Consider the following 106,511-nt stretch of genomic DNA (forward strand, 5'->3'; position numbering starts at 1 on the left):
GCGCGCCGGAGCGGGCAGGGGCTTCGTCCTCGTCCGCCTCGTCGCTGCGGGCGGCGGGCTTGCGCGTCTGGGTCAGCACCGAGGGCACGGCTTCGACCTTGTTTTCGCGCATGTACTGGTCCATTTCCTTCCAGCCCGCGAAGATTTGCGCCTTGGCCGCCTTGGGGTTGAGCGTGTAGCAGTCTTCCAGCCCGCGCATGGCAAAGCGGCAGGCGCCGCCTATGGCCTGGGCCTCGGCGCTGCGCGCCAGTTCGCGCGGATCTGGCCCCAGGCCCGGGATGTCGCAGCCCGCCAGCGACAGCAGGCCGGCGCCCACCAGCGCCCAGCGGGCGAGGGCGGCGATGCGGCGGGAGCGGCGGCGTTGGGGCATGTCTGCATTATCGGCAGCCGCGCGCGATTGTTGAGCCCCAAGAAAAAGCCCCGCCGGGGCGGGGCTCTGGGCTGGCGCGCGGCCAGGCCGTATCAGTCGTTGCTGCCGCCGAAGATGCCCAGCAGCGCCAGCAGGCTCTGGAACACGTTGAACATGTCCAGGTACAGCGCCAGCGTGGCGCTGATGTAGTTGGTCTCGCCGCCGTCGAGCACGCGCTTGATGTCGTAGAGCATGAAGGCGCTGAAGATGCCGATCGCGGCCACCGAGATCGCCATCACGCCGGCCGTGGAGCCGACGAAGACGTTGATCGCCGCGCCGACCACCAGCACCAGTGCGCCGACGAAGAGCCACTTGCCCAGGCCCGTGAGGTCGCGCTTGATCACGCTGGCCAGGCTCGCCATCACGAAAAACACGCCCGCCGTGCCGGCGAAGGCCGTCATGATCAGGCTGGCGCCGTTGCTCATGCCCAGCACCAGGCCGATCAGGCCCGAGAGCATCAGCCCCATGAAGAAGGTGAAGGCGAGCAACACCGCCACGCCCTTGCCCGAGTTCTTGGTCTTCTCGATGGCGAACATGAAGGCGAAGGCGCCGCCAAGGAAGACGATCAACCCCAGGCCACCACGCAGGCTCTGCATGATGCCGGTAGCCACGCCCACCCAGGCGCCAAGCACCGTGGGCACCAGGCTCAGGGCCAGCAGCCAGTAGGTATTGCGCAGGACGCGATGGCGCTCCTGTGCCGACAGGCCATAGCCAGCGGCGGAGCCCATGCGGGTGATTTCAGTGTTCATGGTGTCGACCTCCTTGAATCGGCAACGTTGAGACGCCCCAGGGCGTATGCTTGTGATTCTACGTGGCGACGAAAGTGCCCGATGCAAGAGGCCGTGTTGCGCGGCCGATTGGCCCATCGGGGCGCAAGACTGTTTTGCCCGCGCGCGCCTGCCCGCCGCGCGCGCACCCGGCTATGCTGTGGCTCCGGTTTCATTTCACCTGCAAAAAGAGAGCACACCATGAAGACACAAGCCACGCTGGAGTTGTCCGACATCAAGCAGATCGCCGCCGCCGCCGAAGCCGAGGCGCTGCGCAACGGCTGGGCCGTGGCCATTGCGATTGCAGACGCCGGCGGACACCCGCTGTGGTTGCAACGCCTCGACGGCTGCGCGCCGATGGCCGCCTACGTGGCACCGGCCAAGGCGCGCTCGGCCGCGCTGGGGCGGCGCGAAACGAAGAATTTCGAGGAAATGATCAACAACGGCCGCACTTCCTTCCTCTCGGTGCCCGAACTCCAGGCCCTGATGGAGGGCGGCGTGCCCATCGTGAAGGACGGCCAATGCATAGGCGCCGTGGGAGTGAGCGGCGTCAAGTCGGTGCAGGACGCGCAGATTGCCCAGGCCGGTATCGCCGCCCTGGGTCTGTGAGAGGGCGGCGCCCGCTGTCTATTCGCTAGGGTCGGTGACGAAGCCGATCTTGCGCACGCCGGCGCGCTGCGCCGCCGACATCGCCTTGGCCACGCGCTCGTAGCGCACATCCTTGTCGCCGCGGATGTGCAGGTCGGGCTGCGGGTCCTTGGCCGCCTCTTGGCGCAGCCGAGCTTCGAGCTCGTCGTCGGCGATGTCGCTCTCGTTCCAGTGGTACTTGCCGTCGGCGGTGATCGTCAGGCGGATGGTCTCGGGCTGCACCACCTCCTTCTGACTGACGGCGCGCGGCAAGTCCACCGGCACCGCGTGCTTCATCACCGGAATGGTCACGATGAAGATGATCAGCAGCACCAGCGTGACGTCCACCAGCGGCGTCACGTTGATCTCGTTCATCACCTCGTCGCTGTCGTCCTGGGTTCCGAAGGCCATGGCCTCACCCCTTTTTCATCGGCAGCACGTTGCTGGTTTCGCCCGGCAGGCTCACGCGCGCGCCGGTGACGAAATAGGCGTGCAGGTCGTGGGCAAAACTGGAGAGCTGGTTGAGGATGGACTTGTTGCCGCGCACCAGCGCGTTGTAGCCCAGCACCGCAGGGATGGCCACGGCCAGGCCCAGCGCCGTCATGATCAGCGCTTCGCCTATGGGCCCGGCCACCTTGTCTATGGTGGAGGCGCCGGTCGCGCTGATGGCCATCAGGGCGTGGTAGATGCCCCAGACCGTGCCGAACAGCCCGATGAAGGGCGAGGTCGAGCCAATGGAGGCGAGGATTGCCAGCCCCGACTGGATGCTCGCGGTGAACTCGTCGATGCAGTTGCGCAGGCAGCGCGTGAGCCAGTCGCTCACGTCCAGCGTGTCGTGCAGATGCGCCTGGGTGTTGCGGTGGTGGGCGGTCGCCTCGCGCGCCTCCAGCGCCAGGTAGAGAAAGGGGTTGCCCGGATTGCTGCCCAGCTTGGTCAGGCCGGCGGCGAAGTCCTCGCTGTGCCAGAAGTCGCGGGCGTTGCGCGCGTCGCGCTTGAAACGCACGATGTTCATCGCCTTAACCAGGATCACGATCCAGGTGAGCAGCGACATGACGAGCAGGATCGCGGCGGTTGCGCGGGTGACGAAGTCGCCCTGTTCCCAGAGGTGCCAGAGGCCGAGTTGTGTTTCCATGGTGGTGTTTCTAGTGGGTCAGGACAAAGTTGATCGGTTGCAGATGCCACATGGCTTCGGCCACGCCGTCGCGCGTGCCGGGCACGAAGCGCCAGCGCAGCACGGTCTTGACCGCCGCCTGGTCCAGGCGCTCGTAGCCGCTTGACTCCTTGACCTCCACCTTTTGCGGCAGGCCGTCGGCGCCGATGAGCACGCGCAGCACCACCAGCCCCTGCTCGTTCAGGCGGCGGCTGATCGCCGGATACTGCGGCGGCGGGTTGTTCAGGTAGCTGGCGTTGCTCGACGGCGCAACCACCGCGGGCGGCGCCGGCGGGGCAGGGGGCGCGGGTGGCGGCGGGGCCACGGGCGCGAGCAGGGGCGGCGCCGGAGGCTGGGGTTCGATCACGCCCACGGGCGCGTCCGCCGCCGGCTCAGGGTCGGCGATCGCCAGCGGCATGGGCGCGGGCCTGGGCGGCGCGGCCTTGGGTTTGGGCGGGCTGGGCGCATGGCGCACCGGGGGCGGCGGCGGGGCGGGTGCGGGTTTGGGCGGTTCAGGCGGTGGTGGCGGCGGCGGAGGCTGCGGCGCCGGGGCAGGTGGCGTGATGAATTCGCTGAGCACTTCAACCGGCACGACGATTTGCACCGCCTGACGCAGCAAGCCGGTCTGCAACGCCCAGATGGCCAGCGCGTGCGCCGCCAGCACCGAGCCGACGACGGCCACCGTGCGGCTGCTGGCGCGCGGACGTGCGTAATGCTCGAAGTGGCTCATTGATGAAAAAGATAGCTTCTACCGCTTGCCCAGCAAGGGTTAGAAGCAGATTTGATGCAGAATTTTGCGACGGCCCGTCAGCGCGTCGCCTGCGGCTTCAGGGCGGCGTCTTGCAGCGTATTGTGCAGCGCCGCAATCGGCTGGGCGCTGTCGCACTGGGCGGCCAGCTCGCGCGCCGTCTGCTCGCAGCAGCCGCATTGCGTGGCGACGCCGAGCTCCAACTGGATCTCGTCAAAGCTCAGACCGGCCCGCGCATGGCGGGCAATCTCACGGTCGGAAATACGATGGCAGACACAAACGATCATGGCGGCAACGGCAAAAGCCCTGTGGGACGCAAGTATAAATGAGAATTCGTCGCATTCAATAAAATTCCCGAGACACAAAAAAACCGGCTCGCGCCGGTCTTTGTCAGAGGCTTGCCGCCGCTCAGCTCACGTGCTTGCCGATCAGGCCGGCGAGCTCGAACATCGAAACCTGCGGTTTGCCGAACAAGACCTTGAGCTTGGCGTCGGCGTTGATCATGCGCTTGTTCTTCGCGTCCTGCAGCTTGTGGGCCTTGATGTAGACCCACAACTGCTTGACGATTTCGGTGCGCGGCAGCGGCTTGTTGCCGATCACGGCAGCCAGCGCGGCGTCGGGGGTGAGCGGCTTCATGAAAGCGGCGTTGGGAGTGCGCTTCTTGGCGGCGGGAGCCTTCTTGCTTGCGGTTGCCATGTGTCGGTAGTCCTTGTCTTGTCCATGAGAAAGCCAGTGCTTGGCAGCGACTGAACCGGGCACGGATACTAGCGGGAAATGCCCGCTTGCCAAGTCGGCAGGCCACTTTTTGTGCTCCCGCGGCCCCCGGGTGCGGCGCAGGGGCAACAGCCGGGGCAAAATGCGCCGGTTTGCACTTGACCGAACTGCTGCCATGACTGCCGCCACCACCACGCCCGCAAGCCCCGCCACCTGCGATCTCTGCGACGCCCGCCGGGACGACGCCAGTGGCGCGTTTCGCGTGCTGGCGCCGGTGTTTCGGCACTTCGGCGCGCGCGGCGCCTTCCACGGCCGGGTGGCCACGATCAAGTGTTTCGAGGACAACTCCCTGGTGCGCGAGGCGGTGCAGCGCCCGGGCGAGGGCCGGGTGCTGGTGGTGGACGGCGGCGCCTCGCTGCGCCGGGCGCTGGTGGGCGGCAACCTGGCGGCCGCTGCCGCGCGCAACGGCTGGGCCGGCATCGTGGTGGACGGCTGCGTGCGCGACGTGGCCGAACTCGACGCACTGGCGCTTGGCATCCGGGCGCTCGCGCTCGTGCCCATGGCCACGGACAAGCGCGGCGCGGGCGAGGCCGACGTGCCGGTGCAGATCCAGGGCACCTGGGTGCGCCCGGGCGATTGGCTTTATGCCGACGCCGACGGCATGGTCGTCAGCGAGCGGGCGATGCACGCCTGAGCCGCGGCAGGCGCGCCGTGGCCAGCACCACGCTGGCCAGCGCCAACGCAAACGCAAGCCACTGCAGCGGCCCCATGGCTTCGCCCAGCGCAAGCACGCCGACCAGGGCCGCGCTCAAGGGCAGGAAGGTGGTGAAGACGCCGGCCTGCGAGGCGGGCACCGTGGACAGGCCCGTCATCCACAGCCACACGCTCCACACGCAGGCGGCCAGCGCGTAGAACAGCAACAGCAGCCAGTTCGGCCACGACACCGCCGAAAAATCGAACTGCCAGGCCAGCCACAGGCCTGCGGGCGTGGCCAGCACGAAGCCCCAGAGGTTCATCAGCGCCGAGATGCGCCGCGGCCCGAGCGAAGCGGTCAGGCGCTTGCCTATCACCGAATAGGCCGCCTCGCAACATGAGGCGCCCAGCAGCAGCATGCCGCCAAGCCAGCGCGCCCCCGTGCCCGGCGTGCCGCTGAGCTCTGCAGGCGGCGCAGCCGTCGGCTTGCCGAGCGCAAACAGCGCGATGCCGGCCGCCGCCAGCGCAATCGCCAGCCAGGTGCGCGCGGCGATGCGCTCGCCGAGGAAGAAACGGCTCAGCAGCGCGACCCAGGCGGGGATGGAGGCCATGATGACGCCGGCGGTGCTCGCACTCGTCAGGCTCACGCCATAAATCATCAACACGGTGAACAGGAAATTGCCCAGCAGCGCGTTCAGGAACAGCAGGCCCTTGGCGTGCATGCCCAGCGCCGGCTCGTCCGCTGGCTTGCGCAGCCAGCCGAGCATGGCAAGCGCCCCCAGGCCAAAGCGCAGCCAGGCCAGCAGCATCACCGGAAACACCAGCGCCAGCGGCTTGGACAGCGCCACGTAGGTGCCGACGAGCGACATGCTCAGCGCCAGGCAGGCCAGGGCAGCGGGGCGCGAGAGCGGTCTCATGCGTCGGTGTAGGCGCAAGCCGGTTGCGTCGCTGGCGCAAAGCGTTCGGACATCAGCGCGCGCGCCAGCGCCGCATCCAGCGGCAGCGGCTCGCCATGCAGCCGAGCGGCGAGCAGTTCTGCGCACAGGCTGGCCAGCGTCGCGCCGCGCGCGCCCAGGCCGGTGCACAGCCACAGCCCGGGCTGGCGCGCCGCATCCAGCGGGCCAACAAGCGGCAGATGGTCGGGCAGGCCGCAGCGCACGCCGGACCAAAAACTCAGGGTGGCGCCGCCATCCAAAAAGCGCGGCGCGAGCGCCGGCGCCAGCCCCGGCAACAGCAGCGACAGCTTGGCGAAATTGGCTTCGTGCCCCGCCGCGATTTCGGCCGGCGTGAGCGGCAGGCGCTCCTGGCCGCGCTCGAAGGTCGAGCCGCAGACCCAATAGGGCGCCGCGTTGCCCACCGGCCCGGGAATCAGCATGCCGTGGCCATTGACCGGCTGGCTCGGCCAGGGCGTGTCGCCATCGGCGCGCGTGCGCGGCCCCAGGCTGCACATGCCGCGCACCGGCTGCAGCGGCAGGGCAGCGGCTGCCGGGCTCAGCGCGCCGCTGGCCGCGCCGGCGCACACCACCAGCAGATCCGCCTCGTCCAGCAGCCGGCCGCGGGCGTCCAGCAGGCGCCAGCGCGTGCCCGGCCCGCCGGCGGCTTCGATGCGCGCGACGTCGGAGTGCGTGCGCAGCGCCACGCCTGGCTGCGCCAGCAGCCGCTCGATCAGCGCCTGCGGGCGCAGCCAGCCTGCGCCGGAATGCCAGAGCGCGCTGGCCGGCGCCGCCAGCGTGGTCTGCGCGCATTGCGCGGCGTCGGCCGGAACGCTCCAGTGGCGCCACTCGGGGCTGTCGCCCGGCAGGCCGGCGCTCTCGCCCACCCGGTGTTCGAGCACGCCGTCCAGCGCCCAGTCTCTGCCTTGCAGGTCGCCCGCATGCTGCTGCAGCGCCAGCCGCAGCGCACGCAGTCCGGCGCGCGACAGGCGCGAGATCAGGCTGTCGTCGGGTGAGGCATGGGGCGCGGCGATGGCGGCGGGCACGCCCGACGCACCGCTGGCCGCGCCGGCGCCGCGCTCGTGCACCGTCACGCGCCAGCCTCTGCGCGCCAGGCTGTTGGCCACGGCGGCGCCGGCCAGGCCGGCGCCGACCACGGCGCAGCGGCGCCCGGGCGGCAGCGTGGCGGCGGGCAGCGCGGCGCGAACCGGGTGTGGTTGCCAGGGCGGCTCGTAGCTGCCCCTGAGGTTCTCGCGCTTGGGCGCGACGCCGGCGGTGGTGTGCAGCGCAAAGCCGCAGCGCGCCAGCGTCTCGCGCACGCTGCGCGCGGTGCACCAGGTAGCAATGCGCGCGCCGCGCCGGCAGCTGCGCGCCACTGCCTTGAGCGTGTGCTCGCTCCACATCTGCGGGTTCAGGCGCGGTGCAAAGCCGTCCAGGTACACGCAGTCGGCCTGCAGCCGCTGCGCGCGCAGCATGCGCTGCACGTCGCCCACAAGAATGGTGAGCAACACCCGCCCGTGCTCGAAGACCAGGCGGTGCACGCCCGGCGTCATGCCCTGGTATTGCGCCGCCAGCTCGGCCGCGAGCGCCTGCAGCGCGGGCTCGGGCGGGGCGGCGCGCAGCAACGCCTCGGGGCCCACGGGCCAGGCCTCGCAGGAGCTGAAATGCAGCAGCCGCGGGCGCGCCGGGTCCTTGCGCCAGGCGTCCCAGGTGACGAGGAAGTTCAGCCCCAGCCCGAAGCCGGTTTCAAGCACGTGCCACTGCGCGCGGCCGGCCCAGGCCTGCGGCAGTTCGCAGCCCGCCAGGAACGTGCCGCGCGCCTGCGGCAGGCCGTGGCCGGCGCGGCTGTGGTAGCGGTCGCCAAAGCGCGCGCTGGCGGGCGTGCCGTCGTCAAGCCAGAGCAGGGGTTCGGCCATGGCCGGCTTCAGCGGCGCATTTGCAGCGCGCCGGGGTTGACGACATTGGTGGGCGTGCCCTTGATGTAGTTGACCACGTTGTCGAAGGCCGCCCCGAAGTACAGCTCGTAATTGTCCTGCTCGACATAGCCGATGTGCGGCGTGCAGATGCAGTTTTCCAGGCGCAGCAGCGCATGGCCCTGCAGGATGGGTTCGCTCTCGAACACGTCGATCGCCGCCATGCCGGGGCGCCCGCGGTTGAGCGCGGCGATCAATGCGTCGGGCTGCAGCAGCTCGGCGCGCGCGGTGTTCACCAGTACGGCGGTGGGCTTCATCAGCGACAGGTCTTCCAGCGTGATCTGGTGCATGGTCTCGGGCGTGAGCCGCAGGTGCAGGGAGACCACGTCGCACTGCTCGAAGAACTCGGCGCGCGTGCCCGCCGCCTGGTAGCCATCGGCCAGGGCGCGGGTGCGCGAGGCCTCGCTGCCCCAGACGCGCACATTCATGCCAAAGGCGCGCCCGTAGCCCGCCACGATCTGGCCGATCCGGCCATAGCCCCAGATCCCCAGGGTGCGCCCGCGCAGCACCTGGCCGAGCGCGAAGTTGGGCGGCATCGACGCCGAGCGCAACCCGGCCTGCTGCCACGCGCCGTGCTTGAGGTTGGCGATGTAGTGCGGCAGGCGGCGCATGGCCGCCATCAGCAGCGCCCAGGTCAGCTCTGCCGGCGCAACCGGAGAGCTGCTGCCCTCGGCTACCGCAATGCCGCGCTCGGTGCAGGCGGCCAGGTCGATGTGCGGGCCGACGCGGCCGGTCTGGGCGATGAACTTGAGCCGAGGCAGTTTTTCGATCAGCTGGCGGCTGATGTGGGTGCGCTCGCGTATCAGCACGATGACCTCGGCATCGCGCAGGCGCACGGACAACTGGCCCAGGCCCTTGACGGTATTGGTGTACACCTTGGCCGAATGGTGGGCCAGGCGTTCGGCGCAGCGCAGCTTGCGCACGGTGTCCTGGTAATCATCCAGGATGACGATATTCATGTCGGGCAAAGAATCAACGACGGCAAAACAGCCCGCGCTCGCGCCAGCGGCGAGCGGCGGGGAAAATTCAAAAAGCCGCTCGATTGTCGTTGATGCGCATCGGCCCGCCCCGCCTTGCCGTAAGCTCTGGCGTCATGGCGGTCACCGATTTTTCACCCCCTTACGCCCCGGCCACGGCGCTTGCGCGCCGTTTGCGTGAACGCGGCTATGCGGTGCTTGCGCCTTGCGACGTCGCCCGCTGGCTGCATCTGCCCCTGGCCGATCTGGCGGCGCTGCAGCCCGACTGGGACGATCTGCCGCCCGACGACTACCTCAAGGACGCGGGGCGCTACCGGCGCCGGCGCCATTCCTGCTTCGTGGTGCAGGGAGGCCTGAGCATGCAGGTGCCGCACCGCGCCCACTGGCAGCCGGTCGAATACAACGCGCTGCATGGCGGCATGCTGCGCTGGTTTGCACCCATGCTCGACGCAAGCGTGGCGCTGACGCAGTGGCACAGGCTGCTGCAGGCGCTGGCCGCGCTGGCGCAAAAAGCCTTGTTGCCGCCCCACGCGCCGCCCGCGCGCTGGTGCGTGGAAGCGCACCAGTTTCGCATCGACACCGCCGGCGGCCTTGGTCGCCCCACGCCCGAGGGCGCGCACCGCGACGGCGTGGATCTGGTGGCCGTCTTTCTGGTGGCGCGCGAGCGCATCAAGGGCGGGGAGACGCGCATCTTCGAGGCACAGGGCCCCGCAGGCCAGCGCTTCACGCTGAGCGAGCCCTGGTCGGTGCTGCTGCTCGACGATGCGCGCATGATTCACGAAACCACGCCGATTCAGCCCACGGGCGATTTCGGCTGGCGCGACACCCTGGTGCTGACCTGCCGGCGCGGGCATTTCCTGGGTGAGGATGGTCAATAATCATCGAGCGCAACGACTACGGCCGCTGGCCGCGAAAGGAGCATCCCATGTTCAAGCACATTCTGGTTCCGGTCGATGGTTCCGACACCTCGATGAACGCGGTCGCCCGCGCCGCGGCTCTGGCCCAGGCCTTCGCCAGCGAAGTGACCCTGCTGTACGTGATCGATCCCTATCCGTTTACCGGGGTCGGCGCAGACTTTGCCTACGGCCAGGCGCAATACCTGACCGCCGCCAACGCCGAAGCCAATGCCGCGCTGGACGCGGCGCGCGCGCTGGTGGAAAAGTCCGGGGTGGCGCAGGTCAATACCGTGGTCGGTGAAGGCCACACGGTGCACGACGGGGTGCTCAACACCTGCAAGAGTACCGGCGCCGACCTGGTGGTGATGGGCTCGCACGGCCGCCGCGGGCTGGAAAAACTGGTGCTGGGCAGCGTCACCCAGCGCGTGCTGGGCGTCGTGCGGGTGCCGGTGCTGGTGGTGCACGACTGAAGCGCGCTAGCGCTTCAGCGAGCGTCAAACGGCGGACCGGAAAGGCGGCTGCCGCTCTTGAGCCCCTTGCGGGCAAACCAACCCTGGTTCATCTCCAGCACGTAGCGCACCGGCTTGTCCGAGCAGTGCGCGTCCTCGGTCTGCGGCTGCATGTCCGCGAGGTTCACGATGCGCCCATCGTCGGCGATGAAAGCGGCCGTGAGCGGCAGCAGCGTGTCCTTCATCCAGAAGCACTGCACGCCCGGCTCTTCGAAGACGAAGAGCATGCCCTCGTGTTCGGGCATCTGGCGCCGGTGCATCAGCCCGATCTGGCGCTGCTGCGCGCTTGCAGCGACCTGGGCGTCGATGCGGTGAATGCCGGCCTGCAGCGCCACGCGCGCAAGCGAAGTCTGCGGCGGCTGGCCCGACTGCGCCGACGCGAAGCCGGCCACGGCGAGGCCGGCGAGCAGACAGAGAAAACGTGAAGCGGTGGCGAACATGGGGCGACCCGTAAAAAAGCCCGCAAAGATCATACTTTGCGGGCTTTGCCTGTCTGCCCTGTACGGGGGCGGACGCTGAGCCGTCTCAGGCGGCCGACTTGGCAGCCCTCTTGGCAGGGCGCTTGGCATGCTTTTTGGCAGCCTTCTTGTGGGCCTTGGCCGCCTTGGACGTCTTGGCCTTGGGCGCTGCGGTGTCGGCGGGCGCTGCCGCAACAGGGGCGGCCGGTGCAGCGGCGGCGGCAGGTGCCATGGGCTCGGCGGGCGCCGGCTGGCCCTGGGCGGCTGCGCCGAAGGCGATGAGGCTGGAAGCGAGGAGAGCGAAAAGCTGTTTCATGGTGCTGATGTCCTGGTTGCAAAGTGCAGCGCGAGACGCCGCGTTGCGCATGCTTGAACGGCCGCGCTCATCCGGGGGTTGACGGTGCGCCGGGTTTTCTTCACTAGAATTTGACGCGTTTCGAGCCCGCGCGGCCCTGGTGTGCTGCGCGGGCTTGGTCACGGGTTTCGCGCTCACAAGGGGGAGAAGCACGCGCATGAGCAGTTTGCAGCACGTCCAGGTGCCCGCGCAGGGCAGCAAGATCACCGTCAACGCGGACTTGTCGCTCGCGGTGCCCGATCAGCCCATCATCCCCTTCATCGAGGGCGACGGCACCGGAGTGGACATCACGCCGGTGATGATCAAGGTGGTGGATGCGGCCGTGGCCAAGGCCTACGACGGCCGGCGCAAGATCCACTGGATGGAGGTCTACGCGGGCGAGAAGGCCACGCGCGTCTATGGTCCCGACGTCTGGCTGCCCGAAGAGACGCTGGCGGCGCTCAAGGACTACGTGGTCTCCATCAAGGGGCCGCTGACCACGCCGGTAGGGGGCGGCATACGCTCGCTCAACGTGGCGCTGCGCCAGGAGCTTGACCTCTATGTCTGCCTGCGGCCGGTGCAGTATTTCCGCGGTGTGCCCAGCCCGGTCAAGGCGCCCGAAAAAGTCAACATGGTGATCTTTCGGGAGAATTCCGAAGACATCTACGCCGGCATCGAGTGGCCTGCGCGCAGCGAGCAGGCGCAAAAGCTCATCCGCTTTCTGCAGGACGAGATGGGCGTGGCCAAGATCCGCTTTCCCGACACCTCGGGCATAGGGGTCAAGCCGGTGTCCATCGAGGGCAGCGAGCGCCTGGTGCGCAAGGCCATCCAGTACGCGATAGACAACGACAAGCCCAATGTGACCCTGGTGCACAAGGGCAACATCATGAAGTACACCGAGGGCGGGTTTCGCGACTGGGGCTATGCGCTGGCCCAGCGCGAATTCGGTGCCGAGCCGATCGATGGCGGCCCCTGGTGCAAGTTTCGCAACCCAAAAAGCGGCAAGGACATCGTCGTCAAGGACGCGATTGCCGACGCCTTCCTGCAGCAGATCCTGCTGCGCCCGGCCGAATACAGCGTGATCGCCACGCTCAACCTCAACGGCGACTACATCAGCGACGCGCTGGCGGCGCAAGTCGGCGGCATAGGCATCGCCCCGGGGGCGAACATGAGCGACTCGGTCGCCTGCTTCGAGGCCACGCACGGCACGGCGCCCAAGTATGCGGGCAAGGACTACGTCAACCCGGGCTCGGAGATCCTGAGCGCCGAGATGATGCTGCGCCACATGGGCTGGCTCGAAGCCGCAGACCTGATCCTGAGCGCGATGGAAAAGGCCGTCCTGAGCAAGCGCGTGACCTACGACTTTGCCCGCCTGATGGAGGGCGCGACGCAGGTCAGCTGCTCGGGCTTTGGCCAGGTGATGATCGACGCGATGTGAGCCCTGCGCGCGGCGCTTGCGCGCGCGCCGGGCGAGCTCAGCCTTCGACGATGGTGATGGGCGGCAGATCGGCCGGGTCGTGCACGTCGCCGAGCTGCTGGCCGCTGTGCAGCGGCGCCGCGCGCTGGCGCAGCATCTCGACCAGGAAGTTGGGCTGGGCCAGCAGCGCCTGGTGGGTCTGCCCGTTGTACAACTGCAGCCGGCCGATGCCGCGCACGCGCAGGCGCGCGTCCACCTGCGCCGGCGTGAGCGCCGCCGGGTCGCTGGTGTCCGATGCCATGGCCATGCACCACAGCGTGCCGTACAAGGGCACGTACTGCAGGTAGGGCCGCACGATGGGGAACACCGCCTTGAGCGAGGCGTGGATGCGCTGCAGGCTCTCCTGCAGGTGGATGGGTGAGCCCAGGTGCAGCGAAAGCACGCCGCCGGGCTGCAGGATGCGCTGGCAGGTCTGGTAGAACTGCACCGTGTACAACTCCACCGCCGGGCCGAAGGGGTCGGTCAGGTCGAGCACGATCTGATCGAACCGCTGCTCGGTGGCCTGCATGAAGATGCGCGCGTCACCGAGCTGCAGGCGCACGCGCGGGTCGTCGAGTGCGCCGCGATGGATGGACGCCAGCCACTGGCGCGCCATGCGCACGACTTCGTCGTCGAGCTCGCACAGCGTTACCTGCTCGATGCCGGGGAGCTTGAGCAGTTCTTCGACCGCGCCGCCGTCGCCGCCGCCCACGACCAGCGCGTGGCGCACGCCGGGGTGCGCGATCGCCGGCAGGTGCACCATGGGTTCATGGTAGAAAAACTCGTCGCGCTCGCTGGTCATGAAGCAGCCGTCGATGCGCATCACCCGCCCGAACTGCGGGTGCTCAAAGATCTCGATGTGCTGCCAGTCGGAGCGGCTTTGCGCCAGCAGTTCGCAGTGGGTGAGGTAGAAGCCGAAGTGTGCGTTCAGCCGCTCCGCCACGGCCTGGCGCGCGCCCGCCACGGCGCCCGTCATGCCCGATCGACGCGATGCAGCCGAGGCTCGCTCGGGTTGAACGCGGCTTGCAGGCTGTCAAACAGCTTTTGTGCCTTGGGGCGGTTGTTTTCGGTGTAGTTGCAGACGTAGACGTCCAGCGTCACGTAACCCGATTCGGGCCAGGTGTGGATGGACAGGTGCGATTCGGCCAGCACCACCACGCCGGTGACGCCGCCGTCCTCGCCAAAGCCGTGAAACAGCGAGCCGACCGACGTCAGCCCGGCATCGGCCACCTGCTGCTTGCAGAATTCTTCCAGGTAAGCCGCGTCGTACATCAGCCTGGGATCACACTCGCAACCATAAAGGTCGCCTATCAGGTGCAGACCGGTGGCCAGCCGGTGGGCCGGGCGTGAAGGGGGGCGTGCGACGACAGCTTGATCCATCGTGGGATGACCTTTCCTGGGTGGCAAGGACAGCTGGCGGGCATTGCGCGCCTGGTCTGCCAAACCCGGCAGCAAGCGGTGATGCCCAAGCCTTGCAGTGCAAAACGGAACCGGCAATTATAGTTGCATGCTATATGTTTATTCCAGCCCGGGCGCGCGGGCCGCGCGGCGGGCATTTGGCGCTGCATTTATCATTGATCCCTTTGCCCGCGCTGGCCGCGCAGGCGCCTTCGAGTAGCCCCCGATGTCCGAACCCCTAGTGCAGCTGCGCAACGTCACCTTCGGGTATGGCGCGCGCGCGGTGCTGCGCGACCTGTCGCTGGTGGTGCCGCGCGGCAAGGTCACGGCCATCATGGGCGCCTCGGGCGGTGGCAAGACCACGGTGCTGCGCCTGATCGGCGGGCAGCACCGGGCGCAGCAGGGGCAGGTGCTGGTCGACAGCCAGGACGTCGGCGCGCTCGAACTGCCGGCGCTCTATGCCTTGCGCCGGCGCATGGGCATGCTGTTTCAGTTCGGCGCGCTGTTCACCGACCTGAGCGTGTTCGACAACGTCGCCTTTCCGCTGCGCGAGCACACCGACCTGAGCCCGGCACTGGTGCGCGACATCGTCCTGATGAAGCTGCATGCGGTGGGCCTGCGCGGTGCGCGCGACCTGATGCCCAGCCAGATCTCGGGCGGCATGGCGCGGCGCGTGGCGCTGGCGCGCGCGATCGCGCTCGACCCCGAGCTGGTCATGTACGACGAGCCCTTTGCCGGGCTCGATCCCATCTCCATGGGCATTGCGGCGCAGCTGATCCGCCGGCTCAACGATGCCATGGGGCTGACCACGGTGCTGGTGTCGCACAACCTGCAGGAAACCTTCGCTCTGGCCGACCATGTCGTCATCCTGGGCGAAGGCGATGTCGCGGCCCAGGGCACGCCCGGAGAGGTGCGCACCAGCGACAACCCGCTGGTGCACCAGTTCGTGCATGCCCTGCCTGTGGGCCCCGTACCGTTTCACTACCCGGGACCCAGCATGGCGCAGGACTTTGGCGTGGCCCGTGAGGCCGGAGGCCGACGGTGAGCTGGTGGCGCCCCGCGGACGTGGGCCTGGCGCTGCGCAGCCGCCTGGCGGACATCGGCCTGGGCGCGCGCCTGTTCGTGCGGCTGCTGGCCTTGCTTGGCCCGGCGCTGCGCCGCCCGGCGCTGCTGCGCGACCAGGTGCACTTCCTGGGCAACCATTCGCTGGCCATCATTGCGCTGTCGGGCCTGTTCGTCGGCTTCGTGCTGGCGCTGCAGGGCTACAACGTGCTGCAGCTCTACGGTTCGGAGACCTCGCTCGGCCTGATGGTCACGCTCAGCCTGGTGCGCGAGCTCGGCCCGGTGGTCACCGCGCTGCTGTTCGCCGGGCGCGCCGGCACCTCCCTGACGGCCGAAATCGGCCTGATGCGCGCGGGCGAGCAGCTGTCGGCCATGGAACTGATGGCGGTGGACCCGGTGCAGCGCATTCTGGCGCCGCGCTTCTGGGGTGGCGTGATTGCCATGCCGGTGCTGGCGGCGGTGTTCAGCGCCGTCGGGGTGCTGGGCGGCTGGCTGGTCGGCGTGGTGATGATAGGGGTGGACGGCGGCGCGTTCTGGGGCCAGATGCAAGGCGGCGTGGACGTGTTCAAGGACGTGGGCAACGGCGTGGTCAAGAGCCTGGTGTTCGGCGTCGCGGTGACGTTCACCGCGGTGCTGCAGGGCTACGCGGCCAAGCCCACGCCCGAAGGCGTGGCGCGCGCGACCACGCGCACCGTGGTGATCGCGTCGCTGGCGGTGCTGGCGCTCGATTTCATCCTCACCGCCTTGATGTTCAGCTTGTAGGAGGCGCAATGGAACGATCCAAAAACGATGTCTGGGTGGGCCTGTTCGTGATGCTGGGCCTGGCCGCGCTGGTGTTCCTGGCGCTGCAGTCGGCCAACCTGCTCAACCTCAACTGGCAGCAGGGCTATCGCATCAGCGCGCGCTTTGACAACATCGGCGGCCTCAAGCCCAAGGCGGCGGTGCGCGGCGCGGGCGTGGTCGTCGGGCGGGTGCGCGCCATCACCTTCGACGACACCACCTACCAGGCGCGCGTGACGCTGGAGATGGACCGGCACTTCCAGTTTCCCAAGGACAGCTCGCTCAAGATCCTCACCAGCGGCCTGCTGGGCGACCAGTACATCGGCATCGAGCCGGGCGCCGACGAGCAGAACCTGGCCGATGGCGACACCGTCACCGCCACCCAGTCGGCGGTGGTGCTTGAAAACCTCATAGGGCAGTTCCTCTACGGCAAGGCGCAGGACAACGCCGCCCCGCCGGCCCCTGCCAACAACAAGAAATGACCACCTCTCACCATGCAAGCCCCGGCCTGCGGGCCATGCTGCTGGCGCTGACGGCGGGGCTGCTGCTGGCCCTGGCCGGCTGCGCCACCGGGCCGGGCGCCCATCCGCAAGATCCGCTCGAGCCCTACAACCGGGCGATGAGCGAGTTCAACGACGGGGTTGACACCATCTTGCTTACGCCCGCTGCCACGCTCTACAAGGAGGCCTTGCCCCGACCGGTGCGCACGGGCGTGGGCAACTTCTTTGCCAACCTCGCCGACCTCTGGTCCTTCGTGAACAACGTGCTGCAAGGCCAGGGCAGGGCGGCCGCCGACAGCCTGGCGCGCTTCGGCATCAATTCCTTCATCGGCATCGGCGGCGTGTTCGACGTGGCCAGCGAGGCGGGCATAGAGCGCCACAAGCAGGACTTCGGCCTGACGCTGGCGCGCTGGGGCATACCCAGCGGCCCTTATCTGGTGCTGCCGCTGCTGGGCCCGTCCACGCTGCGCGACACGGCCGCGCTGCCCGCCGATACCTGGGGCGACCTGGCCTGGCATGCGCGCCCGGTGCGCACGCGCAACGGCCTGTACGTGCTGCGCTTCGCCGACCGGCGTGCCGCCTTTCTCGGCGCCACGGCGGTGCGGGACGCGGCGGCGCTGGACCCCTACACTTTTACCCGCGACCTCTACCTCGGTGCGCGCGAGCGGCAATCCGGCCGCAATGCCGCGGACAGCGACGGCAGGTTGCCGGAGGAAGATGAATGACGGTTTTTTGCTTTGACTCCTTGAACCGGCGCGGCTGTCTGCGCGCCGCCGTCGCCGCCGCCGTGCTGGCCGGGCATCTGCCCTGGGCGCTGGCCGCGACCGAGGCGCCGAATGCCATGATCGAGCGCCTGTCCAACGAGGTGCTCGATGCCGTCGGCAAGGACGCGGCCATCAAGGCCGGCGACGTGCACAAGATCGTTGCGCTGGTGGACAGGATCATCCTGCCGCACCTGGACTTCAAGCGCATGACGGCCGCCGCCGTCGGCCCGGGTTGGCGCCGCGCCACGCCCGAGCAGCAGCAGCACCTGCAGGACGAGTTCAAGCAGCTGCTGGTGCGCACCTACGCGGGCGCGCTCTCTGAGGTGTCCAACCTGCGCATCGCCGTCAAGCCGTTTCGCGCCGCCGAGGGCGACAAGGACGTGCTGGTACGCACCGAGGTGCGCGGCCGGGGCGACCCCATCGAGCTGGACTACCGCCTGGCGCAGAAGGCGGGCGAGGACTGGAAGATCTACAACATCAACATCATGGGCGTATGGCTGGTGGAAACCTACCGCAGCCAGTTCGCCGCCGAGATCAACGCCCGCGGCGTGGACGGCCTGATCGAGGCGCTGGTGGCGCGCAACCAGGCCAACGCGCCCGCGCGCTAGCGGTGCTGCGCCATGCTGGTGCTGCCTTCCACGCTCACCCACGCCAAGGCGGGCGCCTGCCTGCAGCTGCTGCTGCAGGGCCTCAAGGCCGAACAGGGCAGCCAGGTGCTGGTCGATTGCGCGGCGCTGTCGGTCTTTGACAGCTCCGCCCTTGCCGTGCTGCTCGAATGCCGGCGCGCCGCGCTGTACGACGGCAAGCAGCTGGCCACCCGGGCGATGCCCCAGCCCCTGCTCGATCTGGCGGGCCTGTACGGCGTGCAGGAACTGCTGGCGCCAGCCGCCGCCTGAGGCGCGCTCCCGGGGCGGCGCCGAAAGGCAGGGGCAGGACAGGGAAGACGGCGCCGACTAGAATGCCCGGTTCCCTATGGCCGCCGTTACCTTTCAGTCCGTCTCCAAGACCTTTTCCACGCCGCATGGGCCGTTTCACGCCCTGTCGGGGGTGAGTTTCGAGATCCAGGAGGGCGAATTCTTCGGCCTGCTGGGCCCCAACGGCGCGGGCAAGACCACCCTGATCAGCATCCTCGCGGGGCTGGCGCGCGCCAGCAGCGGCAAGGTCAGCGTCATGGGGCATGACGTGCACGGCGACTACGCCGCCGCCCGCCAGCTGCTGGGCGTGGTGCCGCAGGAGCTGGTCTACGACCCCTTCTTCAGCGTGCGCGAGACGCTGCGCCTGCAGTCGGGCTACTTCGGCCTCAGGCGCAACGACGCCTGGATCGACGAGCTGCTGGAGCACCTGGGCCTGGCCGACAAGGCGGACGCCAACATGCGCCAGCTCTCGGGCGGCATGAAGCGGCGCGTGCTGGTGGCGCAGGCGCTGGTGCACAAGCCGCCGGTCATCGTGCTGGACGAACCCACTGCCGGCGTGGACGTGGAACTGCGCCAGACCCTGTGGCAGTTCGTCGCGCAACTCAACAGGCAGGGCCATGCGGTGCTGCTCACCACCCACTATCTGGAAGAGGCCGAGGCGCTGTGCACGCGCCTTGCCATGCTCAAGCACGGGCACGTGGTGGCGCTGGCCAATACGTCGGAGCTGCTGTCCCAGGCCTCCACCAGCGTGCTGCGCTTCAAGACCGACGACGCGCTGCCGCCCGCGCTGGCGCAGCTCGCGCGCGTGACGGGCCGGGTGGCGCAGCTGCCGGCCGGCAGCGCGCAGGAGATCGAGCAGCACCTGGGCGTGCTGCGCGGCGCCGGCGTGCGCGTGGAGGACGTGGAAATCCGCAAGCCCGACCTGGAGGACGTCTTCATCCATGTCATGGAATCGGCCCAGGACGAAGCGGCGCAGGAGGGCGCATGAGCGGCTGGCCCACGCTGTTCAGGAAGGAGCTGCTGCGCTTTTGGAAGGTGGCCTTCCAGACCGTGGTGGCGCCGGTGGTCACCTCCATGCTCTACCTGCTGATCTTCGGCCACGTGCTGGAAGACCGGCTGCAGGTGTACGGGCAGCTCAGCTACACCGCCTTCCTCGTGCCGGGGCTGGTGATGATGAGCATCCTGCAGAACTCGTTCGCCAACAGCGCCTCCAGCCTGGTGCAGAGCAAGATCATGGGCAACCTGGTGTTCATCCAGCTCACGCCGCTGTCGCACTGGGCGTGGTTCACCGCCTACGTGGGCTCGTCCGTGGTGCGCGGGCTGGTGGTGGGGCTGGGCGTGTTCGTCGTCACGCTGTTCTATGCCCAGCCGGGCTTCGTCCAGCCGCTGTGGAGCCTGGCGTTTGCCGTGCTGGGCGCGGGCCTGCTGGGCGCGCTGGGGGTCATCGCGGGCCTGTGGGCCGACAAGTTCGACCACATGGCCACCTTCCAGAACTTCGTCATCGTGCCCATGACCTTTCTTTCGGGCGTGTTCTATTCGATAGACACCCTGCCGCCCTTCTGGCAGGGCGTGAGCCAGCTCAACCCCTTCTTCTACATGGTCGACGGCTTTCGCTACGGCTTCTTCGGCATGAGCGACATCTCCCCCTGGGTGAGCCTGGCCGTGGTGGGCCTGGCCTGGGTGCTGGTGAGCGCGCTGACGCTGCGCCTGCTGGCCGTCGGCTACAAGATCCGCAACTGATTTTTCTGTTTTCCGCAAAGGTGTGCCCATGACCGCTGACGACATCCGGCAACTCATCGCCGAGCACCTGGCCTGCGAGCACCTGCAGGTGGACGGCGACGGACACCACTGGTTTGCGCTGGTGGTCTCCCCCGCGTTCGAGGGCAAGCGCCCCATCCAGCGCCACCAGCTGGTCTATGGCGCGGTGCGCGCGCACATGGACAGCGAGGCGCTGCATGCCCTGTCCATGAAGACCTTCACGCCGGCCGAGTGGGAGCAGGCGCAGCAGCAGGCGGTGTGAGCCATGCTGCCGCCCGGCGCCGCTCTCTTGCTCCTTGCCCCGCCGGGGGAAGGCCGGGATGGGGGCTTGGGGCTTGTCCCACGCAGTGCGCTGATTGCGGTCCGGGCGGCCCCCACCCCAACCCTCCCCCAAAGGGGGAAGGGGAAATTCACATTTTGATAGCTATTGGCGCTTGATGGGCAAGCGTTAGAGCCCGATTTGACTCTTATTCGATGGACAAGCTCCTGATCCGTGGCGGACGCCGGCTCGACGGCCGCGTGACCATCTCCGGCGCCAAGAACGCCGCCTTGCCCCAGATGTGCGCGGCGCTGCTCACGCACGAGCCGGTGCACCTGGTCAACGTCCCGCGCCTGCACGACGTGCGCACCATGCGCCAGTTGCTCGACCACATGGGCGTGGTGAGCACCACGCATGGCGAGCGCGGCGGCATGAGCTTCGCAGCGCCCGACACCCTGCGCCCGGAGGCACCCTACGCGCTGGTCAAGACCATGCGCGCCTCGGTGCTGGCCCTGGGCCCGCTGCTGGCGCGCTTCGGCCGTGCCCGGGTGTCGCTGCCCGGCGGCTGCGCCATCGGCGCGCGGCCGGTGGACCAGCACATCAAGGGCCTGAGCGCCATGGGCGCGCTGATCGAGGTAGAGCACGGCGACATCGTCGCGCGCCTGCCCGAGGGGCAAAAGCGCCTCAGGGGTGCGCGCATCACCACCGACATGATCACCGTCACCGGCACCGAAAACCTGATGATGGCCGCCTGCCTGGCCGAGGGCGAAACCGTGCTGGAAAACGCCGCCCAGGAGCCCGAGGTCAGCGACCTGGCCGAGATGCTCATCGCCATGGGCGCGCGCATCGAAGGCCACGGCAGCAGCAGCATCCGCATCCAGGGCGTGGCGCGGTTGGCCGGCTGCACCCACCAGGTGGTGGCCGACCGCATCGAAGCCGGCACCTTCGCCTGCGCCGTGGCCGCCACCGGCGGCGACGTGCTGCTCGAGCATGCGCGCCTGGACCACATGGAGGCGCTGGCCGACAAACTGCGCAGCGCCGGCGTCACCCTCACGCCCGGGGCAGACGGCCTGCGCGTGCAGAGCCCCGGCGGCGCAGCCCTGGTGGCGCAGGGCTTTCGCACCATGGAATACCCGGGTTTTCCCACCGACATGCAGGCGCAGTTCATGGCGCTGAACCTGGTGGCGCAGGGCAGCACCACAGTGACCGAAACCATCTTCGAAAACCGCTTCATGCACGTGCAGGAGCTGATGCGCCTGGGCGCCGAGATCATGGTCGACGGCCGCGTGGCCACCGTGGCGGGCGGCGCGCGCCTGACCGGCGCCACCGTCATGGCCACCGACCTGCGCGCCTCCGCCAGCCTGGTGATCGCCGGCCTCGTGGCCGAGGGCGAAACCGTGGTGGACCGCATCTACCACCTGGACCGCGGCTACGACGCGATGGAAGACAAGCTGCGCCAGCTGGGCGCGGACATCGAGAGAATCCAATGACGCAGCAGATCACGCTGGCGCTGTCCAAGGGCCGCATCTTCGACGAAACCCTGCCGCTGCTGGCCACCGCCGGCATCGAGGTGCTGGAAGACCCGGAAAAAACCCGCAAGCTCATCCTGCCCACCAACCAGGCCGACGTGCGCGTGGTGCTGGTGCGCGCCACCGACGTGCCCACCTACGTGGAATACGGCGGCGCCGACCTGGGCGTGGCCGGCAAGGACAACCTGATCGAGCATGGCGGCCAGGGCCTGTTTCGCCCGCTGGACCTGCGCATCGCCCAATGCCACGTCGGCGTGGCCGTGCGCACCGACTTTGATTACCAGCAGGCCGTGCACCAGGGCGCACGCCTGCGCGTGGCCACCAAATACCCCACCATCGCGCGCAACTTCTTTGCCGGCAAGGGCATGCATGCCGACCTCATCAAGCTCTACGGCAGCATGGAACTGGCCCCGCTCACCGGCCTGGCCGACGCCATCGTCGATCTCGTCTCCACCGGCAACACGCTCAAGGCCAACCAGCTGGTGGAGGTCGAGCGCATCATGGACATCAGCAGCCACCTGGTGGTCAACCAGGCCGCGTTCAAGCTCAAGCAGGCGCGCATCAAGCGCATCATCGAGGCGTTTGCAGGGGCGGTGGGAGCGGACTGAGATACGGCCGTGGATGCAAAACAAGACGGCACGAGAGCGGTTCGCGGCTGAATCCGCTCCTGCGAAAATGGCCTTGCTTTCTATTTGAACAGTCTTGGAGCCCGCCATGCGTATCACGGTCACGATCGACGACGAGTTGTACCAGCAGGCACTGGAACTGGCCGGTCCGGGCACGGATAGGGTGACATTGCTGCGCGAAGCCATGCAGACCTTTATCCGTGTGCAGTCTGGCAAGCGGTCGGCTGCGTTGGGTGATCAGACATCGCAAGTGGCCGGTGCACCGCACCGCCGTTCACTGGCCGAGGTGTTGACCGCCATCCCTTTAGCGGAGCAAGACGACGGCTGGGATGGGTGGCCACATTCCACAATGGAATCTATCGAAAAACCATGAAATTGCTAGCTGCCCCCGCCCGCCTGTCAACGGTTTCAGCCACATTCGAGCAAGATTTTGCCGCCCGCCTGCACTGGTCGGCCGAGCAGGACGCCGCCATCGAGCAGCGCGTGGCCGACATCCTGGCCCAGGTGGCCGAGCGCGGCGATGCGGCCGTGCTGGAATACACCGCGCGCTTTGACCGGCTGCAGGCTGCCAGCGTCGCCGAACTGGAGCTGACTCAGGCAGAGCTGCAAGCCGCGCACGACGGATTGAGCGCCGCCCAGCGTGAAGCCCTCACCGCCGCCGCCCGGCGCGTGCGCAGCTACCACGAGGCGCAGAAAAAAGCCTGCGGCGAAAGCTGGAGCTACCGCGACGAAGACGGCACGCTGCTGGGCCAGAAAGTCACCCCGCTGGACCGCGTGGGCATCTACGTGCCCGGCGGCAAGGCCGCCTACCCCAGCAGCGTCCTGATGAACGCCATCCCCGCGCAGGTCGCGGGCGTGCCCGAAATCATCATGATGGTGCCCACCCCCGGCGGTGACAAGAACCCGCTGGTGCTGGCCGCCGCATACCTTGCGGGCGTCACGCGCGGCTTCACCATAGGCGGCGCCCAGGCCGTGGCCGCACTGGCCCACGGCACCGCCACCGTCCCCAAGGTGGACAAGATCACCGGCCCCGGCAACGCCTACGTCGCCAGCGCCAAGAAGCGCGTGTTTGGCCAGGTCGGCATCGACATGATCGCCGGCCCCAGCGAAATCCTGGTGCTGGCCGACGGCAGCACCCCGCCCGACTGGGTGGCCATGGACCTCTTCAGCCAGGCCGAGCACGACGAACTGGCCCAGGCCATCCTGCTGTGCCCCGACGCCGCCTACATCGACCAGGTGGCCCAGGCCATGAACCGCCTGCTGCCTGAATTGCCGCGTGCCGAGATCATCGCCAAAAGCCTGTCGGGCCGCGGCGCGCTCATCCACACGCGCAGCATGGAAGAAGCCTGCGAAATCAGCAACCGCATCGCCCCCGAGCACCTGGAAATCTCCAGCAGCGAACCCCACCGCTGGGAGCCGCTGCTGCGCCACGCCGGCGCCATCTTCCTGGGCGCCTTCACCACTGAATCGCTGGGCGACTACTGCGCCGGCCCCAACCACGTGCTGCCCACCAGCGGCACCGCGCGCTTTTCCAGCCCGCTGGGCGTATACGACTTTCAAAAACGCACCAGCCTGATCGAAGTGAGCGAGCAGGGCGCCCAAACCCTGGGCCGCACCGCCAGCGTGCTCGCGCGCGGCGAAGGCTTGCAGGCGCATGCCAGGGCGGCGGAGCTGCGGTTGAAGCCTTGAAAGGTGATCGTCAGGGGCAGCACAGCATCCGCATCAACGGCCAGTGGCGAGTCTGCTTTGCGTGGCACGACGACGGTGTGCATCGGGTCGAAATCGTGGACTACCACCAGGAGATGAAAATGACCGAACTGCTCGATGAAATCCACCCTGGCGAAATCCTGCTGGAGGAATACATGCTGCCCATGGGCATCACCGCCCGCCAGCTTGCGGCGGATATTGACGTCTCACCCAGCAGGATCAGCGAACTGGTGCACGGCCGTCGCCCGATCACTGCCGATACCGCCTTGCGACTGGGCTTGTTCTTCGACATGGAGCCGCGCTTCTGGATGAACCTGCAGACAGAGTACGACATGCGTGTGACGGCGCGCACCATGCAGGAAAAAATCGCACCCAGAATCCGCGTTTTCTGCCCGCGCACCACCGCCTGAAGCCTGCCAGCGGCCGCCCAGCCGGCTCCTCTCCCCTTTGGGGAGAGGCTGGGTGAGGGGCCGGCAATCACCCTGGCTCCATGCGCCTGTCCAGGGGTTGATGACAGTGACACCAGCCGCGTCGCAGGGCGCAGTGTCGCGTGAAGCCACGATGAAACCCCGCGACGCCGCAATGGCCGCGACGTAGCCGTCTGGCGTCGGAAAGCCGCGCCCGCCATTTCCGGCCGTCACGGCCAGGTCGGCGTAGTGGCGCGCGGCATCCGCATCAAAGGGCAGCACCCGCTCCTTGAAGAGTTCCAGCAATTCGTTCAGGGCGCGGTCCAGCATGTCCTTGCGTCGGCTGGCCGTGAGCGCCTGGATGCCGAACAGCAGCTGCGCCAGCGTGATGCACTTCGTCGGGCAAAGGGGCGTGATGACGAATGGGTGCCCTGCGTCAGATGCTGGAGCCATTCAGATGGATGGGGTATCGAGCTGGCCTCGGTACATCGTCAGCACGCCCCTTTGCCCGGCGCGAGTGATCGGGCCAGTCATCGGGGGAATGGTGGGAAGTAATCTATGCCACTTGGTGGCATAATCTCAACCCATGGAGCGCGTATTCAAGACCCGTTATTTCCAGCGATGGATGCGCAAGACGGAGCTTGCCGATGCCGCCTTGTGCAAGGCCGTTCAGGAGATGGCTGCTGGCCTGATCGATGCCGACCTTGGCGGCGGTGTGGTGAAGAAGCGCGTCGGACTGGCTGGGCGCGGCAAGCGCGGCGGTGTGCGCACGCTGCTTGCCACCAACAAGGGCAGTCGCTGGTTTTTCGTATTCGGCTTCGAGAAGAACGAGCGCGACAACATCAGCGATGATGAACTGCAAGCATTGAAGGACTACGCTGCAGACTGGTTGGAGCGCATGGACGCGCAATTGGATGACGCCGTTGCTGACGGCACTTTGCAGGAGATCTGCCAATGACCACACCCAAGGCCAAGAGCCGCATCATGGAAGCCGTGCATGAAGGCGCACACGATCTGTACCGTCTGGGCTTCATCGACAAGCGCAAGATGCAGAAGTACGACGTGCTGTGTCTGAAGCCGGTGCAAGACTACGATGCCGCCAAGGTCAAGGCGCTGCGTGAACGGCTGCGCCTGAGCCAGGCCGTGCTGGCCAGCGTATTGAACACCAGCACGTCCACCGTCCGCAAATGGGAAGTGGGCGACAAGCGCCCCAGCGGACCGTCGCAAAAATTGCTGGACATCATCGAGCGCAAGGGGCTGGAAGCGGTGCTTTGAAGGAAATTGCACCTTCTCTTGCCCATTCAGCCCATTGCAGGCGCAGACATTGGCCGTAGTGCTTGGTTTGGAGCGGCGCATGTTCTACAAAAGCATGACGACCCATGCCGACCATACCCTGTGGCAAGACGTGTACCACGCACCTTGTCCCAATGGCTGCATGGCCTACATCAAAGTCACCTTTCGCGCGGATGGCGCGGTGGTGCTCCAGTTCAAGGAGCTTTGACATGACCCCCGACGCAAAGAACCGGTACTGCCTGCAATGCGACGACGGCACGGCCCTGGTGCACACCACCAAGGACGTGCATGGCGAGATCATGGGCGTGCCCTATTCCGTGAAGGGCGTCACTGGCTGGCATTGCCCGGCCTGCGGCGAAATCGAATACGACTTGCAGGGCGACAGCGCCGCCCGCATGAGCGCGGCCGTGGAGGCCGCTGGCCAGGAGGCCAGGCAACGGCAAGCCCTGGCGCTGCGCGCCGCGCGCAAAAAACTGGGCTTGTCGCAAGCCGAGGCGGGACGTCTGTTTGGCGGCGGTGTATCGGCTTTCAGCGAATATGAACGCGGCAAGACCCAGCCACACAAGTCCACCGTGCTGCTGATGCGCTTGCTGGACAAGCACCCCAACCTGCTGGCCGAGGTGCGATAGCCGAAGTTCGCGTTGGCCTGCTGCTGCCTGTCGGCCGTGTTGTCTGGCGTTCCCCCTCGGCATCAACCCCGCCAACTGCTCACGCACCCTTTCTTGCCCATTCAACCCATCGCAGGCTTCGGCTTGCCTGCCAGTGCCTGCGGGCGAATGCCTGGCATCAACGATATTCAGGTCGGATGCAGCATGGGGTGCACCGTCTGCACGGCCTGTTGCACTGCCCCGTCAAGCTCGGCCACGCGCAAATCGTAAGCCGTTTGCAGATTGAGCCATGACCGTGCGTCACCCCCAAAAAAGCGGCACAGGCGCAAGGCCGTATCGGCGGTAATGCCCCGGCGCCCCAGCACGATGTCGTTGATGCGCGATGCAGGTACGTGCAGTTGCCCGGCCAGCGCATTGGCGCTGAGCTGCAGAGGTTTGAGGTAGTCCTCACGCAATATTTCGCCCGGGTGGATGGGGCGCATGCCGTTTTTGACCATGTCTTTCTCCTGGCTGGCGTTGTCGTCAGTGATAGTCGACGATTTCCACATTCATGGGCCCTTTGTCCGTCCAGACAAAGCACACGCGCCACTGGCCGTTGATGCGGATGCTGTGCTGCCCTTGGCGGTCGCCCGTCAGCAGCTCAAGGCGATTGCCTGGCGGACTGCGCAAAAAATCCAGTGTCACGGCGGCATCCAGTTGTGCCAGCTTGCGCTCTGCCACAGACTGGAAGCTGGAAAAACGCCGTGTCTTGCCGCTGGTGAACAAGCGCTGAGTGTCTGGGCACCTGAAGGAAACAATGGGCATGAATGGAGAGTACTCTATCACGTTTACCGGTATTCGGTAAAACAATCCGGTGCACGCAGTTTGCTCTTGCAGCAGTCGGCATGCCCTTGCCCATTCAACCCATCGCAGGCTCCGGCTTGCCCACCAGTGTCTGGGCGGGAATGCCCAGCGCCAAAAGCCTGCGAATCATGTGCAGCGTGAGCGGGCGCTTGCCCCCCAAAATCTCATAGACCCGGTGGCGCGGGCCGATCCAGGGTGCCATGTCGGCCACCGTCAGGCCTGCCTGGTCCATGTGGAATTTGATCGCATCAACGGGGTCCAGCGGCTTCAGCGGGTAGTGCTTGCGTTCCCAAGCTTCAATGAGGGTGAGGAGCGCCTCGAACCAGGCACCTTCTTCACTGGCGGGATCACATTCATCAGGGGCATCGAAGAAACTTTCCGCCGTTTTCAACGCTGCCCGGTAATCGTCCTCGGTGCGAATGGGATGCAAGGTGTGCTGGCTCATGGTTTGATCTCCACGGTATGGGCGTCAATTCGGTCGTACTCGGCATGAGTGCCTGCGAATTTGATGTGCGCCGCCTTGCAAAGAGGCCCCCGCCGCGAAATTCCGCCGGGCCTTCTCCCTCCCCCTTTGGGGGAGGGCAGGGGTGGGGGCAAGCGCCACCACCCGCCACCGCCCATTTCAATTTCACCGGGCCGGGCTGATCACGCCTTCAACACCCCGTCTCCCGGCACCAAGCCCGCCAACTGCGCCCGCGCAATCACGTGCCCATGTGCCGCCGCGCGCGCCAGCCACATCAGCGCCAGCGCCTTGCCGCCGTCGCCCTCGTGACCGTTGCCCCCGCCAGCCAGCCCCGCCGCATGCAGCAGCGCCAGCCAATGCATCGCGTCCGCGCTGCCTTGGTCGGCGCCGGCCTGCAGAAAGTACAGCGCCGCCGCCGCGCCGGCGCTGCGGCCCCTGTCTGCCTGCGCGTGCGTGCCGGCCGCGCCCGCCAGCGCCTCCAGCGCCAGCAGCGCGCCCAGCTCCGCCTGGGCGGTGGCGTCGCCCCCGTCGGCACGCGCCAGCAGCGGCAGGTCGGCCGGGGCAATGGCCACCGCCAGCTCTGGCACCAGCGCATCGAAGGGCACCAGCGTGCGGCCTTCGCCCAGGCGCTCCACCAGCCCCTGCTCCACGCGGCGCTGCCAGGTGCGCACGCTGCGCCCGGTCAGCGCCGCGGCCGTGTTCTGGCTGACCGCGCAGGGGAAGGTAAGGGAAGGGTGCATGCACAAGACCAGGGCAGCCCAAGGCGGGGCGGAAGACCCATTGTCGCCAAAATTTCGCGACACGCGAGGGCGCGACACCCCCTTGTTGCGACAAAGCGGCGGCGCGGCGTACAAAACTTGACGTTTGTACCAATCGCCGCCGCCCGCGCCTGCCCTATGATGCGCATGCCGGCTGGTTTGGCCTGGCACGGTAAGTGCTTGCCAACAGGGCGTGCGGCGACGCACCCAGCGGAGTGTCTCCTGTTTCAACTTTTGTGAGGGATAGTCTTATGAAGACCATGAAGAAAGTCCAGCAAGGTTTTACCTTGATCGAATTGATGATCGTTGTGGCGATCATTGGTATTTTGGCTGCAGTGGCGTTGCCGGCGTATCAGGATTACACGGTGCGTGCCAAAATTTCTGAAGTGCTCTTGGCAATGTCTTCTTGCCGCACATCTGTAACAGAAGTTTTCCAATCTGGTAATGCTCTTCCTGCCGCAGATGATGCGGCGTGGGGATGCACCACAGGAACTGGTGCTGCCACAAAACAGGTTGCTGAACTCCATGTCTCTGCTGCCGGTGTTATTACGGCAAAAACAGCGACTGGCCTTGGCGGTACAGCCGATGGCAAGGTCGTTTCCATGGCGCCTTCGTCAACTGCGGCCGGTACGTTCACTGCTGCAGTTGCAGGTACTAATATCGCCGGTTGGCGCTGCGGGTTGACGGCGGATGGGACGGATATGCCGGCTAAGTATCTGCCTTCGAGTTGCCGTGGCGTTTATTAATACGCAAATTCTTTTTGGGTAATTTGAAAGCCCGCCGCACTGGATCCAGTGCGGCGGGCTTCTTATTGAGCGGATTCAAAAGTAAAGTGAAACACCTGCCACCTTGTAAGGTCAGCAGGTGCATTCCAACCCTTCGCAGTACCGCCAACTTGGCCTTGCCCTTGGAATCTGTATCCCATAGCTGCTCTCATGCACTGATTGGCCTACCAGTTCTCTTGGAAGCGCATCGGGCTTACATAGTCCAGCGGGAACCTCCAAAAGCCGCCTCTTCCTACCTGTCAGAAGCATGAAGCTGGGATAGGACAATTAGCAGCAAGGTGAAAGAGTGGGTCGCGTTGCTGGATGCAGACCTCAAGCTGGTCGGATATGCGCCGGTGGATGCGTTCTGAGAGCGACTTGGTCGCTGATGGCGTGTTCGAGTTGCAGCCCAAGTCGTAAATCAAAAAAGTGAGCTGTTAGCGGTTGTCTGGTAAGGATTTAAAATATAAACCTATCTGAAATCGTTTGCTGGTGAGCGCAGACAGCTATGCAATTTGACGATTCCGTGGCACATCTTCAGTCTGTGGGATGGCTTGGTGGCCTGCCTCGGTTTGCGGAGGCTGAGCACTCGGCGGATGTCGCGCTCCTGCTCTTCGCTCAGGGCGCGCAGCACGCCCACGGGCCGTCCGCAGGGCTTGTCGGCCAGGGTCTTGGCGCCGCCCTCGTCATGGCGCCTCCAGATGTCAAACACGCCGGTGCGCTACAGGCCCTGGTCGGCCGCGATGGCCTCGCAGGTCCAGCCCGCGCGGCAGAAAGCGGGGCAGGGGCCGCAGCGGCACCTCCGTCACCGGCACGGCGGCGGGGCGCAAGGCGGCGCTGCCTTGCGGGCCGATCAGGTGCACTTGCGCGGAACGCGAGAGTTCGTCGGCAATATGCCAGTTCAGGCGCTCCATGCCGCCAACCAAGGGGGGCAGCTTGCGGGTGATGTGCAGGATGCGGTGAGGGGCGGTTGCCATCGAGGCCTCGATGCCGGGCGGGGCTTGCTTACGTTGCCACAAACTGTCACCTCGCCCTCTTCGAACAGGAGCTTGACGAACATGCCTGGCTGTTCGGTGTAGTCCTCGGTCATATCCGCCGCCGTATCGCTCAGCCGTGGGGTGACAAAACCCAAGTATTGCGGATCGGGCACGAAGATGTCGATGTCCTTGCTCATCCGGTGGCGGTAGCGGAACATCAACACGGTTCCACCGCCCAAGGTCCAGAACGGGTCTGCCATGCCGCCGTACTTGCTGATCTCGTCGATCAAGGCCAAGGCACGTGGGAACAGGCTTTCCCAAGCGCCGCTGGGCAGCACATTGGCGTTCATGCCCACAGCGCCCGACGGTGAACGGACAGCGACCGCGCGAGTTTTGCGACGTTGCGCCAGACCTGCCGAGGCGGCAGATGCGCATGCGCAGCTGCCTCCTCTACCGCCATCACGACGGTGGGCACGGGGGCCTCATCCAGCAGATGGGTCAGGTGTGGGGCGAACGAAGGCGGCACATCGCCACTGGCCAGCGCCTGCTCCAGTACCTCGGGGGCAAGCTCATGTGCATAGCTGACGCTCGCCGTCTTGGCCGCCATCCACAAGCCGCGTTTTTTGCGTCGCGTTTGCGTGTCCGGTTTGGAGCTATCGAGCCCCAGCACTGCCATGATCTGTCCCACGCGGTTGATGCCCAGATCGCTCAAGGTGCCGTTTTCCAGCCCCACCACGGTCTGGCGCGACAGGCCGCTCAGGTGTGCCAGTTGCGCTTGGGTCAGGCCCAGCTTGGCGCGTCGGGCGCTCACGGCACGTCCAATCTCAGTCAGGTTCATGGTCAGGCAATGGGAATATGTCAAAAATATTTGACATATTAATGCTTGAACGCTAATTCGACCAGCCACCGAGAGTGATCTGCAGACAAGCTACGGAGACGGGATGTGCGCGACGGGGTCCGCCGGATTGCCAAGCAGCTCTGCCACGGCGCGATGCTTCCTTGCAGGCCGGGATTCATCCAGTCCAGAGAGAGGACAGGGGGACGGCATGCAAGTTGCCGCCGAAGGAGAGAACCTGATGGCCGTCGTACAGCACCATGCCGATGCGAAAATCCGTGCCGGCGGCCGTCGCAAGTTTGCGCAAGCCCGTGAAATCGGCTGGCTGGACAGAGGCAGCGGCCTTCACTTCAATGCCGACGATGTCCCCCGCCTCGGCCTCGATGACGAAATCGACCTCGGCCTGATCCTTGTCTCGGTAGTGGAACAGGGAGCAAGGGGTAGCTTGCCAGGCCAGCATTTTCAACAGCTCGCCATGCACGAAGGTTTCCAGCAACGCACCCCAGGCCGTGCGGTCGCGCTGCAACCGATCTGCCGAAAGACCGCGCATGGTGGCAAGCAGACCGGAATCCAGAAAATGCAGCTTGGGTGTTTTGATCTGCCGCTTCAGTTGATTGCGAAACCAGGGCTCCAGCCGACGAACCAGAAACACCTGCTCGAACATACCCACATACTTGCGCGCGGTTTTGTCATCGATGCCAAGCTGGCCAGCCATTTGGCTGAAGTTGGTGAGCTGGCCGGATTGCTGAGCCAGGGCGCGCAGCAGCCGAGGAAGGCGGTCCAGCTTGTCTAGCGTCGCAATGTCACGGATGTCCCGTTGCACGATGGCGCGCACGTATTCGCGCGCCCACGCCTGCCGACGCGCAGGCTCGGTGCGGTGTGTCATTTCGGGGTAGCCGCCCTTGAGCACGGCCTGCATCAGCGTGGCGGCGGTATCTGGCGCGAGAGCTTGGGCAGGCGGCTCGCCAGCCAGAACCTTCAGCAGGAACGATGAAGGTGCGCGCCGCATCTCGGACTGGGCCAGCGGCAGCAGGTTGATCACCTCCATCCGCCCGGCCAGGCTGTCGGAAAGCGTGGGCAGGGTCAGGATATCGGTTGAACCTGTCAGCAAGAATCGACCCGGTTGCCGATCTTCGTCCACCAACTGCTTGATGGTGCGCAGCAAGGCAGGCGCGCGCTGAACCTCGTCGATGGCCACACGGCCTCTGCCTCGCAACAAGCCCACAGGATCGTTCAGCGCTGCATTGAGCGTGGTTTCTTCGTCCAGCGACAGCCAGGACACGTGCTCGTCCACGAACTGCCTCAGTAGCGTGGTCTTGCCGCATTGCCGCGGCCCGTCGATCAAAATGACTGGCGTGTCGGCAAGAGCGGATTTGACCAACTGGGCAGAGAAACGGTGGTAGTGCTGCCGCTCAGCAGTCATGGGGAATGTCCAGGTGTGGACAAAGTTTCGGCTGTTTCGGATTTTACCTTCGTCTGATTCGGATTATGCGGGCGTCCAATTCGGAATTTCAAGACGGGGTGAAGTGGCAATCCGAGGGTGCCAAGCGCTGCGGCGTCACGCCCTCACCAAGTGGCCCTGATCGTGCGGAATGCGGAGTTTTTTGTCGTTCAGACAAGCGCCAGCCGCTGCACGGTATCGGGAAACTTCTCGACCAGCCGGATCAGCAGCGCTGCCTGAGCGTTGGGTTTGGCCCGGCCTTGCTCCCAGTTCTCCAGGGTGCGGGGATTGGTGCGCAGGTAGCTTGCGAATACGAGGCGCGACAAGTGCAGGCGCTCACGCAGCGCAAGCAACTCGGCGGCTGTGACATCGGGCGCGGCCTTCACCTGGACCTCGTGGGTGCGTAGCGTTTGCTTGCCTTGGCGCTCGCCCGAAAGGGCCTCGAAGCCTTCGGTCAGCTCTGCAAACAGGTTCCGTTTTTTCATCGACGTGCCTCCAGTTCGGTTTTCAGCATGTTCTTGAGCACCTTTTTCTCGTCGGAGCTCAGGTCAGCCATTTCGTCCTTGTCGTACAGGGTGAACAGCCAGAATTGCGAATCGCCATCAGGTAACGGCCGTTGCGCGCTCAGGCGCCTTGGCCAAAAAGGCAGATCGGTGTTGGCGGGGGGATTCGAATCAGGCCAGCTGCACGATCTGGTTCAGTATCAGGCACACCTGCGAAAAGACTTCTGGAGTGGCCCGGCGCATGGGATGGGGCGTGGCGCCGCGCGCCCGCCAGTCGAACGATTTGGGTTGGTGGCACAACACGTAGCTGGTAGCACCGGCCTTGCGCCCACTGGCTGTGCCTGCGGCCACGGCAAAGGGGTTGTCCGCGTTGTAGGCGGCGGTGGTCATGGGCAGGCCCAGCACCAGCGAGGTGCGGTCATTGAAGGCGCGGGGAGAAAGCACGACAAAGGGGTGGATGTCGCGCATTCCGTGACCGGCCTGGGGGTTGCAGTCGATCCAAATGATGTCCTGCCGGTCTGGCACCCAGGTTTTCTGGGTGCGGCTTACCACTGCTCGGCGCCCAGCCGACCGGCGTCAGGCATGGCTTCGCCACCGTGGCGTTGGGCATCAAAGCGGGCCAGGCGTTCACCCAGGGTAGGTTGCGCATCCCGCACCGGCTCGATGACCACGCGCCCGTTCTCCACCAGCATGCGCACGCGCTGCTCGGCATTCAGGCGGGCTGCACGGGCTACCTTGGCGGGAAGGCGCACGCCCAGGCTGTTGCCCCAGTATTTGATATTGAGCAGGACTTCGGTCATGTGGGCCTCCAACGCGGGATCAACAAGGGAACGGTGTTTATACAAGTATAAACGACTACCTTGCCTGAATGGGGGCGGAAGGTGCGCGGCGGGGTCGTGAGGATCGTCAACCGGCTCTTTGCGCAGCCAGCGCCTGCATAGCCTGGACACGACACCTCGCAGACCAGCGCCGCGCCGGCGCATTCTGCTAAATTGCCCGCATGACCCCTTTATCCGGAAAACACATCGTGCTGGGCCTGTCGGGCGGCGTGGCCTGCTACAAGGCGGCGGAGCTGGTGCGCCTGCTGGGCAAGGCGGGCTGCACGGTGCAGGTGGTGATGACGGAGGCGGCCGAGCACTTCATCACCGCGACCACGCTGCAGGCGCTCAGCGGGCGGGCGGTGTACACCTCCCAGTGGGATGCGCGCGAGCCCAATGCGATGGCGCACATCAACCTGAGCCGCGACGCGCACGCCATCGTGATTGCTCCTTGCAGCGCGGACTTCATCGCGCGGCTGGCGCAGGGGCGCTGCGACGAGCTGCTGAGCCTGCTGTGCGTGGCGCGGCCGCTGCAGCGCGTGCCGCTGCTGCTGGCCCCGGCGATGAACCGCGAGATGTGGCTGCACCCGGCCACGCAGCGCAACCTGGCGCAGGTGGTGGCGGACGGCGCGGTGTCGCTGGGCGTGGGCTGCGGCTCGCAGGCCTGCGGCGAGACCGGCGACGGGCGCATGCTGGAGCCGGCTGAAATCGTGGAAGAGCTGCAGGCCTTCTTCAGCCCCAGGCTGCTGGCGGGCGAACAGGTCTTGATCACCGCCGGCCCGACCTTCGAGGCGATCGACCCGGTGCGCGGCATCACCAACCGCTCCAGCGGCAAGATGGGTTTTGCGCTGGCCCGGGCGGCGCGCGAAGCCGGCGCGCAGGTGACGCTGGTGGCCGGGCCGGTGGCGCTGGCGACGCCGCGCGGCGTGCAGCGCCTGGACGTGGAGTCGGCGCAGGACATGCTGGGCGCGGTGGAGCAGTGCGTGCCCCACGCCAGCGTCTTCATCGCCACGGCGGCGGTGGCGGACTGGCGTCCGGCGGCCGTCGCCGCGCACAAGATCAAGAAGGACGGCACGGGGCAGCTGCCCCAGCTGGGCTTCATCGAGAACCCGGACATCCTCGCGACGGTGGCGGCCAGCCGCCGCGCGCAGGAGGGAGCGCTCTACTGCGTGGGCTTTGCCGCCGAGAGCGAGAACCTGCTGGAACATGCGCGTGCCAAGCGCCAGCGCAAGGGCGTGCCGCTGCTGGTGGGCAATATCGGCCCGGCCACCTTCGGGCAGGACGACAACGCCCTGCTGCTGGTCGATGAGGCCGGTGTGCAGGAGCTGCCGCGGGCCAGCAAGCACGCTCTGGCGCGCCAACTGGTGGCCGAGCTGGCGCGCCGCCTGGGCGCCACACGCGCGGACTTGCCACGAGAGGACATGCCATGAAGCTGCCAGGTGCAGAAGGGCCGCCGGACGGCGACTTTGCCCGTTATGTGGAGCAACTGAGCGGGCGCAGCCCGGGCGTGGCGGCGCAGTCACGAGGCGGCGCATCCGCGCGCGCCTCGGCCGGCAAACGCATGGCCGACGCTGCCGCGCGGCGACCGGAGCATGGCAGCACTGCGGGCGCTGCAGCACGCGGCAAGGCGGCCCGCCCGCTGGCCGCGCCCGCGTTTTGGCCGGCGCTGGTTTTCAGGGTGGTGCTGGCCGGCGTGGTGTTGCTGCTGGTGACGACGCTGATGCCCGTGGCGCTGCCCGCAGCGGTGGTGTTCGTGCTGGCCTGGCTGGTGTCCGAGGCCATTCGCGCCAAGGGACGCGGGCGCTGAAGCGCCGGATTGCAAAGAGGCAAAGAGATTGTCGATGCTGGTCGATTTGAAGATTCTCGATGAGCGCCTGCGCGCGCAGATGCCCGCTTATGCCACGGCGGGCAGCGCCGGACTGGACCTGCGTGCCTGCCTGGCGCAGCCGCTGCAACTGGCCCCCGGGCAGTGGGAGCTGGTGCCCACGGGCATGGCCATCCATTTGAAGGACCCGGGCTTTGCGGCACTGATCTTGCCCCGCTCGGGTCTGGGCCACAAGCACGGCATCGTGCTGGGCAATCTGGTGGGCCTGATCGACAGCGATTACCAGGGCGAGCTGATGGTCAGCTGCTGGAACCGCTCGGCGACGGCCTTCACCATGCAGCCCATGGAGCGGCTTGCGCAACTGGTGATCGTGCCGGTGGTGCAGGCGCAGTTTCGCGAGGTTGAGGAATTTGTGGCCTCCGACCGGGGTCGCAGGGGTTATGGCTCCACCGGTCGGCAATAGGTCGGCGCCGCTGAGGGTGCCAATTTGCAAGAAAGGATTCAAGAATGAAACAGGTTTTTCGACACGGCGCGACGGTGCTGGCTCTGCTGGCGGCTGGCGCGCTGGCCGGCTGCGCCGGCAACCAGCCCAGGGAATACGGCAACGCGCCGCATTACCGCGGCCAGGCCGCCCAGGTGCAGCAGCATTACCAGTCCGACCCTTATGGCACGCGCTATGGCACCGTGGTCGGCATCGAGTCTGAACACGTCGATCGCGGCACCAGCGGTGCGGGCGCGGTGGCCGGCGGCGTCGTGGGCGGCGTGCTGGGCAACCAGGTCGGCGGTGGCACGGGCCGCGCGCTGGCGACGATCGCCGGCGTGATCGGCGGCGCCGTGGCCGGCAATGCCATCGAAGGGCAGGCCAACCGCGGCAACAGCGGGCGTTACTACGTCACCGTGCGCTTTGATGACGGCAATCAGCAGGTCTTTGACGTGCCCGGTGTGGGCGACCTGCGCCGGGGCGACCGGGTGCGCTACTACCAGGGGCAGATCTCGCGCTTGTGAGCGCGCCTGCGCTCAGTCTTGCAGCTTGAAGAAGCCGGTGCCGGCGCTGCGCCGCTCGGACTCTTCGGCGCTGGCTTCGCGCACCGCATGCACCTTGAGCCGGATGCGCAGCGCCATGCCGGCCAGCGGATGGTTGCCGTCGAGCACCACGTGTTCGGGGTAAATCTGGGCCACGGTGTACAGGTGCTCGGCAGGCAGGCGCGCAGCGATGTCGGCGGGCAGGCTGGCCGCTTCGATCAGCATGCCTTCTTCGATCTCCGGCGCAAAGGCCGCGCGCGGCTCCAGAAAGAGCAGGCTCTCGTCGTAGTCGCCAAAGGCCTCCTCGGGCTCCAGGTGCAGCGCCAGTTCGGCGCCGGGCCCGTGGCCCTGCAAGGCCTGCTCGATGCGCGCAAGCAGGTCGTCGCCGCCGACGAGGAATTCGGTCGGCTCCTGCAGCACGTCAAGCTCTTCGCCCAGCGTGTCCTGCAAGACCCAGGTGAGGGCGACCACGCAATGTTCATTGATGTCCATGGCGCAGAATTGTCGCAGCAGCGAGCGCGCCGCGCAGCCGAGGAGGCCGAACATGGAGCAGATTCCCGCCGACACCTTGCCCACCGGCCGCTTTGAGGGCCGCGAGGCTTTTCGCGAGCTGGTGCGCGATGCGCTGCGCCAGGCGGCAGTCGAGGGCTGGCCCGAGCTGCTGCTGTGCGACGCCGACTTTGCCGATTGGCCGCTGGGCGAGCGCGCCGTGGTCGAGAGCCTGCAGGCCTGGGCCGGCGGCCGGCGGCGTCTGGTGCTGCTGGCGGGCCACTACGACGCTCTGCTGCGGCTGCACCCGCGCTTCGTGCAATGGCGCGTGCGCTGGGAGCATCTGGTCACGGCGCGCAAGGCCAGGGCGGCGCAGGCACAGGATTTGCCCAGTCTGTGCTGGGCCAGAACGTGGGCCATGCACCGCATCGACCCGGTGCGCAGCCAGGGCGTGGCCACGCGCGAGCCCGAGCGCCTGGTCTTGCTGCGCGAGCAGCTCGACGAATGGCTGCTCAACCGCTCCACGCCGGGCTTTGCGTCCTCGGTTCTGGGTTTGTAACCTTGGTTTGCATTCGGGTAAATATGGATTGACGTGGCTCACTACAATGACTTCGTCCTGCGCCACAACCATTTTGGCGGCGCATGAAACCCGCACTGCGGCTGCAGGAGATGCCGCAGGCGGGACACGCAATTACCTGCTTTTTTTGGGAGATCGATCATGAAATATTCCGTCGTATTGGCTTCGCTTGTGGCCGCCAGCGCCCTCGTTGCATGTGGAGACAAGCAGGAACCCGCGCCGGCGCCGGCACCGGCTGCACCGGCTGTGGCGCCCGCCCAATCCAGCTCCGACGCCGCCGTGGATGCCGCCAAGGACGCAGCCAAGGATGCGGCGGATGCGGCCGCACAGGCTGCTTCGGCAGCCGGTGACGCGGCCAAGGCTGCCGGCCATGCGGCGGTAGAGAAGACCAAGGATGCCGCGCACGCCACCGCCGACGCGGCGCGCGACGCCGCCGACGCGACCAAGGAAGCGGCAAGCGACGCGGCCCAGGCGGCCAAGGAAGCTGCCGACAAGGCGGCTACGGCAGCGAGCGGCAACGGCAGCAACACCAGCACCACTACCAGCAGTACCAACTGAGGGCGGTTCTCGCTCGCAGCAGCGCGCGCCGCCATCCGCCGCCCATGAAAAAGCCCCGGCCTGCTCAGGCCGGGGCTTTTGCGTCCTTGAGGGGCGTTGGCGCGCTACTTCATGTCTTCGACCAGGATGCGCAGCATGCGCTCGACGTTGGCCTGGCTCTCGGCGCTGCCGTCCGCGCCCAGCACGGAGACCGTGCTGTGCTGCGCATTGCTGCGCACCACGATGCGGTATTTTTCCGGCGCTGCCGCGCTGGCCGAGGCGCCAAACAAGCGGCCGAAGAAGCCCGGCTCTTTCTTTTCGGTTGGCGGCACGTAGCGCACGAAGTAGGTGCCCTGGCTGCGGTCGCGGTCTTCGACGGTGAAGCCGGTGCGGTCCAGCGACAGGCCCACGTGGCGCCAGGCGCGGTCGAAGTCCTCGTTGAGCTCGATCACCTGCGTGTCCTCGGCCTGCACCAGACGCGCGGCGGCAGGCGCTGCCACGGCCGGTGCGGCGGCGGCTTCTGCCCTGGCCTGCTCTTCGGAGACGCCGAGCTTGACCATCAGGCGGCGCAGGAATTCGGTTTCGAGCTCGGGGTCGGCCGGGCGCGGCTGCCAGATGGTGTTGTCCTTCTGGGTGTTGGTATAGACCTCGGCCATGCCCTTGTGGGTGATGTAGATGTCGGTGCCGCCATCGGCGCGGCGCTCCAGCCGGGTGCGGAACTTGTCGCGCTCGCCGGTGGAGTAGAGCGAATCGAACAGCTTGCCTATGGTGCGCCGTATCACGTCCTGCGGGATCTTGGCGCGGTTTTCTGCCCAGTCGGTCTCCATGATGCCCAGTTGCGGCTGGTCGATCGAGAGCACGAAGCCGTGCTCCAGCCAGAAGTCGCGCACCGGGTCCCAGAGCTGGTTGGGCGAGCGCGCCACTACCAGCCAGCGTTCATTGCCCGCGCGTTCGATGCGCACGTCGCCTATGCCCTTGGGCGCGGCGTTGATGCCGGCCTGCGCCTGCTGTGCGCGCCCGGCTTCGTAGGCGGCGGCCGAGGCGGCCTTGCCTGGCACGACGTAGCGGGTGTCGGTGGACAGCTGCGTGAGGTCGGGCGGCACCTCCAGGGTGGAGCCGGTGGTGGCGCTCTTGTAGTCGATCTTGTCGCTCTCCAGGACGGAGCAGGCCGAGAGCGCGACGGCGAGGCCCAGCAGGCTCAGGCGTAGGGTCGTGTTCACGCGGAGGTCTTTCGTGTTGCGGTGGGTGGGTTACTTGAGCAGCCCGCTGGCGCGCAGGGCGCCCAGCACGGCGGCTTCGTTCTGGCTGGCCAGCGGCGTCATCGGCAGGCGCATGGCACTGCCGCACAGGCCCATGCGCGCCATCGCCCATTTGACGGGAATCGGGTTGGCTTCGACGAACAACTGCTTGTGCAGCGGCAGCAACTGGCGCTGGATCTGCATGGCGCTGCGCGCGTCGCCCGCGATGGCGGCCACGCACAGCTCGTGCATCAGGCGCGGCGCGACGTTGGCGGTGACGCTGATGTTGCCCTGACCGCCGCAGAGCATGAGCGCGACGGCGGTGGGGTCGTCGCCCGAATACACCGCAAAGCCTTCGGGCACGTCGCGGATCAGCCACTGCGCGCGCGCGATGTCGCCGGTGGCCTCCTTGATGCCGACGATGCCGGGCACCTGCGCCAGGCGCAGCACGGTGTCGTGCTGCAGATCGGCTACCGAGCGGCCGGGCACGTTGTAGAGCACCATGGGCAGGTCGCCCGTGGCTTCGGCGATGGCCTTGAAGTGCTGGTACTGGCCCTCTTGCGTGGGCTTGTTGTAGTAGGGCACAACTTGCAGCTGGCTGTGCGCGCCGACCTTCTTGGCAAAGCGCGCGAGCTCGATCGCCTCGTGCGTGGAATTGGCGCCGCAGCCGGCGAGCACAGGCACGCGACCGGCGGACTGCTGCACCGTCACGCGGATGATTTCGCAGTGCTCCTCGACATTGACCGTGGGCGATTCGCCGGTGGTGCCGACCACGCTCAGGCAGTCGGTGCCTTCCTGGATGTGCCAGTCGATCAGCTTGCGCAGGGTGGGGTAGTCGACGCTGCCGTCCTCGTGCATGGGGGTGACGAGGGCAACCGTGCTGCCGGTGAAGAGGTAACTGCGGGAGGTCATATCCGTGCGTGAAAACCGCAAAAGGGCATTCTATGGCAGTCGGAGCGGCAGGCGAGGCGGGGCCGAGGGCGCTTCCAGCGGCGCGCGCACCGCAGCGATGCGCTGCACGAAGCGCTCGGGCGCGCTCAGAAAGCCGTCCTCGTAGGCTACCGTGCGCAAGGCCGCGCAGGCGCCGAGCAGCTCGCCCGGCTGCAGCAGAAAGTCCGCCCGCGCCGGCCGGCCCACGGTTTCGTTGCCGACGGCGAAGGTCTCGTACAGCAGCACGCCGCCGGGCGCGACGCTGGCGACGATGGTCGCGAGCAGCGGGCGCCAGAGGTAGTTGGTGACGACGACCGCGTCGAAGCTGCGCCCGGCCAGCGGCCAGGGGCCGTTTTCGATGTCGGCACAAATCGCTTCGCCCAGGTTTGATATGAAATCAATAGCTGCTTGCGCTTTATCCACGCCGGTTACAGCGTGATTTCGTTCATGAAACCAGCGCAGATGCCGGCCCATGCCACAGGCCACGTCCAGCACCGATCCGCCCGGGCGCACCAGGTGGGACCAGCGCCGTATCCATTCCGAAGGAGCAAGATTGCCGTGCATCTCAGAAGCAGGCCCAGACTTGCTCGGCAAGCAGCACCATGAATTCGGGTTGCAGATACAGCAGCGCCCCGGCCAGCAGCGCCAGCGCCAGCGCCAGCCACAGCAAGACGCGGGCAGTGCTCATGCGGCAAGCGCCACGGGCCGGTGCACCGGGGTTTCCCGCACCGGCAGGTTGAGCAGCGTGGCCGCCGCACTCAGGCCGATCGCGATCAGCCAGACGGTGTCGTAGCTGTCCGTGCGGTCGTACAGATAGCCGCCCAGCCACACGCCCATGAAGCTGCCAAGCTGGTGGCTGAAGAAGGAAAAGCCACTGAGCATGGAAAAGTGCTGCAAGCCAAAAATCTGCGCCACTGCCGCATTCGTGGGCGGTACGGTGGAGAGCCACAGCAGGCCCATGGTCGCCGCGAACACATAGACCGACAGGGGCGAAACCGGCGCCAGCAGAAAGAGCGCGATGACCAGCGCGCGCAAGGCATAGATGCCGGCCAGGATCCAGCGCTTTTGAAAGCGCTGCCCGAGCAGCCCCGCGCCGTAGGAGCCCACGATGTTGAGCAGCCCGACGATGGCCAGCGCCAAGGCGCTCACCTGAGGCGTGAGGCCCTTGTCCGACAGATAACCGGGCAGGTGCACCGCGATGAAGGTGACCTGAAAGCCGCAGACGAAGTAGCCGGCCGTCAGCAGCAGATAGGGCGGGTGGCGCAGCGCCTCGGCCAGCGCGTGGCGCACCGTCTGCGTGCGCAAGCTGGCGTGGCGTGCGTGAAAGCCCGGCTCGCGCAGGCCAAAGGCCAGCGGAATCATCATCAGCGCCAGCACCACGATGGCCAGCAGCGCGCTCTGCCAGCCCATGCGCAAAATCATCTGCCCCTCGATCGGCATCAAGAGGAACTGGCCGAAGGAGCCGGCCGCCGCCGCCACGCCCATGGCCCAGGAGCGGCGCTCTGGCGCAATCTGCCGCCCGATCACGCCGTAGATGATGGAGTACGTCGTGCCCGCCTGCGCCGCGCCGATCAGCACGCCGGTGGTGAGCGCAAACAAAAACGGCGTGGACGAGAGCGCCATGCCCAGCAGCCCCGCCGCGTACAAGAGCGTGCCGCCCAGCAGCACGCGAAACGCGCCGTAGCGGTCGGCCAGCATGCCGCCGAAGATGCCGAGCACGCCCCAGGAAAGATTCTGGATCGCGATGGCCAGCGCAAAGGTCTCGCGCGTCCAGCCCATTTGCTGCGTGATCGGCAGCATCCACAGCCCGAAGCCGTGGCGTATGCCCAGCGACAGCGTGACGATGACGCCGCCGCACAGCAGCACCTGCGTGGCGGAAAGGGTGCGCGGCGTTTTTTGCATCACGGCAAATGTAGCGAAATTGCGCTTGGCCGGTGGGCAGCAGGGCGCGTGAAACCTGGTTTTATATCCAGTCATACAATCCGCCGCCATGGCGAAATCACCTACCCCCGAATACTCTGAAAGCACCATCCGCGTCCTCAAGGGCCTGGAGCCCGTCAAGCAGCGCCCGGGCATGTACACCCGCACCGACAACCCGCTGCACGTCGTGCAGGAAGTGATAGACAACGCCGCCGACGAGGCGCTGGCCGGCTTCGGCAAGAAGATCCGCGTGACGCTGCATGCCGATGGTTCGGTGAGCGTCGAGGACGACGGGCGCGGCATTCCCTACGGCCTGCACCCCGAGGAAAAGGCGCCAGTGCTGGAGCTGGTCTTCACCCGGCTGCACGCGGGCGGCAAGTTCGACAAGGGCAAGGGCGGCGCCTACAGCTTTTCCGGCGGGCTGCACGGCGTGGGCGTGTCGGTGACCAATGCGCTGGGCAAGCGCATGCAGGTGCAGAGCTTTCGCGACGGCGTGGTCGCCAGCATGGTGTTCGAGGGCGGCGAGGTGGTGCAAAAGCTCAAGACCCGCGCGCAGGCCGAGGGCGAGCGCAAGCACGGCACCACGGTGCGCGTGTGGCCCGATGCCAAGTACTTCGAATCGACCCAGATACCGATGGTGGAACTCACGCACCTGCTGCGCAGCAAGGCGGTGCTGCTGCCCGGCGTGAAGGTCGAGCTGATCGACGAGAAGAAGAAGGACACGCAGAGCTGGCAGTACAAGGGCGGCCTGCGCGACTACCTGGAGCAAAGCCTGAGCGCCGACCCGGTGGTGCCGCTGTTCGAGGGCGAGGGCTATGCCGCGGCGGACGACGACCACTTTGCCGAGGGCGAGGGCGCGCAATGGGTGCTGGCCTTCACCGAAGAGGGGCATCCGGTGCGCGAGAGCTACGTCAACCTGATCTCGACCACGGCGGGTGGCACGCACGACAGCGGCCTGCGCGATGGCCTCTTTCAGGCGGTCAAGGGCTTCATCGAGCTGCATGCGCTGCTGCCCAAAGGCGTCAAGCTCATGCCCGAGGACGTGTTTGTGCGCGCCAGCTACGTGCTCTCGGCCAAGGTGCTCGATCCGCAATTTCAAGGTCAGATCAAGGAGCGGCTCAATTCGCGCGACGCGGTGCGCCTGGTCTCCAGCTTCGTCAAGCCCGCGCTGGAGCTTTGGCTCAACGCCAACGTCGAGTGGGGCAAGAAGCTGGCCGAACTTGCCATCAAGGCCGCGCAAACGCGCCAGCGCGCCGGCCAGAAGGTGGAAAAGAGGAAGAGCTCGGGCGTTGCCGTGCTGCCCGGCAAGCTCACCGACTGCGAAAGCCGCGACATCACGCTCAACGAAGTGTTCCTGGTCGAAGGCGACAGCGCCGGCGGCAGCGCCAAGATGGGCCGCGACAAGGAGACGCAAGCCATCTTGCCGCTGCGCGGCAAGGTGCTCAACACCTGGGAAGTGGAGCGCGAGCGGCTGTTTGCCAACACCGAAATCCACGATATTTCAGTGGCCATCGGCGTCGATCCGCACGGGCCGCAGGACGAGGTGGATTTGAGCGGCCTGCGCTACGGCAAGATCTGCATTCTGAGCGACGCCGACGTGGACGGCGCGCACATCCAGGTGCTGCTGCTCACGCTGTTCTTCCGCCACTTCCCGCGGCTGATCGAGGCCGGCCACATCTACGTCGCCCGCCCGCCTTTGTTTCGCGTGGACGCCCCGGCGCGCGGCAAAAAGCCGGCGACCAAGCTCTACGCGCTGGACGACGCGGAACTGGCCGCCATCACCGAGAAACTGCGCAAGGACGGCGTGATGGAGGGCAAGTGGAGCGTGAGCCGCTTCAAGGGCCTGGGCGAGATGAACGCCGAGCAGCTGTGGGACACCACGCTCAATCCCGACACCCGGCGCCTGTTGCAGGTGCAACTGGGCAGTGTCGATCTGACAGCCACCGAAAACCTCATGACCCGCCTGATGGGCAAGGGCGAGGCCGCTGCGCGGCGCGAGCTGATGGAGTTGCATGGGGATGCGGTGGAGGTGGATGTTTAGGGCAACGCTGAACAAGCCCCTCGCGCGTCGCGCATCCCAGCTTGGGGCGGTCTGCGGCGTTACAAATCCTCGCAATAGCTTCGGCTATTGCTGCGGTTTGCGCCTTGCAGCCCATCCCCAGGCTGGGCGCGCGCCATCACGGGGGTTTGTTCAGCGTTGTCTTAGGCGTCCGGTCCCGTCTTTGCTGTATATGGCTATAACATACAGGATATGCTGAACTTGGCAGGCATCACCGGCTTTGATTGGGACGGTGGCAACGAGCGCAAGAACGAAAAGCGTGGGGTCTCCATGGCGCAGGCCGAGCAGGTTTTTTTCAATGCGCCGTTGCTGATCCTGGGTGACGCCAAGCACAGCCAGCAAGAGCTGCGCTACCACGCTTTGGGCCGCAGTGATGAAGGTCGACTCCTGCACCTGACTTTTACGCTGCGGGGGGCAGGCAGCTTGATTCGCGTGATCTCGGCCCGTGACATGCACCGCAAGGAGCGAGCGTTTTATGAACAAGCCCACTAAAAAAATCCCGCACTTCACCAGCGAGGCCGAAGAGCGCGCCTTCTGGGAAAGTCAGGACTCGACCGATTACCTCGATTGGACGCAGGCCCAGAGCGTGGTGCTGCCCAAGCTCAAGCCCACCACCAAAACCATTTCATTGCGCCTGCCCCAGCATTTGCTCGATTCCATCAAGGCGGCGGCCAACGCGCGTGACGTGCCTTATCAGTCGCTCATCAAGGTGTGGTTGCAGGAAAAGCTGCATGGGTAAGGCAGTGGTTTGGCAGAACGTTTGTCGCCGCCATCGCCGCGCAGTTTGGGCGCAAGAACACCGGCAGCCTGTTTGCCGGGCATGGCGGCAAGCTGCTTGGCGTCACGGCGCAGGTCAAGTCTGCCAGCGACTTTGACTTGATCACCTGGCTGACCATAAAATAGATACGTTTCAGTATATACAAATGAAATGCAGCATGACCGCCACCGCAAAAGTCTTTGTCACCGGCAACAGCCAGGCCATTCGTTTGCCCAAGGCGTTTCGTGTGGACGTTGAGGAGATGTGGATCAGCCGCGACGAGCTCACCGGCGCGATCACGCTGACGCCCAAGGACGCAACGCAACTGCGCCAGCAGCGGCTCGATGCCTTGATGGCGGCCATCGCCGAAAACCCGCTGCCGGACAGCTTTCTTGCTGAAGAAACCCGCCGCAACGACCCACCGCAAAGCCCATTGCAAGGCTGGCTTGCCGCGCCGTCGGCCGCGCCGCGTCGGCGCAGTGCAGCAGCCAAGGGTCGCGCGTGATCAAAGTTTTGGCAGACACCAACATCCTGGGCTATTTCGTGCGCAATCAGTCTGCTGCGCTTCAAAAGCGCATGCTGGACGCGCTCCAAAGGCAGGAAGTCGCCATCTCAGCCATCACCCGTGCAGAGACGCGGTTTGGCCTGGCTCTGCTGGCAGCCGACGACAAGCGCCGCCGCACAGTGGACTTGCTGCTCAATGAACTGCCAGCCTTGCCATGGACGCAGCAAGCGGCAGACCGCTACGGCGACATTGCCGCGCACCTGCAACAAAGCGGCCAGCCGATTGGCCAGATGGACACGCTGATCGCCGCGCACGCGCTGGCGCTGGGCCTTCCGCTGGCCACCCACAACACCCGCCATTTCAAACGGGTTCCGGGTTTGCGACTTGAAGACTGGATGGCGCAGCAATGAGGCAAGCACGTTGTGATGGCTGCGTCGCGCCGCGCATCTTTTTCGTCATCGGTGCGGCAGGCCACTCTTGGCCGCTTGGCTTACAGCGTTGAAAAGGGGCAAAGCATGACCGACAAGCCCTCCAGCGCCCCGCAAGCCCCCGGCTTTGCCGACATCGCACAACTCATTACAACCTTCCCCCAGCGGGGGAAGGAGCGTGAAACCCATTGAAAACCAAGTGAAATTCGGCTCTGGCGCCTATCCATCAAGCGCAACCAGCTATTATTTTTTGAAGCATGTCTGACCAACCCGTTCTCGATTTCGAAGTCCCTGAAGCGGACGATTCGCTGGCCGGCTACGCCCAGCGCGCCTACCTCGAATACGCGCTCAGCGTAGTCAAGGGCCGTGCGTTGCCCGACGTGGCCGATGGGCAAAAGCCGGTGCAGCGGCGCATCCTCTACGCGATGGAGCGCATGGGCCTGGGCTGGGGCGGCGCCGGGGGCAACACGCCGGCGCGGCCGGTGAAGAGCGCGCGCGTGGTGGGCGACGTGCTGGGGCGTTTTCACCCGCATGGCGATTCGGCCGCATACGACGCGCTGGTGCGCATGGCGCAGGATTTTTCGCAGCGCTATCCGCTGATCGACGGCCAGGGCAACTTCGGCAGCCGCGATGGCGATGGCGCGGCGGCGATGCGCTATACCGAGGCGCGCCTTGGCAAGATCACGCGCCTGCTGCTTTCCGAAATCGACATGGGCACGGTGGACTTCGTGCCCAACTACGACGGCAGCACCGAAGAGCCCAGGCAATTGCCCGCCCGCCTGCCGTTTGCGCTGCTCAATGGCGCGAGCGGCATCGCCGTGGGCCTGGCGACCGAAATCCCCAGCCACAACCTGCGCGAAGTGGCCGATGCCTGCGTGGCGCTGGTGAAGAACGCCAAGCTCACCGACGATGAATTGTTCGCCCTGCTGCCGGGGCCGGACTATCCGGGCGGCGGGCAAATCATCAGCAGCGAAGCCGACATCCGCGCGGCGTACGAGAGCGGGCGCGGCAGCCTCAAGGTGCGCGCGCGCTGGCAAATCGAGGACCTGGCGCGCGGGCAGTGGCAGATGGTAGTTACCGAGCTGCCGCCGGGCACCTCCACGCAGAAGGTGCTCGAAGAGATCGAAGAGCTCACCAACCCCAAGCTCAAGAGCGGCAAGAAGGCCTTGACGCAGGAGCAGAACCAGCTCAAGGGCACGATCCTGGCGGTGCTCGACGGCGTGCGCGACGAGTCGAGCAAGGATGCGCCGGTGCGCCTGGTGTTCGAGCCCAAGAGCCGCAGCATTGACCAGGACGAACTGGCCAACACGCTGCTGGTGCACACAAGTCTGGAGACGTCGAGCCCGATCAACCTCACCGGCATAGGGCTCGATGGCCGCCCGGTGCAGAAGTCGCTGCGGCAGATGCTGCAGGAGTGGATCGCCTTTCGCCAGCAGACCATCACCCGGCGCAGCCAGCACCGGCTGCAAAAGGTGCTCGATCGCATCCACATCCTCGAGGGGCGCCAGCTGGTGCTGCTCAACATCGACGAGGTGATTGCCATCATCCGCAGCGCCGACGAGCCCAAGGCGGCGCTGATCGCGCGTTTTGGGCTCAGCGAGCGCCAGGCCGACGACATTCTGGACATCCGCCTGCGCCAGTTGGCAAGGCTTGAAGCCATCAAGATCGAGCAAGAGCTCTCCGAGCTGCGCAAGGAACAAAAGCAGCTGGAAGACGTGCTGGCCAGCCCGGCGGCGCTGCGCCGCCTGATGGTCAAGGAAATCGAAGCCGACGCCAGGGAATTTGCCGACGCGCGGCGCACCTTGATCCAGGCCGAGAAGAAGGCCGTGGCCGAGCTCAAGGTGGCGGACGAGCCGGTGACCGTGGTGGTGAGCGAAAAGGGCTGGGTGCGCGCGCGCCAGGGCCACGGGCACGACGCGGCGGGCTTTTCCTTCAAGGCGGGCGACACGCTCTACGGCAGCTTTGAATGCCGCACGGTAGACCAGTTGCTGGTGTTTGGCAGCAACGGGCGTGTCTACAGCGTGGCGGTGGCGCTACTCCCGGGTGGGCGCGGCGACGGCCAGCCGATTACCACTTTGATCGATCTGGAAGCCGGCACCGAGGCGCTGCACTACTTTGCCGGGCCCGAGGCGGCCCAGTTGCTGCTGTCGGGCAGCGGCGGCTACGGCTTTCTGGCGCGCGCCGGGCACATGCTCTCGCGCCAGCGCGCGGGCAAGGCTTTTATCACGCTGGGCGAGGGCGAGCGCATCTGCCGGCCCTCTCTGGTGTTCTCTGGTGATGAGTCAAATACGGCTGCAGCGCAGGCGGGGCAGGCGCCAGCAGCTATCGGTGCGATAGCGGCAAGCCACGTGGCCTGCGTCTCCAGCGGCGGGCGCATCCTGACGTTTTCGCTCGATGAGCTGCGCCAGATGGACAAGGGCGGGCGCGGCCTGATGCTGATGGCGCTCGAAGCCGGCGACAGCCTGGCCGGTGCGGCGGCCTATCTGCGCAGCGTGCGCATTGCCGGCGTCGGTCGCGGCGGCAAGGCGCGCGAGGAGCAACTGGAAATCCGCAGCCTGAACAACGCCCTCCAAGCCCGCGCGCGCAAGGGCAAGCCGGGCAACTTCGGCTTCAAGCCCAGCGACATCGTGAGGGTGCTGTGATGCCCGGCGGTCTGTCCGTGCCCGAGCTTTTGCTGCTGGCGCTGCTGGGCTTGATCAGCGCGGTGCTGGGGCGCTGGGCGGGCGCGCGCTGGCGTGCGCGGCGTCACGAGCGCCGTGAGCAGGCCGAGCGCGCGCAGGAAAGCCGCCAGGTACGCCGCGCGCGTGAGCGGCGCAAGCGCCAGTGAAAGCCTGCAAAATACCAATCAAATGTGACCTAAACCCTTGCTGTACAAGCGCAGACAGCTATCAAAACAAGAACCCACTACCGATGGCCAAGAAGGACAAAGCCAGCCACGTCAGCGAAACCCCGGCCACGCAGTGGCTGCGCGCCCATGGCGTGGCCTTTGACGAGCACAGCTACGAGTACGTGGAGCACGGCGGCACGCACGAGTCGGCACGCCAGCTCGGGCTCGACGAGCATGCCGTGGTCAAGACCCTGGTGATGCAAGACCAGGACGCGCGCCCGCTCATCGTGCTGATGCATGGCGACTGCAAGGTTTCGACCAAGAACCTCGCGCGCCAGATCGGCGCCAAAAGCGTGCAGCCGTGCAAGCCCGAAGTGGCGCAGCGCCACAGCGGCTATCTGGTGGGCGGCACCTCGCCCTTTGGCACGCGCAAGGCCATGCCGGTCTATGTCGAGCAGAGCATCCTGCAACTGCCGCGCATCGCCATCAACGGCGGGCGGCGCGGCTATCTGGTGCAGCTCGATCCGCAGGTGTGCGTGCACTTGCTGGGCGCGCAGCCGGTGCAGTGTGCGCTGAGCGAGGCCTGACGCCCGCCTGCCGCGCGGCCGCATTGCCGCTCGAAACGCTGCCGGGGCCGATGGCAGAATGCGGCGTTCGCCCGGGCTGCATGGCGCGTCAGAGAGCGCCGCAGCGCGCAGCCCGCAACCGGTTTTGTCGAGAGAGTTTTCGTGCCCATCCTCTACAGCGCCCTGGCGGTCGTCGCCGCCTACCTGCTTGGATCCCTGTCGTTTGCCGTCATCGTCAGCCGCCTGATGGGCCTGGCCGATCCGCGCAGTTATGGCAGCAAGAATCCGGGCGCGACCAATGTGCTGCGCTCGGGCTCGCGCGCGGCGGCCGTCGTCACGCTGTTGCTGGACGCGGCCAAGGGCTGGCTGCCGGTGTTTCTGGTGCGCGTCTATGGCCCCGCCTGGGGGCTGGGCGAGGGCACGCTGGCGCTGGTCGCACTCGCGGCGTTTGCCGGGCACCTGTGGCCGGTGTTCTTCGGCTTTGCGGGCGGCAAGGGCGTGGCCACGGCGCTGGGCGTGCTGCTGGGCGTGAGCGCCTGGCTGGCGCTGGCGACGCTGGCTACCTGGCTCATCATCGTGGTCTTCTTTCGCTGGGTGTCGCTGGCTTCGCTGGTGGCGGCGGCGTTTGCGCCGTTTTTCTACCTGCTGGTGGGCGGCGTGGCGTGGGAGGTGCACCCCGGCGTCGGCCTGGCGATCGCGCTGATGGCGGCGCTGCTCGCCTGGCGCCATGCGCCCAACATCCGGCGCCTGATCCAGGGCAAGGAGCCCAGGCTGGGCGAAAAAAAGAAGGCTTGAGCGCGCGGCGGACGGTTTGGCGCGCGCTCAGACCAGCGGCGGCATGCCGGACTCGCGCACCGGCAGCTCATTGGTCATGCGCGCCGCGTACAGGCCCAGGCGCACCATCATGTGGTGGTTGATGTCGGTGGTGACGGCAGAGCGCGCCAGCGCCGCCGCCACCTGGGGGTGGCCGCGCGCGGTGTGGTAGAGCACCGGGGCGTCCAGCGCCTCGCCGTCCGCGCTGGCGACGCTGGCTACCAGCGGCTGGTTGGCCTGCTCGCTGCGGCGCAGCACCACTGCGGTGTCGCCGTTGTCCAGGCGCACGAAGGTGCCCGGCGGGCACAGGCCGACGGTGCGCATCAGCGCGGCGATCACCTCGTCGTTGTGCTGCGCGCCCTGGGCGACGATCTCGCGCACCGAATCGCTCGCGGTGCGCTCGCTGCGCGACTTGCGCGGCGAGATCATGGCCGCGTAGCGGTCTATGGTCGAAAGAATGCAGGCCAGGCGCGTTTCCGCCGGCAAGTCGGCCAGCGTGTCGTAGGGCTGCACCGGGCTGTGGTGCGCGGCCACCACGTCCAGCCACAGGTCGTCGCGGATGTTGAGCTCTTCAAGCAGGGCGACGCTGTGCCCCGGGTGCTCTGCAATCGCCAGCTTCTGCGGCGCGCTCAGCGGCGCGCTTTGCAGCGCCAGCTCGTTTTGCAGCGCCGTCATGCTCAGGTTCATGGTCATGGCCGCGCGCACCAGGCTGTCGCGCTCGGGGCGCGCCAGCTGCAGCTCCTGCGCCAGGATCTGGCACAGCGTGGCGCAGACCAGCGCGTGCGCCGCGCTGTAGCCCACGGTGGAGGTGCTGGCCAGCTGGAACATCAGGTACAGCGCGGCGTCGATGTCGTGGCCGGTGATGTCTTGCAGCCATTGGTCGCACAGGCGCACCTTGCCGGTGAAGTCCAGAACCAGGCGCGGGTGCAGCAGCAGCGCCGAGAGCGCTGCCTCCAGGTCCTGCCACTGCGCCAGCAGGTCTTCGTAGTCGTCGTCGGCGGCTTGGTGCGGCATGGCGGCTGGCGCTCTCAGCGTTGGTGCAAGGTGAGCTCGCTGCCCTTGCGCGCCATCTCGTAGGGCTGCAAGAAACTGTTGCCCAGCAGCACGTAGGGCATGGGCTGCTGCACCACGATGGCCACCACGCCGCTTTGCTGCAGTGGCCCGATGCGCACCGAATCGAGGCGCACGCGCCAGCCCTCGGCCGTGCCGTTGGCGGTGTGCATGCGCACCCGCTCGCCGGCCTGCACCCGGATGCCCAGGCGCTCGGCCTCGGCGCGGCCCAGCGCGACCGTGGTGGCGCCGGTGTCCACCATGAAGCGCACCGGGCGGCCGTTGATGCTGCCTTCTTCGGTGAAGTGCCCGCCCGCGTCGGCGTGCAGCACCAGGCTGCGGCCAGGGGCGCTGCGCGCACCGATGCTCACCGGCGCCTCGCCCAGACGCAGGCGCTGCTGCATGCCGCCGAGCTCGATCAGCACCTCGTCGCGCCCCACGGCGAGCACGCGTGCGCCGGCAAAGCTCTCGCCCACCGCAACCGCGCGCGGCGCGCTGCCCGCGTCCACCAGCAGCGCCTTGCCGCCCAGCACGCCGGCGAGCTGCAGCGCCTGCGCCGCGGCTGGGGCGCACAGCAGCGCGGCCGCGAGCGCAAGGGCGGGCTTCATGGGCGCAGCGTCAATCGCGCAGGTTGTCAAACGACAGCGGCAGCTCGGCCATTTCCTTGCGCAGCAGCGCCATCGCGGCCTGCAAGTCGTCGCGCTTTGCGCCGCTCACGCGCACCTTGCCGTCCTGGATCGCGGCCTGCAGCTTGAGCTTGCTGTCCTTGATCAGCTTCTGGATCTTCTTGCCCTGCTCGGCGTTGATGCCGTTCTTCACGTCGATGGCCTGGCGCAGCGTGTCGCCGCCGGCCTTCTGCGGCTTTTGCACGTCCAGAAAGCGCACGTCCACGCCGCGCTTGGCGAGCTTGGCGCGCAGGATGTCCTGCAGTTGCTGCAGCTGGAACTCGGCGTCCCCGGTGAGCATGATCTGCTTGTCCTTGAGCTCGATCGCGGCAGACGTGCCCTTGAAGTCAAAGCGCGTGCCGACCTCCTTGACGGCGTTGTCCACGGCGTTTCGCACCTCGACGAAATCGGCTTCACAAACGGTATCGAACGATGGCATCGGCTTGCTCTCCTGCGGCTGCGTCGCGCCCCGGCGGCCAATGTGCGGGTGCGACAATCCCCGGGATGTTAGTCGAGAAGAATGCCCCGCTGCAGCAGGCCAACAGCTTCGGCATCGCCGCGCGCGCGCTGACGCTGGTGCGCGTTGCGAGCGAGGACGACGTGCGCGCCGCCGTTGCGCGTTTTGACCTGGCGCACGCGCCGTTTTTCGTGCTCGGCGGGGGCAGCAACATCGTGCTCACCGGCGACGTCAAGCCGCTGGTGCTGAAGATGGAGATCGCCGGGCTGCGCCTGGTCGATGAAACGCCGCGCGCCTGGATCATCGAGGCCGGCGCGGGCGAGGTCTGGCACGAGCTCGTCGCCTGGAGCCTGGCCCAGGGCTGGCCGGGACTGGAAAACCTGGCGCTGATCCCCGGCACCGTGGGCGCCGCGCCGGTGCAGAACATCGGCGCCTACGGCGTGGAGCTGCAGGATTGCTTTCATTCGCTTGCCGCCATCGACGGCCTCACGGGCGAGCGCATCGAGCTCGACGCCGCCCAGTGCGCCTTTGGCTACCGCGACTCGGTCTTCAAGCACGCTGCGCCGGTAGCGCCCCAAGGCGCCTCATGGGAGCGCGGCATGGGCCTGGCCGGGCGCGCCATCATCACCAGCGTGCGCCTGGCGCTGCCCAAGGCCTGGCGCGCGCACCTGGACTACCTGGACCTGCAAAAAAAGGTGCAGGAAAGCGGCATCACCGAGCCCAGCGCCCGGCAGGTGTTCGACTGGGTCTGCGCGATCCGCGCCGCCAAACTGCCCGACCCGAGCGTGCTGGGCAACGCCGGCAGCTTTTTCAAGAACCCGACGGTGACGCCCGAGCAGTGCCGCGACATCATCGCGCGCGAGCCGCGCATCGTGCACTACCCCATGCCCGACGGCAGCATCAAGCTGGCCGCCGGCTGGCTGATCGACGCCTGCGGCTGGCGCGGCAAGAGCGTGGGGCGCGCCGGCGTGTACGAGAAGCAGGCGCTGGTGCTGGTCAACCGCGGCAACCGCAGCGACCCCGAGGCCAGCGTCACCGGCGGCGAGGTGATGACGCTGGCGCGCGCCATCCAGACCAGCGTGTACGAGCGCTTCGGCATCCGCCTGCAGCCCGAGCCCGTGGTGGTGTAGTTCGCTGTTTTGATAGCTGCCGGCGCTTGCCGGGCAAGCGCCAGAGGCATAAAGCGCCGTAATTTTTGCGGCGTGCGCAGCCGCTACAATCGCACGCTCCTGGGTTCCCTCGCCCCCATCCAAAAAGGACCATCGTGAGCTTGCTTTCTGCCCCGCCGCCTGTCGCCCTGCGGCGCATTCCCCTCTACCTTTGCATCCTCGTCGCGCTGCACGTGGTGATCGTGATCGCGAGCAATTACCTGGTGCAGTTGCCAGTGCGGCTCTTCGGCTTTCACAGCACCTGGGGCGCATTCAGCTTTCCGTTCATCTTTCTTGCGACCGACCTCACGGTGCGCCTGATAGGCAAGGAGGCGGCGCGGCGCGTGATAGGACGGGCCATGCTGCCCGCGCTGCTTGCGTCCTACGTGGTCGGGGTGTTGTTTCAGAGCGGCGCCTTCCAGGGTTTGGCGGCGCTTGGCGTCTTCAACAGCTTCGTGGCTCGGATTGCGTTTGCCAGCTTCGCTGCCTACGCGCTGGGGCAGTTGCTCGACATCCAGGTGTTTGATCGGGTGCGCCGCAAGAGCCCGCGCTGGTGGCTGGCGCCGGCGGCCTCAGCCGTGGTCGGGCAGTGGCTTGATACCGCAGCTTTCTTCTCGATCGCCTTCTGGCACAGCAGCGACGCCTTCATGGCAGCCAACTGGGTCGAGATCGCCTGGGTGGACTACGCCGTCAAGCTGAGCGTGAGTCTGGCGGTCTTTGTGCCGGCCTATGGCGTGCTGCTGGCCGCCATCCTGCGCTGGCTGCGCCCGGCGCCGCCGGTGGCGCTGGCGCGCTGAGCGGCGCACACAAAAGCGCCAGCGCTCAGGCTGGCGTTTTTGATAGCTGCCGGCGCTTGCCTGGCAAGGGCTGCAGGCCGATTTGATTCTTATTTTCTGGAGCCGCCGTCCTCAAGCTGGGCCAGCGCCGCATCGCCCCCAAGCGAGAGCAGCCCCGCGCGCGAATACACACCGAGCTTGTCGCGCGTGTCCGAGATGTCCAGGTTGCGCATGGTGAGTTGCCCGATGCGGTCCAGCGGGGAGAACGGTGCGTCTTCCACTTTTTCCATCGACAGGCGCTCGGGCGCGTAGGTGAGGTTGGGGCTTTCGGTGTTCAGGACGGAGTAGTCGTTGCCGCGGCGCAGCTCCAGCACCACGGTGCCGGTCACGGCGCGCGCCACCCAGCGCTGGGCGGTCTCGCGCAGCATGATGGATTGCGGGTCGAACCAGCGACCCTGGTAGAGCAGGCGCCCGAGTTTCAGGCCATTGGTGCGGTATTGCTCTATCGTGTCTTCGTTGTGGATGCCGCTGACCAGGCGCTCGTAGGCGATGTGCAAGAGCGCCATGCCGGGCGCCTCGTAGATGCCGCGGCTCTTGGCTTCGATGATGCGGTTCTCGATCTGGTCGCACATTCCGAGGCCGTGGCGCCCGCCGATGCGGTTGGCTTCGAGGAAGAGCTCCACCGGGTCGTCGATCTCGTGGCCGTTGAGCGCCACCGGGCGGCCTTCGTCGAAGCGGATCGAGACTTCTTCTGCCTGCACCGGCACATCGTCCTTCCAGAAGGCCACGCCCATGATGGGGTTGACGATGCGGATGCTGCTGTTGAGGTACTCCAGGTCTTTGGCCTCGTGGGTTGCGCCCAGCATGTTGGAGTCGGTCGAATAGGCCTTTTCGGCGCTCATCTTGTAGCCAAAGCCTTCGCGGGTCATGAAGGCCGACATCTCGGCGCGCCCGCCCAGCTCGTCGATGAAAGCCTGGTCCAGCCAGGGTTTGTAGATCTTCAGTTGCGGGTTGGTGAGCAGCCCGTAGCGGTAAAAGCGCTCGATGTCGTTGCCCTTGAAGGTGGAGCCGTCGCCCCAGATGTGCACCTCGTCCTCTTTCATCGCGGCCACGAGCATGGTGCCCGTGACGGCGCGGCCCAGCGGCGTGGTGTTGAAGTAGGTGGCTCCGCCGGTGCGCACGTGAAAGGCGCCGCACTGGATGGCGGCGATGCCTTCTTGCGCGAGCTGCGTGCGGCAGTCGACCAGGCGGGCCTTCTCGGCGCCGTATTCCATGGCCTTGCGCGGGATGGCGTCGTAGTCCTGCTCGTCGGGCTGGCCGAGGTTGGCCGTGTAGGCGTAGGGCAGCGCGCCCTTGTTCTTCATCCAGCGCAGCGCGGCGGATGTATCCAGGCCGCCGGAGAAGGCGATGCCGACCTTCTGGCCGACGGGAAGCGATTGCAAGATGGTTGCCATGGCAGCGTGCACGGCGGGGCAGGGCGCCCCGCGCTTGTCAGGGTTGGTAGCAAAGCCGCCGATTCTAGGGCGGCGCTGCCGCAAGCTGCGCCCGGCAGGCGCGCATGCTCAGCGCCAGCGGCGGCGGTAGCCGTGGTCCCAGCCGCCGTCGCTGCGGTATTCGATGGTGGCATCGACCGCCGGCGCGCCGTAGTAGGGGCTGGTGTAGACGGGGCTGGTATAGACCGGCGTCTCGGTCACGACCACGGCGCTTTGTGGCGCGTCGTAATAGCCATGGGCCTGGGGTTGCTGGTAGACGGGCGCGGTGGCCGGCTGCACCGTCACGGGAATCCACTGCCCCGGGTCGTACTGGGTGCGCGTGGTGTACTGGCGCCCGCCGTATTCATACACCACGTCGTAGCCGAGGAACTGGGTGTCGTAGCGCGTCTGCACGCTGCAGCGCTGCACGTCCTGGTAGCCGGGGCGGCCGCCTTCGACCTGGTTGCCCAGCACCGCGCCGCCTACGACGCCAGCGGCCGTGGCCAGAGCCCGGCCGCTGCCGCCGCCGATGGCATTGCCCACCAGGCCGCCGGCCACGGCGCCGAGCACCGCGCCGGCGCCGGAAGTCTGGCGCGTGCCGCTGTACACGGTTTCGTTGTGGCATACCTGCTGGGGCACCGCTACCTGCTGCGATACCGGCGTGACCGACAGCACGCGCCCCATTTCACGCCCCTGGGGCGTCTGGGCATGGGCGCTGGCCAGCGCGGCGCTGCTCAGCAATGCAAGGGTGAACAATTTTTTCATGGCAAAAGCTCCTTTCGGATGGGCTGGGCGTGTGCAGCTTGGAGTCTTGGCGCAAGTGTAGGTTGCATCGGTGAAAACCGGCTATCCCTTGGGTAAAGCTGCGTAAAAGCTCAATGGCGCTGCCCTAAACGGCGCTGCCTTGGGCTGTGCGCGCGGCCCAGTCGGCGGCGTCAAAACCCACGGTGAGGGCGTCGCGCCATTGGACGACCGGGCGCTTGATCAGGCTGGGCTGGGCACGCATCAGCGCGCAGGCGCTGGCCGCGTCGCGCGCGCCGGCCCGGGCTGCGTCGTCAAGGCGGCGCCAGGTGCTGCCGCGGCGGTTCAGAAGCTTTTCCCAGCCGACGGCCTGCGCCCAGCATTCGGGCGCGCCATCGGGCAGGCCCTGGGTCTTGAAGTCGTGAAAGACGTAGGCCACACCGTGTTCGGCCAGCCAGGCGCGGGCCTTCTTGACGGTGTCGCAATGGGCAATGCCGTAGAGCGTGATGGGCATGGGGATACTCGCCTGAACAGTGTCGCCACGAACGGGCGCTGCAGCACAATCGCCGCGTATGCACACCTTACCCGATACCCTGGACGGCTGGCTTGCCTACTGCGAGCAGCTGCACCCGCACACCATAGAGATGGGCCTGGAGCGCGTGGCGCTGGTGAAAGAGCGCATGGCCCTGCGCCTGGACTGCCCGGTGATCACCGTGGCCGGCACCAACGGCAAGGGCTCTACCTGCGCGATGATCGAGGCGGTGGCGCTGCAGGCCGGCTACCGGCCGGGCGTCTATACCTCGCCGCATCTGGTGCACTTCGAGGAGCGCTGCCGCATCCACGGCGAAACCGTGAAGGCCGAGGATTTGCTGCCGCATTTCGAGGCCGTGGAGCGCGCGCGCACCGAGGGCACAGAGGTGCAGCTCACCTACTTCGAGTTCACCACGCTCGCCATCCTGCGCCTGATCAGCCAGGCCAGGGTCGATGTGGCGGTGCTCGAAGTGGGCATGGGCGGGCGCCTGGACGCGGTGAACGTGATCGACGCCGACTGCGCGGTGATCACCATGATCGACGTCGACCACGCCGAATACCTGGGGCCGGACCGCGAGAGCATAGGCCGCGAGAAGGCCGGCATCATGCGCGCCGGCAAGCCGGTGGTGGTCTGCGACCCGCTGCCGCCCGAGAGCGTGATCGAGCATGCGGCGGCCATCGGCGCGCACTTGTGGCGCTTCGGCACGGACTTCAACTACTCGGGCGACAAGCTGCAGTGGTCCTGGGCCGGGCGCGGGCGGCGCTATGCCGGCATGGCTTATCCGGCGCTGCGCGGTGCCAACCAGTTGTTCAACGCCTCCGGGGCGCTGGCAGCGCTGGAGGCGATACGCGACAAGCTGCCGATCTCGGCGCAGGCGGTGCGCGCCGGCCTGGCGCTGGTGGAGCTGCCCGGGCGCTTCGAGGTGGCGCCCGGCCAGCCGGTGGTGGTGCTCGACGTCGCGCACAACCCGCATGCGGTGGCAACCCTTGCCGCCAGCATGAGCACCATGGGGCATTTCCGGCTCACGCATGCGGTGTTCGGGGCGATGGCCGACAAGGACATCACCGGCATCTTCGAGAAGATGGGGCCGCTGATCGACCGCTGGTATTTCACCGATCTGCCTACGCCGCGCGCCGAAACCGCGGAGCACCTGCAGCAGCGCTGGGAGCGCTTTCACGCCCGGCAGGAGGCACTGCACGCGCCCGCCCAGGCGATGCAGAACGACGCGCCGCGCATGGACCTGAGCGAGGCGCTGAAGCAGCAGGACGACAAGCCGCACCTGTCGGTCACGCGCTCGCGCCGGGGCAGCAGCGGCGAGGGCGGGGGCGGGCGGCGCATCGTCAAGAGCGAGGTGTTTGCCGAGCCGCAGGCGGCGCTGGATGCGGCCCTGGCCGCCTCCAGGCTCACTGATAGAATCGTCGTCTTCGGATCGTTCTACACGGTCGGCGGCATCCTCAAGAACGGCGTGCCGCAGATGCACGGCAAGCACTTCGACCTCTGACCTGGCAGGCGCCGGTTTTCATGGCATTTTTCAAGTTCCCCTGGACCCCCCGAGCGCAAGAGCCGGCCAGGGCCGCGCCGCCAAAGCGGGGTCGCGCCGCGCAGGCGCAGGCCCAAAGCATGGAAGAGTTGCGCCGCAATGCCCGCCATCGCCTGATGGGTTCGGCGCTGCTGGTACTGGTGGGCATCATCGTCTTTCCGCTGGTGTTCGATACCGAACCGCGCACCGTGGCGGTGAACGTGGCCATGGACATCCCCGATCGCAATACGGCCGCGCCCCTGGTCGTGGGTACCGCGCGCCCGCTTGCCGAGCCCGAGCCGCCGCTGGCCAACGCCGGCCTGACGCCGGGCGAAGAACAGCTGGAGGCGAGCGCGCCCAGGGCCGCCGAGTCGGCGCCGCGGCCGGATGCGGAGGCGGGCGCGGCGCACAAGCCAGCGCCCGACGCGGCGAGCGCGGCAGCCGGGGCAGAGCACAAACCCGAAGCCAAGACCGAAGTCAAGGCACAGCCCCGGCCCGAGCCCAAGCCCGACCACAAGCCCGAACCGAAGGCAGAACCGGCCAAGGCCACTCCCGCACCGGCGCCCGCCCCCAGCAGCGAGGCGCAGCGCGCCCGCGCACTGCTCGAAGGGCATGCGCCCGCCGCCGTCGCGAGTGCTGCGGCGCCGGCCGCTGCGGCAGCGGGCCAGGGCGAGCGCTACATCGTCCAGGTCGGTGCCTATGCCGACCAAGGCAAGGTGCGCGAGGTGCGCGCCCAGCTCGAGCGCGCCGGCATCAAGACCTATGCGCAAGACATTCAGGGCAAGGGCGGGGTGCGCACCACGCGGGTGCGCGTCGGGCCCTTCGGCAGCCGCGCCGAAGCGGGCAAGGTGCTCGAGCGCGTCAAGGGCCTGGGGCTTGACGGCGTGGTGCTCACGCTCTAGCAGTCGCAATCTCAATGAAGGCATCGCCCCAGCGCCGTGCAGGCTTGCGCCCCCTTGCCAGGGCCGGTGCGGCGGCGCTTGCCATGGCATGCAGCGAGCACGCGGGTGCGCCGGCGCACGGTCGCCCTGGTGTGGGGCGCTGACGGCGGGCGCCAGCGCACGCCCGCATTGCCATGGCCGCACTCGATTGGGGCTTGCTCGCGGTGCTTGTGGTGTCCTTCGTGCTGGGCGCCTGGCGTGGCCTGGTCTTCGAGCTGCTGTCGCTGGTCGGCTGGGTGCTGGCTTTCTTTTTGGCGCGTGCCTGGGGTGCGTCGCTTGGCGAGCTCCTGCCGTTGGGCGAGGCCCAGGCCGCCTGGCGCCCGGCCGCAGGCTTCGGGCTGGTGTTCGTGGTCACGGTGTTTGCCTGCGGCCTGCTGGCGACACTGGCGCGCAAGCTGATGCTGGTGGCGGGCCTGCGCCCGGCCGACCGCGCGCTGGGCGCACTGTTTGGCCTGGTGCGCGGCGTGGCGCTGCTGCTGCTGGCTACCTGGCTGGCGCTGCACACCCCGCTGGTGCAGCAGCCGTGGTGGCAGGACTCGCGCATGGCGGCGCTGCTGCAAGACACTGTGGCGCAGGCCGGCGTGGCGCCGGCGCAGGAGTGGCTGCGCCATCTCTCCGGCCCGGAGCACTGACGCGCAAGCGGACGAAGGAAACAAGCGATGTGTGGAATCGTGGGCGTGGTTGGCCAGTCGGCCGTCAATCAACTGATTTATGACGCCTTGCTGCTGCTGCAGCACCGCGGGCAGGACGCAAGCGGCATCGTCACCGAGCAGGAGCGCAAGTTCTTCATGCACAAGGCCAAGGGCATGGTGCGCGACGTGTTTCGCACGCGCAACATGCGCGCGCTGCCGGGCAACGCGGGCCTGGGGCAAGTGCGCTACCCGACGGCAGGCAGCAGCACCAGCGAAGAGGAAGCCCAGCCGTTCTACGTCAACGCGCCGTTCGGCATCGTGCTGGCGCATAACGGCAACCTGACCAATGCCCACGCGCTGCGCCGCGAACTGTTCGACAACGACCACCGCCACACCAACACCGGCAGCGACACCGAAGTGCTGCTGAACGTGCTGGCGCACGAGCTGGCGCGCACCAGCAGCGGCAACCGGCTGCAGTCTGCGCAGGTCTTCGATGCGGTGCGCGCGGTGCATCGGCGCGTGCAGGGCTCCTACGCCGTGGTGGCGCTGATCGCGGGTTTCGGCCTGCTGGCGTTTCGCGATCCCTTCGGCATTCGTCCGCTGTGCCTGGGCCGGGGCGACGATGGCACGGTGATGGTGGCCAGCGAATCGGTGGCGCTGGAGGGCACGTCGCTGCACCTGACGCGCGACATCGCGCCGGGCGAGGCCGTCGTGGTGCGCAGCGATGGCCAGGTGGAATCGGCCCAGTGCGCCCAGCACGCCGAGCTGCACCCCTGCATCTTCGAATACGTGTACCTGGCGCGGCCAGACTCGGTGATGGACGGCATCTCGGTCTACCAGGCGCGGCTGAACATGGGCGAAACCCTGGCCAAGCGGGTGATCTCCACGGTGCCGCCGGCCGAGATCGACGCGGTCATTCCGGTGCCCGAATCGAGCCGCCCCAGCGCCATGCAACTGGCGCAAAGGCTCGGGCTGCCCTACCGCGAGGGCTTCGTGAAGAACCGCTATGTGGGACGCACCTTCATCATGCCGGGCCAGGCCACGCGCAAGAAGTCGGTGCGCCAGAAGCTCAACGCCATAGGCAGTGAATTCAAGGGCAAGCGCGTGCTGCTGGTCGACGACTCCATCGTGCGCGGCACGACGTCGCGCGAGATCGTGCAGATGGCGCGCGACGCGGGCGCGAGCAAGGTGTATCTCGCCTCGGCCGCGCCGCCGGTGCGCCATCCCAACGTCTATGGCATAGACATGCCGACCAGCGAAGAGCTGATCGCCAACGGCCGCAGCGTCGATGAAATCCGCGCCTGGATAGGCTGCGACGCGCTGATCTACCAGGATCTGGAAGCGATGAAGCGCGCCATCGGCCAGGCCAACCCGGGCGTGCAGGGCTTTGAAGCCTCGTGCTTTGACGGCCGCTACATCACCGGCCTGAGCGCCGCAGACCTCGCAGCGCTGCGTGCCGAGCGCAGCGCGTTGGGCGATGATGAAGGCGTCGCAATGTCGCGCCTCTCGCTGCCCAACGCCGAGACTGCATAAAAAAAGAGAGCGGCCAGCGCTTGCCATTATGGGTTCTCAGATACAAACCATTGGCAATTCGTTGCTGCGCAAGCGCTGACAGCTCCTGTTTTGGAAGAACCATGTCTGAACCCATCTCCGACCTGCCCGAGGGACTGCACCCCGAAACCTACGCCGTGCGCGCCGCCGTTGCGCGCAGCAGCTACGGCGAACACAGCGAGGCGCTGTACCTGACCAGCAGCTTCGTGCAGCACGACTGTGAAAGCGCCGCGCGCCGCTTTGCCAGGGAAGAGCCCGGCTACACCTACACCCGCACCGCCAACCCCACGGTGGCCAGTTTCGAGCAGCGCCTGGCGCACATGGAAGGCACCGAATGCGCCGTGGCCACCGCCACCGGCATGGCGGCCATCTTGCTGGTGGCGCTGACCACGCTCAAGGCGGGCGACCACGTGATCGCCTCGCAATCCATGTTCGGCTCCACCATGAAGCTGCTGGGCAGCGAGATGGCGCGCTTTGGCGTGGAGACCAGTTTCGTCGCGCAAACCGACGTGTCCGCCTGGCGAGCGGCGGTGAAGCCCAACACCCGACTGCTGTTTGCCGAAACGCCGACCAACCCACTGACCGACCTGTGCGACATCGCTCAGCTTGCCGACATCGCCCACGGCGCGGGCGCGCTGCTGGCGGTGGACAACAGCTTTGCCTCGCCGGTGCTGCAGCGCCCCATCGAGTTCGGCGCCGATCTCGTCGTGCATTCGGGCACCAAGCTGATCGACGGGCAGGGCAGGGTGATGGCCGGCGCGGTCTGCGGCACGCAAAAACTCGTCGACGGCGTGATGGGCACCTTTTTGCGCAGCGGCGGGCTCAACCTCTCGCCATTCAACGCCTGGGTGGTCTTGAAGGGGCTGGAAACCCTGGCGCTGCGCGTCAAGGCCGAAAGCGCCGCCGCGCTGGAGCTGGCCACCTGGCTGCAAGACCACCCCAAGGTCGCCGCCGTGCACTATCCGGGCCTCAAGAGCCATCCGCAGCACGAACTGGCCATGCGCCAGCAAAGCGGCATGGGCGGCACGGTGCTGGCGTTTGACGTGGTCGGCCACACGCCCGAGCAACTGCGCGCCAACGCCTTTCACGTGATCGATCGCACGCGCGTATGCTCGGTCACCGCCAACCTCGGCGACGTGAAGACCACCATCACCCACCCCGCCAGCACCTCGCACGGGCGCCTCTCGGAAGAGCAGCGTCAGGCCGCCGGCGTCAAGCAAGGCCTGATCCGCATCTCGATGGGGCTGGAACACATGGACGATCTCAAGGCCGACCTGCTGCGCGGCCTGGACACCCTGGCATGACAGAAAAGAAAGTACGCACCCGCTTCGCCCCTTCGCCCACCGGCTTCATCCACCTGGGCAACATTCGCTCGGCGCTCTACCCCTGGGCTTATGCGCGCGCCATGGGCGGGCAATTCATCCTGCGCATCGAAGACACCGACCTGGAGCGCTCCACGCAAGAGGCAGTGGACGTCATCCTCGAAGGCATGCAGTGGCTCGAGCTCGACATCGACGAAGGCCCCTACTACCAGATGCAGCGCATGGAGCGCTACAAGGCGGTGCTCGAGCAGCTCAAGGCCAGCGGCCACGTCTACCCCTGCTACATGAGCGTGCAAGAGCTCGACGCCCTGCGCGAGCGCCAGACCGCAGCCAAGGAAAAGCCGCGCTACGACGGCACCTGGCGCCCCGAGCCGGGCAAGACCCTGCCGCCCATCCCCGAGGGCGTGCAGCCCGTACTGCGCTTCAAGACGCCGCAAACCGGCACAGTGGGCTGGGACGATCAATGCAAGGGCCGCATCGAGTTCCAGAACAGCGAGCTCGACGACCTGGTCATCGCCCGCCCCGACGGCACGCCGACCTACAACTTCTGCGTCTGCGTGGACGACATGGACATGGCGATCACCCACGTGATTCGCGGTGACGACCACGTCAACAACACCCCGCGCCAGATCCACATCTACCAGGCGCTGGGCGTTGAGCCGCCGGTCTTTGCCCACCTGCCCACGGTGCTCAATGAAGACGGCGAAAAGATGAGCAAGCGCCGAGGCGCCAAGCCCGTCACCTGGTACCGCGACGCGGGCTTTCTGCCCGACGCCATGGTCAATTACCTCGCGCGCCTGGGCTGGAGCCACGGCGACGACGAAATCTTCAGCCGCGCGGAGTTTCTTGAATGGTTCAACCTCAACCACCTGGGCAAGAGCGCCGGGCAGTTTGACGAAGCCAAACTGCGCTGGGTCAACGCCCAGCATCTGAAGGCGCTGGCCGACGAAGACCTGGCGCGGCGCGTGCGCCCCTTCGTGTTGCAAGAGGGCGTGAGCGAGGCGCAGCTCGATGCCGACGATCGCCTGCCGCGCATCTGCGCCCTGTTCAAGGACCGCTGCGACACCCTGGTGGACCTGGCCCGCTGGGCGCGGCTCTTCTACCTCGATGCGATCGAGCGCAATGTCGAGGATGCCGCCCAGCACCTGAACGACGCCGCCCAGGCTCCGCTGGCCGCCTTTGCCGAGGCCATCGAGTCGGTCCAGTGGACGCGCGAAGCCATCAACGCCGCCATCAAGGGCGTGTTGAAGGCCCAGGGCATCAAGATGCCGCAGCTCGCCATGCCGCTGCGCGTGCTCACCATGGGCGTCGCGCACACGCCGTCGGTGGACGCGGTGCTGGAACTGCTGGGTCGTGAAAAAATCCTCGCGCGACTGCAAAACCGCTGAAAATCCACGCTACAATGCGCGTCTTTGGTGGAGACGACCAGGTGAAGATTGGGTCTGATCCAGCGGGAAGGGGCTTGAAAGCGCGCTTTTGCGTCGTGTACGCGAAGCGGGCAGTAACAGCTACCGGCCGCTACCGAAAGATTTGTCTCAGGTTTTGACCCTATCGTCTAGAGGCCTAGGACACCACCCTTTCACGGTGGGTACCGGGGTTCGAATCCCCGTAGGGTCGCCAAGTTGTACAGCACTTGGTTGCTCTGTTTATCAGAGCAACAAAAGCTGTGCTGGAGTGGTAGTTCAGTTGGTTAGAATACCGGCCTGTCACGCCGGGGGTCGCGGGTTCGAGTCCCGTCCACTCCGCCACAATTCGGGGGTATAGCTCAGCTGGGAGAGCGCTTGCATGGCATGCAAGAGGTCAGCGGTTCGATCCCGCTTACCTCCACCAATCCACAGGCCAACCGTTCGCGGTTGGCCTTTTTTTTGCTCGGCTCGGCTTGCGGCGCGGCCCCGCGTGATGACAAGACAGGGCGCAAGGGACATGCGGCGCAGGCAGCAGGATCATCTGCCGCCTTGCGGGCCCCCTTCTTTCTCTGTTGCGGCACGACCCGAACCTTGGCTTGTACCGAAGGCCGTGGCGAAAAAAAACCAACCGAAGGCGGTTGGTTTTTTGCAATCGTGGTGGAGAGGAGGAGGATCGAACTCCCGACCTCCGCATTGCGAACGCGGCGCTCTCCCAGCTGAGCTACCCCCCCACAAAGGAGGGCAATTGTAGTGCAATTTGCGCCGGGTTCGGCGCAAGTGCGGCAAGTCTTTCGTCGCGCCCAGCGGCGGTCTCAGGCGCGGCAGCTGCGGTTGCGTCCTTGCTCCTTGGCCTGGTAGAGCGCCCGGTCAGCGCGGGCCAGCATGTGCTCCAGCGTGTCCTGCCTGCCTTGCCAGGTGGTCAGCCCGATGCTGAGCTGGCAATCGAGCGCATGCCCGCTGGCGAGCGCCGCGTGCACGCGGTCGGCCGCCTTCATCGCATCGTCGGCCCCCGTTTCGGGCAGCAGCAGGACGAACTCCTCGCCGCCGTAGCGCCCGATGCGGTCGGCGCCGCGCAGCACGGCTTGCACGCGGCCCGTGAAATGGCGCAAGACGGCGTCGCCGTGCTGGTGTCCGTGGGTGTCGTTGATCGCCTTGAAGTTGTCCAGGTCCAGCATCAGCAGGGCCGGGCCGCGGCCACTGCGCTGGCTGCGCAGCAGTTCATCGTGGCACTGCTGCAGCACGGCCCGGCGGTTGAGCACCTGCGTCAGCGGGTCGCAGGTGGCCAGGTGCTCCAGCTCGGTCACCAGGCGGTCGGTGGCCATGAGCACGGCGCCGATGGCGTAAAACAGTTGAGCGACGACGAAGGCGCCGATGTAGGCGATCTGGATCGCCGATGTTTCATACATTTCCTCGCCCGCGAGCCCGGTGGCTGCGGTGAGCAGGCGCACCAGCAGCGCGGCGATGTGGGCGGCGAGCGTGATCTCGACCAAGCGCACGGGCAAGCGATTGCCGCCGTGGCGCAGCAGGAGCAAGAGGTTGGACAGGTAAATGCCGATGAGCACCGCAGTGATCACGATGAGCCGCGCCGTGTAGCTGGGCTGGACGTGGGTCAGCCAGGCCAGGCCCAGGCTGGCGGCCCCGGCTACGGCCAACCAGGCTCTCCAACGCTGCGGCCGCTTGAAGAAGCGTTGGCAGCCGACGAGGTAGGCGATGGCGCCCAGCATCAGCAGCAGATTGGCCAGCACCACGGTGAGCGCGGCGGGCCAGCCGGCGTTGCGGTTGCCGAACAGCAGCGCGGCCACTACCCACAGCGCGGGCGAGATCGCCCAGTAGCCGATGCCATGGATATGGGCCGGATAGTGCCGGCGCATGAACCACAGCACGACGGCCATGAGGGCGCCCATGAGGGTGGCGACGAGAATGATCGAGCGTGGGTCGAGGCCGGACATCGTGCGTTCGGGCTGCGGGAGCTGTCGCCCGCGCTCCTGGAGGGTGTTGGCGAGGCATCCTAACTGGCAATGGTCGTGGCCCGAGCCTTGCCCGATGGGTGTAATCCCTTGGTTCGAAGAGGCCGGCACGCGCCCGCGACAATAGCGCCATGTCCAAGCTGCATTCCGACGAACTGCTGGCTCAGGTAGCGGCGCTGCCGCCGCTGCCGGGCGTGTACCGCTACTTTGACGCGCAGGACCAGCTGCTGTACGTGGGCAAGGCGCGCAACCTCAAGCGCCGCGTGGCCAGCTACTTCAGCAAGCAGCACGGCGGCACGCGCACCGGTCACATGGTGAGCAAGATCGCGCGGCTGCAGACCACGGTGGTGCGCTCCGAGGCCGAGGCGCTGCTGCTGGAAAACAACCTCATCAAGACCCAGCACCCCAAGTACAACATCCTCTTTCGCGACGACAAGAGCTACCCCTATCTGAAGATCAGCGGCGTGGCAGCCAGGGACGGCACGACGGACGACCCCTCGCAGCGCTATCCGCGCATCTCCTACTACCGCGGCAGCGTGGACAAGAAGAACCGCTACTTCGGCCCTTACCCCAATGGCTGGGCGGTCAAGCAGACGATAGAGCTGATCCAGAAGGTGTTTCGCCTGCGCACCTGTGAGGACACGGTGTTCGCGCACCGCACGCGGCCCTGTCTGCTCTACCAGATCAAGCGCTGCAGCGCGCCCTGCGTGGGCTACATCTCGCCCGAGGACTACGCCGAGGACGTGCGCGGCGCCGAGGCGCTGCTGCGCGGCGAAACCGACGAGCTGCTCAAGAAGCTGGAGGCGCGCATGCTGGCGCACGCCGAAAAGCTGGAGTTCGAGCAGGCCGCCGCGGTGCGCAACCAGATCACCGCGCTCTCGCGCGTGCTGCACCAGCAGGCGGTAGAGAGCGTGGGCGACAAGGATGTGGACATCCTGGCGGTGCGCGTGGAAGGCGGCCGCGCCTGCGTCAATCTTGCCATGGTGCGCGGTGGGCGCCACTTGGGCGACCGGGCCTACTTCCCCACGCAGGTGGAAGAAGCCACGGGCGTGTACAGCGCCGAAGAGGCCGAAGATGCGGCGCGCAGCGCGCAGGGCGTGGGCGCGCAGGTGGCGGTGCAGGTGCTCGAAGCCTTTATCGCCCAGCATTACCTGGATGTCGCGGTGCCGCCGGTGCTCATCACCAGCGAGCCGGTGGACCCGGCGCTGGTGCAGGCGCTGAGCGAGCAAAGCGGCGTGCGCGTCTCTGCCGTGCACCAGCCGCGCGAGCAGCGGCGGGTGTGGCTGGAGATGGCGCTGGCCAACGCGAAGATCCAGCTTGCGCGCCTGCTGGCCGAAGAGGGCTCGCAGCAGGCGCGCACCCATGCGCTGGCCGAGGCGCTGGGTCTGGACGTGCAAAACCTCGACGAGCTCACCGCCGAGTGCTTTGACATCTCGCACACCGCGGGCGAGCAGACGCGCGCCTCCTGCGTGGTGTTCCAGCACCACAAGATGCAGCACGGCGCCTACCGGCGCTACAAGATCGAGGGCATCACGCCGGGCGACGACTACGCCGCGATGCGCCAGGTGCTCGAGCGCCGCTACGCGCCGCTGGCGCGGGCGCAGCAGGAGGCGGGCGGCATCGAGGTCACGCGCCGCGAGCTGCGCCTGCCCGATCTGGTGCTGATCGACGGCGGGCGCGGCCAGGTGGCGATGGCGCGCGAGGTCTTTGAAGCGCTGGGCCTGGACATCTCGCGCATCGTCGGCGTGGAAAAGGGCGAGGGGCGCAAGGTCGGCCTGGAAGAGCTGGTGTTTGCCGACGGGCGCGAGAAGGTGTACCTGGGCCACGATTCGGCGGCGCTGATGCTGGTTGCCCAGATCCGCGACGAGGCGCACCGCTTTGCCATCACCGGCATGCGCGCGGCGCGCGCCAAGGTGCGCACCGGCGGCAGTCGGCTGGAGGACATCCCTGGCATAGGGCCGCGCCGGCGCGCGCGGCTGCTGCAGCGCTTTGGCGGCGCGCGCGGCGTGCAGGATGCGAGCGTGGCGGACTTGATGACGGTGGACGGCATCTCGCGCCAGCTCGCCGAGACCATCTACCGGGCACTACGCTGACGCGGCCACGCCGCACCGGCGTGCGGCTTTTTGCGCGGCCGGGCCCCGGTCAGGGGGCCAGGCGCTCCAGCAGCCAGCCTTGCGGCCCCAGCCGGTAGCGCAGGCGGTCGTGCAGCCGGCTGCGGCGGCCCTGCCAGAATTCCCAGCGGTCGGGCTGCAGGCGATAGCCGCCCCAGTGCGGCGGGCGCGGCGGCGCGCTGCCGAAATGCGCGCTGTAGTGCGCTACGCGCTGCTCCAGCAGCGCGCGCTCGGCGATCACCTGGCTTTGCGGGCTGGCCCAGGCGCCGATGCGCGAATCCAGCGGGCGGCTGTGAAAGTATTCGTCGCTTTCCGCGCTGCTGACCTGCTCTGTCCGCCCTTCGATGCGCACCACGCGCTCCAGCGGTACCCAGTGAAACTGCAGCGCCGCGAAGGGGTTGCCGGCCAGTTCATGGCCCTTGCGGCTGTCGTAGTTGGTGAAGAAGACGATGCCGCGCTCGTCATAGCCCTTGATCAGCACCACGCGCGTGCTCGGGCGCAGGTCGCTGCCCACGGTGGCCAGGGTCATGGCGTTGGCGTCGGCCACGCCCGCGTCCAGCGCCTGCGTGAGCCACAGGCCGAACTGGCGCAGCGGGTCGCTGTCGCAGGCGTCCTCGCTGAGCGCCGAGCGCTCATAGCTCTGGTGCAGATCGGCGATGGAGGCGGCGGACGATGGGCTGTTCATGGCGTGATTGTGCCCGCGCCCGCGATGCCGACGATGCGCTCCAGCGCCCGGTCGCGGATGCCGCGCCGGCGCAGCTCGTGCAGCGTCTGCTCGGCGTAGTCGCGCGTGCTGCCATAGCGCCCCCGGGCGCTTTGGAAGATGCGCTGGTAGTCGGCGTCCGAGAGCGCGCCGGTCCAGGCCGGATGCGCGCGCGAGAGCGTAAAGCCCAGCGCCTGCACCTCGCCGCCGGCGGTGCGGCAGCGCAGCCAGCGCGGCTCATAGACGGGCAGCGGCATCTCGCGCCGCCACAGTTGCGGAAAGACCGCGGCGACCTGCGCCTGCGGCACCCGGAAGGCTACGCCCCGGCAGCTGCCGCCCGAGAGCAGTGCAAACACCAGGCCGGGCTGCTCGTGCGTGCCGCGGTTGACCCGGCTCCACATCTGCAGCGCGCGGTGCCAGCCGTGCACGGCGGCGGGGCGCTGCTCGCTGTAGGGCAGGTCAGGGCGCCAGATCAGTGAGCCGTAGCCAAAGACCCAGAGGTCTTCGCCGCGCGCCCGCCACTGCTGCAGGATGCGCTGCGCAAGCGCGTCGCAGACGTCGCCGGGATCGTCGTGAAAAGAGGGTGCGGTGGCGCTCATGGCTTGCGCCTGATTCTAGGGTTGCGCCGCACGCGCCTGGCGTGCAGCCACTGCCCCGGCGCGCCGGCCCGGGCTGCGCCGCCCCTGGCGGCGGCTTGGAGGCGGGCACTAGAATGCAGGCATTCACGGGGCCATCTGCGCAGCACGCAGGTGGTCTCTTGTTTTGGCTTCCTCATCGGTGTGATTTTCCATGGCTACCCTTCCCATCACCAAGCGCGGCGCTGAAAAGCTCAAGGCCGAGCTTCAGCGACTCAAGACCAAGGAGCGCCCGGCCGTGATCGCCGCGATCGCCGAGGCGCGGGCGCAGGGCGACCTGAGCGAAAACGCCGAGTACGACGCCGCCAAGGACCATCAGGGCTTCATCGAGGGGCGTATCGCCGAGATCGAGGGCAAGCTCTCGGCCGCGCAGATCATCGACCCGGCCACGCTGGACGCCGAGGGCCGCGTGGTCTTTGGCGCCACGGTCGATCTGGAAGACGTGGACACGGGCGACGCGGTGACCTACCAGATCGTCGGTGAAGATGAAGCCGACCTCAAGCACGGCCTGATCAACATCGGCAGCCCGATCGCGCGCGCGCTCATCGGCAAGGAAGTGGGCGACACCGCCGACGTGCAGGCGCCGGGCGGCGTGCGCTCCTACGAAGTCGTGGCCGTGCGCTACGTCTGAGCCTGGCCGATGTTCCAGCGCCTGCCCATTCTTGCCGCCGCGCTGTGGTGGAGCAGCCTGTCGGTGATCGGCTTCGTGGCGGTGCCGCTGGTCTTCATGCGCGTGCCGCAGAAGATGCTGGCAGGCCATGTGACCGCCGGCCTGTTCGAGGCGCAGACCTGGATTTCCGTAGCATGTTGCGCGCTCCTGCTGGTCGTTTCAAGGCCAAAACACTCTGAAACCGTTGCCCCGTGGGCGCGAACAGCTCTTGTTTTTGTGATCCTCGGCATGCTGCTTGCGCTGCTGCTGCAATTTGGCGTGGCGCCCAAGGTCATTGCCTACCACGGCGTGCGCCTGTGGCATAACGCGGCGACCGTGATGTATTTCGGGCAATGGCTGTGCGCCAGCGTGGTGCTGTGGCGGCTGGCCGGGCCCGCAGGAGCGAGGGCAGATGCAGTCTCCGATCGTTGAAGCCAAGCTCGCAGCCTGGGACGCCGTGCGCGCGCGCCCCGAATGGACTGCCGCGGTCGAGGCGGGCAAGGTCTTGTTCTTTCCCGCGCTGGCCTTCCAGGTGCAGCCCGATGAACAGGCGCTGCTGCGCGAGGACATGCTCGCGCCCCGCTCGCGCAACGTCAGCCTGGACGCCAGCGGCGCGCTCAAGGGCGCGGGCGGCAGCGCGCAGGAGCGCGCGCAGCTCGCTGCCATGGTCGGGCGTTTTCGCGCGCAGGCGCTGGCGCTGGTCGACGGCCTGTTTCCCGAATACCGCGGCGTGCTGCGCACGGCCCCGACCAGCTTTCGCCCGCGCCAGGTGCAGACGCGCCAGCAGTCGGTGCGCGCCGACGACAAGCGCCTGCATGTGGACGCCTTTCCGTCCCGCCCCAACTACGGTGAGCGCATCCTGCGCGTCTTCGTCAACATCCACCCGCAGGGCGCGCCGCGCGTGTGGCGCGTGGGCGCCGACTTCGAGAGCGTCGCCAGGCAGTTTCTGCCCCAAGCCAAGCCTTATCGCCTGTGGCAGGCGCGTGCCCTGCAGGCGCTGCGCGTCACCAAGTCATTGCGCAGCGAGTACGACCACCTGATGCTGCAGCTGCACGACCTGATGAAGCGCGACGACGTTTACCAGCGCCATGGCGCGCAATGGAATGCGCCGTTTCCCGCCGGCAGTTGCTGGGTGTGCTATTCCGACCAGGCGGTGCATGCGGTGATGAGCGGGCAGTACATGATGGAGCAGACGCTCTACCTGCCGCCCGGGCGCGAGGTCAACCCCGCCGCCAGCCCGCTGCAGACGCTCACCCGGCTGATGGGGCGTCCGCTGGCGGGCGTGGGTGCCGGCGTCGGTCAATAGATATTTTGATAGCTGTCAGCGCTGCTGCAGCAAGGCTTTGAGCCGCTTTTGGCTCAAAATCCATCGCCCCAGGCCTGCGCCACCCAGGGCGCCGCACGCATGTAGTGCCAGCGCTTGTTGCGCCGCCCGGCCACGGCGTCGGGCGGATTCACCTCGCCATGAAAGACCACGATGCGCGCGCCTTCGGGCACGGCGGGCTCGCGCCAGTAATTGGCCGGCCAGGCGGGAATGCAGTCGTACTTGAAGCTCGGGCACCAGCCCGCCGGCCAGTAGGAGAGCTTGCCCTGGCGATGCAGAAAGTGCGACAGGTAATGCTGCTCGTTGCGGTGCTTGCGCTGCACGTCCTGGATGTGGCTGCGAAAGTGTTCCAGTACGTCGGCATGCGCGCCCAGTTCAAAGCGGTAGACCGACGAGTTGCCGACGATGCGCTCGCCAAAGCGCCAAAAGCGCGGGTAGTCGCGGATGATGAGGAATTGGCCCGGCTGCTCGAAAAAGCCGTCGAGTGAGCCGACCACCACCACGTCCAGATCCAGGAACAGGGCCGTGCCCTTGAGCCCGTGCAGATCGCCTTCGAAGGTCGTCAGCTTCTTCCAGGCGCCGTCGCGCTGGCCGGGTTTGAGATTCAGGTTCAGCGGCGGAATCGGCAGGCATTGCACCTCGGGCACGACGCCGCTGGCGTCGTCCGTCAGGCAGACCATGCGAAAGTCGCCGCTCAGATGCCTGCGCACCATGGCGTAGAGGCGGTTGACGTAGTGCGGGCCGTACTTGCTGCCCCACTTCATGCACAGGATGTGGCGCGCGCCGTCTGCCATCAGTCGCTCTGGCGCTTCTTGAGCGACTTCTGCTTGGGTTTGGCGCGCTTGATCTGCCCGCCAGCGGTCAGGCGCTGGTTGCCCAGCACCTTGAGCTGCTTGACCTCGGGGCGCTGGCCCGGGCGGCCGAACTTGAGCACCTTGACCTCGCGCGGGCCGGGCTTGCGGTTTTCATCCACCGCCTTGGGCTTTTGCGGGATGGGGCGCCACAGCACCAGCAGCTTGCCGATGTGCTGCACCTGCGCGGCGTTCAAGTCCTGCGCCAGTTGCTCGTAGATCGCCTCGCGCTCGCTGCGCTCGTCGCTGAACACGCGCACCTTGATCAGGCCGTGGGCATTGAGCGCGGCGTCCACCTCCTTGCGCACGGCCTCGCTCAGGCCGTCGCCGCCCACCATCACGACGGGGTCCAGGTGGTGGGCGTCGGCCCGGTGGGCGCGCCGCTCGGCGGCGCTCAAGACGATTTTCGGCATCGCCGTATTATCCCCGCCAATGAAAGTCCAAACCAAGAGCAAGAAGGTGAACAAGGCCTGGCTGCAGCAGCAGGCGAGCGACCCTTGGGTGAAGCTGGCGCACAAGGAGGGCTACCGCGCCCGCGCCGCCTACAAGCTCAAGGAGATCGACGAGCGCCTGCGCCTGTTCAAGCCGGGGCAGCTGGTGGTGGACCTGGGCAGCACGCCAGGCGCCTGGAGCCAGTATGCGCGCCGCCGGCTCGCGCCCCAGGGCGCGGCCGTGGGCGTGCTCGACGGCCAGTTGCTGGCGCTCGACCTGCTGCCCATGGAGCACATCGAGGGCGTGGACTTCCTGCTGGGTGACCTGCGCGACGAGGCGGTGCTGGCCCGCCTGCAGACCCTGGTGCGCGGGCGCGCGGTGGACGTGGTGATGTCGGACATGGCGCCCAATCTCTCGGGCATTGCCTCGGCGGACGCGGCGCGCGTGTCCCACCTGGTGGAGCTGGCGCTGGATTTCGCGCTGCAGCACCTGCAGCCCGACGGTGTGCTGCTTGCCAAGGTGTTTCACGGCCCCGGTTACGACGATCTGGTGGCGCTGTTTCGCCGCCACTTTCGCCAATGCAAGGTGATCAAGCCCAAGGCCTCGCGCGAGCAGTCGGCGGAAACCTATCTGGTCGGGCTGGGCCTGCGCTGAATCCGCGCCAATTGCCTCAGGCGCGTGGGGGTGCTCCAGAGGGGCGCACGGGTTGAAACGCCTACAATGAACCCCAATTGCCCCCTGAGATTTCCCGGCGGCGCGCACGGCCGCCTCTATTGGAGCAGCGCTTGAACAATCAGTGGTTTTCGAAAATTGCCGTCTGGCTGGTGGTGGCCATGGTGCTGTTTACCGTCTTTCGGCAGTTTGACACCCGCGCGAGCATGGGAGCGGGCAATGTCGGCTATTCCGACTTCCTGGAACAGGTCAGGGGCAACCGCATCCGCTCGGCCACCATCCAGGAAGGCCCGGGCGGCACCGAGATCATGGCCGTCACCACCGACGACCGGCGCATCCGCACCACGGCCACCTACCTCGACCGCGGCCTGGTGGGCGATCTGATCGACCACGACGTCAAGTTCGACGTCAAGCCGCGCGAAGAGGGCTCACTCCTCATGACGCTGCTGGTCAGTTGGGGGCCGATGCTGCTCCTGATCGGCGTGTGGATCTACTTCATGCGACAAATGCAGGGCGGCGGCAAGGGCGGCGCCTTCAGCTTTGGCAAATCCAAGGCGCGCATGCTCGACGAGAACAACAACACCGTCACCTTTGCGGACGTCGCGGGTTGCGACGAGGCCAAGGAAGAGGTGCAGGAAGTCGTCGATTTCCTGAAAGACCCGCAGAAATTCCAGAAGCTCGGCGGGCGCATTCCGCGCGGCCTGCTGCTCGTCGGCCCGCCTGGCACCGGCAAGACGCTGCTGGCCAAGTCGATTGCGGGCGAGGCCAAGGTGCCGTTCTTCAGCATTTCGGGCTCGGACTTCGTCGAGATGTTCGTCGGCGTGGGCGCGGCGCGCGTGCGCGACATGTTTGAAAACGCCAAGAAGAACGCCCCCTGCATCATCTTCATCGACGAAATCGACGCCGTGGGCCGCCAGCGCGGCGCGGGCCTGGGCGGCGGCAACGACGAGCGCGAGCAGACGCTCAACCAGATGCTGGTCGAGATGGACGGCTTCGAGACCAACCTCGGCGTGATCGTCGTCGCGGCTACCAACCGGCCGGACATCCTGGACGCGGCCCTGCTGCGCCCCGGGCGCTTTGACCGCCAGGTCTATGTCACGCTGCCCGACATTCGCGGCCGCGAGCAGATCCTGAACGTGCACATGCGCAAGATCCCCGTGGGCCAGGACGTGAACCCGGGCATCATCGCGCGCGGCACCCCCGGCATGAGCGGGGCCGACCTGGCCAATCTGTGCAACGAGGCCGCGCTGATGGCCGCGCGGCGCAACGCCCGCGTGGTCGAGATGCAGGACTTCGAAAAGGCCAAGGACAAGATCATCATGGGCCCGGAGCGCAAGTCCATGGTCATGCCCGAGGAAGAGCGGCGCAACACCGCCTACCACGAGAGCGGCCATGCGCTGATCGGTCGGCTGCTGCCCAAGTGCGACCCGGTGCACAAGGTCACCATCATCCCGCGCGGGCGCGCGCTGGGCGTGACCATGGCGCTGCCCGAGAACGACCGCTATTCCTACGACAAGGAGTACATGCTCAACCAGATCGCCATGCTGTTTGGCGGGCGCATCGCCGAAGAAGTCTTCATGCACCAGATGACCACGGGCGCGAGCAACGACTTCGAGCGCGCGACGAACCTGGCGCGCGACATGGTCATGAAGTACGGCATGTCCGAGGCGCTCGGCCCCATGGTCTACGCCGAGAACGAGGGCGAGGTCTTTTTGGGCCGATCGGTCACCAAGACCACCAACATCTCGGAAGAGACCATGCAGAAGGTCGACGCCGAGGTGCGCCGCATCATCGACGAGCAGTACACGCTGGCGCGCGGGCTGATCGAGGAGAACCAGGACAAGATGCACGCCATGGCCAAGGCGCTGCTCGACTGGGAGACCATAGACATGGAGCAGCTCGACGACATCATGGCCGGCAAGGAGCCGCGCCCGCCCAAGGACTGGACGCCGCGCACCCCGCCGTCCGGGGGCAATGGCCCGGGCAACCCGCCGCCGGTCAAGACCGATCCCGCACCCACGGCGGCCTGAGCCGTCGGCCAAGCACATGGGGCGCCAGCGAGCGCCCCATGCGCCATCTTGCAGAGTCCTCCTTCATGCACTGGCAGACCACGCGGTTCACGATAGACCTGGCCCGCCCGCGCGTGATGGGCATAGTCAACGTCACGCCCGACTCCTTCTCCGACGGCGGCGACCACGCGAGCGCCCAAGCAGCCATCGCCCATTGCGAGCGCCTGGTGGCCGAAGGCGCGGACATCCTCGACATTGGCGGTGAATCCACCCGCCCGGGCAGCCCGCCGCTGCCGCTGGACGAAGAACTCGATCGCGTGCTGCCCGTGGTGCGCGCCGCGCTCACGCTGGGCGTGCCGGTTTCGGTCGACACCTACAAACCCCAAGTGATGCAGCGCGTGCTGGACCTGGGCGTGGACATCATCAACGACATCTGGGCGCTGCGCCAGCCGGGCGCGCGCGAGGTCGTGGCGTCGCGGCGCGACTGCGGTGTCTGCCTGATGCACATGCATGGCGAGCCGCAGACCATGCAACTGGCGCCCATGCAGGGCGACGCGTCCGCCCAGGTGCTCGCGTTTTTGAAGCGCACAGCGCAGGAGCTGACTGGGATTGGGGTCGAAAGGCGTCGTATTGCCATCGATCCCGGCATAGGCTTTGGCAAGACGGTGGAGCAAAATTTCGCGCTGCTGGCGCGCCAGCGCGAGCTGCTGGCTGCGGGTTACCCGCTGCTGATCGGCTGGTCGCACAAATCCTCGCTCGGTGCGGTCACGGGCCTGGCGGCGCGCGAGCGCGTGGCGGTCAGCGCGGTGGCCGCGGTGCTGGCGGTGCAGCAGGGTGCGGCCGTGGTGCGCGTGCACGACGTGAAGGAAACCGTGGCCGCCCTGGCGGTGCTGCGCGCCGCGCAGCAGGCCTGAGAACCACAGCGCAAACCGGAGGAAAAAATTGACGCGCCGATACTTTGGAACCGACGGCATACGTGGCACCGTGGGCCGCGAGCCGATCACGCCCGACTTCGTGCTGCGCCTGGGCCATGCGGTCGGCCGGGTGCTCAAGCGCCAAGCCGAGCGCCCGCGCGTGCTGATAGGCAAGGACACGCGCATTTCGGGCTACATGCTCGAATCGGCGCTGGAATCGGGGCTGAATTCCGCCGGGGTGGACGTGGTGCTGCTGGGCCCGCTGCCGACCCCGGGCGTGGCCTATCTGACCCGGGCGCTGCGCGCCGATCTGGGCGTGGTCATTTCCGCTTCGCACAACCCCTTTGCCGACAACGGCATCAAGTTCTTCGACGCGCGCGGCTCCAAGCTGCCCGACGCCTGGGAGCTTGAAGTCGAGCAGGCGCTGGAGCAGCCCGCCCAGTGGGTCGGCGCGGCCGAGCTGGGCAAGGCCTGGCGGCTGGAAGACGCGGCGGGGCGCTACATCGAGTTCTGCAAGAGCACATTTGCCCATGATCTCACGCTCAAGGGGCTGAAGATCGTCGTCGACGCGGCCCATGGCGCGGCCTACCACATCGCGCCCAAGGTGTTTCACGAACTGGGCGCCGACGTGATCGCGATCGGCTGCGCGCCCGACGGGCTGAACATCAACGACGCGGTGGGCGCGACCCACCCGGACGCGCTGGTGCGCTCGGTGCGCGCCAACCATGCGGACTTCGGCATTGCGCTCGATGGCGACGCCGACCGGCTGCAGATGGTCGACGCCGCCGGGCGGCTGTACAACGGCGACGAGCTGCTCTACGTGATCGCCATGGACCGCCTGCAGCGCGGCGAAGCCGTGGGCGGCGTGGTTGGCACCTTGATGACCAACATGGCCGTGGAGCGCGCGCTCACGCAGCAGGGCGTGCCCTTCGTGCGTGCCAAGGTGGGCGACCGCTACGTGCTCGAAGAGCTGCTGGCGCGCGGCTGGCGCCTGGGCGGCGAGGGTTCGGGCCACCTGCTGGCGCTGGACAAGCACAGCACGGGCGACGGCCTGGTCAGCGCCCTGCAAGTGCTGCAGGCCTGCGTCGGGCGGCGCCTGGCGCTGGCCCGGTTGCTGGACGGCGTGGTGCTCTATCCGCAGGTGCTGCTCAATGTGCGCCTCGTGCCAGGCCAGGATTGGCGCGCGAGCAGCGCCCTGGCCCAGGCCACGCGCCAGGTGCAGGACGAGCTGGGCGAGCGCGGGCGGGTGCTGGTGCGCGCCAGCGGCACCGAGCCGCTGCTGCGCATCATGGTCGAATCGCCCGAGCAGGACCAGGCCGATCGCTGCGCGCGCCAGCTCGCCGACACGCTGCGCTCCTGAGCGCTGCACGCACACGCTACCATCGCGCCTGCAAGGAGGTGGCGATGGCGGACAAGGAAGATCTTCGCTCTCTGCTCAAGCGGCTGGAGCAGCTCAATGCCGTCGGCGCGGCGCTCTCGCGCGAGCGCGATCTCGGGCGCCTGCTGGAGCTGATCCTCGACGCCGCCCAGACCCTCACGGGCGCCGACGGCGGCACGCTGTACCGCGTGACCGAAGACGGCGCGGCGCTGCGCTTCGTGCTCATGCGCACACACTCGCTGGGCGTGCGCCGGGGCGGGCAGGGCGAGGAGCCGCTCGACCTGCCGCTGCTGCCCTTGTATCTGGAGAGCGGCGCGCCCAACGACCACATGGTGGCGGTGCATGCCGCGGTGCACGACACCACGGTGGCCGTCGACGACGCCTACGACAGCGCGCGCTTCGACTTTTCCGGCACGCGCGCGTTTGACGCACGTACCGGCTACCGCTCGCGCTCATTCCTCACCGTGCCGCTGAAGAACCACGACAGCGAGATCATCGGCGTGCTGCAGCTCATCAACGCCGGCGGCGCGCAGGCCGGCGCGGTGCGGCCGTTTTCCGCGGGCGAGCGGCGCATTGCCGAGTCGCTCTCGTCGCAGGCGGCGATCGCGCTGACCAACCGCTTGCTGATCGACCAGCTCGAACGCCTGTTCGAATCCTTCGTGCAGTTGATCAACCAGGCGATAGACGAGAAATCTCCCTACACCGGCGGCCACTGCCAGCGTGTGCCCGAGCTCACCATGATGCTCGCCGAGGCCGCGCACCAGACCAGCGAAGGGCCGCTGGCCGCGTTTTCGATGAGCGATCGCGACCGCTACGAGCTCAAGATGGCCGGCCTGCTGCACGACTGCGGCAAGATCACCACGCCGGTGCACGTGGTGGACAAGGCGACCAAGCTGCAGACCATCTACGACCGCATCGGCCTGGTGGACACGCGCTTCGAGGTGCTCAAGCGCGACGCCGAGATCGACGCGCTGCGCCGCCAGCTGGCGCTGCGCCCTCTGGCCGACGAGGCGGGCGAGCGTGAGCTGCTCGACGGGCTGCGCCGCCAATGCCAGGAACTGGACGCCGAGCGCGACTTCCTGCGCGCCTGCAACGTCGGCAGCGAATCCATGTCGGCGGCCGACCAGGAGCGCCTGCGGGCCATCAGCGCCCGGCGCGAGTGGCGCAACCCCGAGGGCGTGCCGACCGCGCTGCTGAGCAGCGACGAGCTGGAAAACCTGGGCATCCGCAAGGGCACGCTGACCCAGGCCGAGCGCGACGTCATCAACTACCACATCGTGAGCACGATACGCATGCTCGAGAGCCTGCCCTGGCCGAGCCATCTGCGCAATGTGCCCGAATACGCCGGCGGCCACCACGAGCGCATGGACGGCAAGGGTTACCCGCGGGGCCTGACGCGCGAGCAGATGTCCTGGCAGGCACGCATGCTCGGCATCGCCGACATCTTCGAGGCGCTCACCGCTGCCGACCGCCCCTACAAGCAGGGCATGAAGCTGTCGCAGGCGCTGGCCATCATGCACGGCATGTGCGAGGGCGGGCACATCGATCCCGATCTTTTCGACGTTTTCCTGAAGGAAAAGGTCTACCTGCGCTATGCGCAGGAGTTTCTCGATCCGGCGCAGATCGACGTATAGGCGCTGGCAGCGCGGATAATCCGCGGTCTTTCTTTCTTTACCGCCAGCCGGCGCGCGATCGGCTGCGCCTCTGGTCTTTTTTCACATGAACACCACCGCCGCCCAGGCCGATCCGATACGCCAATACCTTGAAACCGCACGCACCCAGATGGGGCAGGGCCAGCTGCGCGAGGCGGCATTGACGCTCAACGAGGCGCAGAAGATCGCGCCGGGCGACGCGCGCATCTTCATGCTGGCAGGGCTCATGGCCGAGAAGTCGGGCAACGTCAAGGGCGCCTTCGAGATGCTGCGCAAGAGCGTGGCCAGCGCACCGGGCTGGGGCCCGGGGCTGCTGGAGCTGGCCTTGCTGCTGGCGCGCCAGAACCAGTTTGCCGAAGCGCTGGAAAAGGCCGAAGATGTCGCGAGGCTCGAGCCCAAGAACCTGCTGGTGCTGGCGGGCGTGGTGGACATTGCCCATCGCGCCGGTCACACCGAGATGGCCGTGCGCCACCTGCGCCGCGGCCTGGAGCTGGTGCCCGGCGATCCGCAATTGCGCCGCCTGCTTGCGCGCGACCTCAGCAACCTGGCTCAGTACGGCGAGGCGCTGCAGGTCTGGGGCGGTTTGCTCGAGCAGGACCCGCAGGACCGCGAAGCGCTGTTCGGGCGCGTGCACACCTGCGTGGCGATGGGCCGGCCCACCGACGCCGCCGCCGATACCGCCGCGCTGGGCCAGCTCTTGCCGGACGACCCGGTCGTGGCCTATTACGCCGAGCTGGCCAGCGGCCACACGCCCGCGCACCAGCCGGTCGAGCTCAACCGCGCGCTGTTCGACGGCATGGCCGAGCTCTACGACCAGCACGTGGTGCGCGGCCTCGGCTACCGGCTGCCCAAGATCGTGGCCGACAAGATCTTGCAGCGCTACCCGCAAAAGCACCTGAACGTGCTCGACCTGGGCTGCGGCACCGGCCTTCTGGGCGTCTGCCTGGGGCGGCTCGACGGCTTTCTGATCGGCGTCGAGGTGTCGCAGAAGATGATCGAGCAGGCGACGCGCCACAAAGTCTACGACCGCTTTCACACCGTGGACCTGAACGAGGCGCTGGCCGCCACCCCAGAGGCGCAGTACGAGGTGCTGGCCGCGCTGGACGTGTTCATCTATACCGGCGAGCTGTCGCGCGCCGTGGCCGATGCGCACCGCATCCTGCAACCCGCGGGCGACTTCTATTTTTCCTGCGAACTGGCGCCCGAGGACGGCGCGGACCTCATCCTGCAGCCCAACGGCCGCTACGCGCACAAGCGCAGCCACGTGGCGCGCCTGTGCCGCGAGGCCGGCTTCGAGTCCGTCGAGATCGAGGAGCTGGACCTGCGCCGTGAAGCCGGCGTGCCGGTGCGCGGCATTCTGGTGCGCGCGCACAAGGCGCCCGCCTGAGGGTCGGGGCGCGGCCGCCCCTTCAGCTCAGCAGGCGCGATGAGTGCGGCACGTGCGCCATCAGGAAATCCATCTGGTCGGCCAGGATGCGGCGGTTGCGCAGGATGAAGTCTTCCCACAGGCTGGGCACATAGGGCGCGTACAAGAGCGGCATGTGCGCCTGCTCGGGCGTGCGCGAGGCCTTGCGGTGGTTGCAGGCGCGGCAGGCCGTGACCACGTTCATCCAGTGGTTGGGGCCCTGGCGGGCCACGGGCACGATGTGCTCGCGCGTCAGGTCTTCGTCCTTGAAGTGGCCGCCGCAATAGGCGCAGAGGTTGCGGTCGCGCTGGAACAGCTTGGCATTGGTCAGGCTGGGCTGCAGCTCGAAGGGGTTGATGTCGGGCACGCCGCGCGTGCCTATGATGCTGCTGACCTCGATGCGCGACTGCCTGCCGGTGCGCGCGTTGTGGCCACCGCGAAACAGCGCCACGCGGCTGCCCAACTCCCAGCGCACGTCGCCAGCGGCGTAGTGCGTGACCGCGTGTTCGGGCGTGATCCAGGATTGCGGCAGACCGCGGGCCGACAGCTTCAAGACTTTCACGGACAGCTCCATCGCATGCACGGGCACAAGCGTGCCGGCGGCCCGCTTGCATGCCATTGCCGGCCGCCAGCGCGCAATATACTCGCCTTCGCAGCGCAATCGCCAGCCAGCCCGTGAAGGCCAAGCGCTGCAAGCTATCAAAATTGAGCGTCTGAATGAAAATTTTCCACGGCCTGCAGGCCAGCGGCCTGGCGCCCGCCTGCGCGCTGACCATAGGCAATTTCGACGGGGTGCACCGTGGGCACCAGGCGATGCTTGCGCTGCTCGTGGCCGAGGCGCGCCAGCGCGCGCTGGCCAGTTGCGTGCTGACCTTCGAGCCGCATCCGCGCGACTACTTTGCCGCCAGCCAGCGCAAGCCCGAGCTGGCGCCGGCGCGCATAGGCACGCTGCGCGACAAGCTCGCGGGTCTTGCGCGCTGCGGCGTGGACCAGGTGGTGGTGCTGCGCTTCAATGCGCGCCTGGCGCAGTTGCCGGCGCAGGCCTTCATCGACGACGTAGTAGCGGGCGCGCTGGGCGCGCGCTATGTGCTCGTCGGTGACGACTTTCGCTTTGGCGCGCGGCGTGCGGGCGACTACGACATGCTGGACGCCGCCGGACGCGCCGCCGGGTTTGACGTGGCGCGCATGCTCAGCTACGAAGTGCATGGCGAGCGCGTCTCCAGCACTGCGGTGCGCGAAGCCCTGGCCGCCGGCGACATGGACGCTGCCGCGCGCCTGCTGGGGCGCCCCTATGCCATCTCCGGCCATGTGGTGCATGGGCGGCGGCTGGGGCGCGAGCTGGGCGCGAGCGGCGCCGGGGCGGGCGACGGGTTTCGCACGCTGAACCTGCGCTTCAGCCACTGGAAGCCTGCGGCCAGCGGCATCTTCGCGGTGCTGGTGCACGGCCTGGGCGACGCGCCTTTGCCCGGCGTAGCCAACCTGGGCGTGCGCCCCTCGCTCGATCCGGACGACGTGAACGCGGGGCGCGTGCTGCTGGAGACGCACTGCCTGGACTGGCCCGCCGAGCTCGGCGCCGAAGGGGGCTACGGTAAAATCATCTGCGTGGAACTGCTCTGCAAATTGCACGACGAATTGCGCTACGACAGCCTGCAGGCGCTCACCGAAGGCATAGCGCGCGACCGGGATGCGGCGCGCGCCTATTTCGCCAGCACCTGGCTGCAAACCCGCCGCCAGACGACGCGCGACCGAATTTGACGCAGGCCCGCCCGGCCTGAGCCGTCACCTTCCCCCGCTTGCCGGCGCAGCGCCTGCCAGCGCCCAGTTCTTGAAAGTCTTCCATGCCCGATTCCAAACCCAAGCACGCGTCCGAGAGCGCCTACCGCGCCACGCTGAACATGCCGGACACGCCGTTTCCGATGCGCGGCGACCTGCCCCGGCGCGAGCCCGGCTGGGTCAGGGAGTGGAACGACAAGGGCTTGTACAAGAAGCTGCGCGACGCGCGCCAGGGCGCGCCCAAGTTCATCCTGCACGATGGCCCGCCGTATGCCAACGGCCAGATCCACATCGGCCATGCGGTCAACAAGATCCTCAAGGACATGATCGTCAAGGCGCGCCAGCTCGAGGGCTATGACGCGCTGTACACGCCGGGCTGGGACTGCCACGGCCTGCCGATCGAAAACGCCATCGAAAAGAAGTACGGCCGCAATCTTCCGCGCGACGAGATGCAGGCCAGGGGCCGCGCGTTTGCCACCGAGCAGATCGCCCAGCAGATGCAGGACTTCCAGCGCCTGGGCGTGCTCGGTGAGTGGGAGCACCCCTACAAGACCATGGACTTCGCCAACGAGGCGGGGGAGCTGCGCGCGCTGAAAAAAGTGATGCAGCGCGGCTTTGTCTACCGCGGGCTCAAGCCGGTGTACTGGTGTTTTGACTGCGGCTCGTCGCTGGCGGAGTTCGAGATCGAATACCAGGACAAGGGCAGCCAGACGCTGGACGTGATGTTTCCCGCGGCCGATCCGGCGCGCCTGGCCGCCGCGTTCGGCCTGGCAAAGCTGGACAAGCCTGCCTTTGCGGTGATCTGGACCACGACCGCGTGGACGATCCCGGCCAACCAGGCGCTCAACGTCAACCCCGAGCTCGAATACAGCCTGCTCGATACCGAGCGCGGCCTGCTCATCGTCGCCTCGGCGCTGGTCGACAAATGCCTGGAACGCTGGCAAATCGACGGCAAGGTCGTCGCGACCACGCTGGGCGCCAAGCTCGACCACATGCCGTTTCGGCATCCGCTCGCCCATGTGGACAAGGGGTTTGAGCGCCTCTCGCCCGTCTACGTGGCCGACTACGCCACCGCCGAGGACGGCACCGGCATCGTGCACAGCGCGCCCGCATACGGTGTGGAGGACTTCAACTCCTGCGTGGCCAATGGCATGAAGGTGCAGGACATTCTCAATCCGGTGCAGGGCAATGGCGTGTATGCGCCCGACCTGGGCATGTTCGGCGGCCAGTTCATCTGGAAGGCCGTGCCGCTCATCATCGATGCGCTGAAGCTGGCCGGGCGGCTTCTGGACACGCGCCACATCACGCACAGCTACCCGCATTGCTGGCGCCACAAGAGCCCGGTCATCTACCGCGCCGCGGCCCAGTGGTTCGTGCGCATGGACGAGGGTGAAGGCGTGTTCACAGATCCAGCACAAAAACCGGCGCAAACGCTGCGCCAGATTGCGCTGGCAGCTATAGAAAACACGAATTTCTATCCGGAAAACGGCAAGGCGCGGCTGCGCGACATGATTGCCGGGCGGCCCGACTGGTGCATCTCGCGCCAGCGCTCCTGGGGCGTGCCGCTGCCCTTCTTCCTGCACAAGGACAGCGGCGAGCTGCACCCGCGCACGCTCGCGATCATCGACCAGGCGGCCGACATCGTGGAGCAGGGCGGCATCGAGGCCTGGAGCCGCCTGAGCGCCGAAGACGTGCTGGGCGCCGAGGACGCCCGGCACTACACCAAGAGCACCGACATCCTCGAGGTGTGGTTCGACTCGGGCTCCACCTTCTGGCACGTGCTGCGCGGCACGCACCCGCACTTGCACCACGAGGAGGGCTCCGAGGCGGATTTGTACCTGGAAGGGCACGACCAGCACCGCGGCTGGTTTCATTCCTCGCTGCTGCTGGCCAGCGCCATCTACGGCCGCGCGCCCTACCGCGGCCTGCTCACGCACGGCTTCACGGTGGACGGCCAGGGCAAGAAGATGAGCAAGTCGCTGGGCAACACCGTCTCGCCGCAGGAGGTGAGCTCTCGCCTGGGCGCCGAGATCATCCGGCTGTGGTGCGCCTCGACCGATTACTCCGGCGACCTCGCGATCGACGACAAGATTCTTGCGCGCGTGGTCGACGGCTACCGGCGCATCCGCAACACCTTGCGCTTTCTGCTGGCCAACGTGAGCGACTTCGACCCGGCGCGCGACGCGGTGGCGGCCGAGGAGATGCTGGAGATAGACCGCTGGGCGCTGGCGCGCACCGCTGCACTGCAGCAGGAGATTCTTGCGCACTACCAGGTCTATGAATTCCACCCGGTGGTCGCGCGGCTGCAGCTGTTCTGCTCGGAAGATCTGGGCGGTTTTTATCTGGACGTGCTCAAGGACCGGCTCTACACCACCGCTCCCAAGAGCCTGGCGCGGCGCAGCGCGCAGACCGCGCTGCACGCCATCACCCACGCGATGCTGCGCTGGATGGCGCCCTTCCTGTCCTTCACCGCCGAAGAAGCCTGGAAGGTGTTTGGCAACTCCGAATCCATCTTCGTGCAGACCTATTGCCCGATGGCGGCGGTGGACGAGCCACTGCTCGCGCGCTGGCAGCGCATCCTGGAGATCCGCGCGGCGGTGAACAAGGAGATAGAAAACCAGCGTGAGGCCGGCGTCGTCGGCTCGTCGCTGCAGGCGGTGGTCACGCTTGCGGCCGCCCCCGAAGACCATGCGCTGCTGGCCAGCCTGGGCGAGGACTTGAAGTTCGTGTTCATCGTTTCTGCTATTGAATTGAAAGCTGCTGACGCCCTGCAGATAAGCGTTACAGCCAGTTCTGAGCACAAATGCGAGCGCTGCTGGCATTACCGCGCGGACGTGGGTGCAGACCCGGCGCACCCGACGATCTGCGGACGCTGCGTGAGCAATCTGTATGGCGACGGCGAGCGGCGCGTTCATGCCTGAGGCGCCCAAGGGCGGGCGCGCCGCGCTGCCCTGGCTGGGCTGGGCTGCCCTGGTGCTGGTGCTCGACCAGCTCACCAAGCTGCTCATCCTGCAGGCTTACCAACTGGGCGACGCGACCGCCATCACCGGCTTTTTCAACATCGTGCGCGCGCACAACAGTGGCGCGGCGTTTTCCTTTCTGGCGGGCGCCAGCGGCTGGCAGCGCTGGCTCTTCGTCGCCCTGGGCCTGATCATTGGCGCCTTCATCGTCTGGCAACTGCTGCGCCATCCGGGCCAGAAGCTGTTTTCCTTCGCGCTCGCCAGCATTCTGGGCGGCGCGGCGGGCAATGTGCTGGACCGCCTGCAGCACGGCTATGTGGTGGATTTCCTCGATTTCCACTGGTCCTGGCTCGCGGGCATCTTCTACCGCGGGCACTTCCCGGCATTCAACCTCGCGGATTCGGCGATCACGCTCGGCGCGGTGTGCCTGATCGTCGATGAGCTGCGGCGCAGCAAGGTAGCGTCGGCTAAATGAAAAAGCACATCGCTGTGCGATGTGCTTTTGCTCGGGCAAGCCGCGCCGAAGCGCGGCGGTGCGCTCCGCGTTACAGCGGAGCGTTGTTCAGACGGCTGCTGGGCATCAGCTCCATGGTGACGTCCGCGACGCCTTCTTGAGGGCCAACATATTTCAACGGAACCCCATTGCCGACGCCGAACCAATGTGTCGTCTTGATGCCGTCGCCTTCGGTGATCTCGAATTTGCAGGTATCGAAAGTGCCAGCAAGGATGGAGATCTTTTCCTGGCCGAGGTAGGTGGAGGTCAGCGTCTCTTGACTCACCTCGGTCGGAGCGATGGAACTTACAACCGTTGCCGTAGCGCTGGAGCGCGTCGTGCCGCCCGCTGCCAACGTCATTCTTGCGTCCGCCAGGGGCGGGCTGTAGGTGGTCGCGACGTTGAAGTTCATGCCCGCTATCGCCACGTCCGCAGTAGTTCCATAGGTGAGCGTTGTCATGCCGTCCAGCTTCGCGTAGGTGTGGATCGTCGCAACAGCGCGGCCTGGTGCCGCCAGCTCTGCAGGCGCGGAAAACTCCGTGACCATGATGGACTTGTGGTCGAACAGGCCGGATTGCCCGTTGTAGGTCGCACCGGTGGAAACGGAAATCTGGTGCGAGCTCGTCCCGGTTGCGCCGCCGCTGAGCTGGTAGTCGAGCTGTGCGGTCGCGCCATTGTGAAACAGTGCATCGCTGAAGCAGTCTGACGCAGCGCCGGTGGTCGGGCCCGGAGTCGGCGCCGGTGTAGGGGCGGGCGCTGGCGTCGGCGCAGGTGCGGGGGTTGGCGCAGGTGCGGGGGTTGGCGCAGGTGCGGGCGTGGGCGCCGGGCCAGGGTCGGAACTGCTGGAACCACCGCCGCATGCCGCCAAGGCGGCGGTCGCGATGATCAAGGCCGGTATCTGAAAATATCGTTTTTGCATGGCTCTTCCTTCGTGCTTGCATGCCCACGCCGCTGGCTTCGGCCTGAAACCCAAGCCCGAGGCGAGACGCTTTCCCCCTCTGGAAAACGTTTCTGGGCGCAGCCATGGTAACGAATCACGTATGGACCCCCGAAGAATGCGGAAAGGCGCGGCCTTCCAGTCGGCCTGAAGAGCTTGCTGCAAAACCCGATAAACGGTCTGCGGCTTGCGGCCGCGGGCGTCAAGCCAAGCGACCGTGGCCCAGCAGCGCCGCCAGCGCAAGGCGCGCGCTGGCGGACGGTTTGCGTGCGGGGGCGATCACGCGGCAATGGGCTTGCAGTGCCTGGCGCAAGGCCTGGTTGCGCGTGACGCCGCCGCTCAGCGCCACCTGGTTCAGGCCGCTGCGCCGCAAGGCGTCGAGCGTGGGCGCCAGCAGTCGGCGCACCACCGCGGCCTGCACGGCGGCGGCCAGGTCGGCGCGGGGCTGTTCGCAGGGGCTGCCCTCCAGTGCCCGCACGCGCGCGAGGGCGGCAGCGCGCAGGGGGGCAAAGACAAATCCGGCTGGCGTCTCGGCCTCGTCGGCCTCGGGCAAGTCCAGCGCATCGGCGTTGCCGAAGTCGGCCAGGCGCTCCAGCGTCGGCCCGCCCGGTGCTTCCATGCCCAGCGCCAGCGCCAGCGCGTCGAAGACGGCGCCGGCGGGCAGGTCCAGCCCATGGGCGAGGACGCGGCAGTGCGCGGCGTCGTCCAGGCGCGCGAGCACGGTGTGCCTGGCCGTGGCGGCCAGCACCAGACAGGGGCCCGCCGGAGGCGTCTCATAGGCCAGGGGCGCCAGCAGGTGGGCCAGTACCGGGTCCACCGACTGGGTGCTGGCCGTGGGAAACAGCACGGTCAAGGCCGGGCTCATGCTGGAGCAGCCTGCGCCGACCCTGCGGGGCGGCAGCAGGGGTGCGCCCTGCGCGTCGCGCAGCGTGCGCAGCTCTTCCAGGCGCGCGCACTGCCCCTGGCCGAGCAGCGCCGGTCTGCCGCCGAGCTCATCGATCAGCGTCCAGGTGATTCTGCCGCCCCGCGAGGCAATGCCCAGGGCGGGCCCGTGTTGCGCTTGTGTCATGGCGCGCGCAAGTGTAGGCGCCGCGTCCGTGCCTGCGGGTATGCTGTGCGCTTGCACGCACGGGCAACGAGGGATTGCCCGATGCAGCGCCCGTATCCATGAAACACCTTCTGAATTTGCTGGCCGCCATCGCCCTGCTGGTGTGGGGCATGCACCTGGTACGCACCGGGGTGCTGAGGGTGTTTGGTGCCAATTTGCGCGCCTGGCTGGCGCGCAGCCTGGGCAACCGCTTTACGGCGGCGCTGTCGGGCATAGGGGTGACGGCGCTGGTGCAGTCCAGCACGGCCACGGCCTTGATGACGGCTTCCTTCGTCGGGCAGGGGCTGATCTCGCTGCCGGCGGCGCTGGCGGTGATGCGCGGGGCGGACATCGGCACGGCGCTGATGGCGGTGCTGCTGTCTTTTGACCTGTCCTGGCTGTCGCCGATGTTCATCTTCGTCGGCGTGGTGTTGTTCATCACGCGCCAGGCCAGCACAGCCGGGCGGGTGGGGCGCATCTTCATCGGGCTGGGGCTGATGCTGCTGGCGCTGGAGCGCATCGTGCAGGCCAGCGACCCCATGCTTGCTTCGCCCGTCACCGCCGTGGTGCTGGAGGCCTTGGGCAAGGATTTGCTGGCCGAGATTCTCATCGGCGCGGTGCTGGCCATCATCTCCTACTCGAGCCTGGCCGTGGTGCTGCTGATCGCCGCCATGGCCGCGTCGCAGGTGGTGCCGGTGGACATGGCGCTGGGCCTGGTGCTCGGAGCCAATGTGGGCAATGGCCTGGCGGCGGTGCTGACCCTGGCCGGCGCCGATACCGAAGTCAAGCAGGTGACCGTGGGCAACCTGTTGTTCAAGCTGCTGGGCGTGGCGGTGATGGCGCCCTTCGTCGGCCTGTGGCTGCGCCTGGTGCAGCCGCACATGCCCGGCGTGGCGCACGGCGTGGTGCTGTTTCACCTGGCCTACAACGTGATCATCAGCGTGGGCTTCATCGGCCTGACCCAATGGGTGGCGCGGCTGATCGCGCGCCTGCTGCCCAAGCCGGCGCGGCTGCCGGGCCAGCGGCCGCACCACTTGGACCCCTCGGCGCTGTCCACGCCGTCGCTGGCCATGAGCCTGGCGGTGCGCGAGGCGCTGACACAGGCCGACGTGGTGGAAAACATGCTCGCCGGCGTGATGGAGGTGATACGCCACAACGACGAATCGCTGGCCATGCGGCTGCGCGAGATGGACGACGAGGTGGACAGCCTGTATTCCGCGATCAAGTACTACCTGACCAAGATCCCGCGCGACGACCTGGGCGAAAAGGAGAGTCGGCGCTGGGCCGACATCATCAGCTTCACGATCAACATGGAGCAGATCGGCGACATCATCGAGCGCATCGTGCAGGATGTGGAAGAAAAGAAGATCAGCAAGGGCGTGGAATTTTCCGAGGCCGGCATGGCCGAGATCTCCGACCTGCATGCACGCCTGGTGAACAACCTGCGCCTGAGCATGGGGGTGTTCCTGGACGGCACGGTGCGCGACGCCCAGCGCCTGCTGGAGGAAAAGGGGCACTTTCGTGCGCTGGAGCGCACCTACGCGGCCAACCATCTGGCGCGGCTGGCCGAGCGCGCGACGCAGAGCATGGAGACGAGCTCGCTGCACATCGACCTGCTGTCGGACCTGCGGCGCATCAACTCGCTCATCAGCGCCACTGCCTACCCCATCCTGGAGCAGGCCGGCGCCCTGCCTTCGGGGCGCGAGCGGGCGGTCGGGCATGAAGGCGGCCTGCCCAAGGTCTGAAGCCTTGGCTTGAGCCTGCGCCCGGGCCAGGTGCAGCCAGGCGCAGACGGGTTTAGCCTCGCTTCTGGCTGCCGTCCTCGGCCTCTGTTGCAAATCGGCCAAAGCCAGCGAAGGCGCGCTTCAGCGCCGGTTTTGCCGTATCCGGCTCCAGCGTGTCGCGGTCCTTTTGCCCACTACATGTTGTGTTAGGCTGTCCATGAAACTACTATACGTAGTGTTTGATGAACCGCCACACACCACAGGAGAGCAAGCCGCCATGATCGAATCCGTCACCAAGCGCGATGGCCGCGTAGAGCCATTCACCCCGTCCAAGCTCAACGGCTGGGGCGAATGGGCCGCCAAGGCCCTGGGGCCGGACATGGACTGGTCCTCGGTGGTGCTGGAGACCGTGACGGACATGCCCGAGCAGGTGACGACGACCATGCTGCAGCAGCAGCTCATCAAGAACTGCCTGCAGTCCGATTCCTGGCTGTACAACCGCATGGCCGGGCGTCTGTACGCCGCGCTGATGCACAAGGAGGTGCACGGCGTCTTCATGCCCACGGTGCTGCAACTGCACCGGCGCCTGCAAAAGCTCGGCTACATGGAGGTGCTCGACTACTCGGACGAGGAATACGCCGAGGTCGAAAAACTCATCGACCACGACCGTGACTACGGCTATGCGCACTACCAGTTGCACACCCACCTGTCGAAGTACGCGATTGCCGACCGGGTGAAAAACCGCATCTACGAAACCTCGCAGTTCATCTACATGCGCATGGCCATGGCGCTGGCGGTGGACCAGCCGCGCGAGCGGCGCATGCACGACGTGGCGCGGTGGTACGAGCACCTGTCGATGAACCGCATCAACGCGCCCACGCCCAACCACATCAATCTGGGCACGCCACTGCGCGGCTACGCCAGTTGCTGCCTCTACACCACGGCCGATTCGGCGCGCTCGATCGCGGTGGGCAACCACATCGCCTACACCATGACCTACATGAGCGCGGGCATCGGCTCGCACATGAACATCCGCTCGGTCAACGACCCGGTGCGCGGCGGCGTGATCCGCCACCAGGGCAAGCTCCCCTATCTGCGCGCGGTGGTCTCGGAGGTGAAATCCAGCCTGCAAAACGGCCGCGGCGGCGCCTGCACCAGCTATTTTTCGATCTACGACCCCGAAATCGAAACCCTGCTGCGCCTGAAGAACCCGATGTCCACCGAGGACAAGAAGATCCGCGGCATGGATTATTCGTGGGGCAGCAACCGCCTGTTTGCGCGCAAGGTGGCGCGCAATGAAGAGATCTTCCTGTTCAACAGCCACACCGCGCCCGATCTGTACGAGGCGCTCTACAGCAACGACGAGGAACGCTTCGAGCAGCTCTACCAGAAGTACGAAAAGAACCCGCTCTTCCCCAAGCGCTTCGTCAACGCGCGCGAGCTGCTCATCACCGCCTGCAACGAATGGAACGAAACCGGGCGCATCTACGAGCACAACATCCTCGAGATGAATCGGCACACGCCGTTCAAGGAGACGATTTACAGCTCCAACCTCTGCTCAGAGATCGACCTGCCGACCGGCGCCTACAACCACATCACCGAGATCTACCAGAACGCCGACGTTTCCTTCGTCGAATTTGAAGACGAAGAGGGCGGCAAGCATAGCCTGAGCGGCGAGCACGCGGTGCAGACCGGCCGCGGCATGGTCTATCCGCTGGAGCTGCAAGAGGGTGATGAGGTGAACGGCGTCACCGTGCACAAGATCGTGCAGCGCTCCTCGCCCGAAGTGGCTACCTGCAACCTGGCGGGCATCTGCGTGGACAACATCGAAAGCGACGCGCAGTACGAAGAGGTCGCCTACTACGCGCTCTTGATGATCGACAAGTGCATCCACCTGGCCGAATACGAGCTGCCGCACATCGGCTACACCTCCAAGGCGCGCCTGAACGCCGGCGTGGGCATTCTGGGCATGGCGCACCTGATGGCGCGCGAGCACCAGCGCTACACCACCACCGAGGGCAAGCAATTCATCCACCGCGTGGCCGAGCGCCACTTCTACCACCTGGTGCGCGCCAGCCTGCGCCTGGGGCAGGAACTGGGCAACGCCCCCTGGATGCACAAGACCCGCTGGCCCGAAGGCTGGATGCCGCTGGATACCTACAACCGCAACGTCGACCAGATTGCCGCCTTCACCAACCACTACGACTGGGAGGCGCTGCGCCTGGAAGTCGTAGCCAACGGCGGTATCCGCAATTCGGTGCTGGCCGCGCACATGCCCACCGAAACCTCGGCCAACGCCTCGGGCACGACCAACGGCGTCTACCCGATCCGCGAGCTGACCATGATCAAGACCGACAACCAGCGCGTGAACTACTGGGCCGCGCCCGAGGGCGAAGAGCTGGCACCGTGGTACGAATCGGCCTGGAACATCCCCGCCAAGGACATGACCGAGGCCTACGCCATCATCCAGAAATGGACCGACCAGGGCATCTCGGCCGACTTCTACCGCAAGGTGATCGGCGACGCCTTCATCGGCTCCAGCGAAATGATTCGCGACTACCTCTACCGCATCAAGATGGGCCTCAAGAGCAAGTACTACATGAACCAGAAAACCTCGGCGGGCTTTCAGCCGCTCAACGAGGCCGAGGCCGAACGCAAGGAACTCGTCGGCCGCATGGTCGGCAGCGCCATGGCCGTCCAGACGGGCGAGCCCCAGCCTGAAAGCCCCCGCGCCGAGCGCAAGGCCGACACCGAGCATGTCAGCGTGCTCGACGCCGACCCCGAGTGCAACGGCTCTTGCACGCTCTGACGCAAGAAAGGCCCACCATGACCGCCAACGTCTTCAACTACGACAAGACCGATTACGACAAGCCGCTGCTCTTCCTCGGTGAAAAGCAGGGCTTGTTCGACACCATCAACCGCCACTACCCGCGCATCTGGGAGCTGTACAAGACGCAGAAATCGCTCGACTGGGACGAAAACGAATTCGACTACTCCAGCTGCAACGCCGACTTCAAGAAAGCCAGCCGCTCCACCTACGACATGATGATCAAGACGCTGGCCTGGCAGTGGGAGGCCGACAGCGTCGCCAGCCGCGCCATCGCGCCCGTGCTCGCGCCCTTCATCACCAGCAGCGAACTCTGGGCCGCCTGGCAGCGCGTGTCCGACAACGAAGTCATCCACGCCGCCACCTATTCGGAGATCGTGCGCAATTCGTTTGACGACCCTTCGGTCATCATCGACGAAATCCTGCGCGTGGAAGAGGCCCATGCGCGCCTGAACCGCGTGGTGCAAGCCTTTGCCGACGGCTTCAAGGCATCGCATCAGTACGCGCTGGAGCAACTGCCCAACGACCAGGAAACCTACAACGCCATCTTCATGATGGTGGTGGCGCTGTACTGCATGGAGCGCATCCAGTTCATGGCCTCGTTCGCCGTGACCTTTGCCATCTGCGACACCGGCATGTTCCAGCCCATAGGCAAGGCGATCCAGAAAATCGCCCAGGACGAGCTGGAAATCCACGCCGAACTCGATCGCGCCGTGCTGCAAAACGAACTGGAAACCGCTCGCGGCCAGATCGCCTTCGCGCAAAAGCGCGAGGACATCGAGCAACTCATCGCCGAGGTGGTGGACAGCGAACTCACCTGGATTGAATATCTCTTCTCCGAAGGGCGCGAACTGGTTGGCATGAACGCCGACCGCCTGGCTGCCTGGACGCTGTACTGCGCCAAGGACGTGTACCAGACGCTGGGCATAGAGACCACGCGCTACGAGTTTCCCAAAGCCAACCCGCTGAAATTCATGGAAAAGTGGCTCAACATCAGCAAGACCCAAGCTTCACCTCAGGAGCAGGATATTGCGGCGTACAAGGTCGGGGTGATGAGGAGGAATGATGAGGGGGTGGTGTTTGAGGAGGATTTTTGAGGCGTTGTCGCACCACGGACGATCACAGGGCCGCTGGTTGAACATTTCAGGACGGCCTTGGTGCCACTGCTTCATGGCCTGCCGGGGCGTTTTGCTGGGCAGCGCTGATTGGGGCAGTTGGCGGTTGTACAAGGCTGCATTCAGAAAACGACGCAGAAGACGGTGCAGTCTGACATCAACCTTGCGGCAAGCCGCTACAGGCTGATGGGAGATTGAACCATGATCGACACCATCCATCCCAGCAGCGGCAACGTGTTCGTTGACCTGGGTTACTCCGAGGGTGAGGCTGCGGTGCTGGCGCTGCGCGCCGATCTGATGGCGCGCTTGCGCCTGCTGGTACAGACCGAAGCTTGGACGCAGCAGCAAGCGGCTCAGCGTTTTGGTATTGCGCAGTCGCGTGTATCTGATCTCGTGCGCGGCAAGTGGGACAAGTTCAGCCTGGACATGCTCATCACGCTGGCGGCACGCGCAGGGCAGAAGGTGGCGCTGGAGATGCACGGCTGAAGCATCCCAAGAGTGTTCAGTCAGACCGAGGCGCCAGAACGCCAAGCTGGCGGCGCAGGTCTTCCAAGTGGCCCGAAACCCACGCGAAACGCAAGGTGCGGGCGATACGGGAAACCCCATCGGCGCAGAATGTTCTCAGCCCGCCGATTCAAACCCCCTCGTAAAACGCCCCCAGCACCAGCGCCGCCTCCGGCGTAAACGCGCCGGCAGCCAGCCGCGCCTGCACCTCGGCGTGGCTCCAGCATTCAAAGCGCTCGACTTCGCCGTCCTGGTTCACTGGCGCCACGGCCTGCGGCAGGCGGGCCGACCACCAGTGGATGCGTTCGTGCAGATGGCCCAGGCGCGCGCCGCCTTCGTCGCTGGGCTGGTCCAGCAGCACGGGGGCGCCGGCTTGCAGGTGGGTGAGGGCGCTGAGCTGCAGCCCGGCTTCTTCCTGGGTTTCGCGCGCGAGAGCGTCGCGCAGGCTGTCGCGCGCGCTCACCATGCCGCCCATCAGCGTGTCCCATTGGCCGGGGTGGCTGGGCTTGGTGCGCGATCGCTGCTGCACCCAGAGGGCGCCGGCGTCTTCGCTCAGGCCGACGAGGTGGACTGCGTCGGTGGCAATGCCCAGCACGCGCACGGCGCCGCGCTCGACCGTGGCCAGTTGCCGACCGGCGGCGTCGCGCACCGCAAGCTGCTCGTCGCGCCAGGGGCCGCAGCGGCCAATTTCGCGCAGCAGGGCGGCGAGGGCGTTCAGGGCCTGGCTTGCCTGCGCCGCGGGCAGTGTGCAGGTGCGCACGCCGTTTCGCTCTTCAAATAAGAGCTGGTAGCGCTCGCCCAACAAGCGTTTGAGGCCGATTTCATTCAAAATTTCGGCTGCGACAGACCCGACTTGCGCATCGCCCAGATGCAGCGCTATGCGCCCTGGCTGCGGCCCGCGCCGGGCGGCCGCGCGCAGCGCGCTCAGCCAGGGCGCAGCGGGCTGGTTCACGGCAGGGTGAGGATGGTGCAACCGGTGGTCTTGCGCGCTTCCAGGGCGCGGTGCGCCTGTTGCACGTCTTGCAAGGCAAAGCGCTGGCCGATGTGGATCTTCACCTGGCCGCTGGTGACGACGGCAAACAAGTCGTCGGCCATGGCCTGTGTCGATTCGCGCGTGGCCATGTGGGTGAACAGTGTTTGGCGCGTGACGTAGAGCGAACCCTTGGCCCCGAGGATGCCGGGCGCAAACGGCGGCACCGGGCCCGAGGCGTTGCCAAAGCTCACCATCAGCCCGAAGGGCCGCAGGCAGGACAGCGACCCTTCCCAGGTGTCCTTGCCGACCGAGTCGTAGACTACCTTCACGCCCCGCCCGCCCGTGATCTCCTGCACGCGCGCGGCGAAGTCTTCCCGGGTGTAGTTGATGGCATGCGCCGCGCCATTGGCCAGGGCCAACGCGCATTTGTCGTCGCTGCCGGCGGTGCCTATGAGTTGCAGTCCCAGCGCGCGCGCCCACTGGCAGGCGATCAGGCCCACGCCCCCGGCGGCGGCGTGAAACAGCACGAAGTCGCCGGGCTGCAGGCCTTCCACGGGCTTGCATTTCCGGAGCAGGTATTGCGCGGTCAGACCCTTGAGCATCATGGCCGCGCCGGTGTCGAAGTCGATGGCGTCGGGCAGCTTGCAGACAGTGGCGGCGGGCATTACGCGCGCTTCGCAGTAGCTGCCCTGCGGCCCGGCATAGGCCGCGCGGTCGCCCACGGCCAGGTGCGTGACGCCCGGGCCCACCGCCTCGATCACGCCCGCGCCTTCGCCGCCAGGCACCAGCGGCAGCGCGCTGGCATACAGCCCGGTGCGAAAGTACACGTCGATGAAGTTCAGGCCGATGGCGCGGTGGCGGATGCGCACCTCGCCCGGGCCGGGCTCGCCCACGGGCAGATCGACGATGCGCAGCTCTTCAGGGCCGCCGTGCCGGTGTATCTGTATGGCTTGGACCATGGTCATCCTCTAGCAAAATCAGGGGTGGAGCGCTCGATCCTGCCATGTTCGCCAAGCGCCTGCAGGGCGCGCGCCACAAGCCGTTACAGTCAGCTCCTTTCATGCTCAACCGCGACACGCTCTCCACCGTCCTGATGCTGACCGCCGCCCCGCTGCTGTGGGCAGGCAATGCCGTGGTCGGGCGCATGGTACATGCGCTGGTGGGGCCTTCGATGCTCAACTTCCTGCGCTGGCTGCTGGCTTTTGCCATCTTGCTGCCCTTTGCCTGGCCGGTGCTGCGCCCGCGCAGCCCGATGTGGCCGCACTGGCGGCGCTACGCGCTGCTGGGGCTGCTGGGCATAGGCAGCTACAACGCGCTGCAATACCTGGCGCTGCAGACTTCTTCACCGATGAACGTCACGCTGGTGGCCTCGGGCGTGCCGGTGTGGATGCTGCTGGTGGGCGCGCTGGTGTTCAAGGTGCGCGTCACTACCCGCCAGGCGGTGGGCGCGCTGCTGTCCATTGCCGGGGTGCTGCTGGTGCTGAGCCGGGGCGACTGGCAGCAGTTGGTGGACCTGCGCCTGGTGCCGGGCGATCTGTACATGGTGCTGGCCACGATTGCCTGGGCCTTTTACAGCTGGCTGCTGCTGCGCACCAGCGAGCCCAAGGCGATACGCGCCGACTGGAGCGCGTTTCTGATGGCGCAGATGTTCTTTGGCGTCGGCTGGTCGGCTGCGTTTGCGGCCGTGGAATGGGGCACGGCCAGCTACGCCATCCATTGGGGCTGGCCACTGGTGCTGGCGCTGGCCTTCATCGTCGTCGGCCCCGCGCTGCTGGCCTACCGCTTCTGGGGCGAGGGCGTGCGCCGTGGCGGGCCGGTGCTCGCAGCCTTCTTCCTCAACCTCACGCCGCTGTTTGCGGCCGTGATGTCGGCGGCCTTCCTCGGAGAGGTACCGCATCTGTACCACGCGCTGGCCTTCGTGCTGATCGTGGGCGGCATCGTGGCCACGTCGTGGCGGCGCCGGGTGGCGCCATGAGTCCGGCCGCCAGCCTCGTCTTGATTGCGCTGCTGATCGTGGCCAGTGCCTTCTTCTCGCTGGCCGAGATTTCGCTGGCGGCGGCGCGGCGCCTGCGCCTGCGCCAGATGGCCGATGAGGGCGACGCGCGTGCCCAGCAGGTGCTGCAGACGCAGGAGCAACCAGGCGACTATTTCACCGTGGTGCAAATCGGCATCAACGCGGTGGCCATCCTGGGCGGCATCGTCGGCGAGGGCGCGTTCAGCGGGCCGATCAGCGAGCTGCTGGGCAATTGGCTCTCGGCGACGAGCGCGGCCACGCTGGGCTTCTGGATGTCCTTTCTGCTGGTCACTTCGTTCTTCATCCTGTTTGCCGATCTCGTGCCGCGGCGCCTGGGCATGGCACACCCCGAGCGCATCGCGGTGCGCGTGGTGCGGCCCATGCTGTGGTGTACTGCAGTGCTGAGGCCCCTCGTCTGGCTCTATAGCCGACTCACCGATCTGCTGCTGCGCCGGCTCGGCCTGTCGAGCCAGCGCGACGACCGCATCACGCACGAAGACATCCTGGCGATGACCGAAGCGGGCACGCTTGCCGGGGTGCTCGCGCAGCGCGAGCAGCAGGTGATCGTCAACCTGTTCGAGCTCGACACCCGCGCCGTGGCCTCGGTGATGACGCTGCGCGAGCGCGTGGCCTACTTCCTGCGCGACGACCCCGACGAGGTGATCCGCGTGCGCATTGCCGCCGAGCCGTTTTCCACCTACCCGGTGTGCGAGGGCGACATCGACCATGTCGTCGGCTACGTGGACGCCAAGGACTTGTTCCAGCGCGTGCTGAACAACCAGCCGCTGTCGCTGCGCGACGATGCGCTGGTGCGCAAGGTCTTGATCGTGCCCGACCGGCTGACCCTGGCCGAGGTGCTGGAGCAGTTTCGCCAGGCGCACGAGGACTTTGCCGTCATCGTCAACGAATACAGCCGCGTGGTCGGCGTGGTCACGCTCAACGACGTGATGAGCACCGTGATGGGCGAGCTGCTGGGCCCGGCCGACGAGGAGCAGATCGTGCGCCGCGACGAGCATTCCTGGCTGATCGACGGTGTGGCGCCGATCGAGGACGTGCTGCACGCGCTGCAGCTCGACGAGCTGCCCGAGGCCGGCGAGTACGAGACCATGGCCGGCTTTCTGATGGTGATGCTCAGGCGCGTGCCCAGGCGCACCGACCACGTGGTCGTGGGCAGCTACAAGTTCGAGGTGCTGGACGTGGACAGCTACCGCATCGACCAGGTCATGGTGACCCGGCTGGAGCCCGCCGCCGCCGAAGAGCTGGCTGCTCAGGCGTTTCGCGCCGGCTCGGAATAGTGCCAGCGCTTTTGCGCGGCAAAGACGGCATTGGGGTAGGCCGCCTTGCCCCGGCTGCCGTTGTAGCGGCCCAGCGCCATGTACAGATCGCCGTTTTCGCGGTCCAGGTAGTGGCGCAGGATGACGCAGCCAAAGCGCAGATTGGTCTGCAGGTGAAACAGCTTGCCCGCGTCGCCGTCGCCGATCACGCGCGTCCAGAACGGCATGACCTGCATGTAGCCGCGCGCGCCGACCGAGGAGACGGCGAACTTGCGAAACGCGCTCTCTACCTGGATCAGCCCGAGCACCAGCGATTCATCGAGGCCGGCGCGGCGCGATTCATACCAGGCGGTCTGCAGGAAATCGCGCCGCTGCTCCCAGGCCGACTTGCGCGGGCGCAGGCGCTCGCTCATGGTGGCGAGCCAGCGCAGGTAGTTGATGCGCGCCTCGGTGCTGGCAAACACCGGCTCGGGCGGCGCCAGCTCGGATACCGCAGCGCTGAGCGCGCTGCGCACCGAATCGATCAGCGGCTCTTCCAGCTGACCGCCGGCGTGCGCGGGTGCCGCCCAGCCGAGCACACCGGCGGGCGCTGCGGCCAGGGCCAGCAGGGTGTGTCGGCGGCTAAAGCTCGGCTTGGTCATCCCTGGTTGATCTTTTGCAGCAGGTGGGGCAGCACGGCGCCGAGCGCCATGCGCGTTGCCTCGGTGTCGCGCCGGTGCTGGTATTCGACCTGGCCTTCCTTGAGGCCGCGCTCGGACAACACCACGCGGTGCGGCACGCCTATCAGTTCCCAGTCGGCGAACATGGCACCGGGGCGCTCGCCGCGGTCGTCGAGTATGACATCCACACCCTGCGCGAGCAAATCCGCGTGCAACTGCTCGGCAGCGGCGCGCACCGCTTCGCTGCGCTCCATGCCTATCGGACAGAGCACCACGGTAAAGGGCGCGATGGCGTCTGGCCAGATGATGCCGCGCTCGTCGTGGTTTTGTTCGATCGCCGCGGCCGGCAGGCGCGTGATGCCTATGCCGTAGCAGCCCATCTCGAAATACGCGGGCTTGCCGTCTTCGCCCAGGAAGGTGGCGTTCATCGCCCTGGAATACTTGGTGCCCAGATAGAAGACGTGGCCTATCTCTATGCCGCGCTCGATCGCGAGCAGCCCCTTGCCGTCGGGCGAAGCGTCGCCCTCGACGACGTTGCGCAGGTCGGCCACCAGCTCGGGCTCGGGCAGGTCGCGCCCCCAGTTCACGCCGGTGATGTGAAAGTCCTCGAGGTTGGCGCCGCAGACCCAGTCGGCCATCACCGCGACCTCGCGGTCGGCGACCACGGTCACCGGCTTGCGCAGGTTCAGCGGGCCGAGATAGCCCGGCTTGGCGCCGAAATGCTCCTCGATCTCGGCCACGCTGGCAAAGCGAAAGCCGCCGTCCAGCCCCGGCACCTTGGAGACCTTGACCTCGTTCATGTCGTGGTCGCCGCGCAGCAGCAGCAGCCAGACCTTGCTGCCTACGACCTGGCCGGCGTCGTCCAGCGTATCGGTGGCCAGCACCAGCGATTTCACGGTTTGCGCAAGAGGCAAACCGAGCAGTTCGGCCACCTGCGCGCAGGTGCTCTTGCCCGGCGTGGGCGTGAGCGTGCGCGGCTGGCCGGGGAGCGGGCGCTCCTGGGCGGGCGCCGCAGCTTCGGCCTTTTCCATGTTGGCCGCGTAGTCGCTGTTCGGGCAGTAGACGATGGCGTCTTCGCCGGTGGCCGCGATCACTTGGAATTCTTCGGAAAGATCGCCGCCGATTGCGCCCGAATCGGCGCGCACCGCGCGGTAGGAGAGGCCGAAGCGGTCGAAGATGCGCTGGTAGGCGGCGCGCATCGCCTGGTAACTCAGTTGCGCGGCCTCGCGGCTCTTGTCGAAGGAATAGGCGTCCTTCATGATGAATTCGCGCCCGCGCATCAGGCCGAAGCGCGGGCGGCGCTCGTCACGGAACTTGGTCTGGATCTGGTAGAAATTGCGCGGCAGCTGCTTGTGGCTGCGCAGCTCCTGGCGCGCGATGTCGGTCACCACCTCTTCGCTGGTGGGCTGCACGACGAAGTCGCGCCCATGGCGGTCCTGGATGCGCAAGAGCTCCGGCCCCATCTTGTCGAAGCGCCCCGTCTCCTGCCACAGCTCGGCCGGCTGCACCACGGGCATGGTGCATTCCACAGCGCCGGCGCGATTCATCTCCTCGCGCACGATGGCCTCCACCTTGCGCAGCACGCGCAAGCCCATGGGCATGTAGTTGTAGATGCCGGCGCCGAGCTTCTTGATCAGCCCGGCGCGCATCATCAGCTGGTGGCTGACGATTTCAGCGTCGGCAGGGGCTTCCTTGAGGGTGGAAATGAAGAATCGGGAGGCTTTCATCGGGTAAATCCGGCGCCGCAGGGCGCAGCGCTTGCCGCACGCGTGCGAGCGTGCATAATGGCCTGAACTAGCAAGAATCGGGGTCAGATTATGCTCGACAGAGAAGGCTTTCGGCCAAATGTCGGCATCGTGCTGCTCAACCAGAGAAACCAGGTATTTTGGGGCAAACGTCTTGGAACGCACAGTTGGCAATTCCCGCAAGGTGGCATCGATCGGGGTGAAACCCCGCAGGAGGCCATGTTCCGGGAGCTGCATGAAGAGGTCGGGCTGCTGGCCCACCAGGTGCGCGTGGTTGCCCGTACGCGGGATTGGTTGCGCTACGAAGTGCCGGACCGCTACATCCGCCGCGATGCGCGCGGACACTACAAGGGGCAAAAGCAGATCTGGTTTCTGCTGCAACTGGTCGGCAACGACTGGGACCTGAACCTGCGCGCCACCAACCATCCGGAGTTCGACGCCTGGCGCTGGAACGAATACTGGGTGCCGCTCGACGTCGTGGTGGAATTCAAGCGCAGGGTCTATGAAATGGCGCTGACGGAGCTCTCGCGCTTTCTGCCGCGCGGGGCGCAGCGCAACCGTTACCTGCGCGCCGGCATGCGCACGCGCGAAGGCGCGGGGCGCGACTACGCCGGTGCCTACCGCAGCGGCTCCATGCTGGTGCATCCCGGGGTGGAGCTGCCGCCCGGGGCCAGCTTCGACCCCGATCCGCACGCGAGTCTGGCGCCCGCCGATGCGCTTGGCTCGGCCATCGCGGGCCGTGAGCCGCTGCCAGCCAGCAAGTAACAGAGGGCGCCCGGGCGCCGCTCAGCGGTGCGAAAGCACCATGTTGTCGCGGTGCACCATCTCGGGCTCGGCGGCGTAGCCCAGCAGGCGCTCGAATTCGCTGGACGGCTTGCGGCACAGCAGCCGCGCCTCGGCGCTGGCGTAGTTGGCCAGGCCCCGGGCGATCTCGCTGCCGCCGGCGTCGCGCACCGCGATCACGTCGCCCCGCGCAAACTCACCCTGCACCGCCACCATGCCTATGGGCAGCAGGCTCTTGCCCGCGTCGCGCACCATTGCGGCGGCGCCTGCATCGACGGTGACCGAGCCATGCAACTGCAGGTGGTCCATCATCCATTGCTTGCGCGCCTGGTGCTTGTGCGTGTCGGCCACCAGCAGCGTGCCTATGGCTTCGCCCCGCGTCAGGCGGGTGAGCACATCGGGTTCGCGCCCCCAGGCGATGACAGTGGAGGCGCCCGAGCCGGCCGCGCGTTTGGCCGCGATGATCTTGGTGATCATGCCGCCCTTGCCTATGGCCGAGCCCGCGCCGCCGGCCATGGCTTCGAGCGCGGGGTCGCCCGCCTGCGCTTCGTGGATGAAGCGCGCCTCGGGGTGGCGCCTCGGGTCGGCCGAATACAGGCCTTGCTGGTCGGTCAGGATGATGAGGGCGTCGGCCTCGATCAGGTTGGTCACCAGCGCGCCCAGGGTGTCGTTGTCGCCCACCTTGATCTCGTCGGTGACCACGGTGTCGTTTTCGTTGATCACCGGCACCACACCGAGCTTGAGCAGGGTGAGCAGCGCCGAGCGCGCGTTCAGGTAGCGCTCGCGGTCGGCGAGGTCGGCGTGGGTGAGCAGCACCTGGGCGCTGGCCAGGCCTTGCTCGCGCAGCTTGGTCTCGTACATCTGCGCCAGGCCCATCTGGCCGACGGCGGCCGCGGCCTGCAGTTCGTTGACCTCGCGCGGGCGCTCCTGCCAGCCCAGGCGCTTCATGCCTTCGGCGATTGCGCCGCTGGAGACCATGACCACCTCGCGCTTGAGGCCGGTGTCGCCCTGCACCAGCGCGCAGAGCTGGCGGCACCACTCGGCGATGGCTTGGGCGTCCAGGCCGCGCCCCTCGTTGGTCACGAGGCTGGAGCCGACCTTGACGACGATGCGGTGCGCGGTGCGCAGGATGTCTGAAGGATTCTTCATGTAAAAAGCGGCTCTGGCCTTTGCTGGCAAAGCGCTGGCAACTATCAAAACAGGGTGTTACTGGGCGGCGTCGGCGCCATGGTCAAAGCGCGGGTCGGGCTCGGCGGCCGGCTGGCTCGCCAGCTGCTCGGCGTGCACGTGCTGGTAGATGGCGCGCACCAGTTGCTCGCAGCCCTCGCGCGTCAGCGCCGAGATCTCGAACACCGGCCCCTTCCAGCGCATACGCCGCACGAAGTCCTTGACGCGCGCATCGCGCTCGCCGGCCGGCACCATGTCCAGCTTGTTCAGTACCAGCCAGCGCGGCTTGGCGTGCAGCCCCGGGTCGTACTTCTTGAGCTCGGCGACGATGGCGCGCGCCTGCGCCACGGGGTCTACCGCATCGTCGAACGGCGCCAGATCGACGATGTGCAGCAGCAGCCGCGTGCGCTGCAGGTGGCGCAGGAACTGGTGCCCCAGGCCCGCGCCCTCGGCCGCGCCTTCGATCAGGCCGGGGATGTCGGCGATCACGAAGCTTTGCTCGGGGCCGACGCGCACCACGCCCAGGTTGGGGTGCAGCGTGGTGAAGGGGTAGTCGGCGATCTTCGGGCGTGCGTTGGAGACCGCCGCGATGAAGGTGGACTTGCCGGCGTTGGGCATGCCCAGCAGGCCGACGTCGGCCAGGATCTTGAGCTCGAGCTTGAGGCTCTTCCTCTCGCCTGGCCAGCCCGGCGTCTTTTGGCGCGGCGCGCGGTTGATCGCGCTCTTGAAGCGCAGGTTGCCAAAGCCGCCGTCGCCGCCCTTGGCGATCAGCACCGGCTCGCCCGGTTCGAGCAGCTCGTGCAGCACCGCGCCGGTTTCGGCGTCGCTGATGATGGTGCCCACCGGCATGCGCAGCGTGATGTCGCTGCCGGCCGCGCCGAACATGTCCGAGCCCATGCCGTGCTCGCCGCGCTTGGCTTCATGGCGGCGTGCGTAGCGGTAGTCCACCAGGGTGTTGAGGTTGACGTCGGCCACCGCGTACACATGGCCGCCGCGCCCGCCGTCGCCGCCGTTGGGGCCGCCGAACTCCTTGTACTTTTCATGCCGGAACGAGACGCAGCCGTTGCCGCCATCTCCTGCAATGACGTCGATATGGGCTTCGTCTACGAATTTCATGGGCTACAAGTGTAGTGAGGGGTGCGCGCCGGCCAAACAACAAAGCCCCGGAATTCGGGGCTTTGCGGATCTGGGCGGCGCGCGCTGTCAGGCGGGCGTCACGTTGGCGGTGTGCTTGGACAGAGCGCCGCGGGTAGAAAACGAGACCTTGCCGTCGACCAGCGCAAACAGCGTGTGGTCCTTGCCCACGCCGACGTTCACGCCGGGATGGATGCGCGTGCCGCGCTGGCGCACGATGATGGAGCCGGCGCTGACGCTCTGGCCGCCGAAGGCCTTCACGCCGAGCATCTTGGGGTTGGAGTCGCGGCCGTTGCGCGTGGAGCCGCCGCCTTTTTTCTGTGCCATGGTGTTCTATCTCCGTATCAAGCGGCTATCGAATCGATCTGCAGTTCGGTGAACTGCTGGCGATGGCCCTGGTGCTTCTGGTAGTGCTTGCGACGGCGCAGCTTGAAGATGCGCACCTTGTCGTGCTTGCCGTGGGCCACGACCGTGGCCTTGACACTGGCTCCGGACACCAGGGGCGTGCCCACCTTGAGTTCACTGCCGTTGCCGACAGCCAGAACCTGGTCAAGCACGATTTCCTGGCCTACTTCCGCAGCAATCTGTTCTATCTTGATTTTTTCGCCGGCAGCAACGCGATACTGCTTGCCACCGGTTTTTATGACCGCGTACATGTAAACCTCTAAAACGTCGAATCAAAGAGTTTTCGCAAACGAATTTTCGCGAAACAGGCGATTGTACTGCAGCACGCCGCTCGCGGGCAAGGCCTGCGGCCCTGGGCCGCGCGGGGGCGGCGCGGCGCTTTCTATAATCGCGCTCGAGCCAAAGCACCAGCAGAGATCGGACACCTTGAGCGCCTCAGCACCCAGCACGACCGCCGCACTGGCACTCATTGCCGACGACATGCGCGAGGTGGACAAGGTCATTGCCGCACGGCTGGATTCCTCCGTGGCGCTGGTGGGGGACGTGGCGCGCTACATCATCCTCGCGGGCGGCAAGCGCCTGCGCCCGGCGCTGCTGCTGCTGATGAGCGGCGCGCTGCAGTGCAGCGACGCCAGGCGTTTCAATCTTGCCGCGGTGGTGGAATTCATCCATACCGCCACGCTCTTGCACGACGACGTGGTGGACGAATCCACGCTGCGCCGCGGGCGCAGCACCGCCAACGAGAGCTTCGGCAACCCGGCCAGCGTGCTGGTCGGCGACTTCCTGTATTCGCGCGCCTTCCAGATGATGGTGGAAACCGGGGACATGCGCGTGATGCAGATCCTGGCGGATGCAACCAACGTCATCGCCGAGGGCGAGGTGCAGCAACTGGTGAACACCCACGACGCCACGCTGTCCGAACCGGACTATCTTGAAGTCATTCGCTCCAAGACGGCCAAGCTGTTCGAGGCCAGCGCACGCCTGGCCGCGGTGCTCGCCGGCGCGGACGCGCAGGTGGAGCAGCGCTGCGCCGAATACGGCAAGGCGCTGGGCACGGCCTTTCAGGTGATCGACGACGCGCTGGACTACGACGGCGATGTGCGCGAGATGGGCAAGAACATTGGCGACGACCTGCGCGAAGGCAAGATGACGCTGCCCCTGATCATCGCGATGCAGCGCGCCAACCCGGGTCAGCAGGCGCTGCTGCGCCGCGTGATTGAGCAGGGCGCCGCCGAAGAGCTTGCGGCCGTGGTGGACATCGTGCAGGCCACCGAGGCCATGGCCGCCACGCGGGCCGCCGCAGCCGCGCAGGCGCAGCGCGCGGTGGACGCAATTTCCACGCTGCAAGCCAATTCCTACACCGAAGCACTGCTACAATTGGCGGCTCAGTTGCTGGTGCGCAGGGTCTGACGGCGCGGGCAAAACGGGGTGTAGCTTAGCCTGGTAGAGCGCTACGTTCGGGACGTAGAGGCCGGAGGTTCGAATCCTCTCACCCCGACCAGAATTTCCTTGCACATCAAGGACACAAGAGCCCCTGACACAGGGGCTTTCGTGTTTCTGACGCGCCCTGGTGGCAATACGGTGGCATTTCTTGCCCTTTGCGCCATCGACGCGCGTGCAGGTCGCACTTCTCTTGGTAGGCCCTGCTCCGCCACAGGCGCGGCACGCGCCCTGACTTCGATCGGGCACCGCTCGTGGTTCAAGACCGCGGTCCGGGGCCGGGGCGACCTGCGGACACCGGGTCCTTGTCCGGCCCTTTCCGGCTCCGCGCTCCGGCCAGGTGGAGAGCGCCTGCTCGGCAATGGCCTCCAGCTTTTCCCGGGTGAAGCCGGCCTTGGCCTGGACAGCGATCCCGTGAAGCATGGTAAAGACGCAGGCT

At 67.0% G+C, this 106,511-nt stretch carries 120 protein-coding genes, 5 tRNA genes and 2 pseudogenes (1 of these 127 running past the window's edge); 72 read left to right on the forward strand and 55 right to left on the reverse strand.

The features are described 5' to 3' along the window. Together KUD94_RS02375 and KUD94_RS02380 are read right to left on the reverse strand one after the other, a co-directional pair. Nucleotides 1–370 carry the 5' portion of a hypothetical protein gene (locus KUD94_RS02375; protein ID WP_218238314.1) on the reverse strand. It extends 14 nt beyond the left edge of the window, so only the first 370 of its 384 coding nucleotides appear in the window; it begins with the start codon at nt 368–370; the stop codon falls past the left edge of the window. Nucleotides 371–462: 92 nt separating this feature from the next. Then, the gene (locus tag KUD94_RS02380; RefSeq protein ID WP_218238315.1) at nt 463–1,158 is read right to left on the reverse strand and encodes a Bax inhibitor-1 family protein; all 696 of its coding nucleotides are present in this window, start codon (nt 1,156–1,158) and stop codon (nt 463–465) included. 219 nt (nt 1,159–1,377) lie between these two features. Here KUD94_RS02380 and KUD94_RS02385 point away from each other — a divergent pair, with 219 nt between their 5' ends. Next, nucleotides 1,378–1,785, forward strand: coding sequence for a heme-binding protein (locus KUD94_RS02385; RefSeq protein ID WP_218238316.1), 408 nt, complete (start codon nt 1,378–1,380; stop codon nt 1,783–1,785). Nucleotides 1,786–1,803: 18 nt separating this feature from the next. Here KUD94_RS02385 and KUD94_RS02390 read toward each other — a convergent pair whose 3' ends face one another. The 5 genes from KUD94_RS02390 to KUD94_RS02410 all read right to left on the reverse strand — a co-directional run bounded on the left by KUD94_RS02390 (nt 1,804) and on the right by KUD94_RS02410 (nt 4,397). After that, complete coding sequence (locus KUD94_RS02390; protein WP_218238317.1) at nt 1,804–2,214, reverse strand: biopolymer transporter ExbD; 411 nt, start codon at nt 2,212–2,214, stop codon at nt 1,804–1,806. A 4-nt stretch (nt 2,215–2,218) separates the two neighbouring features. Continuing rightward, nucleotides 2,219–2,935, reverse strand: a complete 717-nt coding sequence (locus tag KUD94_RS02395; protein ID WP_218238318.1) for a MotA/TolQ/ExbB proton channel family protein — start codon at nt 2,933–2,935, stop codon at nt 2,219–2,221. A gap of 10 nt (nt 2,936–2,945) precedes the next feature. Further along, nucleotides 2,946–3,683, reverse strand: a complete 738-nt coding sequence (locus tag KUD94_RS02400; protein WP_218238319.1) for an energy transducer TonB — start codon at nt 3,681–3,683, stop codon at nt 2,946–2,948. Between the two features lie 77 nt (nt 3,684–3,760). After that, entirely contained in the window at nt 3,761–3,988 is a 228-nt protein-coding gene (locus KUD94_RS02405; protein ID WP_218238320.1) for a bacterioferritin-associated ferredoxin, read from the reverse strand. A gap of 121 nt (nt 3,989–4,109) precedes the next feature. Then, nucleotides 4,110–4,397 (reverse strand): SWIB/MDM2 domain-containing protein, encoded by a 288-nt coding sequence (locus KUD94_RS02410; RefSeq protein WP_218238321.1) that lies wholly within the window; start codon nt 4,395–4,397, stop codon nt 4,110–4,112. A 193-nt stretch (nt 4,398–4,590) separates the two neighbouring features. Here KUD94_RS02410 and rraA point away from each other — a divergent pair, with 193 nt between their 5' ends. Beyond that, nucleotides 4,591–5,109 carry a ribonuclease E activity regulator RraA gene (gene rraA, locus KUD94_RS02415; RefSeq protein WP_218238322.1) on the forward strand — a complete coding sequence of 173 codons (519 nt, stop codon included), beginning with the start codon at nt 4,591–4,593 and terminating at the stop codon, nt 5,107–5,109. Here rraA and KUD94_RS02420 read toward each other — a convergent pair. Genes KUD94_RS02420 through KUD94_RS02430 form a run of 3 tightly spaced genes read right to left on the reverse strand, consistent with a single transcriptional unit; the run spans nt 5,084 to nt 8,972 of the window. After that, entirely contained in the window at nt 5,084–6,025 is a 942-nt protein-coding gene (locus KUD94_RS02420; protein WP_218238323.1) for a DMT family transporter, read from the reverse strand. The two genes, rraA and KUD94_RS02420, sit on opposite strands and share 26 nt — an antisense overlap. Beyond that, nucleotides 6,022–7,956 carry an FAD-dependent 5-carboxymethylaminomethyl-2-thiouridine(34) oxidoreductase MnmC gene (mnmC, locus tag KUD94_RS02425; protein WP_218238324.1) on the reverse strand — a complete coding sequence of 645 codons (1,935 nt, stop codon included), beginning with the start codon at nt 7,954–7,956 and terminating at the stop codon, nt 6,022–6,024. The genes KUD94_RS02420 and mnmC overlap by 4 nt, the downstream gene beginning before the upstream one ends. A gap of 8 nt (nt 7,957–7,964) precedes the next feature. Further along, complete coding sequence (locus KUD94_RS02430) at nt 7,965–8,972, reverse strand: D-2-hydroxyacid dehydrogenase family protein (protein ID WP_218238325.1); 1,008 nt, start codon at nt 8,970–8,972, stop codon at nt 7,965–7,967. A 134-nt stretch (nt 8,973–9,106) separates the two neighbouring features. On the opposite strand from KUD94_RS02430, the gene KUD94_RS02435 reads away from it, so the two are divergent. Beyond that, on the forward strand, nt 9,107–9,868 hold the full coding sequence (locus KUD94_RS02435; RefSeq protein ID WP_218238326.1) for a 2OG-Fe dioxygenase family protein: 762 nt from the start codon (nt 9,107–9,109) through the stop codon (nt 9,866–9,868). Nucleotides 9,869–9,915: 47 nt separating this feature from the next. Further along, entirely contained in the window at nt 9,916–10,356 is a 441-nt protein-coding gene (locus KUD94_RS02440; RefSeq protein WP_218238327.1) for a universal stress protein, read from the forward strand. A gap of 14 nt (nt 10,357–10,370) precedes the next feature. On the opposite strand, the gene KUD94_RS02445 is transcribed toward KUD94_RS02440, so the two are convergent. Together KUD94_RS02445 and KUD94_RS02450 are read right to left on the reverse strand one after the other, a co-directional pair. Further along, on the reverse strand, nt 10,371–10,835 hold the full coding sequence (locus KUD94_RS02445) for a DUF192 domain-containing protein (RefSeq protein WP_218238328.1): 465 nt from the start codon (nt 10,833–10,835) through the stop codon (nt 10,371–10,373). An 85-nt stretch (nt 10,836–10,920) separates the two neighbouring features. Continuing rightward, a complete protein-coding gene (locus KUD94_RS02450) occupies nt 10,921–11,169 on the reverse strand; it encodes a hypothetical protein (RefSeq protein WP_218238329.1) in 249 nt (82 codons plus the stop codon). 196 nt (nt 11,170–11,365) lie between these two features. On the opposite strand from KUD94_RS02450, the gene icd reads away from it, so the two are divergent. Further along, nucleotides 11,366–12,625: an NADP-dependent isocitrate dehydrogenase gene (gene icd / locus KUD94_RS02455; RefSeq protein WP_218238330.1), complete on the forward strand. Its 1,260-nt coding sequence runs from the start codon at nt 11,366–11,368 to the stop codon at nt 12,623–12,625. Nucleotides 12,626–12,662: 37 nt separating this feature from the next. On the opposite strand, the gene speE is transcribed toward icd, so the two are convergent. Both speE and speD read right to left on the reverse strand, forming a co-directional pair. Next, nucleotides 12,663–13,619 carry a polyamine aminopropyltransferase gene (speE, locus tag KUD94_RS02460; protein ID WP_218238331.1) on the reverse strand — a complete coding sequence of 319 codons (957 nt, stop codon included), beginning with the start codon at nt 13,617–13,619 and terminating at the stop codon, nt 12,663–12,665. Further along, nucleotides 13,616–14,023, reverse strand: a complete 408-nt coding sequence (speD, locus tag KUD94_RS02465; RefSeq protein ID WP_218238332.1) for an adenosylmethionine decarboxylase — start codon at nt 14,021–14,023, stop codon at nt 13,616–13,618. Before speD ends, speE begins: the two co-directional genes overlap by 4 nt. A 244-nt stretch (nt 14,024–14,267) precedes the next feature. On the opposite strand from speD, the gene KUD94_RS02470 reads away from it, so the two are divergent. The 14 genes from KUD94_RS02470 (at nt 14,268) to KUD94_RS14830 (ending at nt 24,350) form a co-directional block, all read left to right on the forward strand. Continuing rightward, a complete protein-coding gene (locus KUD94_RS02470; RefSeq protein WP_218238333.1) occupies nt 14,268–15,086 on the forward strand; it encodes an ABC transporter ATP-binding protein in 819 nt (272 codons plus the stop codon). Next, complete coding sequence (mlaE, locus tag KUD94_RS02475; protein WP_146911379.1) at nt 15,083–15,865, forward strand: lipid asymmetry maintenance ABC transporter permease subunit MlaE; 783 nt, start codon at nt 15,083–15,085, stop codon at nt 15,863–15,865. Before KUD94_RS02470 ends, mlaE begins: the two co-directional genes overlap by 4 nt. Nucleotides 15,866–15,873: 8 nt before the next feature. Further along, entirely contained in the window at nt 15,874–16,365 is a 492-nt protein-coding gene (gene mlaD, locus KUD94_RS02480; RefSeq protein ID WP_146911377.1) for an outer membrane lipid asymmetry maintenance protein MlaD, read from the forward strand. Continuing rightward, entirely contained in the window at nt 16,362–17,108 is a 747-nt protein-coding gene (locus KUD94_RS02485) for a VacJ family lipoprotein (protein WP_370625879.1), read from the forward strand. Before mlaD ends, KUD94_RS02485 begins: the two co-directional genes overlap by 4 nt. Continuing rightward, entirely contained in the window at nt 17,105–17,755 is a 651-nt protein-coding gene (locus KUD94_RS02490; RefSeq protein ID WP_218238334.1) for a phospholipid-binding protein MlaC, read from the forward strand. Before KUD94_RS02485 ends, KUD94_RS02490 begins: the two co-directional genes overlap by 4 nt. Nucleotides 17,756–17,767: 12 nt before the next feature. Beyond that, complete coding sequence (locus KUD94_RS02495) at nt 17,768–18,043, forward strand: lipid asymmetry maintenance protein MlaB (protein WP_146911374.1); 276 nt, start codon at nt 17,768–17,770, stop codon at nt 18,041–18,043. A 76-nt stretch (nt 18,044–18,119) separates the two neighbouring features. Next, complete coding sequence (locus KUD94_RS02500; protein ID WP_146911372.1) at nt 18,120–19,049, forward strand: ABC transporter ATP-binding protein; 930 nt, start codon at nt 18,120–18,122, stop codon at nt 19,047–19,049. Then, nucleotides 19,046–19,801, forward strand: coding sequence for an ABC transporter permease (locus tag KUD94_RS02505; RefSeq protein WP_146911370.1), 756 nt, complete (start codon nt 19,046–19,048; stop codon nt 19,799–19,801). Before KUD94_RS02500 ends, KUD94_RS02505 begins: the two co-directional genes overlap by 4 nt. Nucleotides 19,802–19,829: 28 nt before the next feature. After that, nucleotides 19,830–20,081 (forward strand): BolA family protein, encoded by a 252-nt coding sequence (locus KUD94_RS02510; RefSeq protein WP_370625880.1) that lies wholly within the window; start codon nt 19,830–19,832, stop codon nt 20,079–20,081. 212 nt (nt 20,082–20,293) lie between these two features. Then, nucleotides 20,294–21,568, forward strand: a complete 1,275-nt coding sequence (murA, locus tag KUD94_RS02515; RefSeq protein ID WP_146911366.1) for a UDP-N-acetylglucosamine 1-carboxyvinyltransferase — start codon at nt 20,294–20,296, stop codon at nt 21,566–21,568. Further along, nucleotides 21,565–22,215: an ATP phosphoribosyltransferase gene (hisG, locus tag KUD94_RS02520; protein WP_146911365.1), complete on the forward strand. Its 651-nt coding sequence runs from the start codon at nt 21,565–21,567 to the stop codon at nt 22,213–22,215. Before murA ends, hisG begins: the two co-directional genes overlap by 4 nt. Nucleotides 22,216–22,321: 106 nt before the next feature. Continuing rightward, a complete protein-coding gene (locus KUD94_RS14875) occupies nt 22,322–22,606 on the forward strand; it encodes a type II toxin-antitoxin system VapB family antitoxin (RefSeq protein ID WP_218238335.1) in 285 nt (94 codons plus the stop codon). Beyond that, nucleotides 22,603–23,922: a histidinol dehydrogenase gene (hisD, locus tag KUD94_RS02530; RefSeq protein ID WP_218238336.1), complete on the forward strand. Its 1,320-nt coding sequence runs from the start codon at nt 22,603–22,605 to the stop codon at nt 23,920–23,922. The genes KUD94_RS14875 and hisD overlap by 4 nt, the downstream gene beginning before the upstream one ends. Beyond that, complete coding sequence (locus tag KUD94_RS14830) at nt 23,919–24,350, forward strand: HigA family addiction module antitoxin (RefSeq protein ID WP_304516289.1); 432 nt, start codon at nt 23,919–23,921, stop codon at nt 24,348–24,350. The genes hisD and KUD94_RS14830 overlap by 4 nt, the downstream gene beginning before the upstream one ends. Nucleotides 24,351–24,440: 90 nt before the next feature. Here the strand turns inward: KUD94_RS14830 and KUD94_RS02545 are convergent. Beyond that, nucleotides 24,441–24,800, reverse strand: a pseudogene (locus KUD94_RS02545) (PIN domain-containing protein); the annotation flags it as partial. Between the two features lie 133 nt (nt 24,801–24,933). Between KUD94_RS02545 and KUD94_RS02550 the strand changes: the two are divergent. From KUD94_RS02550 to KUD94_RS02565, 4 genes are all read left to right on the forward strand, one after another. After that, complete coding sequence (locus KUD94_RS02550) at nt 24,934–25,305, forward strand: type II toxin-antitoxin system RelE/ParE family toxin (RefSeq protein ID WP_218238337.1); 372 nt, start codon at nt 24,934–24,936, stop codon at nt 25,303–25,305. Then, the gene (locus KUD94_RS02555) at nt 25,302–25,622 is read left to right on the forward strand and encodes a DNA-binding transcriptional regulator (RefSeq protein WP_146911350.1); all 321 of its coding nucleotides are present in this window, start codon (nt 25,302–25,304) and stop codon (nt 25,620–25,622) included. Before KUD94_RS02550 ends, KUD94_RS02555 begins: the two co-directional genes overlap by 4 nt. 79 nt (nt 25,623–25,701) lie before the next feature. Then, on the forward strand, nt 25,702–25,848 hold the full coding sequence (locus KUD94_RS02560) for a type II toxin-antitoxin system MqsR family toxin (protein WP_146911348.1): 147 nt from the start codon (nt 25,702–25,704) through the stop codon (nt 25,846–25,848). A gap of 1 nt (nt 25,849) precedes the next feature. Beyond that, nucleotides 25,850–26,269, forward strand: a complete 420-nt coding sequence (locus KUD94_RS02565; protein ID WP_146911347.1) for a type II toxin-antitoxin system MqsA family antitoxin — start codon at nt 25,850–25,852, stop codon at nt 26,267–26,269. 167 nt (nt 26,270–26,436) lie between these two features. Here the strand turns inward: KUD94_RS02565 and KUD94_RS02570 are convergent, their stop codons facing one another. From KUD94_RS02570 to KUD94_RS02585, 4 genes are all read right to left on the reverse strand, one after another. Beyond that, complete coding sequence (locus KUD94_RS02570) at nt 26,437–26,745, reverse strand: HigA family addiction module antitoxin (protein WP_146911346.1); 309 nt, start codon at nt 26,743–26,745, stop codon at nt 26,437–26,439. 25 nt (nt 26,746–26,770) lie between these two features. Further along, nucleotides 26,771–27,052 carry a type II toxin-antitoxin system RelE/ParE family toxin gene (locus KUD94_RS02575; RefSeq protein WP_146911344.1) on the reverse strand — a complete coding sequence of 94 codons (282 nt, stop codon included), beginning with the start codon at nt 27,050–27,052 and terminating at the stop codon, nt 26,771–26,773. 94 nt (nt 27,053–27,146) lie between these two features. Continuing rightward, nucleotides 27,147–27,536, reverse strand: a complete 390-nt coding sequence (locus KUD94_RS02580) for a type II toxin-antitoxin system HigA family antitoxin (protein WP_146911342.1) — start codon at nt 27,534–27,536, stop codon at nt 27,147–27,149. A gap of 200 nt (nt 27,537–27,736) precedes the next feature. Next, entirely contained in the window at nt 27,737–28,294 is a 558-nt protein-coding gene (locus KUD94_RS02585; protein WP_146911340.1) for a hypothetical protein, read from the reverse strand. A gap of 269 nt (nt 28,295–28,563) precedes the next feature. Between KUD94_RS02585 and KUD94_RS02590 the strand changes: the two genes are divergently transcribed. After that, nucleotides 28,564–29,058 (forward strand): pilin, encoded by a 495-nt coding sequence (locus KUD94_RS02590; protein WP_370625881.1) that lies wholly within the window; start codon nt 28,564–28,566, stop codon nt 29,056–29,058. 919 nt (nt 29,059–29,977) lie between these two features. Here KUD94_RS02590 and KUD94_RS02595 read toward each other — a convergent pair. The 6 genes from KUD94_RS02595 to KUD94_RS02620 all read right to left on the reverse strand — a co-directional run bounded on the left by KUD94_RS02595 (nt 29,978) and on the right by KUD94_RS02620 (nt 33,632). Further along, complete coding sequence (locus KUD94_RS02595) at nt 29,978–30,403, reverse strand: nucleotidyl transferase AbiEii/AbiGii toxin family protein (RefSeq protein WP_146911336.1); 426 nt, start codon at nt 30,401–30,403, stop codon at nt 29,978–29,980. Then, nucleotides 30,400–30,891: a helix-turn-helix domain-containing protein gene (locus KUD94_RS02600; RefSeq protein ID WP_218238338.1), complete on the reverse strand. Its 492-nt coding sequence runs from the start codon at nt 30,889–30,891 to the stop codon at nt 30,400–30,402. The genes KUD94_RS02595 and KUD94_RS02600 overlap by 4 nt, the downstream gene beginning before the upstream one ends. Before the next feature lie 175 nt (nt 30,892–31,066). After that, complete coding sequence (locus tag KUD94_RS02605) at nt 31,067–32,311, reverse strand: ATP-binding protein (protein ID WP_218238339.1); 1,245 nt, start codon at nt 32,309–32,311, stop codon at nt 31,067–31,069. A 188-nt stretch (nt 32,312–32,499) separates the two neighbouring features. Beyond that, a complete protein-coding gene (locus KUD94_RS02610) occupies nt 32,500–32,814 on the reverse strand; it encodes a DNA-binding transcriptional regulator (protein ID WP_218238340.1) in 315 nt (104 codons plus the stop codon). Between the two features lie 189 nt (nt 32,815–33,003). After that, a complete protein-coding gene (locus KUD94_RS02615) occupies nt 33,004–33,300 on the reverse strand; it encodes a type II toxin-antitoxin system PemK/MazF family toxin (RefSeq protein ID WP_255437723.1) in 297 nt (98 codons plus the stop codon). Between the two features lie 77 nt (nt 33,301–33,377). Then, nucleotides 33,378–33,632 carry an AbrB/MazE/SpoVT family DNA-binding domain-containing protein gene (locus KUD94_RS02620; protein ID WP_218238342.1) on the reverse strand — a complete coding sequence of 85 codons (255 nt, stop codon included), beginning with the start codon at nt 33,630–33,632 and terminating at the stop codon, nt 33,378–33,380. 200 nt (nt 33,633–33,832) lie between these two features. Here KUD94_RS02620 and coaBC point away from each other — a divergent pair, with 200 nt between their 5' ends. From coaBC to KUD94_RS02640, 4 genes are read left to right on the forward strand one after another with little or no spacing between them, the layout of a single operon-like run. Further along, nucleotides 33,833–35,080 (forward strand): bifunctional phosphopantothenoylcysteine decarboxylase/phosphopantothenate--cysteine ligase CoaBC, encoded by a 1,248-nt coding sequence (gene coaBC, locus KUD94_RS02625; protein ID WP_218238343.1) that lies wholly within the window; start codon nt 33,833–33,835, stop codon nt 35,078–35,080. After that, nucleotides 35,077–35,457 carry a hypothetical protein gene (locus KUD94_RS02630; RefSeq protein ID WP_218238344.1) on the forward strand — a complete coding sequence of 127 codons (381 nt, stop codon included), beginning with the start codon at nt 35,077–35,079 and terminating at the stop codon, nt 35,455–35,457. Before coaBC ends, KUD94_RS02630 begins: the two co-directional genes overlap by 4 nt. A 34-nt stretch (nt 35,458–35,491) precedes the next feature. Beyond that, complete coding sequence (dut, locus tag KUD94_RS02635) at nt 35,492–35,938, forward strand: dUTP diphosphatase (protein ID WP_218238345.1); 447 nt, start codon at nt 35,492–35,494, stop codon at nt 35,936–35,938. A 44-nt stretch (nt 35,939–35,982) separates the two neighbouring features. Beyond that, nucleotides 35,983–36,480 (forward strand): glycine zipper 2TM domain-containing protein, encoded by a 498-nt coding sequence (locus tag KUD94_RS02640; RefSeq protein WP_218238346.1) that lies wholly within the window; start codon nt 35,983–35,985, stop codon nt 36,478–36,480. Between the two features lie 12 nt (nt 36,481–36,492). Here the strand turns inward: KUD94_RS02640 and KUD94_RS02645 are convergent, their stop codons facing one another. Beyond that, nucleotides 36,493–36,990, reverse strand: a complete 498-nt coding sequence (locus tag KUD94_RS02645) for a peptidylprolyl isomerase (protein ID WP_218238347.1) — start codon at nt 36,988–36,990, stop codon at nt 36,493–36,495. Between the two features lie 52 nt (nt 36,991–37,042). Here KUD94_RS02645 and KUD94_RS02650 point away from each other — a divergent pair, with 52 nt between their 5' ends. Both KUD94_RS02650 and KUD94_RS14650 read left to right on the forward strand, forming a co-directional pair. Then, nucleotides 37,043–37,546 carry a hypothetical protein gene (locus tag KUD94_RS02650; RefSeq protein WP_218238348.1) on the forward strand — a complete coding sequence of 168 codons (504 nt, stop codon included), beginning with the start codon at nt 37,043–37,045 and terminating at the stop codon, nt 37,544–37,546. Between the two features lie 159 nt (nt 37,547–37,705). After that, nucleotides 37,706–38,122 carry a hypothetical protein gene (locus KUD94_RS14650; protein WP_255568975.1) on the forward strand — a complete coding sequence of 139 codons (417 nt, stop codon included), beginning with the start codon at nt 37,706–37,708 and terminating at the stop codon, nt 38,120–38,122. A 104-nt stretch (nt 38,123–38,226) separates the two neighbouring features. Here KUD94_RS14650 and bamC read toward each other — a convergent pair whose 3' ends face one another. From bamC to KUD94_RS02675, 5 genes are read right to left on the reverse strand one after another with little or no spacing between them, the layout of a single operon-like run. Then, nucleotides 38,227–39,321, reverse strand: coding sequence for an outer membrane protein assembly factor BamC (gene bamC / locus KUD94_RS02660; RefSeq protein ID WP_218238349.1), 1,095 nt, complete (start codon nt 39,319–39,321; stop codon nt 38,227–38,229). Nucleotides 39,322–39,351: 30 nt separating this feature from the next. Continuing rightward, entirely contained in the window at nt 39,352–40,251 is a 900-nt protein-coding gene (gene dapA, locus KUD94_RS02665; RefSeq protein WP_218238350.1) for a 4-hydroxy-tetrahydrodipicolinate synthase, read from the reverse strand. Between the two features lie 30 nt (nt 40,252–40,281). Beyond that, nucleotides 40,282–40,833 (reverse strand): bifunctional 2-polyprenyl-6-hydroxyphenol methylase/3-demethylubiquinol 3-O-methyltransferase UbiG, encoded by a 552-nt coding sequence (locus KUD94_RS02670; RefSeq protein WP_218238351.1) that lies wholly within the window; start codon nt 40,831–40,833, stop codon nt 40,282–40,284. A gap of 1 nt (nt 40,834) precedes the next feature. Beyond that, complete coding sequence (locus tag KUD94_RS14655) at nt 40,835–40,957, reverse strand: hypothetical protein (RefSeq protein WP_255568976.1); 123 nt, start codon at nt 40,955–40,957, stop codon at nt 40,835–40,837. Next, the gene (locus KUD94_RS02675; RefSeq protein WP_218238352.1) at nt 40,954–42,171 is read right to left on the reverse strand and encodes an MFS transporter; all 1,218 of its coding nucleotides are present in this window, start codon (nt 42,169–42,171) and stop codon (nt 40,954–40,956) included. The genes KUD94_RS14655 and KUD94_RS02675 overlap by 4 nt, the downstream gene beginning before the upstream one ends. A gap of 88 nt (nt 42,172–42,259) precedes the next feature. Between KUD94_RS02675 and KUD94_RS02680 the strand changes: the two genes are divergently transcribed. The 9 genes from KUD94_RS02680 to plsY all read left to right on the forward strand — a co-directional run bounded on the left by KUD94_RS02680 (nt 42,260) and on the right by plsY (nt 50,126). After that, nucleotides 42,260–44,230, forward strand: coding sequence for a DNA topoisomerase IV subunit B (locus KUD94_RS02680; RefSeq protein WP_218238353.1), 1,971 nt, complete (start codon nt 42,260–42,262; stop codon nt 44,228–44,230). 210 nt (nt 44,231–44,440) lie between these two features. After that, nucleotides 44,441–44,740, forward strand: coding sequence for a BrnT family toxin (locus KUD94_RS02685; protein ID WP_218238354.1), 300 nt, complete (start codon nt 44,441–44,443; stop codon nt 44,738–44,740). After that, on the forward strand, nt 44,724–44,987 hold the full coding sequence (locus KUD94_RS02690) for a BrnA antitoxin family protein (protein WP_218238355.1): 264 nt from the start codon (nt 44,724–44,726) through the stop codon (nt 44,985–44,987). Before KUD94_RS02685 ends, KUD94_RS02690 begins: the two co-directional genes overlap by 17 nt. Nucleotides 44,988–45,183: 196 nt before the next feature. Beyond that, complete coding sequence (locus KUD94_RS02695) at nt 45,184–45,510, forward strand: antitoxin (protein WP_218238356.1); 327 nt, start codon at nt 45,184–45,186, stop codon at nt 45,508–45,510. After that, nucleotides 45,507–45,920, forward strand: coding sequence for a type II toxin-antitoxin system VapC family toxin (locus KUD94_RS02700; RefSeq protein ID WP_218238357.1), 414 nt, complete (start codon nt 45,507–45,509; stop codon nt 45,918–45,920). Before KUD94_RS02695 ends, KUD94_RS02700 begins: the two co-directional genes overlap by 4 nt. Before the next feature lie 275 nt (nt 45,921–46,195). Next, nucleotides 46,196–48,580: a DNA topoisomerase IV subunit A gene (gene parC, locus KUD94_RS02705; RefSeq protein WP_218238358.1), complete on the forward strand. Its 2,385-nt coding sequence runs from the start codon at nt 46,196–46,198 to the stop codon at nt 48,578–48,580. Next, on the forward strand, nt 48,580–48,765 hold the full coding sequence (locus KUD94_RS02710) for a hypothetical protein (protein ID WP_218238359.1): 186 nt from the start codon (nt 48,580–48,582) through the stop codon (nt 48,763–48,765). Before parC ends, KUD94_RS02710 begins: the two co-directional genes overlap by 1 nt. 83 nt (nt 48,766–48,848) lie before the next feature. Continuing rightward, nucleotides 48,849–49,352, forward strand: coding sequence for a Cys-tRNA(Pro) deacylase (gene ybaK, locus KUD94_RS02715; RefSeq protein ID WP_218238360.1), 504 nt, complete (start codon nt 48,849–48,851; stop codon nt 49,350–49,352). Between the two features lie 141 nt (nt 49,353–49,493). After that, nucleotides 49,494–50,126 carry a glycerol-3-phosphate 1-O-acyltransferase PlsY gene (plsY, locus tag KUD94_RS02720; RefSeq protein WP_218238361.1) on the forward strand — a complete coding sequence of 211 codons (633 nt, stop codon included), beginning with the start codon at nt 49,494–49,496 and terminating at the stop codon, nt 50,124–50,126. A 27-nt stretch (nt 50,127–50,153) separates the two neighbouring features. Here plsY and KUD94_RS02725 read toward each other — a convergent pair whose 3' ends face one another. From KUD94_RS02725 to KUD94_RS02735, 3 genes are read right to left on the reverse strand one after another with little or no spacing between them, the layout of a single operon-like run. After that, nucleotides 50,154–51,158, reverse strand: a complete 1,005-nt coding sequence (locus KUD94_RS02725) for an HD-GYP domain-containing protein (protein WP_218238362.1) — start codon at nt 51,156–51,158, stop codon at nt 50,154–50,156. A 14-nt stretch (nt 51,159–51,172) separates the two neighbouring features. Beyond that, nucleotides 51,173–51,802, reverse strand: a complete 630-nt coding sequence (locus KUD94_RS02730; RefSeq protein ID WP_218238363.1) for a TIGR02281 family clan AA aspartic protease — start codon at nt 51,800–51,802, stop codon at nt 51,173–51,175. Between the two features lie 10 nt (nt 51,803–51,812). Further along, the gene (locus tag KUD94_RS02735) at nt 51,813–52,298 is read right to left on the reverse strand and encodes a YajQ family cyclic di-GMP-binding protein (RefSeq protein ID WP_218238364.1); all 486 of its coding nucleotides are present in this window, start codon (nt 52,296–52,298) and stop codon (nt 51,813–51,815) included. 65 nt (nt 52,299–52,363) lie between these two features. On the opposite strand from KUD94_RS02735, the gene murB reads away from it, so the two are divergent. Beyond that, nucleotides 52,364–53,446, forward strand: coding sequence for a UDP-N-acetylmuramate dehydrogenase (gene murB, locus KUD94_RS02740; RefSeq protein ID WP_218238365.1), 1,083 nt, complete (start codon nt 52,364–52,366; stop codon nt 53,444–53,446). A 134-nt stretch (nt 53,447–53,580) separates the two neighbouring features. Beyond that, entirely contained in the window at nt 53,581–54,261 is a 681-nt protein-coding gene (locus tag KUD94_RS02745) for a 7-cyano-7-deazaguanine/7-aminomethyl-7-deazaguanine transporter (protein ID WP_370625882.1), read from the forward strand. An 89-nt stretch (nt 54,262–54,350) separates the two neighbouring features. Here KUD94_RS02745 and argG read toward each other — a convergent pair whose 3' ends face one another. The 3 genes from argG to KUD94_RS02760 all read right to left on the reverse strand — a co-directional run bounded on the left by argG (nt 54,351) and on the right by KUD94_RS02760 (nt 56,967). Then, on the reverse strand, nt 54,351–55,694 hold the full coding sequence (argG, locus tag KUD94_RS02750) for an argininosuccinate synthase (RefSeq protein ID WP_218238366.1): 1,344 nt from the start codon (nt 55,692–55,694) through the stop codon (nt 54,351–54,353). Between the two features lie 108 nt (nt 55,695–55,802). Beyond that, nucleotides 55,803–56,477 (reverse strand): glycine zipper 2TM domain-containing protein, encoded by a 675-nt coding sequence (locus tag KUD94_RS02755; protein WP_218238367.1) that lies wholly within the window; start codon nt 56,475–56,477, stop codon nt 55,803–55,805. A gap of 124 nt (nt 56,478–56,601) precedes the next feature. Further along, nucleotides 56,602–56,967, reverse strand: a complete 366-nt coding sequence (locus tag KUD94_RS02760; RefSeq protein ID WP_218238368.1) for a Spx/MgsR family RNA polymerase-binding regulatory protein — start codon at nt 56,965–56,967, stop codon at nt 56,602–56,604. A 58-nt stretch (nt 56,968–57,025) separates the two neighbouring features. Here KUD94_RS02760 and folC point away from each other — a divergent pair, with 58 nt between their 5' ends. The 9 genes from folC to KUD94_RS02805 all read left to right on the forward strand — a co-directional run bounded on the left by folC (nt 57,026) and on the right by KUD94_RS02805 (nt 64,780). Continuing rightward, nucleotides 57,026–58,486 (forward strand): bifunctional tetrahydrofolate synthase/dihydrofolate synthase, encoded by a 1,461-nt coding sequence (folC, locus tag KUD94_RS02765; RefSeq protein WP_218238369.1) that lies wholly within the window; start codon nt 57,026–57,028, stop codon nt 58,484–58,486. A gap of 119 nt (nt 58,487–58,605) precedes the next feature. Continuing rightward, nucleotides 58,606–59,406, forward strand: coding sequence for an SPOR domain-containing protein (locus KUD94_RS02770; RefSeq protein WP_370625883.1), 801 nt, complete (start codon nt 58,606–58,608; stop codon nt 59,404–59,406). A gap of 173 nt (nt 59,407–59,579) precedes the next feature. After that, nucleotides 59,580–60,077: a CvpA family protein gene (locus tag KUD94_RS02775; RefSeq protein WP_218238371.1), complete on the forward strand. Its 498-nt coding sequence runs from the start codon at nt 59,580–59,582 to the stop codon at nt 60,075–60,077. A gap of 27 nt (nt 60,078–60,104) precedes the next feature. Beyond that, the gene (gene purF / locus KUD94_RS02780; RefSeq protein ID WP_218238372.1) at nt 60,105–61,610 is read left to right on the forward strand and encodes an amidophosphoribosyltransferase; all 1,506 of its coding nucleotides are present in this window, start codon (nt 60,105–60,107) and stop codon (nt 61,608–61,610) included. A gap of 101 nt (nt 61,611–61,711) precedes the next feature. Beyond that, nucleotides 61,712–62,932 (forward strand): O-succinylhomoserine sulfhydrylase, encoded by a 1,221-nt coding sequence (locus KUD94_RS02785; RefSeq protein ID WP_218238373.1) that lies wholly within the window; start codon nt 61,712–61,714, stop codon nt 62,930–62,932. Further along, the gene (gene gltX / locus KUD94_RS02790; protein ID WP_218238374.1) at nt 62,929–64,338 is read left to right on the forward strand and encodes a glutamate--tRNA ligase; all 1,410 of its coding nucleotides are present in this window, start codon (nt 62,929–62,931) and stop codon (nt 64,336–64,338) included. Before KUD94_RS02785 ends, gltX begins: the two co-directional genes overlap by 4 nt. Before the next feature lie 156 nt (nt 64,339–64,494). Continuing rightward, nucleotides 64,495–64,570 (forward strand) — tRNA-Glu (locus KUD94_RS02795). 51 nt (nt 64,571–64,621) lie between these two features. Beyond that, nucleotides 64,622–64,698 (forward strand) — tRNA-Asp (locus KUD94_RS02800). 6 nt (nt 64,699–64,704) lie between these two features. Further along, nucleotides 64,705–64,780 (forward strand) — tRNA-Ala (locus KUD94_RS02805). 231 nt (nt 64,781–65,011) lie between these two features. Here KUD94_RS02805 and KUD94_RS02810 read toward each other — a convergent pair. Both KUD94_RS02810 and KUD94_RS02815 read right to left on the reverse strand, forming a co-directional pair. Beyond that, a tRNA-Ala gene (locus tag KUD94_RS02810) sits at nt 65,012–65,087 on the reverse strand. Nucleotides 65,088–65,168: 81 nt separating this feature from the next. Then, the gene (locus KUD94_RS02815; RefSeq protein ID WP_255568979.1) at nt 65,169–66,305 is read right to left on the reverse strand and encodes a GGDEF domain-containing protein; all 1,137 of its coding nucleotides are present in this window, start codon (nt 66,303–66,305) and stop codon (nt 65,169–65,171) included. A gap of 149 nt (nt 66,306–66,454) precedes the next feature. Between KUD94_RS02815 and uvrC the strand changes: the two genes are divergently transcribed. Next, nucleotides 66,455–68,416 carry an excinuclease ABC subunit UvrC gene (gene uvrC, locus KUD94_RS02820; RefSeq protein ID WP_218238375.1) on the forward strand — a complete coding sequence of 654 codons (1,962 nt, stop codon included), beginning with the start codon at nt 66,455–66,457 and terminating at the stop codon, nt 68,414–68,416. A 49-nt stretch (nt 68,417–68,465) separates the two neighbouring features. On the opposite strand, the gene pdxH is transcribed toward uvrC, so the two are convergent. Both pdxH and KUD94_RS02830 read right to left on the reverse strand, forming a co-directional pair. Beyond that, a complete protein-coding gene (gene pdxH / locus KUD94_RS02825; protein ID WP_218238376.1) occupies nt 68,466–69,119 on the reverse strand; it encodes a pyridoxamine 5'-phosphate oxidase in 654 nt (217 codons plus the stop codon). Next, a complete protein-coding gene (locus KUD94_RS02830; RefSeq protein WP_218238377.1) occupies nt 69,116–69,736 on the reverse strand; it encodes a gamma-glutamylcyclotransferase in 621 nt (206 codons plus the stop codon). Before KUD94_RS02830 ends, pdxH begins: the two co-directional genes overlap by 4 nt. A 190-nt stretch (nt 69,737–69,926) precedes the next feature. Between KUD94_RS02830 and greA the strand changes: the two genes are divergently transcribed. The 3 genes from greA to KUD94_RS02845 are packed head-to-tail and all read left to right on the forward strand — an operon-like array spanning nt 69,927 to nt 71,727. Then, entirely contained in the window at nt 69,927–70,403 is a 477-nt protein-coding gene (greA, locus tag KUD94_RS02835) for a transcription elongation factor GreA (protein ID WP_218238378.1), read from the forward strand. Between the two features lie 9 nt (nt 70,404–70,412). Beyond that, on the forward strand, nt 70,413–70,853 hold the full coding sequence (locus KUD94_RS02840) for a DUF4149 domain-containing protein (protein WP_218238379.1): 441 nt from the start codon (nt 70,413–70,415) through the stop codon (nt 70,851–70,853). Then, nucleotides 70,834–71,727 carry a Kdo hydroxylase family protein gene (locus KUD94_RS02845; RefSeq protein ID WP_218238380.1) on the forward strand — a complete coding sequence of 298 codons (894 nt, stop codon included), beginning with the start codon at nt 70,834–70,836 and terminating at the stop codon, nt 71,725–71,727. The genes KUD94_RS02840 and KUD94_RS02845 overlap by 20 nt, the downstream gene beginning before the upstream one ends. A gap of 53 nt (nt 71,728–71,780) precedes the next feature. On the opposite strand, the gene KUD94_RS02850 is transcribed toward KUD94_RS02845, so the two are convergent. Then, nucleotides 71,781–72,539 carry a glycosyltransferase gene (locus tag KUD94_RS02850; protein ID WP_255568981.1) on the reverse strand — a complete coding sequence of 253 codons (759 nt, stop codon included), beginning with the start codon at nt 72,537–72,539 and terminating at the stop codon, nt 71,781–71,783. Continuing rightward, nucleotides 72,539–73,009: a ribosome assembly RNA-binding protein YhbY gene (gene yhbY / locus KUD94_RS02855; protein ID WP_218238381.1), complete on the reverse strand. Its 471-nt coding sequence runs from the start codon at nt 73,007–73,009 to the stop codon at nt 72,539–72,541. The genes KUD94_RS02850 and yhbY overlap by 1 nt, the downstream gene beginning before the upstream one ends. Before the next feature lie 19 nt (nt 73,010–73,028). Here yhbY and KUD94_RS02860 point away from each other — a divergent pair, with 19 nt between their 5' ends. From KUD94_RS02860 to KUD94_RS02885, 6 genes are all read left to right on the forward strand, one after another. Continuing rightward, on the forward strand, nt 73,029–73,682 hold the full coding sequence (locus tag KUD94_RS02860; RefSeq protein WP_218238382.1) for an RlmE family RNA methyltransferase: 654 nt from the start codon (nt 73,029–73,031) through the stop codon (nt 73,680–73,682). A gap of 131 nt (nt 73,683–73,813) precedes the next feature. After that, a complete protein-coding gene (ftsH, locus tag KUD94_RS02865) occupies nt 73,814–75,730 on the forward strand; it encodes an ATP-dependent zinc metalloprotease FtsH (protein WP_218238383.1) in 1,917 nt (638 codons plus the stop codon). Between the two features lie 65 nt (nt 75,731–75,795). Beyond that, nucleotides 75,796–76,623: a dihydropteroate synthase gene (gene folP, locus KUD94_RS02870; RefSeq protein ID WP_218239166.1), complete on the forward strand. Its 828-nt coding sequence runs from the start codon at nt 75,796–75,798 to the stop codon at nt 76,621–76,623. 28 nt (nt 76,624–76,651) lie between these two features. Further along, nucleotides 76,652–77,983, forward strand: coding sequence for a phosphoglucosamine mutase (glmM, locus tag KUD94_RS02875; RefSeq protein ID WP_218238384.1), 1,332 nt, complete (start codon nt 76,652–76,654; stop codon nt 77,981–77,983). 44 nt (nt 77,984–78,027) lie between these two features. Further along, nucleotides 78,028–79,635 (forward strand): HD family phosphohydrolase, encoded by a 1,608-nt coding sequence (locus KUD94_RS02880; protein ID WP_218238385.1) that lies wholly within the window; start codon nt 78,028–78,030, stop codon nt 79,633–79,635. A gap of 85 nt (nt 79,636–79,720) precedes the next feature. Further along, nucleotides 79,721–81,040 carry a tetratricopeptide repeat protein gene (locus KUD94_RS02885; protein WP_218238386.1) on the forward strand — a complete coding sequence of 440 codons (1,320 nt, stop codon included), beginning with the start codon at nt 79,721–79,723 and terminating at the stop codon, nt 81,038–81,040. A 22-nt stretch (nt 81,041–81,062) separates the two neighbouring features. Here the strand turns inward: KUD94_RS02885 and KUD94_RS02890 are convergent, their stop codons facing one another. Continuing rightward, nucleotides 81,063–81,620, reverse strand: a complete 558-nt coding sequence (locus KUD94_RS02890) for an HNH endonuclease (protein WP_218238387.1) — start codon at nt 81,618–81,620, stop codon at nt 81,063–81,065. A gap of 155 nt (nt 81,621–81,775) precedes the next feature. Between KUD94_RS02890 and KUD94_RS02895 the strand changes: the two genes are divergently transcribed. The 3 genes from KUD94_RS02895 to lspA all read left to right on the forward strand — a co-directional run bounded on the left by KUD94_RS02895 (nt 81,776) and on the right by lspA (nt 86,266). Further along, nucleotides 81,776–82,813, forward strand: a complete 1,038-nt coding sequence (locus KUD94_RS02895) for a bifunctional riboflavin kinase/FAD synthetase (RefSeq protein WP_218238388.1) — start codon at nt 81,776–81,778, stop codon at nt 82,811–82,813. Nucleotides 82,814–82,896: 83 nt separating this feature from the next. Then, the gene (gene ileS / locus KUD94_RS02900) at nt 82,897–85,752 is read left to right on the forward strand and encodes an isoleucine--tRNA ligase (RefSeq protein WP_218238389.1); all 2,856 of its coding nucleotides are present in this window, start codon (nt 82,897–82,899) and stop codon (nt 85,750–85,752) included. Continuing rightward, complete coding sequence (gene lspA / locus KUD94_RS02905) at nt 85,745–86,266, forward strand: signal peptidase II (RefSeq protein ID WP_218238390.1); 522 nt, start codon at nt 85,745–85,747, stop codon at nt 86,264–86,266. Before ileS ends, lspA begins: the two co-directional genes overlap by 8 nt. A gap of 70 nt (nt 86,267–86,336) precedes the next feature. Here lspA and KUD94_RS02910 read toward each other — a convergent pair whose 3' ends face one another. Further along, complete coding sequence (locus KUD94_RS02910) at nt 86,337–87,203, reverse strand: hypothetical protein (protein WP_218238391.1); 867 nt, start codon at nt 87,201–87,203, stop codon at nt 86,337–86,339. A gap of 220 nt (nt 87,204–87,423) precedes the next feature. After that, the gene (locus tag KUD94_RS02915; protein ID WP_218238392.1) at nt 87,424–88,290 is read right to left on the reverse strand and encodes a hypothetical protein; all 867 of its coding nucleotides are present in this window, start codon (nt 88,288–88,290) and stop codon (nt 87,424–87,426) included. Between the two features lie 98 nt (nt 88,291–88,388). Between KUD94_RS02915 and KUD94_RS02920 the strand changes: the two genes are divergently transcribed. The 3 genes from KUD94_RS02920 to KUD94_RS02930 all read left to right on the forward strand — a co-directional run bounded on the left by KUD94_RS02920 (nt 88,389) and on the right by KUD94_RS02930 (nt 93,956). Then, nucleotides 88,389–90,053: a Na/Pi cotransporter family protein gene (locus tag KUD94_RS02920; RefSeq protein ID WP_218238393.1), complete on the forward strand. Its 1,665-nt coding sequence runs from the start codon at nt 88,389–88,391 to the stop codon at nt 90,051–90,053. Nucleotides 90,054–90,309: 256 nt separating this feature from the next. Beyond that, on the forward strand, nt 90,310–92,841 hold the full coding sequence (locus KUD94_RS02925; RefSeq protein ID WP_218238394.1) for a ribonucleoside-diphosphate reductase subunit alpha: 2,532 nt from the start codon (nt 90,310–90,312) through the stop codon (nt 92,839–92,841). 17 nt (nt 92,842–92,858) lie between these two features. Continuing rightward, complete coding sequence (locus KUD94_RS02930; protein WP_218238395.1) at nt 92,859–93,956, forward strand: ribonucleotide-diphosphate reductase subunit beta; 1,098 nt, start codon at nt 92,859–92,861, stop codon at nt 93,954–93,956. On the opposite strand, the pseudogene KUD94_RS14660 reads toward KUD94_RS02930, so the two are convergent. Beyond that, a pseudogene (locus KUD94_RS14660) lies at nt 93,870–94,091 on the reverse strand (hypothetical protein); the annotation flags it as partial. The gene KUD94_RS02930 and the pseudogene KUD94_RS14660 overlap by 87 nt on opposite strands. Nucleotides 94,092–94,175: 84 nt before the next feature. Between KUD94_RS14660 and KUD94_RS02935 the strand changes: the two are divergent. Beyond that, complete coding sequence (locus KUD94_RS02935; RefSeq protein ID WP_218238396.1) at nt 94,176–94,460, forward strand: helix-turn-helix domain-containing protein; 285 nt, start codon at nt 94,176–94,178, stop codon at nt 94,458–94,460. A gap of 148 nt (nt 94,461–94,608) precedes the next feature. Here KUD94_RS02935 and KUD94_RS02940 read toward each other — a convergent pair whose 3' ends face one another. Continuing rightward, entirely contained in the window at nt 94,609–95,430 is an 822-nt protein-coding gene (locus KUD94_RS02940) for an NUDIX domain-containing protein (protein WP_218238397.1), read from the reverse strand. Further along, on the reverse strand, nt 95,427–96,410 hold the full coding sequence (locus tag KUD94_RS02945; protein ID WP_218238398.1) for a quinone oxidoreductase: 984 nt from the start codon (nt 96,408–96,410) through the stop codon (nt 95,427–95,429). Before KUD94_RS02945 ends, KUD94_RS02940 begins: the two co-directional genes overlap by 4 nt. Before the next feature lie 101 nt (nt 96,411–96,511). On the opposite strand from KUD94_RS02945, the gene KUD94_RS02950 reads away from it, so the two are divergent. Continuing rightward, nucleotides 96,512–97,426 carry a DMT family transporter gene (locus tag KUD94_RS02950; protein WP_218239167.1) on the forward strand — a complete coding sequence of 305 codons (915 nt, stop codon included), beginning with the start codon at nt 96,512–96,514 and terminating at the stop codon, nt 97,424–97,426. Further along, complete coding sequence (locus tag KUD94_RS02955) at nt 97,423–98,760, forward strand: hemolysin family protein (RefSeq protein ID WP_218238399.1); 1,338 nt, start codon at nt 97,423–97,425, stop codon at nt 98,758–98,760. The genes KUD94_RS02950 and KUD94_RS02955 overlap by 4 nt, the downstream gene beginning before the upstream one ends. On the opposite strand, the gene KUD94_RS02960 is transcribed toward KUD94_RS02955, so the two are convergent. Further along, nucleotides 98,733–99,380, reverse strand: coding sequence for a lytic transglycosylase domain-containing protein (locus KUD94_RS02960; RefSeq protein WP_218238400.1), 648 nt, complete (start codon nt 99,378–99,380; stop codon nt 98,733–98,735). The genes KUD94_RS02955 and KUD94_RS02960 overlap by 28 nt on opposite strands. Next, nucleotides 99,377–101,125, reverse strand: a complete 1,749-nt coding sequence (locus tag KUD94_RS02965) for a proline--tRNA ligase (protein WP_218238401.1) — start codon at nt 101,123–101,125, stop codon at nt 99,377–99,379. The genes KUD94_RS02960 and KUD94_RS02965 overlap by 4 nt, the downstream gene beginning before the upstream one ends. Nucleotides 101,126–101,215: 90 nt before the next feature. Here KUD94_RS02965 and KUD94_RS02970 point away from each other — a divergent pair, with 90 nt between their 5' ends. Beyond that, nucleotides 101,216–101,908, forward strand: a complete 693-nt coding sequence (locus tag KUD94_RS02970) for an RNA pyrophosphohydrolase (RefSeq protein ID WP_218238402.1) — start codon at nt 101,216–101,218, stop codon at nt 101,906–101,908. 21 nt (nt 101,909–101,929) lie between these two features. On the opposite strand, the gene proB is transcribed toward KUD94_RS02970, so the two are convergent. From proB to rplU, 4 genes are all read right to left on the reverse strand, one after another. Further along, nucleotides 101,930–103,075, reverse strand: a complete 1,146-nt coding sequence (proB, locus tag KUD94_RS02975; protein WP_218238403.1) for a glutamate 5-kinase — start codon at nt 103,073–103,075, stop codon at nt 101,930–101,932. Nucleotides 103,076–103,132: 57 nt separating this feature from the next. Then, nucleotides 103,133–104,209: an Obg family GTPase CgtA gene (gene cgtA, locus KUD94_RS02980; protein WP_218238404.1), complete on the reverse strand. Its 1,077-nt coding sequence runs from the start codon at nt 104,207–104,209 to the stop codon at nt 103,133–103,135. A gap of 87 nt (nt 104,210–104,296) precedes the next feature. Continuing rightward, the gene (rpmA, locus tag KUD94_RS02985; protein WP_218238405.1) at nt 104,297–104,554 is read right to left on the reverse strand and encodes a 50S ribosomal protein L27; all 258 of its coding nucleotides are present in this window, start codon (nt 104,552–104,554) and stop codon (nt 104,297–104,299) included. A 17-nt stretch (nt 104,555–104,571) separates the two neighbouring features. After that, complete coding sequence (gene rplU, locus KUD94_RS02990; RefSeq protein WP_218238406.1) at nt 104,572–104,883, reverse strand: 50S ribosomal protein L21; 312 nt, start codon at nt 104,881–104,883, stop codon at nt 104,572–104,574. Nucleotides 104,884–105,058: 175 nt separating this feature from the next. Between rplU and KUD94_RS02995 the strand changes: the two genes are divergently transcribed. Then, nucleotides 105,059–106,042 (forward strand): polyprenyl synthetase family protein, encoded by a 984-nt coding sequence (locus KUD94_RS02995; protein WP_255568984.1) that lies wholly within the window; start codon nt 105,059–105,061, stop codon nt 106,040–106,042. 14 nt (nt 106,043–106,056) lie between these two features. Then, nucleotides 106,057–106,133: transfer RNA gene (locus KUD94_RS03000), tRNA-Pro, on the forward strand. Nucleotides 106,134–106,511: the final 378 nt, after the last annotated feature.

The sequence above is a fragment of the Comamonas sp. NLF-1-9 genome, assembly GCF_019195435.1.
Lineage (GTDB): Bacteria > Pseudomonadota > Gammaproteobacteria > Burkholderiales > Burkholderiaceae_C > Comamonas_C.

Bases quoted from the DNA above. Each gene is read 5' to 3' on its own strand.
- KUD94_RS02380 (WP_218238315.1), bottom strand. From the start codon at position 1,158: ATGAACACTGAAATCACCCGCATGGGCTCCGCCGCTGGCTATGGCCTG.
- KUD94_RS02385 (WP_218238316.1), top strand. From the start codon at position 1,378: ATGAAGACACAAGCCACGCTGGAGTTGTCCGACATCAAGCAGATCGCC.
- KUD94_RS02390 (WP_218238317.1), bottom strand. From the start codon at position 2,214: ATGGCCTTCGGAACCCAGGACGACAGCGACGAGGTGATGAACGAGATC.
- KUD94_RS02395 (WP_218238318.1), bottom strand. From the start codon at position 2,935: ATGGAAACACAACTCGGCCTCTGGCACCTCTGGGAACAGGGCGACTTC.
- KUD94_RS02400 (WP_218238319.1), bottom strand. From the start codon at position 3,683: ATGAGCCACTTCGAGCATTACGCACGTCCGCGCGCCAGCAGCCGCACG.
- KUD94_RS02405 (WP_218238320.1), bottom strand. From the start codon at position 3,988: ATGATCGTTTGTGTCTGCCATCGTATTTCCGACCGTGAGATTGCCCGC.
- KUD94_RS02410 (WP_218238321.1), bottom strand. From the start codon at position 4,397: ATGGCAACCGCAAGCAAGAAGGCTCCCGCCGCCAAGAAGCGCACTCCC.
- rraA (WP_218238322.1), top strand. From the start codon at position 4,591: ATGACTGCCGCCACCACCACGCCCGCAAGCCCCGCCACCTGCGATCTC.
- KUD94_RS02420 (WP_218238323.1), bottom strand. From the start codon at position 6,025: ATGAGACCGCTCTCGCGCCCCGCTGCCCTGGCCTGCCTGGCGCTGAGC.
- mnmC (WP_218238324.1), bottom strand. From the start codon at position 7,956: ATGGCCGAACCCCTGCTCTGGCTTGACGACGGCACGCCCGCCAGCGCG.
- KUD94_RS02430 (WP_218238325.1), bottom strand. From the start codon at position 8,972: ATGAATATCGTCATCCTGGATGATTACCAGGACACCGTGCGCAAGCTG.
- KUD94_RS02435 (WP_218238326.1), top strand. From the start codon at position 9,107: ATGGCGGTCACCGATTTTTCACCCCCTTACGCCCCGGCCACGGCGCTT.
- KUD94_RS02440 (WP_218238327.1), top strand. From the start codon at position 9,916: ATGTTCAAGCACATTCTGGTTCCGGTCGATGGTTCCGACACCTCGATG.
- KUD94_RS02445 (WP_218238328.1), bottom strand. From the start codon at position 10,835: ATGTTCGCCACCGCTTCACGTTTTCTCTGTCTGCTCGCCGGCCTCGCC.
- KUD94_RS02450 (WP_218238329.1), bottom strand. From the start codon at position 11,169: ATGAAACAGCTTTTCGCTCTCCTCGCTTCCAGCCTCATCGCCTTCGGC.
- icd (WP_218238330.1), top strand. From the start codon at position 11,366: ATGAGCAGTTTGCAGCACGTCCAGGTGCCCGCGCAGGGCAGCAAGATC.
- speE (WP_218238331.1), bottom strand. From the start codon at position 13,619: ATGACGGGCGCCGTGGCGGGCGCGCGCCAGGCCGTGGCGGAGCGGCTG.
- speD (WP_218238332.1), bottom strand. From the start codon at position 14,023: ATGGATCAAGCTGTCGTCGCACGCCCCCCTTCACGCCCGGCCCACCGG.
- KUD94_RS02470 (WP_218238333.1), top strand. From the start codon at position 14,268: ATGTCCGAACCCCTAGTGCAGCTGCGCAACGTCACCTTCGGGTATGGC.
- mlaD (WP_146911377.1), top strand. From the start codon at position 15,874: ATGGAACGATCCAAAAACGATGTCTGGGTGGGCCTGTTCGTGATGCTG.
- KUD94_RS02485 (WP_370625879.1), top strand. From the start codon at position 16,362: ATGACCACCTCTCACCATGCAAGCCCCGGCCTGCGGGCCATGCTGCTG.
- KUD94_RS02490 (WP_218238334.1), top strand. From the start codon at position 17,105: ATGACGGTTTTTTGCTTTGACTCCTTGAACCGGCGCGGCTGTCTGCGC.
- KUD94_RS02495 (WP_146911374.1), top strand. From the start codon at position 17,768: ATGCTGGTGCTGCCTTCCACGCTCACCCACGCCAAGGCGGGCGCCTGC.
- KUD94_RS02500 (WP_146911372.1), top strand. From the start codon at position 18,120: ATGGCCGCCGTTACCTTTCAGTCCGTCTCCAAGACCTTTTCCACGCCG.
- KUD94_RS02505 (WP_146911370.1), top strand. From the start codon at position 19,046: ATGAGCGGCTGGCCCACGCTGTTCAGGAAGGAGCTGCTGCGCTTTTGG.
- KUD94_RS02510 (WP_370625880.1), top strand. From the start codon at position 19,830: ATGACCGCTGACGACATCCGGCAACTCATCGCCGAGCACCTGGCCTGC.
- murA (WP_146911366.1), top strand. From the start codon at position 20,294: ATGGACAAGCTCCTGATCCGTGGCGGACGCCGGCTCGACGGCCGCGTG.
- hisG (WP_146911365.1), top strand. From the start codon at position 21,565: ATGACGCAGCAGATCACGCTGGCGCTGTCCAAGGGCCGCATCTTCGAC.
- KUD94_RS14875 (WP_218238335.1), top strand. From the start codon at position 22,322: ATGCGTATCACGGTCACGATCGACGACGAGTTGTACCAGCAGGCACTG.
- hisD (WP_218238336.1), top strand. From the start codon at position 22,603: ATGAAATTGCTAGCTGCCCCCGCCCGCCTGTCAACGGTTTCAGCCACA.
- KUD94_RS02550 (WP_218238337.1), top strand. From the start codon at position 24,934: ATGGAGCGCGTATTCAAGACCCGTTATTTCCAGCGATGGATGCGCAAG.
- KUD94_RS02555 (WP_146911350.1), top strand. From the start codon at position 25,302: ATGACCACACCCAAGGCCAAGAGCCGCATCATGGAAGCCGTGCATGAA.
- KUD94_RS02560 (WP_146911348.1), top strand. From the start codon at position 25,702: ATGTTCTACAAAAGCATGACGACCCATGCCGACCATACCCTGTGGCAA.
- KUD94_RS02565 (WP_146911347.1), top strand. From the start codon at position 25,850: ATGACCCCCGACGCAAAGAACCGGTACTGCCTGCAATGCGACGACGGC.
- KUD94_RS02570 (WP_146911346.1), bottom strand. From the start codon at position 26,745: ATGGTCAAAAACGGCATGCGCCCCATCCACCCGGGCGAAATATTGCGT.
- KUD94_RS02575 (WP_146911344.1), bottom strand. From the start codon at position 27,052: ATGCCCATTGTTTCCTTCAGGTGCCCAGACACTCAGCGCTTGTTCACC.
- KUD94_RS02580 (WP_146911342.1), bottom strand. From the start codon at position 27,536: ATGAGCCAGCACACCTTGCATCCCATTCGCACCGAGGACGATTACCGG.
- KUD94_RS02585 (WP_146911340.1), bottom strand. From the start codon at position 28,294: ATGCACCCTTCCCTTACCTTCCCCTGCGCGGTCAGCCAGAACACGGCC.
- KUD94_RS02590 (WP_370625881.1), top strand. From the start codon at position 28,564: ATGAAGACCATGAAGAAAGTCCAGCAAGGTTTTACCTTGATCGAATTG.
- KUD94_RS02595 (WP_146911336.1), bottom strand. From the start codon at position 30,403: ATGAACGCCAATGTGCTGCCCAGCGGCGCTTGGGAAAGCCTGTTCCCA.
- KUD94_RS02600 (WP_218238338.1), bottom strand. From the start codon at position 30,891: ATGAACCTGACTGAGATTGGACGTGCCGTGAGCGCCCGACGCGCCAAG.
- KUD94_RS02605 (WP_218238339.1), bottom strand. From the start codon at position 32,311: ATGACTGCTGAGCGGCAGCACTACCACCGTTTCTCTGCCCAGTTGGTC.
- KUD94_RS02610 (WP_218238340.1), bottom strand. From the start codon at position 32,814: ATGAAAAAACGGAACCTGTTTGCAGAGCTGACCGAAGGCTTCGAGGCC.
- KUD94_RS02615 (WP_255437723.1), bottom strand. From the start codon at position 33,300: ATGCGCGACATCCACCCCTTTGTCGTGCTTTCTCCCCGCGCCTTCAAT.
- KUD94_RS02620 (WP_218238342.1), bottom strand. From the start codon at position 33,632: ATGACCGAAGTCCTGCTCAATATCAAATACTGGGGCAACAGCCTGGGC.
- coaBC (WP_218238343.1), top strand. From the start codon at position 33,833: ATGACCCCTTTATCCGGAAAACACATCGTGCTGGGCCTGTCGGGCGGC.
- KUD94_RS02630 (WP_218238344.1), top strand. From the start codon at position 35,077: ATGAAGCTGCCAGGTGCAGAAGGGCCGCCGGACGGCGACTTTGCCCGT.
- dut (WP_218238345.1), top strand. From the start codon at position 35,492: ATGCTGGTCGATTTGAAGATTCTCGATGAGCGCCTGCGCGCGCAGATG.
- KUD94_RS02640 (WP_218238346.1), top strand. From the start codon at position 35,983: ATGAAACAGGTTTTTCGACACGGCGCGACGGTGCTGGCTCTGCTGGCG.
- KUD94_RS02645 (WP_218238347.1), bottom strand. From the start codon at position 36,990: ATGGACATCAATGAACATTGCGTGGTCGCCCTCACCTGGGTCTTGCAG.
- KUD94_RS02650 (WP_218238348.1), top strand. From the start codon at position 37,043: ATGGAGCAGATTCCCGCCGACACCTTGCCCACCGGCCGCTTTGAGGGC.
- KUD94_RS14650 (WP_255568975.1), top strand. From the start codon at position 37,706: ATGAAATATTCCGTCGTATTGGCTTCGCTTGTGGCCGCCAGCGCCCTC.
- dapA (WP_218238350.1), bottom strand. From the start codon at position 40,251: ATGACCTCCCGCAGTTACCTCTTCACCGGCAGCACGGTTGCCCTCGTC.
- KUD94_RS02670 (WP_218238351.1), bottom strand. From the start codon at position 40,833: ATGCACGGCAATCTTGCTCCTTCGGAATGGATACGGCGCTGGTCCCAC.
- KUD94_RS14655 (WP_255568976.1), bottom strand. From the start codon at position 40,957: ATGAGCACTGCCCGCGTCTTGCTGTGGCTGGCGCTGGCGCTGGCGCTG.
- KUD94_RS02675 (WP_218238352.1), bottom strand. From the start codon at position 42,171: ATGCAAAAAACGCCGCGCACCCTTTCCGCCACGCAGGTGCTGCTGTGC.
- KUD94_RS02680 (WP_218238353.1), top strand. From the start codon at position 42,260: ATGGCGAAATCACCTACCCCCGAATACTCTGAAAGCACCATCCGCGTC.
- KUD94_RS02685 (WP_218238354.1), top strand. From the start codon at position 44,441: ATGCTGAACTTGGCAGGCATCACCGGCTTTGATTGGGACGGTGGCAAC.
- KUD94_RS02690 (WP_218238355.1), top strand. From the start codon at position 44,724: ATGAACAAGCCCACTAAAAAAATCCCGCACTTCACCAGCGAGGCCGAA.
- KUD94_RS02695 (WP_218238356.1), top strand. From the start codon at position 45,184: ATGACCGCCACCGCAAAAGTCTTTGTCACCGGCAACAGCCAGGCCATT.
- parC (WP_218238358.1), top strand. From the start codon at position 46,196: ATGTCTGACCAACCCGTTCTCGATTTCGAAGTCCCTGAAGCGGACGAT.
- KUD94_RS02710 (WP_218238359.1), top strand. From the start codon at position 48,580: ATGCCCGGCGGTCTGTCCGTGCCCGAGCTTTTGCTGCTGGCGCTGCTG.
- ybaK (WP_218238360.1), top strand. From the start codon at position 48,849: ATGGCCAAGAAGGACAAAGCCAGCCACGTCAGCGAAACCCCGGCCACG.
- KUD94_RS02725 (WP_218238362.1), bottom strand. From the start codon at position 51,158: ATGCCGCACCAAGCCGCCGACGACGACTACGAAGACCTGCTGGCGCAG.
- KUD94_RS02730 (WP_218238363.1), bottom strand. From the start codon at position 51,802: ATGAAGCCCGCCCTTGCGCTCGCGGCCGCGCTGCTGTGCGCCCCAGCC.
- KUD94_RS02735 (WP_218238364.1), bottom strand. From the start codon at position 52,298: ATGCCATCGTTCGATACCGTTTGTGAAGCCGATTTCGTCGAGGTGCGA.
- murB (WP_218238365.1), top strand. From the start codon at position 52,364: ATGTTAGTCGAGAAGAATGCCCCGCTGCAGCAGGCCAACAGCTTCGGC.
- argG (WP_218238366.1), bottom strand. From the start codon at position 55,694: ATGGCAACCATCTTGCAATCGCTTCCCGTCGGCCAGAAGGTCGGCATC.
- KUD94_RS02755 (WP_218238367.1), bottom strand. From the start codon at position 56,477: ATGAAAAAATTGTTCACCCTTGCATTGCTGAGCAGCGCCGCGCTGGCC.
- KUD94_RS02760 (WP_218238368.1), bottom strand. From the start codon at position 56,967: ATGCCCATCACGCTCTACGGCATTGCCCATTGCGACACCGTCAAGAAG.
- folC (WP_218238369.1), top strand. From the start codon at position 57,026: ATGCACACCTTACCCGATACCCTGGACGGCTGGCTTGCCTACTGCGAG.
- KUD94_RS02770 (WP_370625883.1), top strand. From the start codon at position 58,606: ATGGAAGAGTTGCGCCGCAATGCCCGCCATCGCCTGATGGGTTCGGCG.
- KUD94_RS02775 (WP_218238371.1), top strand. From the start codon at position 59,580: ATGGCCGCACTCGATTGGGGCTTGCTCGCGGTGCTTGTGGTGTCCTTC.
- purF (WP_218238372.1), top strand. From the start codon at position 60,105: ATGTGTGGAATCGTGGGCGTGGTTGGCCAGTCGGCCGTCAATCAACTG.
- KUD94_RS02785 (WP_218238373.1), top strand. From the start codon at position 61,712: ATGTCTGAACCCATCTCCGACCTGCCCGAGGGACTGCACCCCGAAACC.
- gltX (WP_218238374.1), top strand. From the start codon at position 62,929: ATGACAGAAAAGAAAGTACGCACCCGCTTCGCCCCTTCGCCCACCGGC.
- KUD94_RS02815 (WP_255568979.1), bottom strand. From the start codon at position 66,305: ATGTCCGGCCTCGACCCACGCTCGATCATTCTCGTCGCCACCCTCATG.
- uvrC (WP_218238375.1), top strand. From the start codon at position 66,455: ATGTCCAAGCTGCATTCCGACGAACTGCTGGCTCAGGTAGCGGCGCTG.
- pdxH (WP_218238376.1), bottom strand. From the start codon at position 69,119: ATGAACAGCCCATCGTCCGCCGCCTCCATCGCCGATCTGCACCAGAGC.
- KUD94_RS02830 (WP_218238377.1), bottom strand. From the start codon at position 69,736: ATGAGCGCCACCGCACCCTCTTTTCACGACGATCCCGGCGACGTCTGC.
- greA (WP_218238378.1), top strand. From the start codon at position 69,927: ATGGCTACCCTTCCCATCACCAAGCGCGGCGCTGAAAAGCTCAAGGCC.
- KUD94_RS02840 (WP_218238379.1), top strand. From the start codon at position 70,413: ATGTTCCAGCGCCTGCCCATTCTTGCCGCCGCGCTGTGGTGGAGCAGC.
- KUD94_RS02845 (WP_218238380.1), top strand. From the start codon at position 70,834: ATGCAGTCTCCGATCGTTGAAGCCAAGCTCGCAGCCTGGGACGCCGTG.
- KUD94_RS02850 (WP_255568981.1), bottom strand. From the start codon at position 72,539: ATGGCAGACGGCGCGCGCCACATCCTGTGCATGAAGTGGGGCAGCAAG.
- yhbY (WP_218238381.1), bottom strand. From the start codon at position 73,009: ATGCCGAAAATCGTCTTGAGCGCCGCCGAGCGGCGCGCCCACCGGGCC.
- KUD94_RS02860 (WP_218238382.1), top strand. From the start codon at position 73,029: ATGAAAGTCCAAACCAAGAGCAAGAAGGTGAACAAGGCCTGGCTGCAG.
- folP (WP_218239166.1), top strand. From the start codon at position 75,796: ATGCACTGGCAGACCACGCGGTTCACGATAGACCTGGCCCGCCCGCGC.
- KUD94_RS02880 (WP_218238385.1), top strand. From the start codon at position 78,028: ATGGCGGACAAGGAAGATCTTCGCTCTCTGCTCAAGCGGCTGGAGCAG.
- KUD94_RS02885 (WP_218238386.1), top strand. From the start codon at position 79,721: ATGAACACCACCGCCGCCCAGGCCGATCCGATACGCCAATACCTTGAA.
- KUD94_RS02895 (WP_218238388.1), top strand. From the start codon at position 81,776: ATGAAAATTTTCCACGGCCTGCAGGCCAGCGGCCTGGCGCCCGCCTGC.
- ileS (WP_218238389.1), top strand. From the start codon at position 82,897: ATGCCCGATTCCAAACCCAAGCACGCGTCCGAGAGCGCCTACCGCGCC.
- lspA (WP_218238390.1), top strand. From the start codon at position 85,745: ATGCCTGAGGCGCCCAAGGGCGGGCGCGCCGCGCTGCCCTGGCTGGGC.
- KUD94_RS02910 (WP_218238391.1), bottom strand. From the start codon at position 87,203: ATGCAAAAACGATATTTTCAGATACCGGCCTTGATCATCGCGACCGCC.
- KUD94_RS02915 (WP_218238392.1), bottom strand. From the start codon at position 88,290: ATGACACAAGCGCAACACGGGCCCGCCCTGGGCATTGCCTCGCGGGGC.
- KUD94_RS02920 (WP_218238393.1), top strand. From the start codon at position 88,389: ATGAAACACCTTCTGAATTTGCTGGCCGCCATCGCCCTGCTGGTGTGG.
- KUD94_RS02925 (WP_218238394.1), top strand. From the start codon at position 90,310: ATGATCGAATCCGTCACCAAGCGCGATGGCCGCGTAGAGCCATTCACC.
- KUD94_RS02930 (WP_218238395.1), top strand. From the start codon at position 92,859: ATGACCGCCAACGTCTTCAACTACGACAAGACCGATTACGACAAGCCG.
- KUD94_RS02935 (WP_218238396.1), top strand. From the start codon at position 94,176: ATGATCGACACCATCCATCCCAGCAGCGGCAACGTGTTCGTTGACCTG.
- KUD94_RS02945 (WP_218238398.1), bottom strand. From the start codon at position 96,410: ATGGTCCAAGCCATACAGATACACCGGCACGGCGGCCCTGAAGAGCTG.
- KUD94_RS02950 (WP_218239167.1), top strand. From the start codon at position 96,512: ATGCTCAACCGCGACACGCTCTCCACCGTCCTGATGCTGACCGCCGCC.
- KUD94_RS02955 (WP_218238399.1), top strand. From the start codon at position 97,423: ATGAGTCCGGCCGCCAGCCTCGTCTTGATTGCGCTGCTGATCGTGGCC.
- KUD94_RS02960 (WP_218238400.1), bottom strand. From the start codon at position 99,380: ATGACCAAGCCGAGCTTTAGCCGCCGACACACCCTGCTGGCCCTGGCC.
- KUD94_RS02965 (WP_218238401.1), bottom strand. From the start codon at position 101,125: ATGAAAGCCTCCCGATTCTTCATTTCCACCCTCAAGGAAGCCCCTGCC.
- KUD94_RS02970 (WP_218238402.1), top strand. From the start codon at position 101,216: ATGCTCGACAGAGAAGGCTTTCGGCCAAATGTCGGCATCGTGCTGCTC.
- proB (WP_218238403.1), bottom strand. From the start codon at position 103,075: ATGAAGAATCCTTCAGACATCCTGCGCACCGCGCACCGCATCGTCGTC.
- cgtA (WP_218238404.1), bottom strand. From the start codon at position 104,209: ATGAAATTCGTAGACGAAGCCCATATCGACGTCATTGCAGGAGATGGC.
- rpmA (WP_218238405.1), bottom strand. From the start codon at position 104,554: ATGGCACAGAAAAAAGGCGGCGGCTCCACGCGCAACGGCCGCGACTCC.
- rplU (WP_218238406.1), bottom strand. From the start codon at position 104,883: ATGTACGCGGTCATAAAAACCGGTGGCAAGCAGTATCGCGTTGCTGCC.